The 115343-nt window shown below is 37.5% G+C and carries 95 protein-coding genes, 1 other RNA gene and 2 riboswitches (2 of these 98 cut by a window edge); of the genes, 29 read left to right on the plus strand and 67 right to left on the minus strand.

Annotation, left to right across the window (positions count from 1 at the left end):
- The 4 genes in view from MM236_RS10180 to MM236_RS10195 are tightly spaced (at most 54 nt apart) and all read right to left on the minus strand, a layout consistent with a single transcriptional unit that may run on beyond the window.
- Window positions 1-445: the 5' portion of an MlaD family protein gene (locus tag MM236_RS10180; RefSeq protein WP_241274873.1), read on the minus strand. Its footprint begins 524 nt before the window's first position; 445 of the gene's 969 nt are visible here — the first part of the coding sequence; its start codon is at window positions 443-445; its stop codon lies beyond the left edge, outside the window.
- Window positions 445-1206 carry an ABC transporter ATP-binding protein gene (locus tag MM236_RS10185; protein ID WP_241274874.1) on the minus strand — a complete coding sequence of 254 codons (762 nt, stop codon included), beginning with the start codon at window positions 1204-1206 and terminating at the stop codon, window positions 445-447. Before MM236_RS10185 ends, MM236_RS10180 begins: the two co-directional genes overlap by 1 nt.
- A complete protein-coding gene (locus MM236_RS10190) occupies window positions 1199-1996 on the minus strand; it encodes an MlaE family ABC transporter permease (protein ID WP_241274875.1) in 798 nt (265 codons plus the stop codon). The genes MM236_RS10185 and MM236_RS10190 overlap by 8 nt, the downstream gene beginning before the upstream one ends.
- Window positions 1997-2050: 54 nt before the next feature.
- Window positions 2051-2419, minus strand: a complete 369-nt coding sequence (locus MM236_RS10195) for a response regulator (RefSeq protein ID WP_241274876.1) — start codon at window positions 2417-2419, stop codon at window positions 2051-2053.
- A gap of 563 nt (window positions 2420-2982) precedes the next feature.
- On the opposite strand from MM236_RS10195, the gene MM236_RS10200 reads away from it, so the two are divergent.
- The gene (locus tag MM236_RS10200) at window positions 2983-4365 is read left to right on the plus strand and encodes a TIGR00341 family protein (RefSeq protein ID WP_241274877.1); all 1383 of its coding nucleotides are present in this window, start codon (window positions 2983-2985) and stop codon (window positions 4363-4365) included.
- Between the two features lie 700 nt (window positions 4366-5065).
- Here MM236_RS10200 and MM236_RS10205 read toward each other — a convergent pair.
- The 14 genes from MM236_RS10205 to MM236_RS10270 all read right to left on the minus strand — a co-directional run bounded on the left by MM236_RS10205 (window position 5066) and on the right by MM236_RS10270 (window position 24810).
- On the minus strand, window positions 5066-7924 hold the full coding sequence (locus tag MM236_RS10205) for a PD-(D/E)XK nuclease family protein (protein WP_241274878.1): 2859 nt from the start codon (window positions 7922-7924) through the stop codon (window positions 5066-5068).
- Window positions 7917-11138 carry a UvrD-helicase domain-containing protein gene (locus tag MM236_RS10210; RefSeq protein ID WP_241274879.1) on the minus strand — a complete coding sequence of 1074 codons (3222 nt, stop codon included), beginning with the start codon at window positions 11136-11138 and terminating at the stop codon, window positions 7917-7919. Before MM236_RS10210 ends, MM236_RS10205 begins: the two co-directional genes overlap by 8 nt.
- Window positions 11139-11273: 135 nt before the next feature.
- Window positions 11274-11909 (minus strand): carboxypeptidase regulatory-like domain-containing protein, encoded by a 636-nt coding sequence (locus MM236_RS10215; protein ID WP_241274880.1) that lies wholly within the window; start codon window positions 11907-11909, stop codon window positions 11274-11276.
- Window positions 11909-13273, minus strand: a complete 1365-nt coding sequence (locus MM236_RS10220; RefSeq protein WP_241274881.1) for a CsgG/HfaB family protein — start codon at window positions 13271-13273, stop codon at window positions 11909-11911. Before MM236_RS10220 ends, MM236_RS10215 begins: the two co-directional genes overlap by 1 nt.
- 44 nt (window positions 13274-13317) lie before the next feature.
- The gene (locus tag MM236_RS10225) at window positions 13318-13740 is read right to left on the minus strand and encodes a curli production assembly/transport component CsgF (protein ID WP_241274882.1); all 423 of its coding nucleotides are present in this window, start codon (window positions 13738-13740) and stop codon (window positions 13318-13320) included.
- A 12-nt stretch (window positions 13741-13752) separates the two neighbouring features.
- Window positions 13753-14319 (minus strand): CsgE family curli-type amyloid fiber assembly protein, encoded by a 567-nt coding sequence (locus MM236_RS10230; protein WP_241274883.1) that lies wholly within the window; start codon window positions 14317-14319, stop codon window positions 13753-13755.
- A gap of 61 nt (window positions 14320-14380) precedes the next feature.
- Window positions 14381-15043 (minus strand): hypothetical protein, encoded by a 663-nt coding sequence (locus MM236_RS10235; protein WP_241274884.1) that lies wholly within the window; start codon window positions 15041-15043, stop codon window positions 14381-14383.
- Between the two features lie 86 nt (window positions 15044-15129).
- The gene (locus MM236_RS10240) at window positions 15130-16185 is read right to left on the minus strand and encodes a hypothetical protein (protein WP_241274885.1); all 1056 of its coding nucleotides are present in this window, start codon (window positions 16183-16185) and stop codon (window positions 15130-15132) included.
- Window positions 16186-16277: 92 nt separating this feature from the next.
- The gene (locus MM236_RS10245) at window positions 16278-17318 is read right to left on the minus strand and encodes a hypothetical protein (protein ID WP_241274886.1); all 1041 of its coding nucleotides are present in this window, start codon (window positions 17316-17318) and stop codon (window positions 16278-16280) included.
- Window positions 17319-17415: 97 nt separating this feature from the next.
- On the minus strand, window positions 17416-18492 hold the full coding sequence (locus tag MM236_RS10250; RefSeq protein ID WP_241274887.1) for a hypothetical protein: 1077 nt from the start codon (window positions 18490-18492) through the stop codon (window positions 17416-17418).
- 110 nt (window positions 18493-18602) lie between these two features.
- Window positions 18603-19700: a hypothetical protein gene (locus MM236_RS10255; protein WP_241274888.1), complete on the minus strand. Its 1098-nt coding sequence runs from the start codon at window positions 19698-19700 to the stop codon at window positions 18603-18605.
- Window positions 19701-19803: 103 nt separating this feature from the next.
- A complete protein-coding gene (locus tag MM236_RS10260) occupies window positions 19804-20238 on the minus strand; it encodes a curlin repeat-containing protein (protein ID WP_241274889.1) in 435 nt (144 codons plus the stop codon).
- Between the two features lie 318 nt (window positions 20239-20556).
- The gene (locus MM236_RS10265; RefSeq protein ID WP_241274890.1) at window positions 20557-21525 is read right to left on the minus strand and encodes a LuxR C-terminal-related transcriptional regulator; all 969 of its coding nucleotides are present in this window, start codon (window positions 21523-21525) and stop codon (window positions 20557-20559) included.
- Between the two features lie 339 nt (window positions 21526-21864).
- A complete protein-coding gene (locus MM236_RS10270) occupies window positions 21865-24810 on the minus strand; it encodes an FAD-binding and (Fe-S)-binding domain-containing protein (protein WP_241274891.1) in 2946 nt (981 codons plus the stop codon).
- A gap of 176 nt (window positions 24811-24986) precedes the next feature.
- Here MM236_RS10270 and MM236_RS10275 point away from each other — a divergent pair, with 176 nt between their 5' ends.
- Both MM236_RS10275 and MM236_RS10280 read left to right on the plus strand, forming a co-directional pair.
- Window positions 24987-25250, plus strand: coding sequence for a hypothetical protein (locus tag MM236_RS10275; RefSeq protein WP_241274892.1), 264 nt, complete (start codon window positions 24987-24989; stop codon window positions 25248-25250).
- A gap of 246 nt (window positions 25251-25496) precedes the next feature.
- Entirely contained in the window at window positions 25497-26267 is a 771-nt protein-coding gene (locus MM236_RS10280) for a YdcF family protein (RefSeq protein WP_241274893.1), read from the plus strand.
- Between the two features lie 87 nt (window positions 26268-26354).
- On the opposite strand, the gene MM236_RS10285 is transcribed toward MM236_RS10280, so the two are convergent.
- The 4 genes from MM236_RS10285 to MM236_RS10300 form a co-directional block, all read right to left on the minus strand.
- Window positions 26355-27476 (minus strand): DUF4221 family protein, encoded by a 1122-nt coding sequence (locus tag MM236_RS10285; protein WP_241274894.1) that lies wholly within the window; start codon window positions 27474-27476, stop codon window positions 26355-26357.
- A gap of 62 nt (window positions 27477-27538) precedes the next feature.
- Window positions 27539-28132: a DUF3109 family protein gene (locus tag MM236_RS10290; RefSeq protein ID WP_241274895.1), complete on the minus strand. Its 594-nt coding sequence runs from the start codon at window positions 28130-28132 to the stop codon at window positions 27539-27541.
- A 42-nt stretch (window positions 28133-28174) separates the two neighbouring features.
- Window positions 28175-28642 (minus strand): hypothetical protein, encoded by a 468-nt coding sequence (locus MM236_RS10295; protein WP_241274896.1) that lies wholly within the window; start codon window positions 28640-28642, stop codon window positions 28175-28177.
- Window positions 28643-28831: 189 nt separating this feature from the next.
- Window positions 28832-31261, minus strand: coding sequence for a TonB-dependent receptor (locus tag MM236_RS10300; RefSeq protein ID WP_241274897.1), 2430 nt, complete (start codon window positions 31259-31261; stop codon window positions 28832-28834).
- Window positions 31262-31513: 252 nt separating this feature from the next.
- Between MM236_RS10300 and rnpB the strand changes: the two genes are divergently transcribed.
- Window positions 31514-31926, plus strand: an RNA gene (gene rnpB, locus MM236_RS10305) — RNase P RNA component class A.
- Window positions 31927-31953: 27 nt separating this feature from the next.
- Entirely contained in the window at window positions 31954-33111 is a 1158-nt protein-coding gene (locus MM236_RS10310; protein ID WP_241274898.1) for a sigma-54-dependent transcriptional regulator, read from the plus strand.
- Window positions 33112-33300: 189 nt separating this feature from the next.
- Here the strand turns inward: MM236_RS10310 and MM236_RS10315 are convergent, their stop codons facing one another.
- Complete coding sequence (locus MM236_RS10315; protein ID WP_241274899.1) at window positions 33301-34296, minus strand: LuxE/PaaK family acyltransferase; 996 nt, start codon at window positions 34294-34296, stop codon at window positions 33301-33303.
- A gap of 71 nt (window positions 34297-34367) precedes the next feature.
- Between MM236_RS10315 and MM236_RS10320 the strand changes: the two genes are divergently transcribed.
- The 10 genes from MM236_RS10320 (at window position 34368) to MM236_RS10365 (ending at window position 45961) form a co-directional block, all read left to right on the plus strand.
- Window positions 34368-35042, plus strand: a complete 675-nt coding sequence (locus MM236_RS10320; RefSeq protein ID WP_241274900.1) for a hypothetical protein — start codon at window positions 34368-34370, stop codon at window positions 35040-35042.
- Window positions 35043-35336: 294 nt separating this feature from the next.
- Window positions 35337-35900, plus strand: coding sequence for a porin family protein (locus MM236_RS10325; RefSeq protein WP_241274901.1), 564 nt, complete (start codon window positions 35337-35339; stop codon window positions 35898-35900).
- Window positions 35901-36041: 141 nt separating this feature from the next.
- Window positions 36042-37682, plus strand: a complete 1641-nt coding sequence (locus tag MM236_RS10330; RefSeq protein WP_241274902.1) for an acetolactate synthase large subunit — start codon at window positions 36042-36044, stop codon at window positions 37680-37682.
- Window positions 37679-39079 carry an aldehyde dehydrogenase family protein gene (locus MM236_RS10335; protein WP_241274903.1) on the plus strand — a complete coding sequence of 467 codons (1401 nt, stop codon included), beginning with the start codon at window positions 37679-37681 and terminating at the stop codon, window positions 39077-39079. The genes MM236_RS10330 and MM236_RS10335 overlap by 4 nt, the downstream gene beginning before the upstream one ends.
- 3 nt (window positions 39080-39082) lie before the next feature.
- On the plus strand, window positions 39083-39367 hold the full coding sequence (locus tag MM236_RS10340; RefSeq protein ID WP_241274904.1) for a GNAT family N-acetyltransferase: 285 nt from the start codon (window positions 39083-39085) through the stop codon (window positions 39365-39367).
- A gap of 8 nt (window positions 39368-39375) precedes the next feature.
- Window positions 39376-39789, plus strand: a complete 414-nt coding sequence (locus MM236_RS10345; RefSeq protein ID WP_241274905.1) for a (4Fe-4S)-binding protein — start codon at window positions 39376-39378, stop codon at window positions 39787-39789.
- A complete protein-coding gene (locus MM236_RS10350) occupies window positions 39790-40986 on the plus strand; it encodes an MFS transporter (protein WP_241274906.1) in 1197 nt (398 codons plus the stop codon).
- A 265-nt stretch (window positions 40987-41251) separates the two neighbouring features.
- Entirely contained in the window at window positions 41252-42325 is a 1074-nt protein-coding gene (locus MM236_RS10355; RefSeq protein WP_241274907.1) for an MBL fold metallo-hydrolase, read from the plus strand.
- Window positions 42326-42684: 359 nt separating this feature from the next.
- On the plus strand, window positions 42685-43905 hold the full coding sequence (locus MM236_RS10360) for a DEAD/DEAH box helicase (RefSeq protein ID WP_241274908.1): 1221 nt from the start codon (window positions 42685-42687) through the stop codon (window positions 43903-43905).
- A 301-nt stretch (window positions 43906-44206) separates the two neighbouring features.
- Window positions 44207-45961 (plus strand): SulP family inorganic anion transporter, encoded by a 1755-nt coding sequence (locus tag MM236_RS10365; RefSeq protein ID WP_241274909.1) that lies wholly within the window; start codon window positions 44207-44209, stop codon window positions 45959-45961.
- 286 nt (window positions 45962-46247) lie between these two features.
- Here the strand turns inward: MM236_RS10365 and MM236_RS10370 are convergent, their stop codons facing one another.
- The 6 genes from MM236_RS10370 to MM236_RS10395 all read right to left on the minus strand — a co-directional run bounded on the left by MM236_RS10370 (window position 46248) and on the right by MM236_RS10395 (window position 49328).
- Window positions 46248-46532, minus strand: a complete 285-nt coding sequence (locus tag MM236_RS10370; protein ID WP_241274910.1) for a hypothetical protein — start codon at window positions 46530-46532, stop codon at window positions 46248-46250.
- A 51-nt stretch (window positions 46533-46583) separates the two neighbouring features.
- The gene (locus MM236_RS10375) at window positions 46584-46934 is read right to left on the minus strand and encodes a hypothetical protein (RefSeq protein ID WP_241274911.1); all 351 of its coding nucleotides are present in this window, start codon (window positions 46932-46934) and stop codon (window positions 46584-46586) included.
- Window positions 46935-46992: 58 nt separating this feature from the next.
- On the minus strand, window positions 46993-47463 hold the full coding sequence (locus MM236_RS10380; protein ID WP_241274912.1) for a hypothetical protein: 471 nt from the start codon (window positions 47461-47463) through the stop codon (window positions 46993-46995).
- A gap of 82 nt (window positions 47464-47545) precedes the next feature.
- The gene (locus MM236_RS10385; protein WP_241274913.1) at window positions 47546-47743 is read right to left on the minus strand and encodes a hypothetical protein; all 198 of its coding nucleotides are present in this window, start codon (window positions 47741-47743) and stop codon (window positions 47546-47548) included.
- 47 nt (window positions 47744-47790) lie between these two features.
- Window positions 47791-48444 carry a Crp/Fnr family transcriptional regulator gene (locus MM236_RS10390; protein ID WP_241274914.1) on the minus strand — a complete coding sequence of 218 codons (654 nt, stop codon included), beginning with the start codon at window positions 48442-48444 and terminating at the stop codon, window positions 47791-47793.
- A gap of 125 nt (window positions 48445-48569) precedes the next feature.
- Window positions 48570-49328 carry an SDR family NAD(P)-dependent oxidoreductase gene (locus MM236_RS10395; RefSeq protein ID WP_241274915.1) on the minus strand — a complete coding sequence of 253 codons (759 nt, stop codon included), beginning with the start codon at window positions 49326-49328 and terminating at the stop codon, window positions 48570-48572.
- A gap of 269 nt (window positions 49329-49597) precedes the next feature.
- On the opposite strand from MM236_RS10395, the gene MM236_RS10400 reads away from it, so the two are divergent.
- Window positions 49598-50425: a universal stress protein gene (locus MM236_RS10400; protein WP_241274916.1), complete on the plus strand. Its 828-nt coding sequence runs from the start codon at window positions 49598-49600 to the stop codon at window positions 50423-50425.
- Window positions 50426-50619: 194 nt separating this feature from the next.
- Here the strand turns inward: MM236_RS10400 and MM236_RS10405 are convergent, their stop codons facing one another.
- The 6 genes from MM236_RS10405 to MM236_RS10430 form a co-directional block, all read right to left on the minus strand.
- Complete coding sequence (locus tag MM236_RS10405) at window positions 50620-51468, minus strand: hydroxymethylglutaryl-CoA lyase-like TIM-barrel protein (protein ID WP_241274917.1); 849 nt, start codon at window positions 51466-51468, stop codon at window positions 50620-50622.
- A 216-nt stretch (window positions 51469-51684) separates the two neighbouring features.
- On the minus strand, window positions 51685-52638 hold the full coding sequence (metF, locus tag MM236_RS10410) for a methylenetetrahydrofolate reductase [NAD(P)H] (protein ID WP_241274918.1): 954 nt from the start codon (window positions 52636-52638) through the stop codon (window positions 51685-51687).
- Between the two features lie 2 nt (window positions 52639-52640).
- The gene (gene metH, locus MM236_RS10415; RefSeq protein ID WP_241274919.1) at window positions 52641-55337 is read right to left on the minus strand and encodes a methionine synthase; all 2697 of its coding nucleotides are present in this window, start codon (window positions 55335-55337) and stop codon (window positions 52641-52643) included.
- Window positions 55330-56373 carry a homocysteine S-methyltransferase family protein gene (locus tag MM236_RS10420; protein ID WP_241274920.1) on the minus strand — a complete coding sequence of 348 codons (1044 nt, stop codon included), beginning with the start codon at window positions 56371-56373 and terminating at the stop codon, window positions 55330-55332. The genes metH and MM236_RS10420 overlap by 8 nt, the downstream gene beginning before the upstream one ends.
- A gap of 67 nt (window positions 56374-56440) precedes the next feature.
- A riboswitch (SAM riboswitch) is annotated at window positions 56441-56542 on the minus strand.
- A gap of 101 nt (window positions 56543-56643) precedes the next feature.
- Window positions 56644-57948 carry a hypothetical protein gene (locus MM236_RS10425; protein WP_241274921.1) on the minus strand — a complete coding sequence of 435 codons (1305 nt, stop codon included), beginning with the start codon at window positions 57946-57948 and terminating at the stop codon, window positions 56644-56646.
- 61 nt (window positions 57949-58009) lie between these two features.
- Window positions 58010-60394, minus strand: a complete 2385-nt coding sequence (locus MM236_RS10430; RefSeq protein WP_241274922.1) for a PAS domain-containing hybrid sensor histidine kinase/response regulator — start codon at window positions 60392-60394, stop codon at window positions 58010-58012.
- A 422-nt stretch (window positions 60395-60816) separates the two neighbouring features.
- Here MM236_RS10430 and MM236_RS10435 point away from each other — a divergent pair, with 422 nt between their 5' ends.
- Both MM236_RS10435 and MM236_RS10440 read left to right on the plus strand, forming a co-directional pair.
- Window positions 60817-62976 carry a S9 family peptidase gene (locus tag MM236_RS10435; RefSeq protein WP_241274923.1) on the plus strand — a complete coding sequence of 720 codons (2160 nt, stop codon included), beginning with the start codon at window positions 60817-60819 and terminating at the stop codon, window positions 62974-62976.
- Window positions 62977-62994: 18 nt separating this feature from the next.
- Window positions 62995-65946 (plus strand): S9 family peptidase, encoded by a 2952-nt coding sequence (locus tag MM236_RS10440; RefSeq protein ID WP_241274924.1) that lies wholly within the window; start codon window positions 62995-62997, stop codon window positions 65944-65946.
- A gap of 399 nt (window positions 65947-66345) precedes the next feature.
- Here the strand turns inward: MM236_RS10440 and MM236_RS10445 are convergent, their stop codons facing one another.
- The 4 genes from MM236_RS10445 to MM236_RS10460 form a co-directional block, all read right to left on the minus strand.
- Window positions 66346-67806, minus strand: a complete 1461-nt coding sequence (locus MM236_RS10445) for a TolC family protein (RefSeq protein WP_241274925.1) — start codon at window positions 67804-67806, stop codon at window positions 66346-66348.
- Window positions 67807-67815: 9 nt separating this feature from the next.
- On the minus strand, window positions 67816-70953 hold the full coding sequence (locus MM236_RS10450) for an efflux RND transporter permease subunit (RefSeq protein WP_241274926.1): 3138 nt from the start codon (window positions 70951-70953) through the stop codon (window positions 67816-67818).
- 19 nt (window positions 70954-70972) lie between these two features.
- Complete coding sequence (locus MM236_RS10455; RefSeq protein ID WP_369415204.1) at window positions 70973-72019, minus strand: efflux RND transporter periplasmic adaptor subunit; 1047 nt, start codon at window positions 72017-72019, stop codon at window positions 70973-70975.
- 236 nt (window positions 72020-72255) lie between these two features.
- Entirely contained in the window at window positions 72256-72624 is a 369-nt protein-coding gene (locus MM236_RS10460; RefSeq protein WP_241274928.1) for a hypothetical protein, read from the minus strand.
- Between the two features lie 273 nt (window positions 72625-72897).
- Between MM236_RS10460 and fmt the strand changes: the two genes are divergently transcribed.
- From fmt to MM236_RS10500, 8 genes are all read left to right on the plus strand, one after another.
- Complete coding sequence (gene fmt / locus MM236_RS10465; RefSeq protein ID WP_241274929.1) at window positions 72898-73824, plus strand: methionyl-tRNA formyltransferase; 927 nt, start codon at window positions 72898-72900, stop codon at window positions 73822-73824.
- A gap of 54 nt (window positions 73825-73878) precedes the next feature.
- Entirely contained in the window at window positions 73879-74301 is a 423-nt protein-coding gene (locus MM236_RS10470) for an Xre family toxin-antitoxin system antitoxin (RefSeq protein WP_241274930.1), read from the plus strand.
- A complete protein-coding gene (locus tag MM236_RS10475) occupies window positions 74298-74753 on the plus strand; it encodes an RES family NAD+ phosphorylase (protein WP_241274931.1) in 456 nt (151 codons plus the stop codon). The genes MM236_RS10470 and MM236_RS10475 overlap by 4 nt, the downstream gene beginning before the upstream one ends.
- An 80-nt stretch (window positions 74754-74833) precedes the next feature.
- Window positions 74834-75772: a DUF4412 domain-containing protein gene (locus MM236_RS10480; protein WP_241274932.1), complete on the plus strand. Its 939-nt coding sequence runs from the start codon at window positions 74834-74836 to the stop codon at window positions 75770-75772.
- Window positions 75773-75946: 174 nt separating this feature from the next.
- Window positions 75947-76444 carry a dihydrofolate reductase gene (locus MM236_RS10485; RefSeq protein ID WP_241274933.1) on the plus strand — a complete coding sequence of 166 codons (498 nt, stop codon included), beginning with the start codon at window positions 75947-75949 and terminating at the stop codon, window positions 76442-76444.
- On the plus strand, window positions 76444-77229 hold the full coding sequence (locus MM236_RS10490) for an SDR family oxidoreductase (RefSeq protein WP_241274934.1): 786 nt from the start codon (window positions 76444-76446) through the stop codon (window positions 77227-77229). Before MM236_RS10485 ends, MM236_RS10490 begins: the two co-directional genes overlap by 1 nt.
- A 62-nt stretch (window positions 77230-77291) precedes the next feature.
- Window positions 77292-78557: a competence/damage-inducible protein A gene (locus MM236_RS10495; protein WP_241274935.1), complete on the plus strand. Its 1266-nt coding sequence runs from the start codon at window positions 77292-77294 to the stop codon at window positions 78555-78557.
- An 85-nt stretch (window positions 78558-78642) separates the two neighbouring features.
- Window positions 78643-79935 carry a dihydrolipoamide acetyltransferase family protein gene (locus tag MM236_RS10500; RefSeq protein ID WP_241274936.1) on the plus strand — a complete coding sequence of 431 codons (1293 nt, stop codon included), beginning with the start codon at window positions 78643-78645 and terminating at the stop codon, window positions 79933-79935.
- 18 nt (window positions 79936-79953) lie between these two features.
- On the opposite strand, the gene MM236_RS10505 is transcribed toward MM236_RS10500, so the two are convergent.
- The 5 genes from MM236_RS10505 to MM236_RS10525 all read right to left on the minus strand — a co-directional run bounded on the left by MM236_RS10505 (window position 79954) and on the right by MM236_RS10525 (window position 88315).
- Window positions 79954-82848 (minus strand): PAS domain-containing hybrid sensor histidine kinase/response regulator, encoded by a 2895-nt coding sequence (locus tag MM236_RS10505; protein WP_241274937.1) that lies wholly within the window; start codon window positions 82846-82848, stop codon window positions 79954-79956.
- Window positions 82845-83849, minus strand: coding sequence for a PDC sensor domain-containing protein (locus MM236_RS10510; protein ID WP_241274938.1), 1005 nt, complete (start codon window positions 83847-83849; stop codon window positions 82845-82847). The genes MM236_RS10505 and MM236_RS10510 overlap by 4 nt, the downstream gene beginning before the upstream one ends.
- Window positions 83850-83874: 25 nt before the next feature.
- Window positions 83875-84114, minus strand: a complete 240-nt coding sequence (locus MM236_RS10515; RefSeq protein ID WP_241274939.1) for a hypothetical protein — start codon at window positions 84112-84114, stop codon at window positions 83875-83877.
- A complete protein-coding gene (locus MM236_RS10520; RefSeq protein WP_241274940.1) occupies window positions 84111-84527 on the minus strand; it encodes an OsmC family protein in 417 nt (138 codons plus the stop codon). Before MM236_RS10520 ends, MM236_RS10515 begins: the two co-directional genes overlap by 4 nt.
- A 407-nt stretch (window positions 84528-84934) precedes the next feature.
- Window positions 84935-88315 carry a methylmalonyl-CoA mutase family protein gene (locus MM236_RS10525; protein WP_241274941.1) on the minus strand — a complete coding sequence of 1127 codons (3381 nt, stop codon included), beginning with the start codon at window positions 88313-88315 and terminating at the stop codon, window positions 84935-84937.
- Window positions 88316-88834: 519 nt separating this feature from the next.
- Here MM236_RS10525 and MM236_RS10530 point away from each other — a divergent pair.
- Complete coding sequence (locus MM236_RS10530) at window positions 88835-90136, plus strand: acetyl-CoA hydrolase/transferase family protein (protein ID WP_241274942.1); 1302 nt, start codon at window positions 88835-88837, stop codon at window positions 90134-90136.
- A gap of 399 nt (window positions 90137-90535) precedes the next feature.
- Here the strand turns inward: MM236_RS10530 and MM236_RS10535 are convergent, their stop codons facing one another.
- The 11 genes from MM236_RS10535 to pdeM form a co-directional block, all read right to left on the minus strand.
- Window positions 90536-92041: an SGNH/GDSL hydrolase family protein gene (locus MM236_RS10535; protein ID WP_241274943.1), complete on the minus strand. Its 1506-nt coding sequence runs from the start codon at window positions 92039-92041 to the stop codon at window positions 90536-90538.
- Between the two features lie 12 nt (window positions 92042-92053).
- Complete coding sequence (locus MM236_RS10540) at window positions 92054-94945, minus strand: TonB-dependent receptor (protein WP_241274944.1); 2892 nt, start codon at window positions 94943-94945, stop codon at window positions 92054-92056.
- 414 nt (window positions 94946-95359) lie between these two features.
- Entirely contained in the window at window positions 95360-95704 is a 345-nt protein-coding gene (gene gldC, locus MM236_RS10545) for a gliding motility protein GldC (RefSeq protein WP_241274945.1), read from the minus strand.
- A gap of 339 nt (window positions 95705-96043) precedes the next feature.
- On the minus strand, window positions 96044-96700 hold the full coding sequence (locus MM236_RS10550; RefSeq protein WP_241274946.1) for a 3-oxoacid CoA-transferase subunit B: 657 nt from the start codon (window positions 96698-96700) through the stop codon (window positions 96044-96046).
- Between the two features lie 289 nt (window positions 96701-96989).
- Window positions 96990-97688: a CoA transferase subunit A gene (locus MM236_RS10555; protein ID WP_241274947.1), complete on the minus strand. Its 699-nt coding sequence runs from the start codon at window positions 97686-97688 to the stop codon at window positions 96990-96992.
- 10 nt (window positions 97689-97698) lie between these two features.
- The gene (locus tag MM236_RS10560) at window positions 97699-98631 is read right to left on the minus strand and encodes a bifunctional riboflavin kinase/FAD synthetase (protein ID WP_241274948.1); all 933 of its coding nucleotides are present in this window, start codon (window positions 98629-98631) and stop codon (window positions 97699-97701) included.
- Window positions 98618-99304 carry a tRNA pseudouridine(55) synthase TruB gene (truB, locus tag MM236_RS10565; protein ID WP_241274949.1) on the minus strand — a complete coding sequence of 229 codons (687 nt, stop codon included), beginning with the start codon at window positions 99302-99304 and terminating at the stop codon, window positions 98618-98620. The genes MM236_RS10560 and truB overlap by 14 nt, the downstream gene beginning before the upstream one ends.
- A 1-nt stretch (window position 99305) precedes the next feature.
- Window positions 99306-100100: an undecaprenyl-diphosphate phosphatase gene (locus MM236_RS10570; protein WP_241274950.1), complete on the minus strand. Its 795-nt coding sequence runs from the start codon at window positions 100098-100100 to the stop codon at window positions 99306-99308.
- A 2-nt stretch (window positions 100101-100102) separates the two neighbouring features.
- Window positions 100103-100312 (minus strand): DUF3098 domain-containing protein, encoded by a 210-nt coding sequence (locus MM236_RS10575; protein ID WP_241274951.1) that lies wholly within the window; start codon window positions 100310-100312, stop codon window positions 100103-100105.
- Between the two features lie 4 nt (window positions 100313-100316).
- Window positions 100317-101207, minus strand: coding sequence for a cell division protein FtsX (locus tag MM236_RS10580; protein WP_241274952.1), 891 nt, complete (start codon window positions 101205-101207; stop codon window positions 100317-100319).
- A 130-nt stretch (window positions 101208-101337) separates the two neighbouring features.
- On the minus strand, window positions 101338-102006 hold the full coding sequence (pdeM, locus tag MM236_RS10585; RefSeq protein ID WP_241274953.1) for a ligase-associated DNA damage response endonuclease PdeM: 669 nt from the start codon (window positions 102004-102006) through the stop codon (window positions 101338-101340).
- Window positions 102007-102143: 137 nt separating this feature from the next.
- On the opposite strand from pdeM, the gene MM236_RS10590 reads away from it, so the two are divergent.
- Complete coding sequence (locus tag MM236_RS10590) at window positions 102144-102584, plus strand: DUF2147 domain-containing protein (RefSeq protein ID WP_241274954.1); 441 nt, start codon at window positions 102144-102146, stop codon at window positions 102582-102584.
- A 6-nt stretch (window positions 102585-102590) separates the two neighbouring features.
- On the opposite strand, the gene MM236_RS10595 is transcribed toward MM236_RS10590, so the two are convergent.
- The 6 genes from MM236_RS10595 to MM236_RS10620 all read right to left on the minus strand — a co-directional run bounded on the left by MM236_RS10595 (window position 102591) and on the right by MM236_RS10620 (window position 109474).
- A complete protein-coding gene (locus MM236_RS10595) occupies window positions 102591-103805 on the minus strand; it encodes a DUF4221 family protein (protein ID WP_241274955.1) in 1215 nt (404 codons plus the stop codon).
- A gap of 41 nt (window positions 103806-103846) precedes the next feature.
- Window positions 103847-104065 carry a hypothetical protein gene (locus tag MM236_RS10600; protein ID WP_241274956.1) on the minus strand — a complete coding sequence of 73 codons (219 nt, stop codon included), beginning with the start codon at window positions 104063-104065 and terminating at the stop codon, window positions 103847-103849.
- Window positions 104066-104682: 617 nt separating this feature from the next.
- Complete coding sequence (locus tag MM236_RS10605) at window positions 104683-105909, minus strand: homoserine dehydrogenase (RefSeq protein WP_241274957.1); 1227 nt, start codon at window positions 105907-105909, stop codon at window positions 104683-104685.
- On the minus strand, window positions 105899-106957 hold the full coding sequence (locus MM236_RS10610) for a homoserine O-acetyltransferase family protein (RefSeq protein ID WP_241274958.1): 1059 nt from the start codon (window positions 106955-106957) through the stop codon (window positions 105899-105901). The genes MM236_RS10605 and MM236_RS10610 overlap by 11 nt, the downstream gene beginning before the upstream one ends.
- Before the next feature lie 57 nt (window positions 106958-107014).
- A complete protein-coding gene (locus tag MM236_RS10615; RefSeq protein ID WP_241274959.1) occupies window positions 107015-108322 on the minus strand; it encodes an O-acetylhomoserine aminocarboxypropyltransferase/cysteine synthase family protein in 1308 nt (435 codons plus the stop codon).
- A 203-nt stretch (window positions 108323-108525) separates the two neighbouring features.
- A riboswitch (SAM riboswitch) is annotated at window positions 108526-108635 on the minus strand.
- A 293-nt stretch (window positions 108636-108928) separates the two neighbouring features.
- Window positions 108929-109474, minus strand: a complete 546-nt coding sequence (locus MM236_RS10620) for a fasciclin domain-containing protein (protein ID WP_241274960.1) — start codon at window positions 109472-109474, stop codon at window positions 108929-108931.
- A 123-nt stretch (window positions 109475-109597) separates the two neighbouring features.
- Between MM236_RS10620 and rlmF the strand changes: the two genes are divergently transcribed.
- The gene (rlmF, locus tag MM236_RS10625) at window positions 109598-110515 is read left to right on the plus strand and encodes a 23S rRNA (adenine(1618)-N(6))-methyltransferase RlmF (protein WP_439648018.1); all 918 of its coding nucleotides are present in this window, start codon (window positions 109598-109600) and stop codon (window positions 110513-110515) included.
- Window positions 110516-110633: 118 nt separating this feature from the next.
- Here rlmF and MM236_RS10630 read toward each other — a convergent pair whose 3' ends face one another.
- The 6 genes from MM236_RS10630 to MM236_RS10655 all read right to left on the minus strand — a co-directional run.
- Window positions 110634-111617, minus strand: a complete 984-nt coding sequence (locus tag MM236_RS10630; RefSeq protein WP_241274961.1) for a TlpA family protein disulfide reductase — start codon at window positions 111615-111617, stop codon at window positions 110634-110636.
- A 218-nt stretch (window positions 111618-111835) separates the two neighbouring features.
- The gene (locus MM236_RS10635) at window positions 111836-112081 is read right to left on the minus strand and encodes a DUF6364 family protein (RefSeq protein ID WP_241274962.1); all 246 of its coding nucleotides are present in this window, start codon (window positions 112079-112081) and stop codon (window positions 111836-111838) included.
- A 120-nt stretch (window positions 112082-112201) separates the two neighbouring features.
- Entirely contained in the window at window positions 112202-112978 is a 777-nt protein-coding gene (locus MM236_RS10640) for a hypothetical protein (RefSeq protein WP_241274963.1), read from the minus strand.
- 452 nt (window positions 112979-113430) lie between these two features.
- Window positions 113431-113727 carry a thioredoxin domain-containing protein gene (locus MM236_RS10645; protein WP_241274964.1) on the minus strand — a complete coding sequence of 99 codons (297 nt, stop codon included), beginning with the start codon at window positions 113725-113727 and terminating at the stop codon, window positions 113431-113433.
- Window positions 113728-113899: 172 nt separating this feature from the next.
- On the minus strand, window positions 113900-114790 hold the full coding sequence (locus MM236_RS10650) for a carbohydrate kinase family protein (RefSeq protein WP_241274965.1): 891 nt from the start codon (window positions 114788-114790) through the stop codon (window positions 113900-113902).
- Window positions 114783-115343 carry the 3' end of a sugar porter family MFS transporter gene (locus tag MM236_RS10655; protein ID WP_241274966.1) on the minus strand. Its footprint extends 783 nt past the window's final position, so the window shows 561 of its 1344 coding nt (coding positions 784-1344); its start codon lies beyond the right edge, outside the window; the stop codon is at window positions 114783-114785. The genes MM236_RS10650 and MM236_RS10655 overlap by 8 nt, the downstream gene beginning before the upstream one ends.

The following is a 115343-nucleotide window of genomic DNA, read 5'->3' on the forward strand; positions in this document are numbered from 1 at the left end:
TGTTTTCTTGAAGTGTTTCCATCATCTTATCCGTATCAAGCGGCATTTCTGAAATCAACCTATCTCCATTATCCACTACAGGCGCTTGAGTAGTACCTCCGTAGATTACAATGATTTTGTTACCTATCAATCCATCCGAGCTGATAGTAGCTTTGGAATCTTTGCGGATATATTCTTTGGACTTATCCTCGACATTCATTTCAATTTCCACTTGAGAATCCCCATAGAAATTGATTTTCTTGACGGTACCTATTTTCACACCCGAAAACCAAACATTGTTTCCAGTCTGTAAACCTGCTACATCGTCAAATACAGCCTTGAGGCTGATACTTTTGACAAATCTCTTTTGTTGCCCACCTAAGGTCAAAATACCAGCAACCATGATCGCGATACCAATTAACACGAACACCCCAACTAGGACAGATTTTTTATTATCGTTTCTCATTATTGAATGAAATTATAGTCGTAAAATGATTTAATTTTTGGGTCTGAAGCATTTGTAAATACTTCGTCAAAGGTTCCTATTGATTCAAATTGCCCTTCTATCAAGACTGCCATTCTATCACCTGTGACTTTTGCACAAGTCAAGTCATGGGTAATCACAATCGAAGAGGTGTTGTATTCTTCTCTCACCTGATTGATCAGGTTATTGATATCAATACAAGTGGTAGGGTCAAGACCAGCGGTCGGTTCATCATAAAGCATGATTTCCGGTTCTAATATCAATGTCCTAGCAATACCTATCCTTTTTTTCTGACCTCCTGAAAGCTCAGATGGCATTTGATTGATTGTTTTTGGTAATCCTACAGAATCCAATAACCCCTCTACTTTTGCATTGATCTCTTTTCTAGTGAGATTTTTTACGTTTCTTGTAAGAGGAAATTCTAGGTTTTCCCTAACCGTCATACTATCATAAAGCGCAGACGCCTGAAAAGCAAAACCTATCTTCAGCCTTAACTTATTCAGCTCTTTTAGGGGAAGTTTATGGGTGTTTCTACCCAAAATGTTGATTTCACCCTCATCCTGCTTCAACAAGCCAACCATCAATTTGATCAAAACTGACTTACCGGAACCAGATTTTCCCAAAACGACAAGGTTTTCACTCTTATACAGATCAAGATCTACTCCCCTCAGTACATGGTTTTCATCAAAGGATTTCTTCAATCCTCTGATTTCTACAACCTTTTTTTGTTCATCACTATGCATATCGGATCGCATTTACAATTTGAAGCGCCAACAATTCTTCGATAAAGATCAAAAACATTGACATAACAACAGAAGCATTAGCAGCTTTTCCAACACCTTCAGTTCCATTTGAAGAATTGTATCCTTTGTAACAACCAACTATTCCGATTGTAAATCCGAACACAAGCGATTTGATCAATGAAGAGAAAACATCCAAAAACGAAACTGCCTCAAACACTTGGACAAAGAATGTTGATAAACTCACCAATTCATTTTGGTTGACATTGATAAATGATCCCATCAATGCGACAAAATCTGTATACAAAACCAGAATCGGAATCATCAGCGTAGTAGCGATCGTTCTTGTCACTACCAAATACTTGAATGGATTGATTGCAGATACCTCCATAGCGTCAATTTGCTCGGTGACTTTCATAGAGCCGATCTCAGCACCTATACTTGATCCCACCTTTCCAGCTGCAATCAAAGCTGTAACCAAGGGACCCATTGCTCTAATAATGGCAATAGAAATCAAAGATGGAAGCCATGAAGCCGCCCCAAATTCAGCCAAAGATGGCCTGGACTGGTTAGTGAAGACTATCCCTACTATAAAGCCTGTCAACGAAATCAAGGGAAGTGACCTGTATCCGATCTCGTAACATTGTCTAAGAATCTCTTTGAACTCATAAGGTGGAAACCAAACTTCCTGAAAAAACCTCTTTACAAACTTGAAAGCATTCGCCAAACCGATGAAAAACTTATCAATTTTTTTTGAGATGACAGGTTCATTTCTTGCAGTTATTTCTGACATAAGAATTAAATATATATAGCGCTAAAGTAATCAATTTTAATGATTAATGACGATCTAACTTTTCAGCAAATCCTCCATAACCTCTGTGCTCAGTGGCTTGATCAAAAAGCCAGTGACCAAATCGAATTCGTGACTCCTTGCCAAATCTTCTGGATCCATAGAAGAGCTTAACATGTTCACGTCTATTTTAATTTCTTTTTGATTTAAAATTTCCAAAAACTCCCATCCACTCATCTCTGGCATATTGATATCCAATAAAAGCAAATCCGCTGTTTCGGAAGTAAGCCAATTTAATGCCGAAAATGGATCATCGAAAAATACCAGCTCCAAATCGGGTCTTATTCTGGTCATGTTTTTTTTGTTGATCATGTGTTGGATTTTATCATCGTCAACAAAAACTATTTTATTTATCACTTTCTTCATAAACCGAAACTAAACATTGATTTGGTTCTTATTAATTTCCAATCCGATCTTATCAAACTACGGAAAATCATTTTTCAAAGATGTTCTGAGCAAAACAAAAACTGACTGAGCAAAAGTAAGATTTTATCTAATGTTGAAGCAATTCTGAGTTAAAAAACATTTTTAGATAAGACTAATTTATTTAGTCAAGACATATTTAGTCATGACTAAATATCTTATATGTAATTTTATATCAAGATTTTACATATTTTTTATTGAAGTTTAGATTAATAGTAAAAATGTAAAAACAAATTGTCTTAATATAGATTCCAAAGATTTGAAAAACTTCTCCTTTCCTTGTATTTTTTTAGAAAACTTTGAAAAATTTCATCAAAAAAACATAAAAAAAAGCCTTAATTAGTCGTAGCTGCCTCTGAACTTCTTTCTTTCCATTTACCATTTTAAGCTTCCCCTCCCCTTTATTTTTGAAAGAATCCCTCTATTGGGTTAGCTCAAAAACAGAGATTTTTATTAAAGTAGTTATAAAAAATTCTCTATCTTTCCCCCTTTAATTAGTATGTAACATGAACCAACAAAAGGAAAACGAACCAGTGGGTATAAGGAAAAATATCCTTATGGCTTTACTTTTTTTTAAGGATAGATTTGATCTTCATGAAGGAAAAGAAGATGAATTGGAGACCATAGATTATGTTAAGAAAAACATAGAATTCAAAGGTGCTAATCTTTGGATTTTGATATTTGCAATCTTTGTTGCCTCCGTAGGATTGAATGTAAATTCTACTGCAGTAATCATCGGCGCCATGTTAATCTCTCCCCTAATGGGACCTATTATGGGGATCGGAATGGCAGCAGGAATCAACGATTTCGAGCTGCTTCAGCGCTCCTTAAAAAATCTTGGCATTGCAGTTTTGATAAGTATTTTGACAAGTACTTTGTACTTTTCATTCACACCTCTGGATGAAGCCCAGTCGGAATTGTTGGCCAGAACAGAGCCTAGTATTTGGGATGTTTTGATAGCCCTATTCGGTGGACTTGCAGGTATTGTAGCTGGTTCTAGAAAAGAAAAAAGTAACGCTATCCCAGGTGTAGCCATAGCAACTGCTTTGATGCCTCCACTCTGTACTGCCGGATATGGTTTGGCAACTGGAAATCTGTATTACTTTTTCGGTGCATTCTATCTCTTTTTCATCAATTCTGTATTCATAAGTCTTTCGACTTACTTGATCGTAAGGTTTATGAATTTCCCAAAAAAGGAATTTTTAGACCCAAAACGGGAACAAACTGTAAAACGATATATCACGATTTTCACACTTCTTACAGTAATCCCCAGTGTATATCTGGCCTATAATATTGTTACAAGAACATTTTGGGAAAGAAGTGCCAAAGAATTCATCAAAACAGAAATGGACTTCCCAAGAACCCAAGTCATCGCTAGCAACCTAGTATATAGCTCTGATAGCAGCGGAATTGAAATTTCTCTGATAGGCGAACGAATTGATGATGATGAAATCCAAAGACTTCAAAATAAACTTAAAGTCTTCAGTCTTGACAAAACACATCTCAAAATCAAACAAAGTGGTGATGGAGGAACTGATTTAAACATGTTGAGATCGGATATTCTGAAAGATCTTTATGAAAGAAATGAATTGCTGATCCAAAACAAAGATCAAAAAATCTCATTTTTGGAAAACGAGCTTTCTCAATATGCAGAATCAAGCAAACAGGTAATGGACCTCGCAAAAGAAGCTAAAATCAACCATTCAGGACTTGAAAGCTTCTCCTTAAACAGAGCTGTAGTAGCAGACATCACACAAAACAAACAAGACACAGTTCTGATGGCTTATGCCAAGTTCCGTCAGAGACCAAATAACCAAGAAATAATTCGGTTTCAGGATTGGTTAAAAATCCGAACCAAAGCAGATACGGTTTCTTTGATTATTCAGTAGATGGAAGGGTTTGTAGATTTTAGATTGTAGAGGGTAGATCTTAGATTGTAGAGGGTAGATTTTAGATTGTGGATTGTAGATTGTGGATTGTGGATTTTTGAGGGTAGATTTTAGAGGGTAGAGTGTAGAGTGTAGATTGTAGTGTGTTATGAGAGACATTTAAGTGTCATATCCTGACAAAGAAATGAGAATATGCCCTGTAAGGGCAACTGACACTAACATTGGGTTGAAACCCAATGCAATGGTAAATGTCTGATTCACTTTTGCCCTGACGGGGCAATTGAATAGCTAAAGAGAATAAAGAGAAATCTATAAATAAAGTGTCAATAAAAATCAAGACGCGACATGGATACTAGTGTCATGTCCTACAATGAACCAAGAAAGTAAATAACTACCAATAAGGGGCGTAGCACTGATTTCTTATTTGAAAATTATCTTTATGTATGATCGAATCCTACTAATCCCCTAACCAACTAATCCCTTTTCGAATAATCCCCTAATCAAATGTTTCTCCTAAATTTAACACTTCGAGACATCTCCCAAAGTCGATGTGACAAGATCGAGTTCACTATTTCACCAATCCCCTAATCAACTAATCCCTTTTCGAGCAATAACTAATCCCTATTCCACCATTATCTAATCCACCAAACGTGTATCACTAGCGTTCTATCCAACTGCGCTTAGGAAGTCCCAAATAATCTTAACGGCCACAAATCCCAATGTATGGGCAATATTTACATTTATCAAGGTTGTCCGTCTGTGAAAAAGGAATCTCTGGGTTAAATAACTCTTCCAACAAAGTTTTCAAACCATCTTCATACGCAGCTTTATAATCCCGATAATCATTTACCTCAATTCCTGCTTTTCTTGGCTCCTTCTCTTGCAAATAAGGATTGAAATCATCCTGAAAAATCTCCTTGAAATTGAAAATTGCAGGTTTCAAGGATAAAGTATTCTCTGGATGAACTGCCTGAAAGAGCAATCCATAGTACAAAGTTTGCATCGCAGCTTTGTTTCTGTTTTTGTCATCTCTATCGAAAAGGCTTTCTATACTTCTAAAATCCTTTTTATCAGCACCTGACTTATAGTCAATTAATCTGATGACTCCATTATTCTCATCAACTCTATCTATCAATCCCTTGAGGGATATAGCCATAGAACCATTCGAACCATTGATCTCAAACTTGGCTTTGTGGGATGCTTCCATAGAAACGATCCTGATAGGAGCCGATGCTTCGTCTATCTCCAAAAGTCTGGACAAATATTTTTGTAGAACATCCCTTACAATGGCCATTTGACCACTTAGCTTGGTGTCTGCATTCTCTTCAAGGTGATAAAACTTCCTTACCCCCAATTCAATGGCCGGAAAAATCCACTTTTCCTTCAACTCTTTGAAATCTTCCTTTTCCAGTATATCACGGTTTTTTCTTTCCTGAAATCCCTTATAAAGAAACTCCATGCTGTAATGTGCCAAATTCCCGAAAACCATGGCATCTATTTCCTCTTTCACTTCATCCTTTTCTTGGATACCTGCCAGGTATTGAAGGTAAAACTTCAACCTACAATCCAAATAAACACTCAGTGCTGAAGGGGAAAAGGAAGTCCCAGATTTTCCGTCAGGTTGTATAACATACCTGTCCAAAAGCTTCATGACATCTTCATTTTTATCAATGTTAATCGCTTCAGTATTTTTGAGATCTATGGGAACATAGATAACTTCTTCTTCAATGGATAATCCCATTTCGACCATCATTTGTTGGATATACCGACTCTTTTCCCCTGCTTTTCCCTGATCCGAGGCTGTGGTATAGATCATATGCACTTCTTCTGCGCTGTGCAGTAATCTGTAAAAAGTATAAGCATAAATGGCGTCATTCTGCTCTTGAACAGGCAGACCAAAAGCCCTGCGGATATTGAAAGGAATCATTGAGTTCAAGCCCGCGGATGGAGGAAAACTATCCTCATTCATATTACAGATGATGACCCGCTTAAAATCCAAGTTTCTAGATTCCAAAACCCCCATCAGCTGTAAACCTTGAAGTGGCTCACCTTCGAAAGGCAGCTTAACTTCGCGAAATACCTGTCTGAAGAGTCTGATAAAAAACTCAAGCTCGACTTGGATGGAGTTTTCATGCTCAAAAATGGCTTTCAGCCTATTCAATTGTTTAAAGCACTGATACAAATAAGATCTTTGCAAAGGTTCATCTTCCAGACCATTGGCCAATTCTTCTATCAAAGTCGAAACGTAAGCAAAAAGCTTATCGGAACTCAGTTTTTGGAAAATGAGTTTGAAAAATTCACCTCCTCCATGAAGGTCTTCTTGACTGATATATATTTGATTTTTTTCCTGAATATCTTGGAGCAAAAGGGCAGTATGTAAAGGATTCGCTGATTTTAGATAGATTGAAGAGAGCAAGTCCTTGACTGGCTTGTGGTAAAATAGAACCTTCCCATCTTCCATCTTGGTAAAACGTTGCATTTCCAGAATAGCCTCCAAAAACGCATAAACAGGAGCATTTTTTACAGGATAACCCATTGTGACATTGACTTTGTCAATGTTTGTAGGCAAAGTATGCAAAATCGGAAAAAGCATTTGTTCATCAGGAAGAATCACTACAGTCTCTTCCCAAGACTCTTCGCCTGATACTTTTTCCAAAATCGAGCCTACCAAATTTGCTTGGTTTGTTTTTAGTGGAGTAGCGTAAATCTGGACATTTGCCTTTCTGGACTGAATTGTCTCTGAAATTGTTTCTGGAAAAGTTGGACCAAAAACCAAATCTTTCTGATAATCTCTAAAAAACAAGCCAGCTTCTTGGTTCTTATCATTGAGATAATAAGCATCAACGTCCCAAAAGATCTCTGCTCCAAAAGATGTAATAAAATGCTTGATAAGTTTCTCCTCCGTGGCTGTGAAAGCATTGAATCCAATAAAAATGTATTTTTTATCGGGCTGAGGGATTTTATCTAAACTTTCCGCAACTTTTCTATAGAGCTTTCCTGAATAGGCCATTCCAGAAACTTCCAAAGATGCTTGAAATGCTTCATATATAGGATTCAATAGCTGCCAAAACTTGAGGAACTTTTCCTGATGGCTTCTGTCCTGCTGATGAAAGGATGACCAAAACTGTTTTATCAACTTTATTTGACTTTCAGTCAAAAAACTTAAATCTGATTCAATTTCTTTAATCTCAGAAAGATGATGGTAAAGCTTCTTTGCTTCTGCCATAAACTGATCTACATCATTGAAATCCTTCAGCATCATTTCTCCCCAAAAATAAAACTTATCGAAAGGCTCAGGTTCTGAATGAACAGTCTGATAAACTTTGTATAGTTCAAAAATCAATGTCAAATCATCAGCAGGTCTCTGACCGGCATGTTGATAAAATATATCTTCAATCGTCTTTATCTCTGGCATCCAAGTAGCTTCTTGAATTAGATTTCCAAGATGTTGAGTGAAGAACAGACCTGCCCTTCTATTCGGCAGGATAATGACCAAATCTTGAAGGTTCGCATGCTCTTCAAGAATCTGTGCGGCTGTATTTCTTAAAAAACTATGCATAAACTTCCTCTATTTCTCCAGTTTCCAAATAGCATAGATAACCTTTTGCAGGCTTACCACTCAACTTATTCACTAACTCCATATATTCTCTAACTTGTGTTTGGTGCTTTTTGTAAGCTTCCCCAGTCTTAAAATCTACAACCATGCATTGATTTTCCCCAACAATAATCCTATCAGGTCTTTTTTGTCTCCCACCAGGAAGTAGGATCCCTTGCTCTGCAAGCAGTAAGCCTTCAGTATCAAACCAAGAAGCAAATAGGCTATTGGAAAACAATCCTTCCAATTGCAATTCAACCTCCTTTTTTTCCTCTTCTGTCAATCTGCCATCAAAATAAAATGCGGATAGATTGACCAGCGCTTCATCTTTGCTTTTTGAAATCTCTAAGATTTCATGGACCATCAGTCCAAAATTCCGCTTTTTGCGTTGCTCCATACCTTCAAGGGAAAAATCAACAGCATATTTTTTGACTTCTAGCAATTGTGTCCAATTCTGATAAGCCCATCTCAGATTTGGCGTTTTGATCTCTTTGGGCTCTTTCTGAGTAGCTACAGGCCAATTTCCAATCTCAAAAACTTTACTTTCATTATCAAAATATTCAGACAGACTTAATTTTCCATCTTTATCGATTGAAGATGACAACAATTGCTGTAGCTGAACTTGAACATTATTCAAACTGTTGATTTTTTTCGTAAAAGGTGCGATTCCTAAAAAAACCTCTTCTGCACGAGTCAATGCAACATAGATCATATTTAAGCTGTCCATGTAGGCTAAGATAGCTTCCTCAGAGTAGGTTTCATGAAAGTCCGACTTTGCCAATGTAGCATTCAATGTCAAAGGGATGATAGCTGCAATACCTTTTTCTCTGTCTTCAAAAGGTGACCAAACAACATTTGATTTTTTGAGGTCAAAAATATCCCACTTCAAAAATGGCATGATGACTACCTTAAACTGCAAACCTTTGGATTTGTGGATCGTCAGAATCCGCATAGCATTGTGCCCTTCGGGAATTTTGACTGTGCGCTTCGATCTGTTTTCTTCCCACCACTCCAAAAAGCCAGACAAATCAGCTCTATTGTTGGAAGTGAAGTCATATATCGCTTCTTTGAATCCAGATATATAAGCTTTTTCTTGTCCAATTTCCTGTAAGTCAAGAATAGCAATCAATTCTTCAAGCGCTTCCATTAAGGGCAATTGCAGGAGTAAAACTTCCTTTTTTTCAAACTCAGCTACTTTTTCCTGAAGTGCTAGCGGAACTCTATCCAAAGCAAATAGCTCATGATCTATCTTCGCATCCACCAAGATGGAGCGATAGTACCACATGGTTTTGAATTGTACTTGGTCATCTGGCTGATGCAAATACTTCAATCCTGCTTCGAGAGCTTTGACTGAGGCAGATTTAAACAGAAACATACTTTCATCCGACAAAACATCGAAGCTGTAATCTGGATTTTCATTCGCTGCACCATACTGCATCAATGTATCGGCAATCGCTTCCCCTTCAGCTTTTCTCCTGACCAAAAAAGCTATGTCTTGCAAATCATATCCCTTGTCTTGCAAATCCATGACCATTTCAGGGAGTTTAGCCAATGCCAAAGCATCAAATTTACCATCTTCTTCAAGTTCATCCTCTTCTTCCAAGAAAGAAATCTGAACTTTTCCCTTGAAATCAGAAGTAGCTTTTCTCTGGGAAACATTTTGAAAAACGTCCTGATAAGCCTTTGATATTATTGATACGTCTTCAGCCCCATACCTAGAACTGATAGTTGCTTCAAAGGCTTTTGGAATTACCTTAAACAAAGCATTGTTGAAATTGATGATATTTGGAAGGCTTCTGAAATTGGTATCAAGAACTTGGTTATCTACATTTTTCTCTCCGATTTCATCCTCCACTTGCTGCAAGAGTAACTTCATCTCCCCTCCTCTCCAGCGATAAATCGACTGCTTGACATCTCCTACCAGTAAATTAGTCTGACCCTGAGCCAGTGAATTTTCCAAAAGTGGCTTGAAACTCGCCCACTGAAAACCAGAAGTATCTTGAAATTCATCTATCAGATAATGTTTGAACTGATTACCTACTTTTTCATAGATAAATGGGGCTTCATTTTCCCTTGTGATTTCCTTTAGGAATTCATTGGCATCAGAAATCAGCAACATGTTCTCTTCGTCTTTGAGAAGGGTAAGTTCTTCGAGCATATTTCTGAAAATCCCAAAAACATAAACATTCTTGCCAATTGCTTCCAAAGTATTCCATTTGATTTCAAGAGGAACAAACTGTCCTAAAATCTGCCCCAACCCTTGGTGGAAAGCGGCGATAATTGCATCCTTCTTTTTACTGGTTTTGGCAAACCATCCAGCTTCATCATGTACCAAAAGGTGTTGATTATCAGTCAAACTTGGAATAGGGTTATTTTTATCTCCAAGTTGATCAAACTTCAGTGAAAAAGATCTTGAAGACCCTGCAAACTCTACCCATTCCAAACCATTTGCTATTCGGATCTGATTGGCTTGGTTTTTCAGTTCGAGAGCAATATCAATGATTTCTTTTTTCCTTTGGTTAATGAATTTTTGAAGTTCAGCAATGTTCTTTTTGTCTTTCAAAAATTCTCTGATCTCTGGTGCATATTTTTTGAAATCTTCTTGAAAAATCTGACGTCCAAGATCCTTGATATTTTTCCTTACATCCCAAGACTTTCCATTTTGAATCTGTTCTACCGCATAATCCACGAGCCATTTGTGCAGGAACTCATCCTCCATCACTTGTAACATTACTTTGTCCACCACCCTATCCAATACTGCATCTTGATCAAGTTCGACTTCGAATTTTGCATTTAGATCCATTTCTCTGGCAAATGCTCGTACTACTTTCTGGAAAAAGCTATCAATCGTACTTACAGAAAACCTGCTGTAGTCATGCAAAATTGCCGTCAAGGTTTGTGCTGCTCGTAGTTTCAGTTGCTCAGCAGAAAGATCAAGTGCGAGCATGATTTCAGAATCCATTTTTTCTTGAGGCTTCACCACTTCTTTGAGTCGCTTAAGATCTTTGATGATCCTTTCCTTCATTTCTTGCGTGGCTTTGTTTGTAAAAGTCACTGCCAAAATAGATTTGAAATTTTCCGGGAATTTGAGCGCCAGCTTGAGGTATTCCATGGTAAGTGTGTAGGTCTTACCAGAGCCAGCGGAGGATTTATAAATGATAAAAGGTTTGCGTTCCATAATCGAAAATCAAGTTAGGCAAAACAAAGAGAAATTGAGTGGATAAAAAACAGATTGACAAAAATTGTCACAAAAAAACTCTCTATACTATTTGGTATAGAGAGTTTGTTAAGGACTGACCAAGGGTCAATTGTATTATTGTGTTCTAAAAGACCAAGTAGGGCTATTTCCTACATTTCTACCATCAGCCCGAGCTACCACATACCAGAAATACGTTGTATTTGGTCTCAAATCAGAAACAACAACTTGCCTTTGGCTTAAATTGTCACCAACTGTAATTTGGGAGGATGAATTTGATTCGAATAGGAAAACACTGAATGTCAGATCAATATTTCTGTTTTGTTGTTCAAGGTTCCAAGTGAAAGTCTGGGATAATGGTTGGTTGACAGCCCCATTGCCAGGAACCGGGTCAAACATCAGAACATTTCCGATATTCCTTTCATCTTTGAGCATAAAAAAAGTGGATGTAGTATTTTCACTTGGGAAAACAGCAACATTTACACTTTGGGTTAAGAAATCTTTCCTTCTAGCTGTGACATTGATATCTCCCTCCCTAACTTTATCGAAAGAAAAACTTCCAGTAGAGTCTGTTAGGATTGTTGTACTGGCAGGTGCCGTTGATATCAAAACGCCAGGCATGGGTTCGTAGGTTTCTCCATCTACGACCACGCCAGAAATAGATCCAAATTTATCTATTCCAAATTGCTCTTCTTCGCATGACACGCATACAAAAAGAACTATCAATAAAGTGAAAATATTAAACTTATTCATTACTGTATTTTTTTTCCAATGTAAAATTTCAACCCAAGCTTGGCACCGACTATGTTGTCATTGAAGGAACCTGCTTCTACACCATCAATTCTATCGTTCAGCAATTGATTTATAAAACCTTTGCCTACAATCGCCACATTTGGAGAGATGATGTATTCGACACCTAATTCATAATTTATAAATGGTAAAAACTTTTGAGTTGAAACACCCACTTGATCCTCCCAATTAAGGTAAGTCCCTCCTCCAATTTTGAGAAAAGGTGATAGCTTACCTGTTGGATTAGCAATATAAAGCAACCCGAGGTCAGCAAACAATTCACTTTTTTGGAAGACATCCTGCACACGCAACTGTTGCGAACCAAAACCAAGATCTATGAATACTGAAGGCGAAATTCCAAAACCAATATTTGAAGCAAATCCTGGCTGAAGCATACCGGAAGCATAATCCCCAATGTATGTTTGTCCAGATCCGGAAGCTGATAGGTAGAAGGAAGACCTATGGTTAGACTTGTTTAGCCTACCTATATAATCAATTTGTGTATTGTTTTCTTTTTCAAGGATATAATCTTTGACAGCGGGGTGTTCAATGCCAGAAGAGTCTGCAGAAGTCCACAGATTTTCGAGCAAACCTTCGATAATCATGCTATGTACAGCTTTTTCTACAGCTTCATTGATAGCCATCTCTCTTGGTTCGTTGTAAGTATAGCCAGTTTCAGCCTCCAAAAGTCTTTTGAATTTTACAAACCTGAAAAAACCCGAAGTGACTTCTTGAGAAAGGACTGATTTGGTGGTGTATACAGATTTTAGGATTTTTCCATTGCTGGTAGAAATCGCACGAAGATAGATACTTACCCTGTCTTCTCTATATTGTGCTGATGCATCTGCTCCGAAATACCTTACCCCTGCACCGCCAGTATAGACATTAGATTCGTAGGATACTATTCCACCTTCCAATAAGATGCCTGCGAAAAGTAAAGGAGGTAACACTACATTCGCATTTTGTTCGTATTGAGCTCTACTGGAGCTGATGATTTTCCTTTCATTGATAAGGTTGCCAATGTTCTCCCTTTCTATAGGTACAAACCAGCCAGATTCTTCCAAAGCCCTGATCAGTATATTCGTTGCTCCCTGAGTGACAGCAGTAGACCAACTTGCTCCTACATTGGACTCTTTATATTGTCCTGTCTGATCCCTAAACTTATATACTGCAGCGACAATGGGCTCTTTTGGCTGTGGCAAGCCAAGCATTTCAGATTTCATGGGCGTTTCTGGCCCTAACCTGGCGTCTCTATTTCCAAATGGCTGATAATAAAATGGAGAGCAACCAGAGGCAAAAACAGTAATGGCAAATAATAGATTTACCAAAACCTTGCAATTTTTAAACATACTTTATTATTAAATTGTAAACCTCAATTAAAAGGTACCTCAATGACTGTAGTAGCTCCTGTTTTGGTATCAACAATAGAAATATTCAGACCTGCACCACCATCAGTGATATCAATCTGAAAATCCCCAAGTATATAAGACCCTTCTTCTATACCAGAATCTCCAAATTGTCCAAGAACCAACTCCCTTGATAATCTACTCAAGATCTGTCTATTTAGACTTTCCGAAAATTCTTGGAGAGGGTCTCTACTGGCTCCAAGCTGATCTCTGGCTACAGTATTCGGGTCTCTATTGGTATCTTGAGCTTGAGCAGAACTCAACATCCATTGGTAATTAAAAGTATTCCCTCCAAATGCTGGATTTCTTGGTGTATATACAAATTGCTGAGAAAAAGATTCTGTTAGCCCAAAAGCTAGAAAGAAAGATAGAAGTAATAATTTTTTCATATTATTTTAGGTTTAAAATATTCCAGTTCCAACCATGTCAGAACCACCCAATTGTTTGAGTAGCTCTTCGTAATTTGCCAAATACATTTGAGTCCTTCCTATAGATTCGATTGCAAGATTCTCTACAAAGTCACCTCTAGGCTGTAATAATGATTGGAAGACTATTGTTTCATTTATTAATATTTCGATAAGGGTGGTATTCAATCTAAAAGGCTTTTCTTCGATAAAAATTGTGAAGTTCTTAGCATTCTCTGGAGCTTCCCAAACACTGAAAAAATATTCATAAAACTCCCTGCCACTTTTTGTTTTTGTCTGATCGATAATTAGACCATCTATTTCTAAACTGTATTCAATTTTGTTTTTCTGACGCTCAGCCTTTTCTGTTTCTTCCTCCACAATCTTTTCAAATAATTCTTTTAAAGCTTCTGGCGCCTCTTTGATGACTTTAGTCGTATCTGACACATGTTGAAGTACGGTAGTAGAATCAACTTTGGGGTCAGCAGACACAGTGTTTTTGACTTGGGCATAGCTGAAGCCTAAGACAGAAATTAGCAAACAAGTAAACAACACCTTTAACACTGTAGTATATTTTAATCCAATAGTAATTCTTTTTGTACAAAAAATATGATTTTTTTTATAATTATTTTTGGGGAAATACTGAAGTCACCACATTGACCTGCATTCCCTGACCGTCAATACCTGGAGTTTGAGAAATCTCAACAGGACCAGCAGCATTATCAAGGCTGAGGTTCAATTGTTGCTGATTGCCTCTTTGGGAGATCCTTACTGATTCGTTGGAAGAACCTAACGTACTTCCATTCAAAAAATCTAAGTTAATTTCATTTCGATTTCCAGACTGCTCCAAAAGCACTGTACGTGTGAAAATCCCCAAATTTTCTACATCTGCAGTAATTGAATTTTCATTTCCTCTTTGCGTGGTTGAAATATTTATGTTCTCACCAACTGATCTGATTGTTCCTTGATTGTTATTTCCTGTTTGAATCGAAACGGTGTTCAAATTATAACCGAATTGTCTTAAAACACTCGTGTTAAGATTTCCATTTTGCATTATTTGAGCGAAATTACCCGCTTGTATGTCTTGAGGTATTTGAAAAATAGTAGCTGAATTTTGCCCTCCTACTTGCTGTATCACTGACACATTTTCTTGAACACCAACATTTGGCTGAATAACCCTTACAGTAGCCAACTCTTGGATTCTCTCATCTTCAAGAACTTGGGCACAAATTGGACTAACCGCCAAAAAGCTTAAAGCAAGAAAGGAAACGTATAAGAAAATCCTCATAAAACATTATTTTTAAATCAATATACATGCTTTATTTTACAAATAAAAACGAGAAGAGATTTTATAATCCCTTCTCGTCCAAATGACTAGTTGCCTTGTGAAATACTCGCAACATTCATATTGCCATTCTGAATCATAGTAGCATTATTTGCGCTTCCAGTTTGATTCAATAATGCGTCATTACCATTTCCAGTTTGTAAAATCAATCCTATATTTGAATCACCAGTCACAAAAACTAATGCAAGGTTATCATCGCCAGTTTGTCTTATCAGATGGTTATTTTCATTTCCTCCTTGAGATAAAGATGCGATGTTATCATTTCCAGTTTGAATAACACCTCTATCAGCTTCATTCCAATAAGGAACTAAACCAGTATTGTTACCATCTCCAGTTTGTGAAACACTGGCAAAATTACCAGTACCATCCTGAGTGGTGGTTGCAATGTTTTCATCTCCTTCTTGGGAAATAGAAACTGTACTTCCACCATTTGTTTGGGCTGAGAAAGCATAGTTATCTAAACCAAATTGACCATGAGTAGCGGAATTTCCTCCACCGGTCTGATTTACCAAAGACCAGTTATCATCACCTTCTTGGAATTGGGAACTACTATTCTCTGCTCCATTAAAGATACTAACAGAAGCTCTATTTCTATCCCCATCTTGCAATTGAACGCTAGAGTTCCCTGGCTCAGAAGCACCCCAAGGGTTTCTCATGAAGATCGAAGCACTATTGTTATCACCGAGCTGTTCTTGAAACGCAAGTCCATTTCCTTTATCTTCCTGAGAAATCGAAGCGTTATTTCCTTGACCATCTTGAATTTGAGTTGCAAAATTATTATTGGAAACATCAGTTCTAGAAGGCAAACCTACTTGGCTGATTGATGCTTGATTGCCAGTTCCTGTTTGGAATTGGTTTGCTTGATTTTCATCACCTACAGAAAGAATAGATGCTTGATTGTTACCTGATTGGGACTGCAAAGCTTCGTTGCCATTCCCTACTTGCTCTGTGGAAGCATTATTGCTACCAGATTGGGTAGTTTCAGAATTATTGCCATTCCCATTTTGTGTGGTTGTGGCAGTATTTTGCGCCATTGCAAAGGTTGTTGCAAAAAGTGCTGCGAAAATTAAACTTGTTTTTTTCATTTTATTAAGATTAGTTGTCAAATACTTTTGTGAATATGAATAGCATAGAAAAAAGAAGTGCAGAACCCTACACTTCTTTTGAGCAATTAAAATCAATTCCCTTGTGTTGTTATTGCTACGTTCATTCCTCCTGTTTGTGTGATTGTAGCCATATTTCCACTGCCATTTTGGATCATTGTAGCTACATTTCCATTCCCTGATTGAAGGATTGTACCTATGTTTGCCGTACCGTTTGCGACCATAGAAGCCACATTATAGTCACCATTTTGAGTAATTCTTCCTTCATTACCCAAGCCACTTTGGGTGAATGAAGCTTCATTGTAATCTCCGGCTTGATTGAGCTTGGCTATATGTTCATCTCCTATTTGCACAAATGTTCCAGCATTAAACTCACCCAATTGGTGAGCCATCACAAAACCATCTTTTGCACCTTGAAAATTTACCAACAATTCATTTTCATTTCCATCTTGTGTAAGTTGGAATTCATTTCTTTGCGCATTGGAAGTGTAAGCAACTACTGCATTGTTGTCATGACCAAATTGATCAATCCACACAGGGCCACCATTTCCTCTTATGTTCAAAATTTCAGAATTGTTGTTATCACCAACCTGAATTTGACTTACAGCAATGGATCTAGTACCTGGTCCAGCAACTGATATCGACGCGTTGTTATCATTCCCTATCTGGGTTTGACTTACTGTTGAGTTTTGAATCAAACCTTGTCCTAAGAAAATGTTGTTGTCATTTCCTTCCTGATACTGAACTGTCACGTTATTGTCGCCAGTTGTGGCAGATGTAGTATTGTTATCACCTAACTGGGTTTGCGTTGTGTTGGCACCGCTCCCATTTCCAATTTGACTTAGGAATGCTTCATTACCAAAGCCATTTTGAGTTACAGTTGCCGTGTTGTTACCGCCATTTGAAGTTTGTGAAACGATAGAGGCGTTTTCACCAATTTGCTGAATCGATGCAAGATTGTTATTCTCTATTTGGGTTATTGTAGCTGAATTATTTCCAGTTTGGGAAATATTGGCATCATTGCCATTCCCATTCTGTGAAGTTGTTGCTGTATTTTGGGCCAAAGCAATAGATGCTATGAAAAACACTGGCATTATTAAAATTAGTTTTTTCATAACCTTTAGATTTATATTTATTCCCTAAGTTTGAATTGTTTATTGTAGAAAAATAGGAAGTGTAGTTAACTACACTTCCTATGGAACAATCATCTTATTAATTGTTTTGAATAACTGTTGCAGTATTCATGTTTCCTTGTTGTACAATAGTCGCTGTGTGAAGATCTCCAGTTTGAGATAAGATAGCAGTGTTGTCATTTCCATATTGGGAAACAATAGCAGTCAAACCATTATCAAGTTGCAAAACTGGATCACCTACATTCAGGCCTCGGATAACATTGTCATTTCCATCTTGTAGAAATTCACTTTTATTATCACTCCCACCTTGAGTCAGATCAGCTAAGTTGTTGTTTCCATCTTGTGTGATGATACCTGTATTTCTTGTTCCTTCAGAAATGATGTTAGATTGGTTAAATTCACCTGTTTGGCTAATTTGTAGATCTAAGAAAGTTCCATTTGCGTATTGGGATGCAATGTTATCTGCACCATCCTGATAGATTTCACCATTATTTCTTTGAGAAAAACCACCACCGCGAAATTCTTGAGAAGCGATGTTGAAACTTCCTTTTTGATCAACCAAAACATCAGAAGCTCCTGAGCCTTGATTTGTACCAAACAGTTGTTGCATTGAGCTGTTTTCTATACCATCCTGTCTTAGGATAGCATGATTATGACCACCTCCAGTTATTTCTTGAGAACCTGTATTTTCAGTTCCTTTTTGATCTGCGAACATCGATTGGGTATAGCCACTGAACATGGTTTGGGTCAAAGAATTTCCAGTACCGTCTTGGTAAGCTGTTGCATTTTGACCAGCATTAAAACCTCCGGCATTCAAAGTTTGGGTTACAGAATTATCATTACCAAGTTGTTGAACAAAAGCAACATTTCCAGGACTAATTCCACCACTTCCGGTTTGTCTCATCACGACGTCTGCACTGTTTCCATTACCACCTTGGATTACAGTTGAGGTTTGCGCTCCTGTGTTGTTTGAAAACTGATCCACATCAGCATTGTTGGAATTGCCTAGCTGATTTACAGAAGCAGCCTGATTTATACCTGATTGTGTAGTAACTGATCCATTTCCTTCACCTGACTGAGTGGTGGTGGCAGTATTTTGCGCCATGGCAAAAGATGATGCGAACAAAGCCGCAAAAATTAATGTAGTTTTTTTCATAACCTTTAGATTTATATTTATTCCCTAAGTTTTAATTGTTTGATAATTTGTAATTGATTAAACAGGAAGTGTAGCTAACTACACTTCCTGTTTAATTATTGAAATTTTAATTATGGATTTTGTGTTACGATTGCAGAATTACCCATTCCATTTTGAGAAATAGATCCTATATGACCATTACCAGTTTGAAGAATAGTTCCTGTGTTAGAATTACCAATTTGAAGAATTGAACCTTCGTTTAAATTGCCAAGCTGAGTAAATGTTGCAGTATTGCCAATTCCATCTTGAGTGATTGATGCTTCATTATCAATTCCAGTTTGATCTAGTGAAGCATTGTTTAACATGCTTTCTTGGGTAATAATCCCTCTATTTCCTTCTCCAAATTGACTTAAAGTTGCAGTATTATCATCTCCTTCTTGATTAATAGTTGCCCCATTGTCGTTTCCAGATAATAATGAACTTCCTCTTGGACCTTGATCTATTCTTGCTGTGTTTCCACCACCTTCTTGTGATATAGAAGCTATATTTATAAGACCTCCAGCTTGACTTTGTGAGTTGATAGATGCACTATTGAAATCACCATCTTGATAAATTGAAGCATCAGTACGACCCATTAAATAAACGCCTGCGTCGTTATTATCACCTAGTTGATCAACTTGAAGAAAACTCTTATCACCAGCCATGCTAGTCCCGTTTTGCATATAAGCTCTTTGAGTACTATTTCCGATAACTCCATCACCATTTACAGTGCTCAAAAGGTTATTATCACCGATCTGACGAATACCAGCTTGCATTCCACCAGATACACCTGCATCATTTGGACCTGCTTGTGTTAAGCCCGCATAGTTACCATCACCTAATTGTTCAATAGTAGCAGATGCTCCTCTTTGCTCTTGTTTCACAAAAACATCGTTACCTGCACCATTTTGATCAACTTCAACAAAATGTCCAGCCCCATTTGGAAAATTACTTCTAAGGTCTTGGTCTACACGAGCACTATTACTTCCTTGTTGAGTAATGCTTGAAACATTCGATGGATTTACCACTGCTGTGGCACCAGTTGATTGAATTGTGATTGCAGTATTGTTTCCTGTTTGTTCAGTACTTGATACATTGTTATTTCCTTCTTGCTCTGTCTTAGCATTGTTCTGCGCCATTGCAAACGATGTTGCAAAAAGGGCTGCGATAAATAGACTTGTTTTTTTCATGATTCTTTAATTTTTGTGTTTAAAAGATTAGGTTGTGTTTTTTTTTACTGAATTGATTAATTGAAATTTTGGTGGTAAAATTGGTTTCACCTCGAGTTTTGTTTCAAGGATTTTCTTGATTTGCTTTTTTAGGTTTAGTGGTACTTTGACTTACTGATGCGCTATTTCCATTGCCACTTTGGGTGACGATGACCGTACTCTTTTCTCCATTATTATCGATAATGATTTTATTGCCTTCTCCCATGGATTTCACTTTGACACCCTCATGAGTATCAATTTGAAGTGAGTCTTTGGAGGTGTAAAACTTGTTGTTGATGACCACTGTGTTTCCTGTACTATTTGCTGCTTTCATAGCCGCTCTGTAAGCAGCTTGTTTTTCTTTTATCTCCTTTTTCAGCAATTCAGCACGTTCCAAATGAGCATTTCTCACACTATCAGCATAGGCCTTAATATCTTCAGAATTAGATTCTTGGGCATATACTTTACTGGTTATTCCTGTGCTAAACACGATCATCATAAATATTAAAAACTTCAACATGATAAATACTTATTTTTGTTTTTTGAAACACAATTTATGTATTTCAAATTGTAACTGAACAAAATTAGGTATTCATCACCAGCTAAAAAATACGTATTTTCCGCATTTTATATTTTAAAAATTACGTGTAATCACGTATGTTTTTGAAAAGAAAAAATTCACTTATTTATAAAAAAAACCACAGTATTATTTCCTCGATAAAGAGGCGATAACCCTGAGGAGTTAGATGAAAGTATCAAATAGTAAATACTGATTTTACTTCAATTTATTCTCAAATATCAAATGTAGAGAAGCCAAAAATTTATAGGATTTCAACATTTACAAGTTCCTTATCGCTTCAATCATGTTTTTTGCTCCTACTTTCTCCATGATATTAGATCTATGTTTTTCAATAGTCCTTGCAGAAAGCTTCAATTCCTGAGCAATGATTTTAATAGGAAGTCCAGAAGCAGATAAATTGAATATTTGCTTTTCCCTTTTGGTAAGCTTTGCATTTGCAAGTTTGTCTAAGTTGACTGGAGCTCCATCTATTCGGGAATTTATATGTACTACTTTACAAGTGTTCGTTGAAATTGTCGCTTGCACGATAATGTCTTTGTTGTCATCCTTCAGCAAAAAGAGGTCAAAGTACAGTTCCTTCCCCTTCAATACTTTAACATGTTTTAGTTTACAATATTTCGTAAGGGATGATTCAAAACGCTTAAACCTAAAAGAATTGTTTTCTGTACCATTGATATCGAAAACATCCTTCAGCTTTTGATCATAAAATTGCTCAGAAACTTCGCCCAAAACATTGAAAAATACAGGGTTTAACAATTTCACCTTTTCCTTATGGATAAAAATCAGCGGAATGGTATTTTCATTGAAATAGGAATCAAAATCGGGATTTAAACTAAAGTTGGCACTTGCCTTTTTATCAAACTCATTTTGGATTTTACTCAAAATCGATTCATAACTGAATGGGGCAAAAATAAAATTACTAACCCCCAATTCCAGTGAAACCAAAATATCGTCTTTGTTAAATTCATTTACCAAGAAAAAAAACGGTATGTTTTTCAACTTCAGCAATGGCTTAATCTTTAAGAAAAATGAAATCGAGTTTTCACTTTCCAAGACTTGGTTGCAAACTACTAGATGGACGATTTCCTGATTAATGATTAATTCAGCATTTCTTTCATTGGATGCTGAATAGACCAAAAAACCTTTTGACTCTAAAAAACCGCCTAAAACTTTTGATTGATTTTCCCCTAAACCTATCAATAAAATCGTTGTGTTAAATCTATTCATTTCTATTAAACAATTTGATACACTCTGCGAATTATCTCACAATATACATTTTTATGTATTTAAAAAACAAATTAATAAGTAAAAAAAACACAAGTTATTTGATTTATCAAACTAAATATATGAATTTTATAACTATTAAATAAAATACATAATTAAGAAAGGATTTCATCTTGAAAAATCAAAACTTGCTAAAAAAAATCAGGTAAACATTAAATAAAAATTAGTCCAAATACTAAACATTGAAGTTCTTTCATATTCTTATCCCTTAATTTACTTTGTCAAACTATATTTTTCCCATTTCAAAAAGGTTACTCAACGAGATTTGCTTTTTTTAGTTGCCTAAACAAAAGCCTCCCAGAGTATTTCCACAGGATGTTTTGCATGTCTCTTTGTCCCGTCCATGATTTGGTGTCTGCATGAAGTTCCAGGTGCAGCTATCAAAGTCTCTGAAGTAGCATTTCTTACTGCCGGAAAAAGCACCATTTCCCCTATTTTCATACTGACATCATAATGTTCTGCTTCGTAACCAAAAGATCCAGCCATTCCACAACAGCCTGAAGGTATAACTTCCACCTGGTAGTTTTCAGGCAAAGACAACATCCTTTGAGTCCAAGAAAGAGAAGACAATGCTTTCTGATGACAGTGCCCATGAAGTTTGATTTGCTTGGTCTCTTTTGTAAAAATATCTGCTGTGATATTTCCATTTGCAATTTCCCTTCCGATAAATTCATCTATCAACAAGGTGTGAAATTTCAATTTTTTTGCTGCCTCTACAAGATTTTCACTAACCAGCTTTGGATATTCATCCCTAAAACTCAAAATAGCAGATGGCTCTATTCCCACCAAAGGCGTATTTCCATCAACGATATCTTGGAAAACTTTGACATTCGTATCCGCATGTTTTCTGGCCTTTTCCAACAATCCTTTGGATAATGCTGACCTTCCACTTTCATCATGCTCTACCACTTTCACTTCGTAACCTAACTTATGAAGTAATTTGATCGCAGTGATTCCAATTTCTGTATCATTGAAATTTGTAAATTCATCTATAAACAAATACAATGCTTTGATTTTCTTTCTATTTGTAGGAAGTGAATGGTAATTCTTATTGTACCATTTTCTCAAACTCATGCCCGAAATAGCAGGAAGATTTCTCTTTTTGGCTACTCCCAATACAGACTTCATCATACCACTTGTCAGTGAATTGGACAATCCAAAGTTAGCCAAAGTTGAAAACTTCGATCCTAATTCATTCAAGCTGTTGATATTTGCGAAAGCTTTGGAACGCAATGGTACTCCATGTGTCTTGTGGTATTGGTACTGAAATTCAGCTTTCATGGAAGCCATGTCCACATTGGAAGGACATTCTGCTGTACAGCCTTTGCAAGAAAGACAAAGGTCAAGTGCCTCCTTGATTTCAGGATGATCGAATGCATTCTCTTTTTTGTCCATAGTCAAAAATTCCCTCAAGGTATTTGCCCTACCGCGAGTGGTATCTCTTTCATTTCGGGTAGCTTGGTAGCTCGGACACATCGTACCTCCTGATTCGGGAAGTTTGCGACAATCACCCGAACCGTTGCATTTTTCTGCCAATCTTAGAATCCCTCCTGATTGGCTAAAATCCAGCAATGTATTCTGAACTGGTGTCACCATCTCAGCTTCGTACCTCAAAGAGGTGTTCATCGGAGCTGTATCCACGATTTTACCTGGATTGAAAATATTGTTTTCGTCCCAAGTGTATTTGATTCTTCTGAAAAGTTGGTAATTCTCCTCTCCGACCATGATAGGTATAAATGGAGCCCTCACCCTTCCATCTCCATGTTCCCCACTAAGGGATCCATTGTATTTTTTCACCAGTTTAGCAACATCCAGTGAAATGTTATAAAACGCTTCTTGACCTGATTTCTTCTTCAAATCCAAAATCGGACGTAAGTGGATCTCTCCTGCACCAGCATGTGCATAGTGAACAGGCTGCTGCCCATAAGCCTCCATCATTTTGTCAAATTCATCTATATAATCAGCCAAGTCCTCAATATCCACGGCTGTATCTTCTATGCAAGCGACCGCCTTTGCATCTCCCGGAATATTCGCCAATAAGCCAAGCCCAGCACTTCTCAAAGCCCAAGCTGATTTGGTCATACTGGGTTCTATTACAGGATAAGCATATCCCAAACCATCTTTTTTGAGATCTTGAATCAGTTTTTCTGCTTTGTATCTAGCTTCTTCCTCAGTCTTTCCAGTAAATTCCACCATCAACAAGGCCATTGGATCTCCCTCTACAAAGTAGCGGTTTTTGCTATACTCAATACTTTCCTTGGTACAATCCAAAATAATCTTATCCATCAATTCCACAGCAGTGGCAGGATGCTTCATCGCTACCTGAGCAGCTTTCATGCTTTCATGAATCGATATAAAATGTGCCGCAACTACCACTTCTATCGGGTCAGGAAGCGGATCTAGAGAGATTTTTATTTCAGTAGTAAAAGCCAAAGTCCCTTCTGAGCCTGCTAGCAGCTTACAAAAATTAAATTTCTCTCCTCCTTCAGTGAAAACATCCGACTCCAACAGATAATCTACCGCATATCCAGTGTTTCTCCTATGAATAGATTTCTTCGGGAAGTTTTCTCTTATGTTATTTTGATTTTTGACTTCTGAAAGCTCTTCTTTCAATTGCTTGTATAGCTTTCCCTCAAGTGTGTCCAAAGCACATTTTTGATCAAAAGCAGCTTTATCAAGTTCTTCAAATACAGCAGGATTGCCATCACTTAGGATCGTATTCAATGAAATCACTTTCTCTCTAGTAGTTCCATAGACAATGGAAGTAGTACCAGAGGAATTATTCCCAACCATCCCACCTATCATCGCACGGTTTGCAGTAGATGTGATTGGGCTAAAAAACAACCCATGGGGTTTCAAAAAGCGGTTCAACTCGTCTCTCACCACTCCTGGCTGCACTCGAACCCATTTTTCTTCCTTGTTGAATTCAAGGATTTTTGTAAAATGCTTTGATACATCTACGACGATTCCATTTCCTACACACTGCCCCGCAAGGGAAGTCCCTGCCGTTCTAGGAATCAAAGAAGTTTGATTATCCTTTGCAAAATGGATCAACTTTTTGATATCATCCTCTGTCTTTGGAAAAGCAACTGCCAATGGAATCTCTCTGTAAACAGATGCATCAGTGGCATAGAGGGTTTTAGTAAGCGTATCAAATTTTAGCTCACCCGCAATTTGAGTGGCAAGATTTTGCAATTTTGGCAATAGGTTAGGCTTTGTAATAGACATGCCTCAAAAATAAGGAATAGCTAGTTTGCATTCTCTATATCAAGTAAAGAAAATTTACCAAAACTTACCTTGCAGAAAACATCTGTTTATTTTCCCAATTCAACCTTACATAATTTGTTCAATTTGAAATTCTCAAAATGATTCAGTAAATTGATGTTTCGAAACCCAAAATAATCATGGCAGGAGGAACATCAGGATTAGACATGATCAATTCCACAAAAAACAATAGAAACATTAGAAGTGGAAGAACTAAAATGTCAGATAATCCTTACAATCAAAATAAAAGTGATTTCCAAAATAGAAATCCCAGCAATTATACCGAATTGATCGAAGAAAGATTTGATAGAAAATCTGAAGGAGAAAGACTCACCGTATCAATATATGTCGGCTTGACTTTTCTCATTGGTCTATTCTTCTATATCTTGATGGTGGGATTTTAAAAACACCAAGTGTCCGCAATGTTGCAATTTGGGTATCAAGAGGCATTTTTTATTGCAGACACGCATCAACAACTTATGAACCATGGCGAAGACAACAGCCCATTGTCAACAGCAATTGAAATCTTTCATTCTACAATCTAATGTTTGGCTACGAAGAAGAAAGTGGTTAGCCATTTTTAAAAATCCCCTCTCACGGTCAATATAATCAAGATCCATGTTTATCTTTCTGAAAATTTCGGATAAACAATGTTTTTCTACCTTTCCCAATTCCTGAGTATTCTAGTAATGCCATTGAGTATATGTCTAATTTTGATTATTTATGGAATAATTAGAACTAGAAAGCAGAAGGGAAATGGTATTCTGATTTTTGGAATTGTACTTCTATTATTTTTCAGCAACCAATTCCTAAGTAATCTTGCAATGAATATTTGGGAGCCTGAGATCAAAGAATTAGCAGGACTACCAGATTATGAAATTGGAATTGTCCTTACTGGAGTAACCAACCTCAACAAAACTGTGGCGGATAGAACCTTTTTCAACAAAGGTGCTGACAGGGCTACCCATGCAGTGCAACTTTACAAATTAGGGAAAATAAAAAAGGTCTTGATCACTGGCGGGCAAGGTTTGAATCCTACCAATCAAAACGCAGAAGCTGCATTGTTGAGGGATTTTATGATTGTTGCAGGAGTGGAAGAAACAGACATCATCTTGGAAGAGCAGGCCAAAAACACCCATCAAAATGCAGTCTTTTCTAAAGAAATACTGAATCAAATGGGCATTTCCGAAAGCCAAAAACACTTATTGATCACCTCTGCTTTTCACATGTATCGATCCAAAGGATGTTTTGATAAAGTAGGTTTGAATACTGACACGTTTCCTGTTGACTACTATTCAAATGATCTGAAATATGACATTCCAACAATTTTTTATCCAGACCCTTATTCAGTTTACATATGGCAAAAGCTATTCAAAGAGTGGGTAGGAATAGTGATGTATAAGATAGCAGGGTATATTTAGTTGTTTTTGAATACAATAGATTTACCTGTTTTAGAAGAAATAAAAATTGTCATTTATTGAAATTGATGCTTATCATTTGTAATCACTTTATTTTTTTGAAATCAACTGAAACTGCATCTTATCCTCATCCAAATCTACATTGTCGGGGTGGTCTGTAGAAAACCAAATACCTTCCTTCGTATCAAAAATATAGTTTCCGTTGGCTGCTTTTTCAGGAAGTACAAACTCCCCTATTTTGCCAAAATCTTCATCAAGAAAAACCAAAACCCAATTCGAAGCAACATAACTCCGCATTGCATCAGCATCAGGTGTTTCCTCAAATTTTGCTATACGGATATAGAGGTTTTGACTCAGAAGAAATTCTATTTTTTCATAACTGTCAGAATAATTTATCAATCTCATGATCTCATCCATATCTTCAAATATATCTCGATTAGAAGCTGGAGGGTTTGGTGAAAACTTTGAATAAGATGCTTCCTTTCTCGCTACCTCCCCATTGTGATAAACAAAGATGTCTTTGTAGTGATGGTTGATGATCATTTCATCATTTTTCCCTCTTCCAATAGATGGCATGATGAATTTGTTCAGATTATCTCCCAAATATTCCTTATCGAAGAAACTCAATTTTTCGTAAGAATGGTCTTCAAGATTATATGCGATCAAATTGGGTAAGGCAGAAATTTCTTCAACTGACAAGTCATTATACTTAAATATCATCGGAAAAGAAGGTGTATAAAACTTTGATCCAATGAGTTGAAAATTATATGCTGTAATTGCAATATTATCTTCAACTAACCCAGAGGTATCCAAAGCGATATCCTTTAAAATCAAACCCTCCTTGCTCATTTGGTAAAGATGATCATTGGAAGCATATAGCCAAATGCTTTCATCATCATCTATCATAAAATCAAACACTTGACCTCCAATACCATTTGGCCCATCCTTCTCGAAATCAATCAAAAAAATCTGCTCTTGACTTTCTTTATCATAAGCCACCAGAGAAAATTTCCCATGATTGAAAAAATACACCTTATCAGTCGTGTTCCTAAATCCTAGGTTGAAGTGTCCCCAACCTTCTGGAAGTTGAAATGAAATGGTTTGGGAATCTAATTCAAACGCTAAGTTTTGTACTGTTTCTTCTTTTTCTTTTGGAGAATTGCAAGCCAAAAAGAAGAATACTAAAATGATGAACCATTTGAAATTAGTCATTTGGATTGGGATTTTGATGATATAAAATCCCAAGCTAGTAAATTATAGTTAGTTTTTTAAACCTAACTTATCTTAATCTCATCCTGAGACTCACCACTTTCTATTTCCTCAACCAATTCTGCATACCAAGCCTCTCCAAATTTTCTGATCAAGGCATCTTTGAGAAACTTATAGATAGGCACTCCAAGTTTCGACCCCAAGACACATGCAGCACTGCAAATATCCCAACGGTCATAGTTCAAAGCCTCAAAACCATCATATTTCTTTACCCTAATCGGATAGAGGTGACAGGAAATAGGTTTTTTGTAAACAATTTTCCCATCAAGATATGCTTGTTCAATCCCACATTTTAGAATTCCTTTTTCGTCATAAAGGGCATAAGCACACTCTCTATTGTCACCGATGGTAGGTGTTCCTTTATCTCCATCTTTATCGATGACCCAAGTCCCTTGCTTTTCGATGGCTTCTCTACCTTCTTGGGTAATATAATCTTTCACAATTGGATAAATATCCTCGATAATCTGCGTCTCTTCATCTTCCAAAGGAGCACCTGCATCTCCTTCGACGCAGCATGCTCCTTTGCATTTTTCAAGATCACACACAAAAAATTGTTCTTTTATATCATCACTGATCACAGCGTTTCCTACTAGTATCATTTTTTCTCTTTCTTTGGCTGCAAAGCTACAAAAAAGGATTCATCAATCAACTGCATTGATGTTTCCAGTCATAGCTGCATGCCTTCCACACATATAGGGTGCTATTTGTGTGGCCATTTCGGAAGTAAGTGTAAATATCATGGTCGAATCAGTCGCTACAAAGTTGACAGCTGGGTTACTTTCAAAAGTCCCGACTACATCGTTTTGTGCCAAAAGTGTCGTGTTTCCAATCCCCATAATCAAAAAAGGATGAGGTCTGCCAGCTTCGTTGTTGATGGCGTACCTTGATCCTATTTTCAAAGTGAGGGCTGTATTTTCCATATTTAGGCTTGCACTTGCTCCTGCCCCTTCGATTGCTGTGAATACATATGCAGAAGTTGCTACATTATTGACAGTGATGGTAGCATTTATAAAGTTGGGATCTGGCATTTCTTCTTTGTCTTCAGAGCATCCGAAAGCAAGAATCATTGTAAATAGGGCAGTAACAAATAATTTTGGATAGGTTTTCATATTTTCTTTTTTTATGGAAGGAAATACGATGAAAACCAATGTCTTGGATCAAAAAAAGAACCGTCCCGATTACTCGGAACGGTTCAACCCAGCACTATGAAGAAAAGCTATTTAAAGCCTTACTGACAATGAAACAGTGCTACTCAAAGATTGTTTTGAAGAGTGTGAAAAAAACTCAAATATTTTTTCTTAGAATCTAAACTCATAGCCTGCGGTGATGAATCTTGGCAAGCCAACTCTAATTCCTTGAGGCCTTCTATTTGCTATATATCTCGCATCTGTCGCATTTTTAACGCTCAGATTGAACCTAGAATTCCACTTTTTGACATCATAACTAAGCATGGCATCCAAAACAGTATAAGCATCTATTATACCCGTATATCCATCTGCTGAAGGCAATTCACTATTCAATTCGTCAGTAAATTGGCTACCTACATAATTCAGTGACAATCTTGCGCCAAAGCCCGAATTTGTTTCAAAAGTCAAGGCCGAATTCACAAACCAATTTGGTGCGTAAGGAGTTCTGTTTCCATTGATGTTTACATCTTCTATAAATCTGTCCGCTGCGTAAGTAGACAGAGCGTAAGTTGCATTGATATCATAGCTAAGTTTACTTTTGGAAAAACCAAACAAATTACTCAAATCAAATATCAAAGCTGACTCTACACCTCTATGCCTTGTAGCTCCTGCATTCACCACTCCAAATCCTACACCACCAGAAGACTCTGATACTGGTATGATTTGATTGCTAAAATCCATAAAGAATCCAGTCATTTCCATAAACATCCAGTTGGATATTTCTGATCTGAATCCAAGTTCATAGTTCCAACTCTCTTCCGCATCCAGATCCAAAACATCTCCCAATTCAGTTATCGCATCCTTAGTTCTTGGAGGTGCATAACCTTTGTGGACACCACCAAAGAAATTCAATTTCTGAGTTGGTCTGTAATTGAATCCCATACCCGGAATGATTTCATGGATCACATTTCCAGCCAAAAGGACAGTATCTCGGATACCTATATTTGCGAAGTTTCTTCTTCTGATATCCCTTTCGTAATCAAAGTTTTCATATCTAACTCCCACATTCAAGTCCACCTTTTCTGAAAGCGCAAATTTATTTTGGGCATATGCAGCAAAAGCATTCCCTGTTCTTACCTCATCTTCTACGAGGTTACCACTTTTCACACCTGCCTTAGTACCATTAATCCTTTGTTCATTGGCTTGCTCCCAAAGTAACCTTGTACCCACGGTGAGCTCATTATTTATATTGAACAATTTGTGATCTATTTCCAATCTTGGTTCAATACCAGCTACTGCAAATTGTCTATTTCTATTACCTGTTGAATTTCTCATGAAGATAGCACCTCTAGGTACACTTCTATCACCCCATTCTACTCCCGTCCAATTCGCAGGTGGCGTATTGGAATCATTGATCGTGAAATCCTGCCTGTTCCAATTTCTTGTAGTCGTATATGCATAAGCAATTGTATTCAGTCTTACATTCTCATTGAATCTATACTTGTGACTGAAGCTGATCGAGTATCTCGACACATCAAGCTGATCATCTGGGGCTAATCTTGTAAAATCTTGTCCACCCTGATCATACATAATTTGGTTCAAACCAATATAAGTAGAATTTGACACTTCATTATAAACACCCAACTTTAAGCCCAATTCTGATTTCTCATTGATGTCAAATAGAAATTTTGTGTTAAAATCTGTTATATCAAAACTTGTTGGACCAACATTATCCGCTCTTTTCTTGAGTAGATTTACTTGCATTCCAGTGTTTCCAAAGGTATTTCCATAATTTACCAATCCCGAAAAAAATCCTCCTTGGCCACCTTGAATCCTAACAGACCCTTCCTGCTCCTGTGGCGGGTTTGGAGAGATGTAATTCACTACACCTCCAATAGTCTGAGGACCATAAAGAATCTGACCCGAACCTTTCAAAATTTCCACCCCTGCCATTCTATCAATAGCTGGTGTATAATACATCTCTGGCTCACCATAGGGGGATAAAGCTACAGGCACGCCATCTTCCAACACCAATACAGATCTACTTCGATCTGGATCTAATCCTCTAATACCTATGTTGACGCGCATTCCTGCCCCTTCCTCATCCACCACATGCACTCCTGGAGATCTTCTCAAGACCTCATTTCCACTTATTGGAGCAATCGTATTGATTTCTCTTTGATCAATGTATGTCACAGATCCGGGAACTCTGCTGAACACCCTGTCTTTATCTGAAATCACAGTAATTTGAGGCATTTGAACATCTGATTCTAAAAAGACCAAGTCAACTTCACTGATTTCGCCATCAATTACAGTAACTTCCCTTGTAAATGTCTTATACCCAACTGCAGAAATCCTGAGAGTATAATCTCCATCTTTCAAGTCAAAAATCTCGAATGTACCGTCTAGATTGGTATAAGTACCCTTTACTGTTCCCACTACTGAAATATTGGCGTAAGGAACTGCTTCCCCTACTCCTGATTTTATTTTGCCTGCTATCACCAATGACTTTTCATCACCATTATTATTGGCAAAAGAGTAGTGCGATAACCCTAATAAAACTGTAAATGAACAAATTAAAGCAATTAGAAATCCTTTCATGAAATGTTTTTTTACTTATCCTTATTTAGATTTAGTACAATTAATACGCAAAAGTATCTCCTATTTAAACTTAATCCAAATAAGATTAGAGATTTTTTTGGTTTAGAATTTCAGATTGTGAAATGGCCAATTTTGAAATTTTCATGGTCAAATACGTGAAAAAGTAAGTTTTAAGATTGTTTCTATAAATCAAATGCACAATAGATAAGTTTTCGGATACCAAAGAATGAAATAAAATCCTTTTCTTTGCGTCGTGCAAGCTGGCTTGTCGCTGTCCTGAATTTCGGGAGAGAGGAAAGTCCGGGCAACATAGAGCGCCATACTTCCTAACGGGAAGGGGTCAAGTTGGTGACGGCTTGATTACAGAAAGTGCCACAGAAAATATACCGCCCCGATCCCGATAGCTATCGGGATCGGGGTAAGGGTGAAATGGTGGGGTAAGAGCCCACCGTCCCGCTGGTGACATCGGGAGCAGGGTAAACCTTATGGGTTGAAAGACCAAATAGGTCCCGCACCAGATTCAATTCTGGAAAAGGCTGCTCGTCTTTCTGCGGGATGGGTAGGTTGATTGAGTCTGTTCGTGAGGGCAGATCTAGATAAATGACAAGTAATCCAATTGCCTTGCAATTGGAAGACAGAACCCGGCTTATAGGCTTGCACTCTTTTTAACATTTAGAAAACAATATACTCATATGCCAAAAATTCTAATTATCGACGATGAAAGGGTGATCAGAGCCACTTTAAAAGAAATTTTAGAATATGAAAAGTACGATATCTCCGAAGCTCAAGATGGTGAAGAAGGATGGAAAAAAATCCAAGAGGAAGATTTTGATCTTGTCCTGTGTGATATCAAAATGCCCAAAATGGATGGAATAGAGGTTTTGGACAAAGTAGCTACTTTGGACAAACAGCCTCAATTCATCATGATTTCGGCACATGGAAGTATAGAAACTGCTGTGGAAGCTACCAAAAAAGGAGCTTTTGATTTTGTACCTAAACCACCTGATCTCAACAGACTCTTGTTGACAGTCAGAAATGCGCTTGACAAAAAAGTGTTGGTAACTGAGACAAAGGTCTTAAAAAAGAAGCTTTCCAAAAAATTGGATATGGTAGGAGAATCTGAACCAATCAAGCAGGTGAAAGACACTATCGAGAAAGTTGCTCCAACCGATGCCCGAGTTCTGATTACTGGCCCAAATGGTACCGGTAAAGAACTGGTAGCCCATTGGTTACACGCCAAAAGTAATCGCTCTGCTTCTCCATTCATCGCAGTAAACTGTGCCGCTATTCCTTCAGAATTGATAGAAAGTGAACTTTTTGGGCACGAGAAAGGAGCTTTTACATCAGCAAATAAGCAAAGACAAGGTAAGTTTGAGCAAGCAGATGGAGGCACATTGTTTTTGGATGAAATTGGCGACATGAGTCTTTCTGCTCAAGCAAAAGTATTGCGTGCGCTTCAAGAGCATAAAGTAAGCAGAGTGGGTGGAGACAAAGATATCCGAGTAGATGTCCGAGTACTTGCCGCTACCAACAAAGATCTGAAAAAGGAAATTGAAGAGGGGAAATTTAGGGAGGACTTATACCATAGGTTGAGTGTGATTCTAATTCAGGTACCTGCCTTGAAAGATCGTAAGGAGGATATTCCTTTATTGGTAGAGAAATTTTTGGAAGACATATCCAAAGAGTATGGGACTGCCAAAAAAGAAATCGATAGGGCTGCATTGTCCAAACTTCAAGAATTTCCATGGACAGGAAATATCAGGGAGCTCAGAAATGTGGTAGAGAGATTGGTGATATTGGGTGAAAAAACTATTTGCCTAGATGATATAAAAAAATATGCTGACTATTAATAGTCAGCATATTTTTTATCCTTTAATTTCTTTCGCATCCAAGGCTTTGGCGTAAGCTGGACATGGTCTGCTCGATGCGCATGAGCTTAGTGCTAAGATACCTACAGTAACAACTGCTATCAATACTCTTTTCATAATCCTACTTTTTATTAAAGCCCAAAGATGTCTAATTCTTAGAGGAATACAAAATTAATTCACCATTAAGTTACATCCTCTCACTTCACTATTATCAAATCTACCTAAAATCTCCAAATCACCATTCTCATCAAATCTACCCAAGTCTTGCGTTTCTATAAATGCACAAGAATGGAAATTAGCCAAATCTATGATATTGATTCCACCTTGGCTTCTTCCTGACAATGAAAAGGGGTCATTTATATCTCTTATTACAACGTGCATCGTGCTAGGTAAAGTATATTTTCCATATCCTTTTGAATAAGCTTGAGACATCAGTTCAGTCATGCCGTATTCAGAATGTATATTTTCTAGATGAAATGCTCTAGTCAAAATATCATGAACTTCCTGTCTAATCATTTCCTTTCTTCTCCCCTTCATCCCTCCTGTTTCCATTACGATCAAATTTCCCATTTTGGGGAAATCCATACCTCCTTCCGCCAAATCCAACAAAGCAAAAGTCACCCCCAGCAAAATTATTTTCTTATCACTGTCTTTAAGAAAATTTAGTTTCTCAATAAGTTCCTTGTGATTGTACAAGTAAGTTCCTGAATGTGGTGATTTCGATTTTTGAATAAAATATTCCGCCATACTTACCAATGAACTCCCAGGTCTTTCCATATAGGCTGGCAACAGCGCTAAAACATGATAGTCAGAAATCTTCCCATATTCTTTTTCAAAGAGATTGAGAGCATGATTTAAGTAAAATTCCTCTGACCAAATATAGTGTTTGCTTGTAATCATCCCGGTCGTTCCACTACTTGAATAAAACTTACCTAGATCACCAAGATCTCCTGAGGTGATCTGATGATCTTTAAAAAATCGAATTGGTAAAAATGGAACATTCTCAATTTTATCTATCATTAGAGGATCAACTCTCCTAGCTTTCAAGTATGATTTATAGACAGTGTTGCTTTCTGCCTGAAACCTAAAAAGTTCCAAAGCCTTCTCTTCAAAATTTTCATTATTAAAATTAAGGATATCTTCAGAAAAACTTTTGAAATAATTCATCGTTTTATAATTTGTCTTGACAAAATTAAGCAATTTTACCTCAGAAGACTTTATTGAAATTAATTTGGAACATGAATAGTGTTAGAAACTTCCTCCACATCGTATTGTTTGCAGCACTTTTGGGTGCATGTATTAGCCCTCCTGACAATTTCCCTTCAGTTCCTGAAATCACTTTTGAGGATCTGAACTTCGTGACTTCGCCGAATGGAGACTCTCTCAAAGTCAAAATTAGCTTCAAAGACGCAGAAGGAGATTTGGGACTGAATGCTATTGACATTAATCCTCCGTTTAATAGTTTGAATTTCATCAGAGACAGTAGTGGCGCGGTCATTACTTACAGCAATAGGCCGAGTAATGCTCCTAGTTATAACCCTATAGATTGGGCTATAAATCAGAGGGTAAACAACATCCTAATCAATGATACCATATGGGTTGAACAAAACCCAAATCATAATAATATTTTTGTGAAATTTTTCATCAAAAGAAATGGAGTGTTCAATGAATTCCGATGGGAAGATCCACCTTTTTTCACCACTTTCAATGGTAGATTCCCGAGGGTTCTTGCGACAAATCAAACCAAAGCTGTGGAAGGCAGTATCGAATATGCGATGCTATCATTTGGTTGGGAATCTATTTTTAGGACTGACACCTTGAGAATTGATGTTGAAATTCAAGACAGGGCGCTAAACAGAAGCAATCTGATATCAAGTCCCGAACTGACACTCGCACAAATTAGAAGAAACTAGGATATTGAAATCAAAATAAACAATATGAGTATCCGCAATATTGCACGTTGGCTCATAAGAGGTATTATGTGTTGCGGATTCTCGTCACCGGACAACTGTCAACAGAGCCAAATCATTTATCAAATATTCTATTGATTGGCTACGTGCAATCAAGCAGATACACATAAAAAACAAATCAATTTTATTGGATAGTTTCTTTTTGGACAGGTTTTTGCAACCATGTTCTGTAATACTATTTCATATAATTTTAATGTTTCTTATTTAATCAATACCCAAATTTAAATGGTTATCAACATGAAAAAATCACTCTATCTTACCCTAATCTTGGCATTTGTTGGATTATCTGGATCTTATGCACAAGGACTAAATTTTGGACTAAAAGGAGGTGCAAACTTCTCAAATTTCGAAGGTTCCAACACAACAGTCGAGTCAGAAAGTATTACAAGCTATCATGCAGGAGCTTTTGTAGAACTAGGCCTTGGAAGTAATTTTTCTATTCAACCTGAGTTATTATACTCCACTATGGGAGCAAATGTAACTTCATTTAATTCGGCATCAAATGACTTCAAAAATGAATTGGGCTATTTATCGATTCCGGTTATGGCAAGGATTTACCTGATCCCAAACAGATTATCGCTTGATGTTGGCCCGCAAGTCTCGTTTTTGATGAATGAAAGGGATAATTTTTCACTAGAGAAATCAAACACTTTCGATTTTGCTGTTTCTGGAGGTGTAACACTCCATATCTTAGGCCCATTATTTATACAAGGTAGATACAACCTAGGACTTACAGATGTGAAGACTGATGCTGAAGTGACCAACAGAGTACTTCAACTTTCTGCTGGAATAAGATTTTAAACCAACTATTACCACTCCAAAAAAAGTTCCTCCGGGAACTTTTTTTGATTAAAGTGAAAATTGATTTGATGAAATCATTTTCACTTAATATCGGTTGTAAAAACTGTAAACCGTTTTTTTTCTCTAACCACAAAATCAAATATGAAAGCATCAGACCTTTTTGTAAAAGCTTTAGAAAATGAAGGAGTAGAGTACATCTTTGCCGTACCCGGTGAAGAGAATCTTGACTTACTTCAATCTCTCAAAAATTCTTCAATCAAACTTATCCTCAACCGTCATGAGCAAGGCGCTGGTTTCATGGCCGCTACTTATGGTCGACTTACAGGCAAACCTGGAGTTTGCATGGCGACATTGGGACCTGGAGCGACCAACCTTGTAACTCCAGCTGCATATGCCCAACTTGGAGGCATGCCAATGATGATGATCACAGGCCAAAAGCCGATCAAAAAAAGCAAACAAGCCAGATTTCAAATCATCGATGTAGTGGACATGATGCGTCCTATCACCAAATACACCAAGCAAATCGTCAACAGCAATAACATTGCTTCCCAGATAAGAGAAGCTTTCAGAATTGCAATAGAAGAAAAACCAGGTGCAGTACATTTGGAGTTCCCAGAGGATATTGCCCAAGAAGATTGTGAGGACATTGTATTCGAAGTCACAGGCCATATCATCCCAAATCCTGATGACAAAGCCACTGACCAAGCGATCAAAATGATCCAAGATGCAAAGATGCCACTTCTTCTTATAGGTGCTGGAGCAAATAGAAAAATCACTTGCGATGCGCTAAAGAGTTTTGTGGATCAGACAGGGATATATTTCTTCAATACCCAAATGGGAAAAGGCGTCATCGATGAAAGACATCCACAATATTTGGGCACTGCTGCCTTATCTAGCAATGATTTTGTCCATGCTGCGATAGAAGCTGCAGACCTAATCATCAATGTAGGGCACGACGTGATCGAAAAGCCTCCATTCTTCATGAAACAAGGAGGCAAAAAGGTTATCCACATCAATTTTTCACCTGCGGAAGTTGACCCTGTATATTTTCCACAGCTCAATGTAGTCGGTGACATCACCAATGCCATCAAAAAAATCACTTCCAATATTGCGAAGCAAAGTCATTGGGAGTTTGAATTCTTCGAAAAAGTAAAGAAAGAGGTAGCCAGTCATTTGAGTAAGTATTTTGAGGATGAGCGATTCCCTACCCTACCCCAAAGATTGGTTAATATCCTTCGAAACAAGCTAGCCTCTGAGGATTTCATCACATTAGACAATGGTGTCTATAAACTTTGGTTTGCAAGAAACTATGTTTGTCATCAGCCAAATACACTTCTCCTAGACAACGCTTTGGCATCTATGGGAGCCGGCTTGCCCTCAGCCATGATGGTCAAAATTCTCAATCCTGAAAAAAGAGTGGTATCAGTATGTGGAGATGGTGGATTTATGATGAATTCCCAAGAAATGGAAACTGCTGTCAGATTGGGTTTGAACCTAACAGTAATCATTTTGAATGATTCAGCTTATGGAATGATCAAATGGAAGCAAGAAGACATGGGTTTTGAAGATTTTGGTTTGGATTATAAAAATCCAGACTTTGTCAAATATGCCGAAAGCTATGGGGCAAATGGCTATAGACCAGAAAGTGACGGTGATTTTCAAAAAATCCTTGACCATTGTCTCAACACTGATGGAGTACATTTGATAGATTTACCTGTCGATTACTCCCTCAACCACCCGATTTTGAATGTAATGTTAAAAGAAAAAGTAGATAAGCTATGAGTGATCAGAAAACATTGAAGATATACAACCCATTTAATCAAGAATTAATCAAGGAAATCCCGATGATGGGCAAAAAAGAAGTGATGGATTCCCTTGAGACCGCGTACGGACTTTTTCAAGACCGAAGCAAATGGATCCCTACTTTCAAAAGAATTGAGATCTTGGAGAAAGTTCAGGAAATCATGAAGGGAAAAGTAGAGGAATTGACCAATACTGCGGCAGAAGAAGGCGGAAAACCCTATCAAGACTCTAAGGTTGAAGTTTTGCGCGCTATCAACGGTGTGAAAATAGCAGCTGAGGAAATCGGAAGATTGACTGGAGAGCAGATTCCTATGGGACTGACAGAAGCCTCAGTAGGCAGGATCGCATTTACCACTAGGGAGCCGATTGGTGTCGTAGTTTCCATTTCTGCTTTCAACCATCCACTAAATTTGATTATTCATCAGACAATCACGGCATTTGCAGCAGGATGTCCAGTGATCGTGAAACCCGCATCTACTACCCCTCTTTCTTGTTTTGCATTTTTGGAGATTTTAAAGGAAGCCGGAGTCCCAGAAGGTTGGGTTCAGATAATCATCACAGACAATGACATAGCAGAATCTTTGGTTACTGACCAAAGGGTAAATTATCTCTCATTCATCGGGTCAGCAAAAGTGGGTTGGTATCTCAAATCCAAACTAGCACCAGGAACTCGTTGTGCACTGGAGCATGGAGGTGCCGCTCCAGTAATTGTAGAAAAAGAAGCAAACATTGAGGAAATGATTCCTGCATTGGCAAAAGGAGGTTTTTACCACGCCGGCCAAGTATGTGTTTCAGTTCAGAAGGTTTTTGTGCACGAGTCAATTGCGCGAGACGTGGCAGAGAAAATTGCAGCAGCTGGTAAAAAAATGGTCGTAGGTGATCCATTGGACAAGAAAACGGAAGTTGGCCCATTGATCACCCCAAAAGAAGTAGATAGAATAGAAGAATGGGTAAATGAAGCTATTGAAAGTGGTGCTGAAGCCATATCCGGAGGAAAGAAGATATCCGACACCTGCTTCGAACCTACCGTTCTTTGGGATCCCTCGCAGGACATGAAAGTCTCTAAGGAAGAAATTTTCGGCCCTGTGATATGTGTGTATCCATTTTCAGATAGAGAAAAAGCCATTGAAATTGCAAACTCTCTTCAGTATCATTTCCAAGCAGCTGTTTTTACGCAGAATTTAGACATTGCTTTGGATACCGTTCAAAAACTCAACGCAACCGCTGTGATGGTCAATGACCATACTGCATTTAGGGTTGATTGGATGCCGTTCGGTGGCAGGGATGCTTCAGGAGAAGGATTGGGAGGAATTCCATATTCTATGCATGAAATGACAAGAGAAAAATTGATGGTAATCAAAAGTAAACTTTTATAAACTATGGCAACTATAACACATCAAAATACTGGAGATAAAGGTCAGTTTATTTTGCTTGAAGATGACAAGCAGATCGGCCTAATGACATACAAAATGGAAGGAAGTGAAAAGATGGTCATAGATCATACAGAGGTGGATTCTGAGCATGAAGGCAAAGGACATGGTGAAAGTTTGGTCAATGCAGGAGTAGCCTATGCAAGGGAAGAAAACCTTAAAATTCTCCCTCTTTGTCCTTTTGTCAAAAAAATCTTCCAAGAAAATAAGGAAATCAAAGATGTAAGAGCTTAATTAACGGTATGAAAGAATATAGCAACGGTGAAGTAACCATCACATGGGAGCCAGAGAAATGTGTTCATTCTGGTGTATGTGTTAAAGGATTGGGTGAGGTTTTTCAGCCTAAAGAGAAACCATGGATTAAAATAGACGCTGCTACAAGCGAAAAATTGGTCAATCAAGTTAAAAAATGTCCTTCCGAAGCATTGGGCTATTACTTGAATAACGAAGACAAAGAAATAGCATCTAGCACCAATGAACAAATCGTCGAAGTAATCCCCAATGGACCCTTGATGGTGTATGGCAATATTGAAGTGAAATTCAAAGATGGGCATACAGAAAGAAAAAGCAAATCTTCAGCTTTTTGTCGCTGTGGATCCTCTCAAAACAAACCCTTTTGCGATGGGGCACACAAGAAAATTGGATTTGAAGGGTAGATGAGAAGGATTCTTCCATTGATAGTCCTTTCACAGTTTCTATGCACTTCTCTTTGGTTTGCGGGAAATACTGTGATTCCAGAATTAGCTAGTGCCCTACACCTTCCTTTGGCTTTTTTGGGAAATTTGACAAGCGCTGTTCAATTTGGCTTTATTGCAGGCACCCTTGTGTTTGCAATTCTTACGATTGCAGATAAATTTTCCCCTTCGAAAGTTTTCTTTTTCTCTTCGATCATCGCTGGAATACTGAATCTTGCGATTGTTTTGGATGGGATATCTAGCTTTCAAATTCTCCTGTTTCGATTTGGAACAGGTTTTTTCTTGGCAGGAATCTATCCTGTGGGAATGAAGATCGCTTCAGATTATTTTGACAAAGGGCTTGGTAAATCTCTTGGATTTTTGGTTGGAGCTTTGGTATTAGGAACTGCATTTCCACATTTGGTAAGAAGTCTTACAGACCAACTTCCTTGGGAATTTGTGATCTACGCAACAAGTGTCTTGGCCTTTGTAGGAGGTTTGTTAATTGTATTTTTGGTACCTAATGGGCCTCTTAGAAAAAGCAGCCAAGAATTCAATCCCTCTGTCTTCATAAAGGTGTTCCAAATCAAAAAGTTTAAAGCTGCTGCATTCGGATACTTTGGACATATGTGGGAACTTTATGCCTTTTGGGCATTTATACCTGTGATTTTGATGAACTTCCAATCCAACAATCCAATACAAATAAATGTCCCCTTCTGGTCATTCTTGATTATCGGGATTGGAGGAATTTCTTGTTCTTTAGGCGGTTTGGTTTCTAACTTAATCCCACCAAAAAGAATAGCCATTTTAGCCTTAAGCATTTCTGGCATCTGCTGTTTACTTTCCCCATTTTTCATTGGACAAAAATCTTTTGTTCTATTAATGTCTTTTTTGTTGATCTGGGGCTTTGCGATTACGGCAGACTCACCTATGTTTTCTACATTGGTCGCCCAAAATGCTCCTGAGCAGTCCAGAGGAACCTCACTTACTATCGTAAACTGCATAGGTTTCGGGATTACCATCTTAAGTATTCAGCTTCTCAACTTTGCTATGCTAAAAATCTCCTTATCATATCTATTCTTGATTTTGTCTGCAGGACCTTTATTTGGATTATATGCTATGTACACTTCAAGAGAAGATAAGGCTTATTCAAATACATTTCAAAAAAAAGAAATATGATTATCCGCTTGTGTACAAGTACGTGTATTAAAACATATAAATCATGCTGATAATCGTCAACAGATAACAATTTACGGTCAACTTGCTGATGTGTTGAACTGAATACATTATTTTAAGTGGCTACTTGTAAGTAGGCGGATATACATAAAAAGAAATATGAAATGCTTCATACAATATTTTTAATGGATAATGGTAAGAAAGCTGCGTTACAGACTTCAAAAAATAAATCAAAAACCTAATTGGAAATTTTTCTGTTTAAATACAAATGAAATCTAAATACCTTTTTGCAATCTTAGTCCCAGTCTTGCTTATCTATATGTTTTCTGATATTACAACTCGTTCCAATCCTGAATTTCTATCCAATCCTAAACTTGCAACTACTCCACCAAATTCAGATTGGAAAGGAACCCCAACTGACTCCAATGGTAAGTTCATCAATCTTTATAATCTCTTTGAATCATCTTTGAGGGATGTTTTGAAATGGCAGCTTAGCAAGAACCCACAAAAAGAAGAGAAAAAAAGAGATAAAAGGTCTTTGCCTGTTTCAAAAGAAATTTACGATTTCAAAAATGGAGAGGATTATCTGATCTGGTTGGGGCATGCAAGCTACTTGCTGAGTTTAGACGGAAAAGTTTTTATCACGGACCCACTGCTTATAGATAATGTGTTTTTGAAAAGGAAAAGTGACCTACCATTTCCACTAGAATCCTTTCCCAAAATTGATTATCTTCTATTGTCCCATAACCACAGAGACCATTGTGACAAAAACAGCATCAAATGGCTGATAAAAGAAAATCCTAAGCTAAAAATAATGACTGGCTTGGGCATGGAGAATGTCATTGATTCGTGGCTTGATGGTCAAGAAGTACAGGAAGCAGGTTGGTACCAATCGTTTGATCTAAATGAAGCTAATCCCAAAATTCATTACGTCCCAAGCCGTCATTGGTCAAAAAGGGGGTTGAATGACGACAACAAAAGTTTGTGGGGTGGATTTCACATACAAACCAAAGAAAAATCTATCTATTTCATGGGGGATAGTGGACAAGGAAAACATTTTGAGGATATCAAAAATACTTTTGGATCACCGGATTACTGCTTGATGGGAATTGGCGCATTCAAGCCAGAGTGGTTTATGCATCAAGCACATATCAGTCCTACTGATGCTATTGAGGCGTTCAATACACTAGGCGGCAAGCATTTTATTCCTATGCATTATGGAACTTTTGACCTTTCGGACGAACCAATAATGGAACCTTGGGACTTGATCTACGCAAATAAAGATTTGATCAATGGAACGTTGATAGAACCGGTATTAGGGAAGAATTTACTGAAGGATTAATGATGTCGTGATCTATGTTTTTATTGTAGCAAATAAGGATGAGAAGTGTAATAGTCTTTGAAGAAACACTTCATTTGAGATGTACCATATTCAATTCTAGGAGAAGCCCTAAGAGAGGTATTTAAATTTAATCGTCTGTGGGGACACAGGCCATGATAGCCATCAAACATACCTTTCTATTCAAAAAGTCAAATTAATCAACTTTGCCGAAAATTCACCTTATCACCTTTCTAAATTAATTTATCTTATCTTTGTGACACTTTGTAAAAAGATCGGCAAGTTGTAAGCCGCTTTTAATTAACATTTCCGCTGATTCAGATCATACAACGTCTTTTCCAGCCAAAATCACATTCAGCCACATGGCATTCAAAAATTTAGAACTTATTGAACCAATCCTCAAGGCATTGACCGAGGAAGGTTACACCACGCCCACTCCTATACAGCAAAAAGCCATTCCTTTGGTTTTGGAAAAAAGAGACCTTTTAGGTTGCGCACAAACAGGAACTGGAAAAACAGCTGCTTTTTCCATCCCAATCATCCAGTTATTGGCTTTGCAAAAGCAAAGAAAACCAGGAATCAAAGCTTTGATCCTTACCCCTACAAGGGAATTGGCAATACAAATCGACGAAAGTATCGCTGCCTACGGAAGATTTACAGACATTAAGCATACAGTTATATTTGGTGGTGTGTCACAGTTACATCAAACTAATGCACTCAAGAGAGGCATAGACATCCTTGTAGCTACTCCAGGAAGACTTTTGGACCTAATCAATCAACGATTTATTGATTTGAGACAGCTCCAGTTCTTTGTTTTGGATGAAGCCGATCGAATGCTTGATATGGGATTCATCCATGATGTAAGAAAAGTAATTGCCTTACTTCCTGCAAAGCGTCAAACATTGTTTTTCTCTGCTACTATGCCACCTGAGATTCAGAAATTGGCGGATGTACTTTTGAAAAACCCAGCAAAAGTGGAAGTGACACCACCTTCTTCCACTGTAGATAAAATAGACCAAAGATTATACTTTACCAACAAAAGTGACAAGCCAAAATTGCTTTATCACCTATTGGAAGAATATAAGATCAGAACAGCATTGGTATTCACAAGGACCAAACATGGTGCAGACAAAGTCGTGAAATTTCTTGCAAAAGATGGAATCAGAGCAGCAGCAATCCACGGCAACAAAAGCCAAAATGCCAGACAAAATGCCCTGAAAGATTTCAAGGCTGGAAAATTACAAGTATTGGTAGCAACAGATATCGCTGCTAGAGGAATTGATATCGATGAATTGGCACATGTTTTCAACTATGATTTGCCAAATGTTTCTGAAACATACGTTCACAGAATAGGTAGAACAGGTAGGGCTGGGAATTCAGGGATTGCAATCTCAATCTGTGATGAAGAGCAGAGAAAAGAACTGAAGGATATCGAAAAATTAATAGGAAAAGACATTCCAGTAATCATGGATCACCCATATCCTTCCAAAATGCCTGCAGGTTCAGGACTTGCGCAGAAGGTAAAAGCCAAAACTCAAGGGAGAAAGCCACACAGCAAGCCACATCATAAAAGAAGGGATTAAATTGAGCTATTCTCAGAGTTATAATGAGATTGGTTCATCAAGAAATATTTTCCCACAACTTTTATATGCTGAAATGAAACTAGGAGAAAAGCGAAAGGAGTTACACCTTTCACTTTTCTCCTTTCGCATTTTTAAGAAAAGACTTTTTACGTTTATTTCAGGAAAGATTATTAAGCCTTCATTTCTTGACGTAACAAAAATCACAATAACGATCCAAATTTGTATAGACATTTGTATTTCTAAATTGGATAAGAATGAGAAGTATCCCATTTTTTCTTAATTTCAAGTACAGAAAGCTACAATGCAAAATAAACTCAAGAACACAGTCAAAAGCTATTTACCTATTTTGGAATGGCTGCCAAATTATAAGAAGTCTGATCTTCAAGGGGATCTATCAGCAGGTCTAACAGTTGGAATAATGCTAATCCCTCAGGGAATGGCGTATGCTATGCTTGCTGGGTTGGAACCGATTCATGGATTGTATGCGGTAACTGTACCACTCTTGCTCTATGCGATTTTTGGGACTTCGAGACAGCTTGCAGTAGGTCCTGTGGCTATGGTGTCTCTCTTGACTGCTGCTGGCATTGCAAGTTTGAATGCTGATTCTCCGGAGCAATATCTGCTCTATGCTTTGACCCTGGCTTTTTTGGTTGGATTGATTCAGTTTGTCATGGGGATTTTGAGGTTAGGCTTTGTAGTCAATTTCCTCTCCCATCCAGTCATCAGTGGTTTTACTTCAGCTGCAGCCATCATTATAGGACTGAGCCAAATCAAGCACTTGTTTCGGATAGACCTTCCCAACTCTGAACATGTCCAAGAGATGGCAGTAGCAATTTTTCAAAATATTGGAGAGATTCATTGGATCACTTTTGGAATTGGCGTAATTGGAATCATCATCATCAAGTACGGTAAGAAAATCCATAAAAGCTTCCCTGCTCCCCTTGTAGCAGTTGTTGTTGGGATTTTGTTGGTTTGGGCTTTTGATCTTACAGCAGCAGGTGTAAAGATTGTTGGAAGTGTTCCAAGTGGACTTCCTTCCATATCATCGCCAGCTTTCGATTGGGGCACATGGAAAACACTTTTCCCTATTGCTTTGACCATTTCATTGGTGGGATTTGCAGAGAGTTTTGCTGTGGCAAAAACAATCCAATCCAAACACAAAAATTATAGACTCAATTCTAACCAAGAATTGATCGCTTTGGGAATGGCGAACTTTGGCGCTGCTTTTTTCAAAGGGTATCCTGTCACAGGAGGTTTCTCCAGAACTGCCGTAAACAATGAAGCAGGTGCAAAAACAAGCCTTTCTTCAATTATCAGTGCATTGTTGATTGTATTGACTCTTTTGTTTTTCACAAACCTTTTCTACAACCTACCTAGTGCGATTTTAGCGGCTGTGGTCCTAGTAGCTGTATCAGGTTTGGTAGATTTCAAAGAGCCAATACATCTCTGGAAAAAAGACAAAGTTGATTTTTGGATGCTTATAGCCACATTTGTGATTACCCTGACCCTGGGAATAGAAACTGGGATCATATCAGGAATGATTCTTTCTCTGATAGTGGTGATCTATCGCGCATCAAGACCCCACATGGCACAACTTGGGCGAGTTCCGGGCACGAATATCTATAGAAATATAGACAGGTTTACAGATTTGGATATTCGGGACGACTTGATGATGGTCAGGATAGATGGACCAATTTACTTTGCCAATGTAGAATTCATCAAGGAAAAATTAGACAAATGGATTCTAGATCGGCCTACCAAAGTGAATATGATCATTTTCAACATGGAGTCTGTAACCAATATCGACAGCACCGGCGCGCATGAACTCAATGAATGGATCAACAATTGGAGAAAAATCGGTACGGATATCTGCATGACGAGCATCAAAGGCCCTGTACGTGATGTGCTGAACAGATGGGCTATCTTGGAATACGTGGGGGCCGACCATGTTTTTGTGGATGATAACACAGCCGTGTCAGCTTTTGACCATACGATAGATACGGAAATATTGGAAAAATATACACCCTACGCCATACAGTCTAATTTGAAGAAATAATGTGTTTGATCCATGTAGACCAAAAAGTTGGGTGAGCACTTCTTCAACTGAAAGCGCAAAGGGAACTTTTGGGAGAAGAAATTTTGGATGTACTTGTTGTAGGAGAAAAGTCCTATTCGGCGACTGGACAATTTTTTGAATCCGTTACACCAAAAAGGTCAATGATTTGTTTTGAGGTTTTTTTTTGAAATATTAAATATGGTAATAAAGGATGATGGTTCGCAAAAATTAAATCCTTTTCGGGGGTATCCTCCAAGTTTATATTGGAAGTAAAATACATTACCGTCTATATGTATTTTTCGATATTCTCCCTATTGTCTGTTTTTGATAGGAATAAAGTATCAATGCTGGCCACAATAGAATTGGTATATTTCTTGGAATCAAACATACCTTCCCAATCTTTGGCAATTTCACTTTCTTCCAAGATTTCCACTGCTATCCCTTCACAATATGTCCCGATATATCTTCCTTTGATAAAGGAATTGTCAATATTTTCTATGTTTTTTTCCATACAACCTGCAATACAAAATAAGGCTGGCACTAAAATTTGTATTAATACTCTCGGTTTCATGGTTGTTTCAACATTTGATTTTTGTCTGTCAGTTTGCAAAGGATTTGAAAATCAATTCCAAATCTTTGTACCAAACAGCACCTTCAATTCAACTCTATTTTGCAAGTAATCATTAAATTTTTCAGAATCATTAAAATCAATTCTAGTACCATCACAATGAAATTGGGTTTGATTGGTAGAACTTCTTATAGCCTCCTGCAATTCAACAACTTCCCTGCCTTCATATTTATACAAAACAATGCCATTGATTTCAGGGCTACTTCTTATTCTGTCAACCTCTATACTTAGCCATTCTATCTTTTCTATCATATTGCCATCTACTCCGCAATTCAAAACATCTTCTGCATCTTCCGAACAACTCAGAAGTACAAATCCTATCAAGGCAAAAATTAGATTTCTCATTTTTTTAGAATTTTAAAGTAAATGCAAAGAGTCAATCGTACGCTTTTAAAAAGACTAATTATTCAACCCTTATTAAATAAGTCACAATCTTATTAAGAGGTAGTATCAGGGAGCTAATTGGATTAACTACAAACTTCATTTCTGAATCAGTCATAGTAATCAGATACCTGTTATTGTCAATTCTCAACAAATACAAATCTTTCCTTTCTTCATCTTGTGATTGTTCAATCACTTCGAAATCATATTCCCCTGAATGAATGCCAATATAATCTTCTAAATCGCTGATAATGGTCAAGCCGCCATTCATATCGAAATGAAACATGATGTTATCGCAAGAATAATCTTCAGCCCTGCCTTCTTGGTTGGTACTAGGAATAACCTCTCCTTTGACTACTTTCCAAGTGCCTGTAATATCACTTTCAGAACCAATCAAAGGATCTACCCTACACCTTAACTCACTGTATGGACTTTGTCCTTCTTGACAAGCAATAAGAATTAGAAAAGCACATAAAATCAATATGTTCCTCATACTTCCTTGACGTAGTCAAAACAGATTATGCTACAATTTAAACTCAAATCTTTTCAAACCCTGAATTTACTTGCTATTTTTTTCATTGTTCTTCCTTTGTTTTCAACCTTCTTAAATGCCTCTTACCCAAAGTAAAAAGACCTTCTCGAAATTCTGCTGGACAGGCTACTCCCGAGTGCTTTAGAGATCGAGGTGACGCAACCGCAGAAAGTCTTGCATCATTTCTTGTTTCTTGCTTTTCATCTCTATGTACATTGTGCTTGGTACTTATTCCTCGCAAATCATCTCAGCGTATCTTTGCACCTCTCTTCCCTTTGCGAGAAACCTTTACCCAACCAACTCCTCAAAATCATCCCTGATATAGATTACATTTCTACCTAACTCGATCCATTTTTTCTTCTCTAGTTGCTTGAGTAACCTGGAGATAACTTCCCTGGAAGTCCCAAGTTCGTTGGCTATTTCTTGGTGGGTAGTTGTCAATTCATTTGTCTTGAATTGCTTCATCTTGGTGACGATGTATCTCATCAATCGTTCATCCATTCGCTTGAAAGCTACAGCATCAAGCGCTACCAGTAATTCTTGAAATCGACTTTGGTAAGTATTGGAAACAAAATCTTTCCATTGCCTGTACTTGTCCATCCAATGTTCGTGGTCATTGAGAGGTATTCCTAAAATTTTTGTATTTTCTTCTGCCACAGCTTTGATTTCAGATGGCTTGGAAGCTGAACAGCAAGTCAAAGAAAGGGCGCATGTTTCTCCAGGTTCTAAGTAATACAAAAATAGCTCCTTGCCTTCTTCATCTGTGCGGAGGATTTTAATAGCTCCTTCCAATACTATAGGGACCATTTTCACAAACTGACCTGGCTCTGTAATAGTTCTCCCTTCATCAAAAGTATGAATTGTTCCTTGATCCAATAATTCTTGGAGCAACTTCATATCAGTAATGATTGGTAAAATTTGCTTTAATTCTTCTATTTCCATGTTGAAAATTTCGATAAAATTAGGGATAAAACCATCCTGAAGATAGTGATAATTATCACATAGAGAAAAGGGTTGAAAAACCTTTCCAACCCTTTTTTTAAAAAGCAATAAACCAACTCACTCAATTATGTTGTGAATCCGCCATCTATCACATAGGTAGCACCAGTTATAAATTTGCTTTCCTCTGAAGCAAGGAATGCTACCAAATTGGCGATATCTTCATTGACTGCATACCTACCAAGCGGGATCATTTGTTCGAATCCTTTCTTCGCTTCAACACCAGCTCCAGGTGCAAAACCTTCTTCTAAAGAGCGCATCATCCTATTATCTACTGGAGAAGGATGTACAGTATTTACTCTGATATTCAATGATGCACCTTCCAATGCTGCTACTTTCATTACTCCTATTGTAGCATGTTTACTGGCAGTATATGCCATCATTTGTGATGTACCTCTAAGTCCTGCCACAGATGAAGTGATGATTACAGAACCACCATTTTTCATCAGTGGAAATCCATATTTCATCCCCAACCAAACCCCTTTGACATTGACAGACATCACTTTATCAAACACTTCTTCAGGAAACTCTGTCAATGGACATACCACGCCTTCAATTCCTGCATTTAGAAATAAGATATCGATCTTACCCATGACTTTGAAAGCTTCATTGGTATATACTTCCACTTCTTCGGATCGACTTACATCAGCTTTATGGATCAATACTTTTTCACTTTTCAGCGTATCCTTTGCTTTTTGCAACTCGTCTTCATTCAGATCCACCAACATGATCCCTGACACTCCCAAATCCAAAAATCTTCTTGCAGTAGCCAAACCTATTCCTCCAGATCCACCAGTTATTATTGCTGTCTTACCTTGTAGTGTCATCTTTTCTATTCTTTAATGAGATCTCAAGGTACAAACACTAGTATCGTTTTTACCTATTTTTAATCAGCAAGTTAACTGACTTTTATCATACTTAATATGATGATTTTGAATGAATTTTGTCCAATAAAATCATATTCTAATCGCCATAAAATCAAACATATTTAGCTCATACTAATAACTCTTAGGCAAATAGGCATGACAAAATTGCCCCTTTAAGGTGAAACTATCTATCAAGAGAGACTTCAAGTAACCATTAAAAATATAAAGAGATGAAAAGAATCATAGTTCCAATAGACTTCTCAAGCTATTCAGAAAATGCATTTTTGAGTGCATTAAAAATTGCTGCAAAAGGCAATAGCAGTATTACTTGCGTGAATGTAGTGACCTCATCTCTCAATTGGGAAAAATTCGCTAAAGAAGAAAAGGAAAAACACCAAGACATCTTAGATTTGGAAGCAGAAAGCAATGACAAGCTAAAGGCATTTATCCAAGACCACCGGTCACCTGGCACCCCAATCGAAGGAATCATAGAGGTTGGTACGCCTCATGAAGTGATTGTCTCACTTGCCCAAAAACAATCTGCAGATTTGATAGTGATAGGAGCATATGGCAAAGGTTATATTGATGGGAAATCCATTGGATCAAATCTCCAAAAAGTACTTAGAATGGCTCACTGCCCAGTTTTGGCTGTAAAAAAAGTGTTGAATGGAAATGATTTAAGAAAAATGGCTTTTGCCTCACTTTTCAATGAAGAATCCAAACCAGCATTCACTAGGATGAAGCCTTTGATAAAGCAATTGCGTTGCGCTGTGCATTTTCTTTTCGTCAATACACCAGAGAAATTTATTTCCTCCAAAGAGTCTGAACACAAAATGCAGAAATATGCTATTGGTCAAGAGGAGTTGATTATCCACAAGCATGTTTACAACCACTTGGACGCAGAAAACGGGATCATAGAATTTGCAGAACGCAATAACATTGGCTTCATAGCTATGGCATCCAACAACAGAAAAACCGCAAAAACATATATGATCGGAGCAACTGAAACTGTACTTTTCAAATCTGACATTCCTGTATTGAGTGTGAAATTTGAGTAAAAAATGGCAACACTCAATAATCTCATGACTATTCCCATCTGCGAAAATCCGAACCATCTGTGTTCTGTCACCTTTATGATGGAACACAGAAAACGCTGATTTGGCAGATTATCACTGATTATTACTAATCCCAATTGTGCAAATCCGCTTGATCCGTGGCATTCGTTTTCTATCTTTTTTGAATTTTGCTGACATCAAGCAAAGACTACATTGGCAATTTTCATAGCCTCATTGAATTCAAGCTTATTGATTTCAAAAGACTGCCCGCATTTTTCAAGGACTTTAATTAACGATTCGGTAGCAATATTTCCAACCAAATCATCTTTAGCCATAGGACAACCTCCAAAGCCTTTCAAAGCAGCATCAAACCTTACACAACCAGCCTTAAGTGCCGCTTTTACTTTTTGTTCTACATCTTCCGGTTTGCTATGAAGATGTGCACCAAATTCTATATGGGGAAAAGCCTGGATATTTACTTCAAAAAGCTTTTGAATTAATTCTGGATTGGCAGAGCCTACAGTATCAGCAAAAGAAATGATTTTGATACCCATTCCATCAAGTTTTTCTACAAACTCTGCTACTAATTCAGGTGAATAAGCATCTCCATATGGATTTCCGAAACCCATACTCAGATAGGTTACAAGTGTTTTGCCTTTCACTTCTGCCAAATTTTGGATTTCTTCGACTGAATGAAGTGCTTCTTGGATAGATTTATTTGTATTCCGTTGCTGAAAAGTCTCAGAAATAGAAAGAGGAAAGCCTAGATAATCAATCTGTTCGAATACCAAAGCATCCTCTGCACCACGGGTGTTTGCTATGATCGCTAAAAGCTTTGACTTACTATCAAAGAGATCTAGTAAATCCAAAACATCCGCAGTATCCCTCATTTGAGGTATTGCCTTTGGGCTTACGAAACTGCCAAAATCAATGGTATCGAATCCCACCTGCAGCAATTGATTGATATAAGCTGCTTTGATGGCTGTATCGATGAAGTCAGGAAAACCTTGCATGGCATCCCTCGGGCATTCGATCAATTTTATCATACCATGAAGATAGACTTGTGAATTTGGAGGTACAAGTTTTTTGTGAAAAAATAGAAAACCTTCGAGGTTGAGTGGGACGCAAAACCTTTGAGGTTTCAAAAAACCTCGAAGGTTTTAGGATAAAGGCTTTTTCTTAGCACTTTGCTTTAATGTGAAATAGAAAACCTTCGAGGTCTGGAAAAAGACCTCAAAGGTTGAAGGGAGACGAAGGTTTTGTTAAAATATCTCTTTGGCTATTTTATAGGTAGCGTCTGCCTTACTCATGGTATAGTAATGAAGACATGGGGTGCCTGCTGCTACTAGTTCTTTGCTTTGAAGGATTGCCCATTCGATACCGACCTGCTTGACTTCCGCATTGGTTTTGCATTTTTCCAAATCATCCATCAATGCATCTGGAAAATCAAGAAAGAAAGTTCTTGGCAACATGGTGATCTGGCCTAAAGTGGTGATAGGCTTCAGTCCAGGGATTATTGGAATGGTGATCCCAGCTTCCCTTACTTTCTTTACAAATTCAAAATACTTCTGATTATCAAAAAACATCTGAGTAACAATATACTCTGCTCCTGCGTCCACTTTTGCTTTGAGATGCTTGAGGTCAAATTTTAAACTTGGAGCCTCAAAATGTTTCTCAGGATACCCAGCTACACCTACACAAAAATCTGTCTGAAAACCTGTTTCTGTTTCTTCATGAAGGTATTTTCCATGATTCATCCCCACTATTTGAGAGACCAAATCCTTGGTATATGAATGTCCGTCTGGCTCTGGAATAAATTTATTTTCACTCTTGGGAGCATCTCCTCTAAGTGCCAAGACATTTTGCACACCGATAAAATTGAGATCAATCAGCGCATTCTCTGTTTCTTCTTTTGAAAAGCCTCCACATAGCAAATGAGGAACCGCATCTACGTGAAATCTATTCATAATCGCAGCACAAATTCCTACGGTACCAGGTCTTTTTTTTGTACTTACTTTTTCCAGTAATCCATTAGGATGTTTTTTGTATATAAACTCTTCGCGATGATAAGTAACATCTACAAAAGGCGGATTGAATTCCATCAATGGCTCTATCCCTTCACATAAATCTTTCAGACTTTGACCTTTCAAAGGAGGTAAAATCTCAAAAGAAAATAGCGTCTTATCTGCTTGTGAAATAAATTCTGTAATTTTCATTTTTATGACTTTTGAACATTTAATGAAGGTGAATAAGCGAGATTAGGTGAAAGCCATCTTTCTGCCTGCTCCATACTCACTCCTTTTCTTCTTGCATAATCTTTGACTTGATCCTCTCCTATTTTCCCCAAACCAAAATATTTGCTCTCTGGATGACCAAAATAGAATCCACTTACTGAGGAGGTAGGGTACATGGCATAGCTATCGGTCAATATAATCCCTATGTTTTTTTCTACTTCCAAAAGATCGAATAAGGTTCTCTTTTCGGAATGCTCTGGGCAAGCTGGATATCCTGGAGCTGGTCTAATCCCTTGATACTCTTCTTTTATCAATGAGTCATTTCCAAGACTTTCGTTTTCGGCATAGCCCCAAAGCTCCTTTCTTACCAAAACATGGAGGTATTCTGCCCCAGCTTCCGCAAGTCTATCTGCCAAAGCTTTGAGCATGATGTCATTGTAATCATCGCCTGACTCTTTGAATTCATCCAGTTTCTGTTCGATTCCCCAGCCAGCAGTCACGGCAAATCCTCCCAAATAATCTATTTGATCTGGGTGGATATAATCTGCCAGTGATCTGTTGGGAACTCCCTTTCCTTTTTTCCCTTGCTGACGCAAAAAGTGAAAACTCATGCCATTCTCAGGCAACACCAAATCATCTTCAACCCTCTGAACTGGATACAGGCCGATAACAGCCTTGGCTTTGACCCATTTTTCTTCAATAATCCTATCAAGCATTTCATTGGCCTCATCAAAGAGCTTTTGTGCTTCTTTTCCTACCACTTCATCATTGAGGATCTTGGGGTATTTCCCCGAAAGCATCCAAGTACTAAAGAATGGAGTCCAATCAATATAAGATCTCAATATCGATAAATCCAGATCTTCAAACACAGTTGTTCCCAATTTCTTTGGAACAATCGGCTCATAATGTTCCCAGTCGATAAATGTAGGGTTCGCTTTAGCCTCGGCATAAGTAGCCATTTGTTTCACCTGCTGCTTTGCTTCATGCTCGACTCTCAATTGTCTGTAAGTCTCTTTAATTTGCTTGTGATAAGCATCTTTGGTTTCTTCAGAAATTGACTCCCCTGCTATCGGCACTGACTTGGATGCATCCGTTACATGGATGACCGTACCACTATATACTGGATCTACTTTTACTGCTGTATGGATTCTAGAAGTTGTCGCCCCACCTATCAGCAAAGGAATATTTAGGCCTTGCCTTTCCATCTCGGATGCTACATAGACCATCTCATCCAATGAAGGGGTGATCAATCCACTCAATCCAATGATATCTACTTTGTTTTTGATTGCTTCATCGATAATCTTTTGGGCATCCACCATGACACCCAAATCAATAATCTGATAGCTGTTGCAAGCCAGCACTACACCAACTATATTTTTTCCAATATCATGCACATCGCCTTTCACTGTCGCCAAAAGGATCTTTTTGATACTGCTTTGCTCTTCATTGTAATCCAGGTCGCCTACTTTGGGCATGAAAGGTTCCAAATAGGCTACGGCCTTTTTCATCACTCTTGCAGATTTCACCACTTGGGGCAAAAACATTTTCCCCTCACCGAATAGGTCTCCTACAACATTCATCCCATCCATAAGCGGCCCTTCAATTACTTTTAGGGGATTTTTCAGCAGGATTCTAGCTTCTTCTGTATCGTCAAGAATATGATCAATTATCCCTTTTACCAAAGCGTGTTCTATTCGTTTTTCGACTGGACTTTCTCTCCATGCTTCGGTAGCGACCTCTTTTTTGTCAGATGCTTTTACAGTTTCTGCAAATTCCAAAAGGGTCTCTGTAGCTTCTTCATTTCTATCGAAAAGAACATCTTCCACCTTTTCCAAAAGATCCTTGGGAATATCATCGTAGATTTCCAGCATGGTGGGATTGACTATTCCCATATCCATCCCATGACGAATGGCATGATACAAAAAAGAAGCATGCATGGCTTCCCTTACAGGATTATTGCCTCTAAATGAGAAACTAACATTGCTCACACCTCCACTTACTTTTGCCCCAGGGAGGTTTTGTTTGATCCATTGTGTAGCATGGAAGAAGTCAATGGCATTTTTTCTATGCTCATCCATTCCCGTAGCTACAGGGAAAATGTTGGGATCAAAAATGATGTCTTGATGGTTGAATTTGACCACATCCACCAAGATGTCGTAACTTCTCTTGCAGATATCAATTCTCCTTTGATAAGTATCAGCCTGTCCGTCTTCATCAAAAGCCATTACTACTACCGCAGCCCCAAATTTTTTGATCGTTTTGGCTTGGTTTACAAATTCCGCTTCGCCATTTTTCAAACTGATGGAATTGACAATTCCTTTTCCTTGGATACACTTCAATCCAGCCACGATGATTTCCCAACGGGAACTATCAATCATAATCGGGATTCTGCTGATTTCAGGTTCAGAAGCTATCAAATGAAGAAATCTCTGCATGGCGGCAACCCCGTCAAGCATTCCCTCATCCATACAGACGTCCAATACTTGTGCCCCACCTCTCACTTGATCCAAAGCCACTTCCAGGGCTTCGTCAAATTGTCCATTGAGAATCAGTCTGGCAAATTTCTTAGAACCAGTCACATTGGTTCTTTCACCAATATTGACAAAATTGATTTCCGGAGTAAATACCAAAGGTTCCAACCCCGAAAGCTTCATCAGGTCTCTATTTTTTATATTACTCATCTGATTCTGTTACTAATTCAATTTTTCTGGGACCATATTTCTGAGATAAAGCAGCCAAAGCTGCAATATGGTCTGGAGTGGTCCCACAACATCCCCCTAGTATATTTATCATTCCGTTTTTGAGAAAATCTTCTACTTGATCAGCCATCTCAAGTGCATCTTGATCATACTGTCCAAATTCATTTGGAAGACCGGCGTTTGGGTAAGCGCTGACATAAAATGGTGCGTTTTCAGAAAGTACTTTCAAATATGGTCGCAGCTCTTTTGCACCCAAAGCACAATTCAATCCTACACTGAATAATGGTACATGTGATATTGAAATCAGAAAAGCTTCTGTAGTTTGTCCAGAAAGTGTCCTTCCTGAGGCATCGGTGATCGTGCCCGAAATCATCACTGGAATTCCTCCATCCTCTGGCTTTAGAGGCAACCCTCTTTCTTCGAAGGTTTCTTGAATGGCGTAAAGTGCAGCCTTTGCATTTAGTGTATCAAAAATAGTCTCTACCAGCAAAATATCAGCTCCTCCATCCAAAAGACCATGGATTTGTTCTTTGTAAGCTTCGGCCAATTGGTCAAAAGTGACTGCTCTATAACCTGGGTCATTGACATCAGGAGAAATAGAAGCTGTTCTATTGGTCGGCCCGATTGCTCCAGCTACAAACCGAGGCTTATTTGGTGTTTTTTCTGTAAATTCTTGGGCTACTTCTTTCGCAATCAAAGCTGATTGGAAGTTGATTTCATAAGCCAAATGCTCCAAACCATAATCAGCTTGGGCAATAGTGGTTCCACTAAAGGTATTGGTCTCAATGATATCTGCTCCTACTTCAAAATAAGCGGAATGGATAGCTTTGATGATATCAGGCCTACTTAAAGAGAGTAAATCATTGTTTCCCTTGAGTGGTTTGGAATGATCTTTAAGCGCTGGCGTTCTGAAATCCTCCTCAGAAAGCTTATATCTTTGGATCATGGTTCCCATGGCTCCATCTAGGATCAATATCTTCTTTTTGGCTTGTGCTAGCAGTAATGCAGTTCTATTCATGTCGCTTTAAATCAATATAAAAACTTATGCGAGCAAGAACCGGGAGAAAAAAGCAAATTTATTCTACCGCTCATCTTTTTCCGACAAATTCGGAATGGGAGTTAGCACCTTGTCAAATCAGGTTGCTAAGACGTCGTAGGGCCCTTCCCTCGGTCTTTCTCGATAAGCAATCTCAAAGGTAAGTTGTATAATTTAAATTAATGACTTTTTTCAAAAAATGTTTGATTAAAAATTCAAATCAATAAAAAACAGCTCAAATATATGACTTGCCTATGGTCTTATTCCGATAGAGAAATGTAAATAAGGGTTTGCCATGTATTTATACATAGATCTATCTAGCAATCTGTATCTGCTGAGCGGGGCTTCATAGCCACCATGAATACCCAAAACCAAATTGAAAGCATTTTCTGAGGTGAATGGAATCGCATACGCCATGTAAATTTCTGGCTTGGCCATCAGACCTGAATTCCTCAAATATCCATCAAAATCAGGTTCTTCAAAAAGCAATGGAAAGTCCGGTTTCGTATTATCGGTCAATGTGTATCTTATATTTGCAAACCCAAGTCCTGCCATCCCCCCTAACTCCAAGTTTTTCCTTTCAAAAAACTTAACTCCACTATTGGCATATATCCTTACACTGTTCAATGTATGGGAAAGGTTCTCTTTTGCCGAACCTTTTAATGCAAGGTTATAAACATCTACTCCATATAGCCAGCCTTTACTTTCACCTAATATCTTCAAACCCCAGTTATTGGGACGTCCATCAAAAGGTTTGTACCCATTGTCTTCCAAAATCTCATTAAACTCATTTGGACTTGTGAATTGAAAACCTGTCAAAAGGTGAATTCCCAAAGAAGCGTCTTTGTAAAAAAAGTTATGATCAGGCAAAGAAATACCAACCCCAGCTCGAATAAATGCTCCACTCTGGGCACTACCAAACTGGACTCCATTGAGGTCCCAAGAGTTTTCGAATGGGCTGAAGGAATAACCAAACTTCGCCATCAATTCCAATACTTCTTCCCTACCTGGAATTGGTAAGTCGTAGCTTGTCTGGAAGCCTATTTCTGTCAATAAGCCAGAAAAAAACCTACTCCCTTTATGGATATTTCCATCCCGTAAGATAAACCCTTGCTGTGGATTTTGAAGAAATTCATCGATGTTCTGTTCGGGGCCTTCTTTGAGCATTTGCAAATTCAAAAAGCCTGAACCAATGGACATATAATGAATAAATTGAAACCGACCTTCTTCAGTAAGTGCATACCCGACATTCAACAATATCCTGCTTGTACGATAATCAATTTCATAATTATTGAAATTGGAAGTCAAACCCGAATTTTGATACAATTCCAATCCCAAAATAAAATCATTGTACCTAGTTTGATACCCTAGACCCAAATTTGTATATCCTTTCCTCAATGGAGATAAGCCTTTGTTTTCCAACATTTCATTAAACAAGCGAATGTTGGCACCAGTAGTGCCATAAGTGACATACATGGTGGATCTATTTTCCTTGTGAGATTGGGAAAAAGTTATAGTAGAAATTAAGAGTAGAAATATTGATAAGGCTGTTCTCATTTTTATTATTTATGCACCAAAATTAATGGAAATACCTCAAATTGAAATATTGTTGGACATTTTATAAATTTATGTATTTAATAATTTTCGCATATAGATTATCAGGATTGAATGGTTTTGATATATAATCATTGACGCCAATGGCATCAAGTTGGTCTTTTACCTCAATCAACGATGAAGCGGTCAAGGCGATGATTGGCATAGATCTAATTTTTTCATCCGAATGGCTTCTAATATACTCACCTACTTCAAATCCATCTTTTTCAGGCATTTGCAAATCCAAAAGTATCAAATCAAAATCTTGATTATCAATGGCTTCAATCGCTTCATAACCATCATTTGTCATTACTATTTCTTTTACGCCCCATTTATTCAGAAATTTCTTGATCATTATCTGATTGACAAAGTTATCCTCAGCTACCAAAATTGAAGCATGTGACAAGTTTTTTTCTATTTTGACAAGGTCAATTTTATTTTCAAAATATTCCACTTTAAGCTTATTGAATTCTAATTCAAAACTAAATTCAGACCCTCCTTTTGGGACACTGGAGACCACAATCTCTCCACCAAAAAGCTCCACCAATTTTTTGACAATTGCTAAGCCTAATCCTGTTCCTCCATACTTCCTCGTCGTTTCGGTACTTGCCTGCGTAAATGCATCAAAGATGGACTCTAACTTCTCTTCTGCAATTCCTATTCCGCTATCCTTGAATTCAAACCTGATTTTTACATTCTTTTTATTTTCAAATACTTTTTTCAATTGGATTTTCACAAATCCTTTCTCGGTAAATTTGATGGCATTGGAGACTAAGTTATTGGCTACTTGAGACAGTCTTACGGGATCTCCCATCAGCACTTTTGGAATTGAGCTATCAATATCAAAACTTACTTCCAATTTTTTTTCCCTAGCTTGGTAAGTATAGGAATGAATTATCCTATTGAATACTACATTGATGTCAAAGGCTACATTATCCAAATCAATTTTGCCAGATTCAATTTTGCTGAAATCAAGGATATCATTGATCAAACCCAACAAATTCTCTGCAGAAAATTGTAAGGTTTTCAAATTTTCCAGTTGATCTAGCCTTGGGTTTTCTTCCATTAGCAAATGGGCCATACCTATCACAGCATTCATTGGTGTTCTGATTTCATGACTCATAATCGACAAAAACTGCGACTTGATCATGGAGGCCTGTTCTGCTTTTTCTTTTGCAAAGAAAAGTTCTCTTTGATCCTCTTTCTGTTTTGTGATATCTCTAGCTACACCTATATAATTCCTTACATTGCCCAGTTCATCTCGGAGTAGGCGCCCGTTGGAACTGAATACGCGATATTCTCCATTTTTATGTTTAAGCCTGTACTCCAAATACTGATGATTTTCCAAGATATTTGAAGAAGATTCCTTCATGATTTCTACAAAAACAAGCAGGTCATCAGGATGTAGATAATCTATCAACTTGGAGCGGGTAACCTCCTGATAATCGTAACCTAGAAACTGCTTTACATTTGGAGAGATATATGTCAGAACCAAATCGGTGGTAAGTGAAAAAATGATTTCGGTTGATTCTTCTACCAAAGTCCTATATTTTTCTTCACTGGCTTTGAGATTTTCTTTTGCTTCGTACTCTTCATTGATATCCCGGAGGATACCAAGGGCATAATCTACCCCACCATTGTAGGCAATTGGCCTTACGGTCAGTTCATACACCTTTTTTCTGAAAACAAGAATTTTGTGAACGAAAGCTCTATTATTGATTGCGTTTAGGACAGCAGGTTTTATTTCATGAAGATTGTATTTATGTATCTCTTCTAAGGTTTTTCCAATAAAATCCTTAGAATTCATCCCCCAATCTGCGAAATTGTCTCCCTCAGCTGCTACATACCTTAAGTCTTTATCTATTAGGAAAACATTCGTCAAAGGTATATTTGTTGCCAAGATCCTATCATTGACATGGGTGAGAATTTCAGTCAGAGACAACAAATTCTCATTTGTAAGGAGCTTTTTCTTTAGTAAATGATCACTAAAAGTAGTTGCGTAAGAATCCCCCAATTCGCTCAGTACATTTCCCTCTTTTTCAAAATTATCCTTGGGAAGAGATCCTGAATCTTCAGTCGAAATAATTTTACCTTTACCCAAAAGACAATTTTCATTCTTGTGGAACGTAACCCGTTGGATTTCCCACTCAATTGCAACCTGTTTTCCAAAATTATTTTCGGTATTGAGGATAATTTCTATTTTCGGTAATTCTACTTTATCAAAAAAGTCGTTAATTACTTTTTGAATTTCATCATCCTCAAAAAACTGCCTCCAATCATCTGGACATTTGTCGAAATAATATCTACAAAAACTATTATAACGGATGGAGTTCTCTTGATTGATTAGTATAAAAGGTTCTTGTATTTTATCAAAAAAACAAAAAAGATCAATTTCGGGGTTTAGGTTCATTTCAAGTCAACGGTTCGAGGATTCAAATTACGACAAATAATCTGCACATGTTCATTATTCGATACAATTTATGTTTATCCACTTTCATACCAATATCCACCTTGAATTTGGTAGATACCTTGAATTCAATTGCTGTCCCCGATCGACAGTCAACTTTCGGCGATTATCCGCATGATTTGATGCGAAAATCCACATTTTGATATCATTGCGGTTCATCAAAATAAAATTTATGATTATACGCTTCTTTGCCAATAGCTTTAATTCCATGGTCGATTGCTTGTTTATGTTCAATATCTAAGAGAATCTAATATCAATTTATATCGGATCTAAGCTAAATCAAGCTTGTCTTTAGATAGTGGCAAAGTTCCGTATATCCATAATACAATTAATATCATTTCACTATTGCAACTAAATTCAATTCAATGTTACAAAAATCTAAATATCTTATTCTCATATCACTCTTGTTTTGGAATTATTCCATTGCCCAAAACAGTGAGTTGATCCAGTTGACGGATCTCACAAAAATCATTACGACTTCATCACATCAAATCACTCCTGATGGCAAAAAGGTAGTCTTTGTAAAAAACTTTGTGGAAGATAAAGGCAAAGAGCAGTATAGTTACAAGAGTCAAGCTTGGATCGCTGACATTTCAGACAATTCCGAAAGCCATCCATTAACATCCTCAGAATACAATGTATCCTCTATTGCCCTCTCTCCGGATGGATCAAAGATAGCCTTTACAAGACCTAAAGATGGAAAAGCACAAATCTGGATTTTATCTCTGACTGGAGGGGAAAGCCAAGTATTTACCGAAGAAAAATACGGCGCTAGCAATCCTCAATGGTCTCCTGATGGAAAAAAAATTCTTTTCAGTACCACTTACCCAATTTGGGCTATAGATGGAAGACCTACTTGGGAGCATCAAAGGCCTGGTAGAGAATATGGTGATGAGCCAAATTATAAAGCGATAAATGCTGGAATCGGGATGGAGGAAATCAAAGCAAATCCCGATGGAAATATAGAAGAGCTTCGTGCATGGCTTGCAAAAAATGCAGCAAAAAACGACCCAAGAGTTATAGACAGACTAAATTTCCTTGGGGAAAAGGACCTGAGCCCAGACTTGTATTTCTCACATCTTGGGGTGTTGGATATTGAAAGTGGAAAATCTGAAATATTGACACAGGGATTCCAAAGTTATTTTGGCGCCACATGGTCTCCTGACGGCAAATATTTACTAGCGTCTTCTTTGAAAAATGAAGAGCATCCGGATGTGACAAGTCATACCGAAATCTGGAAAATAGACTTGACCACCAAAGCTACTGAAGTATTTTTCAAGCTTGAAGGACACAGAGTTGGTAATCCAAGCTTTTCTCCAAATGGTAAATTGATTCTATTCAATGGCCAAAACATCGATGAACCTAGTTACAACATGGGAATGCTTGGTCTCATGAAAGCTGACGGCACGGGATTCAAATGGCTTACAGAGTCTCTCGATAGAAGTATCTCTAGTGGGGAATGGCTGGAAGATAGCCAATCTATCTATTTCACTGGAGGAAATAACGGCGGCACTTCTCTATGGAAAGTCAATGTAAACAATGGCAAAATAGATCCAATAATCACGGGGCCAGTAGGAGTAGGAAATCTTGATGTAGTGGGCCAAAAAATGGTCTATTCACTAATTCAAATAGAAAATCCATCTGAATTTTATGTAGCAGATCTATCAAATAAAAACCCCAAACAAATAAGTCAATTCAATAATGCTTGGCTAGAAGGAAAGAAAATCTCCAAACCAAAAGCACATCTACTAAAAACAGAGGATGGATTTGAGGTAGATTATTGGGTGATGGAACCTGTCAATAAAACTGCAGGGGTAAAATACCCAACCGTTCTGCAAATGCACGGAGGTCCCTCTGCGATGTGGGGACCTGGAGAGGGTTCTATGTGGCATGAATTTCAAGTGATGACCGCCATGGGCTACGGTGTCGTATATGCCAATCCAAGAGGTAGTGGTGGCTATGGTAAGGCTTTTCAAAAAGGGAATTTTCAAGATTGGGGAGATGGCCCATCTTCTGATGTTTTGGGAGCACTTGATGAAGCTACTTCAAAATATGAATGGATTGACAAAGATCAATATTTCCTCACTGGAGGTTCTTATGCGGGTTATCTTACAGCTTGGATAGTAAGTCATGACCACAGATTCAAAGCCGCATTTTCACAACGCGGTGTTTATGAATTGACTTTTTTCCTTGGTGAAGGAAATGCTTGGCGCTTGGTTCCGAATCATTTTGGATACCCATGGGAAGATGGTGTCAAAGAAATCATGGATTACAATAGTCCTCAAACTTATGTTCAAAACATCAAAACACCCCTCCTTATCAAACACGGGGATGTCGATTATAGGACTGGTGTCAGGCAATCAGAGCTGTTGTACAAAAGTCTGAAAATACTAGGAAGGCCAGTCGAATATGTGAGATATCCTGAGGAAGGACATGAAATGTCTAGATCAGGAGCTATTCATAGGAGAATCGACAGAATGGGTCGAATCATGGAGTTTTTCGAGAGATATGTATCACATCCCTAAGGGAATAAACAAATAAAAATGAAACAAAAACTAATCTATTTTCTCTTTGCATACCTGTTGGTTTTCAGCAGCAATGCTCAAGAGACCAAGGATCCAAAACCAATGGGCTGGAAAGACATCCCTGCATGGAAATCCATCTCTAGCAATAGTGTGAAAATGTCACCTGATGGTAAATGGATGGCCTATGCGATGCTGCCTGTAGAAGGAGATGGAGAGCTGATAATCCAAAAAACCAATGATCCCGAAAGTAAGAAATCCTATCCAATCGGCTCTACCAATTCGGCAAACATTGAGTTTTCGGAAGATAGCCGCTGGATTGCTTTCAAAGAATATCCCAAAGAAAAAGAGAAAAAAGCAAATGAAAAAGGTGGAAAACCACTTCCAGAAAAAGTGATACTTCTGGATTTGAAAGAAGACAAAAAAACGACTTTTGAAAAAGTAGCTAGCTTTTCTTTCAATCGAGAGTTGTCTTCCCATCTCGCAATCAACCTATCCAAAGAAGGTTCCAATGGAGATGCAAAAGGATCTGACCTACTTTTGGTTCAATTAGCTTCTGGCAAGAAACAAAACTTGGGAAATGTCCTTGAATTTTCATTCAACAAACCGGGGACACATATGGCATACATCGTGGATGCTGCCAATCAGTCTGGCAACGGTATCTATCTGATGGACATCAACAATGGAAAAACACAGGTTTTGGACAGTGATGCCGCTTCTTTCAAATCTATCAACTGGACTGAAAAAGGTGATGCGTTTGCACTTTTGAAATTGGTAAAAGACAAAAAGTATAAACAGGATCATGGCAAACTTATTGGTGTCAAAAACTTAAGTAATCCGCAACTTACAGTGTATGATCCTGCCAAGGACTCTGTGAACTTTCCAAAAGACTACACCATCAGTCCAAACAGAAGAGCTCAATGGTCAGAAGATCAAAATAAATTATTCTATGGAATTCACCCATTAGTATTGGCTAAAAAAGAAGAGAAAAAAGAGGATGAAAAAACTGATGAGGATTCTCTGAAACAAGTGGAAACAGCCAAACTTTCAAAAATTCTAGCTGACTCTACGATCAAATCGATTGCTGATCTCCAAAAAGCAATTGCAAAAGCCGATAGTTCAAAATCAGAAAATGCCAAATCCTCAACTGAAGGCTTGAAAAAACCTGACATGACTATTTGGCACTGGCAGGATACAAGGCTCCAATCAAGACAGCAAATACTAGAAAATCAGGATAAAAACTATAGCTTCTGGGCGATGTATGATCTCAAATCGTCCAAACATACTACCCTTCAGGATAGCAGTATGAAAGAACTTTCTTTGTTACCGAAGGAAAAATTTGCACTAGGAACTGATCAGCGAAAATATGAATTGGATGTAAACCTGAATGGTCAAAACTTCCAGGATATTTATATAGTAGACCTATCAAACGGTGAGAAAAGCTTGCTTTTTGAAAACTTTTATATGCCTTCCTATTCCTCTTTCCCAAGAGCTTCTCCAGACGGAACCAAGTTGATTTATGGTTTCGATGGTCATTATTTTATTTATGATATTGTGGCTGGCACCAAAACAAATATTACAGAGTCATTACCAGTTTCATTTGTAAATGTAGAAGATGATCACAATGTGACCAAACCACTCCACGGTTCTCTCGGCTGGAGCGAAGATAGCAAATATGTGCTATTAAGGGATGGTTGGGACATTTGGCAAGTACCATTGAGCATTCGAGAAAAAGCCACAAACCTCACTCAAAATGGGCGTCAAGAAAAAATCCGCTATCAAAACAGATTTGTGCTGAATGAAGAAGAAAAGGGTTATGATTGGAAAAAAGCTCAATATTTTAGATCCTATGGGGAGAACACTAAAAAAAGTGGCATTGTAAAAATCGAACCAAGTAGAGCAGGATTGCAAGCTGGTACAAAAATTTTGCTTTGGGAAGATGCAAATATCAACAGATTTTCAAAGGCTAAATCAGCTGATGTTTATTTCTTTACCAAAGAAAAATTCAATCTTCCAACTGAATTCTATCTCACAGATGCTCAAATCAGCTCCCAAACCAAATTGACTGAAAACACACCAGATGCTCACAAGTTCCTTTGGTCTAGCGGTGCGAGGTTGATTGACTATGTTTCCGACAAAGGTGATACTTTACAAGGTGCTTTATTTCTTCCGGCGAACTATCAGGAAGGGACCAAATACCCTACTATCATTTACTATTACGAGAAGCTCTCCCAAACACTTCACAATTACGCAGCGCCTGGATTTAGTGGAACTGGCTGGAATCCAAATATTTACACAAGCAATGGTTACGCTGTCTTTATTCCAGATATCGTCTACACGATGGATGATCCCGGGATGTCTGCTGTATGGTGTGTACTTCCTGGAGTCAAAGAAGCTATCAAAACAGGGGTAATTGACGAAAAAAGAATGGGGCTTCATGGACATTCTTGGGGTGGATATCAGACTTCATTCTTGATCACTCAGACTGATATGTTCAAAGCTGCAGCAGCAGGTGCTCCATTGACCAACATGATTTCAATGTATGATTTGATTTATTGGAATTCGGGAGGAGGCAACATGTCGATCTTCGAAGCTTCTCAAGGCAGATTCAAAGGTGCTCCTTGGGAAAACTGGGAATCTTATCAAAGAAACTCACCGGTATACCATGTAAAAAATGTCAACACTCCGCTCCTTTTGCTTCATAATGACAAAGATGGCGCTGTGGATTTCACCCAGGGAATAGAGTATTACAATGCACTAAGAAGGTTGAAAAAACCAGTGATTATGGTGCAGTACAAAGGAGAAAACCATGGACTTTCAAAGCTTGAAAACAGAAAAGATTACAGCGTTCGAATGATGGAATTCTTTGACCACCATTTGAAAGGAGAAGATGCTTCCGATTGGATAAAAAATGGTGTAGAAAAATTAAAACTTGAAGAGCATTTGGAATCTAGAGTTTTTGGTATAAACTAAAAACAATTTTAATTTATATAATTATTCATGTATTTTTATTGATTATTTGAATAAAATTTACCAAAAAATACCTACAAGTAGGTATTTTTTATGATTAAATAATTTTTGATATTTGACATGCTTTTAGATTTAATCTTAAAGGTGTTTAAGTTTTATGTGGGATTTATTTCCAGTTACACAAAAGTCTCTGTCATTGACAGAGACTTTTTTTAAAATTAATTAAACATAGCTGGCATACTCAATATGATTATGCTCAACGATATCATTGAGTGAATATATGACTTGTAATTATGCAAGTTGACCAGCAGTTTACAGTCATCCGACAAGATCTGATAAAAATGAATTTCAAACAATATTATAAGTGGATACTGATATAAATGCGGACACATATATAAATCATCAACTCCAACCTCCACCCAAAGCCCTATACAGCTTAACCTTTGTTTGCAATTCTTTTACTTTCAATTCTACCAGTTCGATTTCTGATTCTAGAGCTCTTCTTTGTGCATTGGTAACATCTAGATAGTTGGCGTATCCTACAGAAAACATAATATTAGAATTCTCTACTGATCTTTTCTGAACTTCGACTTCTGTCAGTTTTAGGTCCTTTTGGTTATGGTATTGATCAATGGAGTTAATCAGATCCAATATTTCCAAGTAACTTTTGAAAACAGTTTGCTCATAATCTAAATAAGCAATTCTTTGTGAAGAGTTTGCAATCTCGTAAGCCATTTTAATTTGATTTCTATTAAAAACTGGAGCAGCCAAGCCTGAACCCAGTTGATATATTGTTGAAGCGGGGTTAAAAAACAATTTTCCAAAATCAAAAGCGTTGAAACCTGCCATACCGAAGATATTGATGGAAGGAAAAAAAGAAGCCCTTGCGGCATTGATATCCGCATTTGAGGCTACAAGTTCCATTTCCGAAGCCTTTATATCGGGTCTGTACAGCAATAGCTGGGAAGGAACCCCTATTTCCAATACATTTCCAGCTAAATCAACTTCTTCGAGAGGAATTTTTTCATAATCGAAATCATACACTCCCAATAAAGTATTGAGGTATAACTCAGCCGATCTTAGCTCCCTTTCCCTTTCGATCAATAGACCTTTAGAGTTCAATAACAATGCTTCAAACTGATCTAGTGCCAGCTGATTTTCTCTTCCTGCTTCTTTGAGATCCTTTGTAAGATTGAATGCAAATTCCTGCAACTCTATATTTTTGTCCAAGATTCTCTGCTGTTCTTCCAGTCCCAATAAAGTGAAATATGCATTCGCCACTTCAGAAACCAGCCAGGTTTTCACGTTTTTGGCCATTTCTTCAGAAGCCATAAATCTAGCAAAAGCTGCTCTTTTCTGATTTTTGAATTTTCCCCACACATCGATTTCCCAATTGAATTCTGCACCGATGATAAAATCCCGATAAGGATCTGGGATTTTTTTATTGTCTGGAACTGTGGGCGAAAGGTTCGAGTCAGCGTTTCCTACGCCATCCATCGTAAACTCACCAAACTTCCTTGATGAAGCACCTGCTACAGCATTAATTTCTGGAAGATATCCCAGTTTTGCTACATTAAAACTAGCCCTTGCAATCCTGATTTTTTCAAGTGTTTTGAGGTTATCCTGATTGTTTTGCAAAGCGATAAGTATCAATTTTTGAAGATTTTCATCCTCAAAAAAACTCTCCCACTGAAGCAGTGCAACATTCGCAGAAGAATCCATACTGAACTTTTGTGTTACATTATATGAGTCTGGAAGATTCGTATTGCTACTGACCGAATTAGTTTTAGTTGATTTACAGGAAATCATAACCAAAACAAACCCAATTCCTACCCAAGATCTATATTTAAATAATTTCATCATTATAGCTATTTAATTGTCTGAAGAGATTTCATTTTTCTTGAACTTTGAATTCAAAGTTTCAAAGACAACATAAAGTCCAGGAATTAGAAAGACTCCAATCACAGTTCCTATAAGCATTCCTCCGGCTGCGGCTGTACCTATCGTTCTATTCCCGATCGCTCCAGCTCCTGAAGCGAGAGTCAATGGTATCAGCCCACAAATAAATGCCAAAGAAGTCATCAAAATTGGTCTCAACCTCTCTACACCACCATTGATGGCACTTTGGATGATAGAGAGCCCCTTTGCTCTATTCTGAATTGCTATTTCTATTATCAGAATTGCATTTTTCCCAAGTAGTCCAATCAACATTACCAGTGATACTTGTGCATAGATATCATTCTCCAGTCCAGTCAATTTAAGAAAAAGGAAAGAGCCGAAAATCCCTGCAGGTAATGATAAAATCACAGGCATTGGCAAAAAGTAACTTTCATACTGAGCCGACAGCAACAAATACACAAATAGCAAACAAATCAAAAACACATAGATTGCTTGGTTTCCCGAAGCTATCTGTTCTCTTGTGATACCTGACCAATCAATATCAAAACCTCTAGGCAACACTTGCAATGCTACTTCTTCAACAGCTTTGATCGCATCTCCTGAGGAAAACCCATCTGCGGCATCTCCACTTATCAATGCAGATGTAAACATATTATACCTTCCCAATTGCTCTGGGCCATATACTCGCTCCAATGAAATGAAATTTGAGTAAGGCACCATTTGACCTTGGTTATTTTTGGCATACATACTTAAGATTGATTCAGGAGAGCTTCTGTATTCTGGAGCTGCCTGGATCATCACTTTGTACATTTGACCAAATCTTATGAAATTCGAAGAGTAAAAACTCCCAACATAACTTTGGAGAGTTTCCATAGATTCCTCTACCGAGATTCCAAGTTTTGCTGCTTTGTCATGGTCGACATTGATGATATACTGCGGGAAATTGGGTTCAAAATTGGTGAAAACTTCTTTCAATTCTGGTCTTTCATTCAGGGCATCAACAAAATCCTTATTGACTGCTGCCATCACATCTAAGCTCCCTCCTGTCTTGTCTTGAAGCCTTAATTCAAAGCCTGATGCATTACCAAATCCTGGAACTGGCGGAGGAGAAAAAAACTGAATATCTGCACCTTTGATATGAGAAACCCTCTCTTGATATTCGAGAATAAGTTCATTTACATTCTTATACCTTTCTCCCCAGTCGACCAAATTGATCATACCCATTCCATAAGATGCACCGGCTGTTTCTGTAAGCAAACTATATCCAGCCAAAGTAGAAACAGTTTCTACTTCGTCCAGAGGAAGCAAACTTGCTTGAACTTGATCCATGATGACGCTAGTCCTTTCTACTGTCGCCCCTGGAGGTGTGGTCACGTTCACATAGATCATCCCCTGATCTTCGTTTGGAATAAACCCACCTGGTACAATTGAAATTCCACCATAAGACAATCCAAAGAACACCAACAAAACAACAAAAGTGACAGCCCGTCTTCCAGCTATCATCTTTATCACATTTTCATATCTGGAAGAAAGATTGTCATATTTCTTGTTGAACTTATGGAAAAACCTCTGAAGCAAACCCTTTTTTGGATCATGATTCATATCAGAAGGCTTCAGCAAAATCGCACACAATGCAGGTGATAAAGTAAGGGCATTGATCCCAGAAATCACAATAGCAATCGCCAACGTAAGGGAAAATTGTCTATAAAAAATCCCAACCGGACCAGACAAAAAACTCACGGGTACAAACACCGCCGACATTACCAAAGTAATAGCGACAATAGCCCCTCCTATTTCTTTCATCGCTGCCAAAGTAGCATCTAATGCATTCATTTTCTTTTCGTGCATTTTGACATGGACTGCTTCCACTACTACTATAGCATTATCAACCACTATCCCTATCGCCAATACCAAAGCAAACAAAGTCAATAAGTTGATAGAAAAGCCAAACAACTGCATAAATGCAAAAGTACCTATCAGAGAAACCGGCACTGCAATGGCTGGTATCAATGTCGACCTGAAGTCTTGAAGAAATATGAATACAACTATCGAAACGAGGATAAATGCCTCAATCAAGGTTTTGATCACTTCATGAATAGAAGCATCAAGAAACCTGGAAACATCATAAGAGTAATTATATTCCATCCCTGGAGGAAAAGAACTTTCCTGCAATTCCTCCATTTTAATTTTTATATTTTCGATTACTTCACTTGCATTTGAGCCAGGTCGCTGCTTAAGCATAATGGAAGCTGAAGGCCTACCATCCGTCATGGACATCATGTTGTAATCTTGGGAATCAAATTCTACCTCTGCTACATCTTTGAGCTTCAGCAATGATCCATCAGGAAGTGCCTTGAGAGTGATGTTTTCAAAATCAGACTCTTGGTTGAATTTCCCTGTATACCTCAGAACATACTGAAGTGCCTGGGCATCACGGTCAGAAGAGATCCCCGACTTCCCTGGCGCTGCTTCGACATTTTGTCTTCTGATAGCATCAGTGATATCCTGTGGAGATAGATTATATGCCACAAGCCGGTCGGGATTTAACCAAACTCGCATGGCATAATCCCTTGACCCCATTATTTCCGCAAAACCTACCCCATCAATTCGCTTCAACTCTGGAAGGATATTGATATCAGCAAAATTATATACAAACTTCTCGTCTTGCGTAGTATCCGAAGTCATCAAATTGAGGTAGAGGAGCATACTATTCACTTCCTTTTCGGTCTGTACACCTGCCCTGATAACTTCCTCTGGTAGCTCATCGAGTACTGTTGCTACTCGATTTTGAACATTGACCGCTGCTTGATCAGGATCAGTCCCTACTGCAAAAACTATATTGATCAATGTAATTCCATCATTGGTATTTACAGAGGTCATGTAACTCATACCCGGCACTCCATTTATAGCTCTCTCCAATGGAGTAGCTACAGCTTTTGACAATACTTCGGCATTGGCTCCAGTGTATTTTGCCGTGACTGTTACAGATGGAGGTACGATTTCGGGAAACTGCGTGATCGGAAGTGAAACCAAAGCAAGCAAACCCAACAATGTGATAAATACAGATATAACGGTCGATAGTATCGGCCTTTTAATAAATATTTCAAACATGATAATGGCTTTTTGTTAATTAGTCCAGAGAGTTGAAAAGTGTGTCATATGCTTCTTTTTCAGAAACACTCACTGGATTTATTTCCATTCCATCCTTCAATTGTTGTATCCCTTCCAAGATGATTTTGTCCCCTGGCTGAAAACTATCACTGATGTAATAGATACCGTACCTTTGCAATGGAACAAAGCTCCTGACCTGAACTTTATTATCCTCGGTAAGAACATAGACATAGCTGTAGTCCTGAATTTCAAATGTGGATTTTTGGGGAATCAGAAATACATCTTCCAACATGTTATTCATTTGGATTTTGCCGCTCGCACCATGCTTGATCAATTGATCCGGATTTGGAAATCTAACCCTAAAAGCTATTGAACCTGTGCCTTTTTCGAAATCAGCTTCCATTGTCTCTAGTTTACCAGAATACTGATATGGTTCTCCATCTGACAGTATCAAGCTAAGCTCTTCTTCTTCTTTTGAAGCACTATCGTTTTCCAAATCCTCTATCTTATCTCTCATGTAACTCAAATACTCATTTTCTGTCACTTTATAGTAAGCAAAGACCTCGTCGATATCTGTAATATTGGTCAACAAATCTCCTGAAGTTACCAAACTCCCAGTTTTGTAAGGAATTCTGTCCACTATCCCATCAAATGGTGCTCTGATAGTGGTGTAAGAAAGCCCAGTCTTGGCATTTTGTAGCAAAGATTGTGCTTCCACTATTGCCGATTCAGCTACAGAGTTTTGAGCTTTTGCCAGATCCAATTCTGAAGACGATATGATATTTTTGTCCACGAGGATTTTTAGTCGCTCTACTTCTAGCGCAGTTGCCTTGGCCTCAGCTTTGGCTTGCATCAATTTGGCATTTGAAGAATTGACTATCTCATTGTATTCATTGGAAGTGAGTTGAAATAATGGTTGATTTTTCTTTACAGCCTGACCTTCATCCACAAAAATATTATCTACAAATCCTTCCACTTTTGCCCTGACCTCCACAAATTGTACTGCCTGAATATCACAAACATACGTTTTGGGAACGATTATAGATTTGGTCTGCAATTCAAGCACCGGAATCTCGCTTAATGTTGCTTTAACTTGGCTCTTAGAATTGCCTGTATTGCAAGAATATAATAAAATGCATGGAAATATAAGAAATGCATATACGGTTGAAAAACGATTGAATTTTTCAACTTTAAGATTATTTAAACCTTTGAAATTCATAATAAAGTAGTAAATAGATAATGTGACCTTTTTACATCTGAAAAAGGGAAGAGATATATTGAAAACAAAATTTAAAAAAATCTTTAAGGAGCGTTTGAAGAAATAGAAATCCTCAAAATTTGAAAAAAGTATTCAATTATTCCAGTGAAATCTACGAAAGAAACTTTGATAATTTCGCTTTGAGAATCTAATCTAGGTACTAGATAATCAAAAGCTTTGACAAGTATCAGCCTGTGTACCTTGCCCAGATTCGAGCCAGATTGTGACCTGATGATGGAGGTGGGAAAATCCACATAATCATAATCTAATTCATCTACAAACTCGCCAACATAAACTGGCTCCTCGATTTTTTCAAATCCATCAGAAACTGCCAAAAACAGAAAAAACACAGCCATAAATGCAGCTATTCCTTGCATAAATAAACTTGCAGCTATTTTGTGAAACCTCTTCATCAAGACAAAATTACTTAATTATTAAAAAAATACATGTAAAATTTTATCATTGGAAAATAAACAGCTGATTCATTATTGAATTTATATTTAAAAAGGACAATTTTTATAAATTTTAATTTTTAAAATTAAATAATTAACAATAATTTATTATGATATGTTTCTATTTTTCAAAAGAATAATTTCATTGCCTTGTATTTTAAATCATTTAAAATTTTGCTCTAAATTTTTTATAAACAATTTCTTTAGACCTTTGTAAACATTAATTTTGAAGACATGAACAAAGATTTGCGAATCATTTACATGGGGACTCCAGAGTTTGCTGTTCCTGGATTGGAAATATTAATTGAAAACAATTGGAATGTGGTCGCTGTGATCACTGCACCAGACAAACCAAAAGGTCGCGGTCAAAAAATGATCCCATCGCCCGTCAAACAGGCTGCATTGAATTTCGATATTCCAGTTTTGCAACCTACAAACCTCAAATCTGAGGCTTTTTTGGAAGAGTTGAAAAGCTATCATGCCGACATACAAGTTGTGGTGGCATTTAGGATGCTTCCAGAAGTGGTTTGGAATATGCCTCCTAAAGGCACTTTCAATCTGCACGCTTCTCTTCTTCCAAACTACAGAGGGGCAGCTCCTATCAACTGGGCCATCATCAACGGCGAAAAAGAAACTGGCATCACCACATTTTTCCTCAAACATGAAATAGATACTGGTAGCATCATTTTTCAAGAAAAAGAAACAATTCTTCCTGAAGACAATATTGGTACGCTCTACGAGAAATTAATGATAAAAGGATCGAAACTAATTTTGAGAACAATAGAAGCTGTATCAAAAGATCAAGTTGAGCCAAAAGCTCAAGACGAAAAAATGGCCATTCACCATGCACCAAAGATCTATAAAGAGACCTGTGAAATTGATTGGAACCAACCTGCGAAAAACATCCATAATCTTGTAAGAGGTCTTTCTCCCTACCCCGCTGCATGGACTACAATCAATGATAAAAACTGCAAGATTTTTAAGACTGAAGTAAGTGAGAAAAGTCTTAACAGTCTAAACACGGGAGAATTTGAATCAGATGGAAAGACGAATCTCACTTTTCAGACAGGAGAAGGAAGTCTCAAAATCCTAGAGCTACAGTTAGAAGGAAAGAAAAGAATGACTGTAGGTGATTTCCTTAGAGGAAATAAGATAAAATAAAAAAAACTTGACAAATGTCTTATTTTTTTGGACATTTACACAAAACAAAAGGATATGGGTATAGTAAGTGATTATGTGGCCAATTATGGTTTTTCTGGAGATAGGCTATCTCTAAGATTAGCCAAGACCAGCCGTAGAGGTCTTACTTATGAAGATTTCGAAAAGGTAATGGAAGAAAGTCCTGTTTCCGAAGATTCTTGGGCTGCATTGATACACTTGTCAGATAGGACACTCCAACGCTACAAAAAAGACAGAAAATCATTTGAACCCATCCAAAGTGAGCGGATTCTGAAGCTTGCGATACTTTTTAAGTTTGGTGAGGAGGTTTTTGGTGATTTGGAGTTGTTTAGATTGTGGCTTCATGAGTCTTGCATACCCCTAGGTTCGCAGTCTCCACTTTCTCTACTTGACACGACTTTCGGAATAGACCTTGTCAAAGATGAATTGGGTAGGATTCAGCATGGTATTTTTGCATGATTTTATACAGGATTTCAAGAGAAGCTTACGCTAAGGACTTAAGTGGTATTGGAGCCATGCTATATGGTGGAAGATGGAACAGTAAAGGAAGGGCAGCACTTTATACTGCTGGTTCTGTTTCATTGGCCATGCTTGAAGTAGCAGTCCATATTACTCCTAACCATGCCCCAAAAGATTTTCAACTGGTAAAGATACAAGTCCCTGATTTCCAAATAAAAAAAATTAAAGTAGAAGATCTTCATAATTCATGGCGTGAATCTCCTCCTTCACAATTCACACAAGATATCGGAGATGAATTTTTGGATAAACAAAACCATTTTATTCTTCAAGTTCCATCTGTAATTGTTCCAGACGAGTTCAACTATATCATCAACCCTACACATCCACAATCCAGCAATATTCAGATAATTTCTATAGAGCCCATCCGTTTTGACCCAAGGCTCTTCCCCTGATAATTAATTGTTTGTATTTAATTTTTTGAATTTCATACCAGTAATTATTACCTTTAAGAGTAATTTTAAAGCCACTTGTTATGAAAAAAATTTACGCTATTCTTACTATACCTTTATTGATATGTATATCTTTTGATTCAGAAGCTCAGCTGGGAAACAGACTAAAGCAAGCCGCATCAAGAGGTCTTGGCAACGCCCTTGAAAAAAGGGTTGAAAAAGAAGCTGAAAAGATTGCTCAAAGACAGCTCGAAAAAGCATTTGAAAACATCTATGGACCTGATATGCCAAGTGGTGGTGGCTTCAATATTGGTAAAATTTTGGAGGGCATAGATGCAAATATAGAAACTGCTGATACATATGATTTTTCAGGTTATTCAGTCATGGAAATCAACAGCTTGGATGAAAAAGGAAAAGCTTCTGATCCATTTCAAATGAAGACTTATCTAAATCCGGATAGCAAAACATCAGCCATAGAGATCGAAAACAAAGACCAGAAGAACAATTCAGGAAAAACAATAATCATTAGTGATCTAGAGAGAAATGCTTCAATAATATTGATTGAAGCTGAAGGTAAAAAAAACAGTTTGGCTTATGGGTATGACTTCGATGCCATAGAGCAAGCTGCGGTTATTGAAAATTGGGAAGAATGGGAAGAGGACATGGAAGAAAAAGACTTCTCGATAAAAAAAACGGGAAATACCAAGACTATCCATGGATATAAATGTGAGGAGTATGTAAGTGAATCCGAAGAAGGAACAGCCACTTTTTGGATAACCAAAGAGCCTGTGTCGGGCACTGGTTCAATATGGACAGATACCAACCCGATGCTGGGAACAACAGCATATCAAAGAGGCATGGCGGCATGGGGAGACGTGCCAATGGGAAGTATGATGGAGATGCTGTTTGAAAGCAAAACAGACAAAAGTAGATCAGAACTGAAAATTACAGAAATGAATAAAGAATCCTCCATCTCTTTTGAAATGTCAGATTATCCGAACATGCTTAAAACCGAGAATTAATTTAATTTTGAATCTTTTGGAAATGTGATCATTTGCTTCAAATCTTAAGCTTAAGGCTAGGAATTGGGACTTAATGATCACATTATTCATTCTAATTCCTACTGATATTTAACTTACAATTTTTTGACTTAAAAATCCTTGGTATCTTGTAAGCCAAACCTTCAAAATATCAAATTGAATATATCCATTATAGTCGCCAAAGCCAAAAACAATGTGATTGGCAAAGACAATCAACTTATTTGGAAACTCTCGTCAGATTTGAGGTTTTTCAAGAAAACTACAACTGGTCATCATATCATCATGGGAAGAAAAACCTATGAATCGATGGGAAAACCGCTTCCAAACAGGACTTCGATAGTAGTCACCCGCAATCCAGATTTTGAGATACCAGAAGGCCATTTTGTGGTTCATTCTTTGGAAGAAGCTATCAGGCTTTGCATCAGCAAAAATCTTGGGCAGGTATATATCATTGGCGGTGCTCAGATTTATAAAGAAGCCATCAATGTCTGCGATGAAATGTTAATTACGGAAGTAGATGCCAGTCCAGATGGTGACGTGTTTTTCCCTGATTTCAATTTATCGGATTGGAAAAAAGAAAATACTGAACTATTTCAAAAAGATGAAAACAATGAATTCAATTTTGAAATTGTCACTTACAAAAGGATCAAATAATGAAAGAAAATGTAGTCTGGATCACAGGGGCTTCATCTGGAATTGGAGAGGCTTTGGTCTATCAATTTGAAAAATCGAATTATAAAGTGATCATTTCGTCTAGAAAAAAAGAGGGTTTGGAACTTGTAAAAGCAAAGACCAAAAACCCAAACAATATATTTGTTTTGCCCTTTGACTTATCAAAAAATGAAAGTTTTGACACACTTGCATCTGAAGCTATCGCTGCGTTTGGCCATGTGGATATACTTATCAATAATGGAGGAATCAGCCAAAGGTCTCTAGCCATTGACACAAAACTAGAAGTAGATCGAAAGATTATGGAAGTAAATTACTTTGGGACGATCGCTTTGAGCAAGGCGATCCTTCCTCATTTTATTTCCAGAAAAAAGGGGCATTTTGGAGTTGTGAGTAGTCTTGTAGGTAAGTTTGGTTCGCCATACAGATCTTCATATGCAGGTGCAAAACATGCCCTTCATGGTTTTTTTGATTCATTAAGGGCAGAAAACTATAAAGAGAATATTAAAGTGACGATGATTTGTCCTGGGTTTATCAAAACCAATGTTTCAATGAATGCACTTACCGGCGATGGAAGTCCATTGAACGAAATGGATGCCGCCCAAGACAAAGGCATGACACCCGAAGCTTGTGCGAAAGCGATCAAAAAAGGGATTGAAACAGGAAAGTTAGAAATTTTGATCGGGGGAAAAGAAACTATTGCAGTTTACATAAAGCGATTATTCCCGAAAATTTTCGCAAAAATAATCCAAAAAGCTAAAGTGAGATAACAAACAGAATGCTGTAAGCTTTCTTAAAGTAGGCATAAAGTTAAGCCCAAATCAAACCAGAGATGACCAACTATAAAGAGATAAAAGCAGAAATATTAGCTATTGGCGATGAGTTACTTTACGGACAGATAGTCGATACCAATAGTCATTGGATCAGCCAAGAGCTTGACAAAATCGGTGTTCGAGTGATCCAAAGAACTACCGTAGGTGACAACAAAGAGCATATAATGGAGGCATTCAAAGCAGCTGAAAACCGGGCAGATATCGTCTTGATGACTGGAGGATTAGGCCCCACGAATGATGACTTGACTAAGCCTTTGCTGGCAGAGTATTTCAATTGTGAGATAAAACTTGTACCGGAAGCATTGGAGGCTGTACGTACATTTTTTGAAAAAAGAGGTCGTGAGCTCACTGAACTAAACAAACTACAGGCACATCTTCCTACCAAATGCACATATGTACCCAATGAAGTAGGAACTGCCCCAGGCATGTGGTTTGAAGAAAATGATACTGCATGGATGTCAATGCCAGGAGTACCCCATGAAATGAAAAAGCTGATGAAGGATTATGTGATCCCCAAAATCAGAAGCATGTATACTCTTCCTATAATTTATCATAAAGTAATCAAAACCGTAGGAATAGGTGAAAGTTGGCTTGCTGACTTGATTAGAGAATGGGAAAGTAAATTGCCAAAAAACATTAAACTGGCCTATTTACCCTCTTTAGGTCAGGTGAAATTACGACTAACGGCCTTTGGAGAAGATTATGACGAATTGCAGGCAGATGTAGAGACGCAGATCGAATTGGTGAAGCCATTTATAGAAAAATACATATTTGGCTACAACCACGAGACGCTCGAAGAATCCATCGGCAGGCTTTTGAAACAGAAAAATAAAAAAGTAGCTTTGGCAGAAAGCTGTACAGGAGGATATATTTCTCACCTAATCACTAGTATTCCTGGTAGCAGCAAATATTTCCAAGGTGCTTTGATACCCTACCATAATGAGTTCAAAAGTGACATATTGAATGTTGAAGTAGAAGTTTTGAAGACAAAAGGTGCCGTGAGCGAAGAAACTATCATACAGATGGCAGAAAACATCAGGACAAAATTCAATTCAGACTATGGCCTGGCAAGTAGCGGAATCGCAGGACCAGAAGGTGGTTGGGCAGAAAAACCTGTCGGAACAGTGTGGATAGCATGTGCATGGGAAGGAAACACAATCACCAAAAAATTACAATTGACCCAAGACAGAATGCTCAACATCCAACTTACAGCCGTGGCATCCTTGAATTTACTGAGACAATGTATTCTTGAAAAAACAGAATAAAAATTCTGTTAAATGATTTTGTATTACATAAAATAAAATTTAATTTTAAAAGTTAGAAATAAACCCAATTAAATAATAAAAAAATATGGCAACTGTAGAAATGATAATGCCCAAAATGGGTGAGAGCATCATAGAGGGTACCATTCTTACATGGCTCAAAAAAGAAGGTGACGCAATCGAACAAGATGAATCTGTTTTGGAAGTTGCCACTGATAAAGTAGATACAGAAGTCCCTGCCATATATGGAGGGATTCTGAAGAAGATATTGGTCAAGGAAGGAGAGGTTGTTGCTGTTGGAGCACCTATTGCTATCATTGAGACTGAAGAAGAAACATCCGAATCTTTAGATAAAATAGAGAAAGATGCTCCGAACCAAAAGGAAGAGTTAGTCGCTGCTGCACCACAACATACTTCAACTTTGGTAGGCAATTCTTCTGAAGAAAAATATGACGAAGGCGATGAGAGATTCTATTCACCATTGGTTCAGAGTATTGCCAAAGAAGAAAACATAACTAAATCAGAGTTGTCAAAAATCACTGGCACCGGCAAAGATGGTAGGGTAACAAAGCTTGATATGCTCGATTATCTCAAAGAAAGAGATACGAAGAAACAAAGTCATAAACCATCGATCAGTGCACCAATGCCAAAGGCGGAGATGAGTATTTCTGCAGGTGATGAGATCATTGAAATGGACAGAATGCGCAAAATGATTGCGCAAAGGATGTTAGATTCGAAAAGGATTTCTCCTCATGTAACTTCTTTTGTGGAAGCTGATGTCACCAATATTGTGCTTTGGAGAAACAAAATAAAGGATGCATATAAGAAGAAAGAGGGAGAGGCATTGACCTTTACACCGTTTTTCGTTCAGGCTGTAGCTAAGGCCATAAAGGATTTCCCGATGATCAATATCTCTGTAGATGGCGACAGGATTATCAAAAAGAAGGACATTAATATTGGTATCGCGGTTGCCTTACCAAGTGGCAACTTAATTGTTCCAAACATCAAAAATGCAGATCAATTCAATCTCACTGGGTTATCCAAGAAAGTAAATGATCTTGCAACTAGGGCAAGAAACAATAAGTTGTCCCCAGACGAACTTGGTGGAGGTACATATACTATATCAAATGTGGGTTCATTTGGAAATGTAATGGGTACACCAATAATTATGCAACCCCAAGTGGCAATTTTGGCTGTGGGGGCCATTACCAAAAAGCCCGCTGTAGTAGAAACACCTACAGGTGATGTGATCGCTATCAGACATAAAATGTTCCTTTCCCATTCTTATGACCATCGTGTTGTAGATGGCTCATTGGGCGGCATGTTTGTACGTCGAGTGGCAGATTATTTGGAAGAATTCGATTTGGATACAGAATTATAAAATCAACAAAGAAAGAGGTTATTGATTGGCCTCTTTCTTTGTTTTTAATTCATATATTTTTTTGATTGTCAAGGCTATATCTTTTACCTGAATGGGCTTCGAAAGATAACCATCCATCCCGATGGAAATTGCTTCATTAATATCTTCTTGAAATGCATTTGCAGAGAGTCCAATGATAGGGATGTAAAGTTTGTTTTCCAAATTCCTGATAATCTTTGTTGCCTCCAGCCCGTTCAATTTTGGCATTTGGATATCCATAAAAATTAGATCAAAATCATGATTAGCCACTGTATCTATAGCCTCTAAACCATTCTTGGCTAAGGTGATTTTATAGCCAAGCTCTTTCATTAACATTTGCATAAACTTCAAGTTTGTTTCATTATCTTCTACCAAAAGGATTCTAAGAGGATATTTTTTTTGCATTTTTTCCCAAACAAAACTTTCCTCTACTGCCGAATTATAACCGAGTACTTTTTCCTCTTGGATATAGATTTTGCCAAAAACATTAAAAGAAAAAACCGAGCCTTTGTTTTCTTCACTTTCAATCCTTAACTCCCCTCCCATCAGTTCAATAAGCTTATTTGAAATGGCCAAGCCAAGACCTGTGCCTGTAAACTCCCTGGTATTACTTCCATCAACTTGGACAAAAGGTTCTGTGAGTGTTTTGATTTTTGACTCAGGAATACCGATTCCAGTATCTTTTACTGAAAAGTGGACGATAATATTTTCTTCCATAAACGATTCACCATATACATACAAGTGGATTTCACCATTACTAGGAGTGAATTTTATAGCATTGCCAATTAGGTTAAAAAGGATTTGGCCCAATTTCTCCTTATCCAATTCTATAAATTCAGGCAACAAAGGTCCAAATTGGTAAGATAGCTTGATATTCTTTGCTTGAACCATTCCTGAAAAAATCTTCAGTATTTTTTCTAATGCCTCTTTGAAATGAAATACAGAAGACTCTAAATGCATCATACCCGACTCAATTTTAGAATAATCCAAAACATCATTGATGATGAAAGAAAGAGACTGCCCAGAATCCTTGATCACTTGAAGATATTCTGATTGTTTGGTATTCAGGTTAGTTTTCTCCAGTAAGCCAATGATCCCCAAGAGCCCATTCATAGGAGTTCTGATTTCATGACTCATATTAGCAAGAAATTCTGATTTAGCTCTATTAGCCAATTCAGCTGCCTCCATTGCTTCTTGAAGCCCTTTTTCCCATAATTTTTGACCTGTAACATCCCTTGAAATAGAGATCATCCTATCCTCATCGAGTTTAAATAGCCGGGTTTCAAAAATCTTCTTCCCAGCTTGTGATTCTATTTCAAAATCAAGCGTTACGATCTTTCCTGTAGATTTTACTTTCTCAAATCCTTCCATGATTTGCTGATTCAATGGATTTGGCAAATCATCCATGATACTTTTCCCGAGAGATGTTTGGGCAGGTTTCAATAAAAAAGACTCGTCCTGTATATAATACTCCAAGAATATGCCTTCACTACTATAAATAAAAATAATATCTGGCAGACTTCTCAATACAGCTATAAGCCTATTGTTGCTTTTCAACAATTCCTGTTCAGAGATATACCTTTCATTGATATCTGTACAAATACCTACATTTCCGGTAAACTCACCCATCTCAGAATAAAAGAGTTTTTCGAAAGCACGAGATCTAATCATTTCCCCAGAACTACTTTTGAAATCAAATTCAAAGGAAAAACTTTCTTTGTGATTAACTATTGCTTCATCAATTCTATCAATTAGTACTTTCAATTGATCCTCGGGAATATATTTCGGAAAGTTATTGACGAAATCATCAGATTCATATCCCAAAACTTCTTTGACTTCGGAGCTTACCCTTACCATCTTTCTATTCGCATCCTGAAAGTAGATAAAGCCTCGAGATTCTTGGAGTAAAAGACTTTGTTGTCTAAACAATTCTTCAATTTTTTCAGACTTCTCTTCCAAGAGATCATTAGACTCTTGCGCATTTCTAATAAATCTGTAAAGGATCAAAATCACCATCAGGAGCAAAAACATCAACCCTATCAATAAGTAAATATAAGTTCCAAAAATTTTTGAAGTTGCTTCATTTTTATCCTGAATAAAAATAACTGCCAACGGGATTTCTAAAGGAAACAAGCTAAATGGATATTGGTATATAATAGACTCGTAACTTGTCCCTTCCACCTCGTTTACAAATACCCCACTATATCCACCCTTCAAACCGTTTTTGATATCCTTCTTGATCGGCTCAAAAGATAGCGGTGAAATCATGAATCCTCTAGTAGGTAAATAATCTGTCAAACCATATAATTCCCCATTCTTAAACAATAGTTTCTCTCCAGACATCCCCAAATAATAATTGCCCAATTCATCTCCCAAAAAGCGATCAATATTCACTACACCGACTATTTTTACTCCTTTGGATTGATTTTCCAAAAAAATATGATTTTCCTTTTGGATTGGCAATTTCGTTTCAGAATAACTCAATTGTTTTATGAAATTATTCTTTTCATCAAAACTGAAGGATACAGACTGGCTGGGAAAAATTACGATCAAAGAATCTAAGATGTTTCTATGGTTATTAAAAATCCTTCTACTACGCATTTCAAAGGCAATTTGTTCATCATCATCTCTTTCATAAGTCCATGGCTCCAGGTTATTTACAAAAAACACCAAATCATCATAAGTAGAAGAAAATCTATTTTGAATATCTTTGGCGGCGAGCTCGACTTGCTTATTCAAAAACTGCCTTCTTGCTTCTAGTTGACTTTCCTTTAACGCATAGAAAAAATTGGTCGCAAGGAAAAGAGTCAAAATCAAAACCAAAATTCCTGTCACCACAAACCAGCGATATGAATTGTTATAGTTTTTTGAAAATTTTGATTGAATATTTTTCATTGGATTTCGACATCTAGAATCAGCCAATCTAACTTTTCCATCGTATACGCATTGACCACCAAATTATCACTTTCTTCATTGAGAACGAATGTGTCGCCTCCTGAAAGGATAAAATTTGAGATCATTTTTCTTACTTCCTTACTTTTGCTTTTAAAAAGGTTATACTCTTCCGGTCGGAAACTATCAGAAGTTATCGTTTGCAGATACGTATGATTCTTCAACGGTGGCAAGGATAAAGCTTCAATTGCCTTTGGCTTCCCTGCCACCACAGTCCCTGTTTGGTCAATTATCACGAGCTGACGCTTCGTTTTACTAAGGTAATTTTCCAAAATAGAATTGATTGAGATATCAAAAGCCAAAACCATTTTGAGCTCATTTCTAAAGTATATTGGATTTAGCAAAGATAGCACCCAGCCTTTCCCAACCGGATCTACGTAAATTTCCTCCACCCAAACCAGACTTTTGGTTGGATTGTGCTTTTCATCCGCTTCATAATAAAAATTGAAAGATGTCACATCCAAATCCGGATCTAACATTGTCCTTGCATCATAGGGAGGATAAAGTCTATTGAGTTGAATTGCACTGTTGAAATACACCTGGGAAATCACGTCATGTTTCTCAACTACATTTTTGAATAGCTCATCCAAAGGATTGGTCAAAAGAATCATTTCTTCGACTGCTTTCCTATCCTTTCCTTTAGTAGTCAGGTAAAGGGTACTTAGCTCAGGGTTTTGGTTTGGACCAGAATTGGCAAAACTCCCTTCAATTTTGTATTTGTTTCTATCTCCATTAGATAAAATTTCCTCCCTGTTTTCAAACAACTCTATAACAAACTTCTCGATTTTGAGTAGTTCTTTTTCTAACTCTTCAAAATCATGGTCAATCGAAGTCATAAATGTTGCTATCTCATTTGAAGCTAATTCTAGGTCATTTTCTTTTTTCTTATTACAGGAAATGGCAAAACACAGGATCAAAATGGCTATTAAAGAAAAATGCTTCATGAGTCTTTTGCGCTTTTCTTTAAAGCTAAATATTTTCAAGCTGTTTTCGAAGTGTTTCACCCATTTCTTTGAATCTGTTTTTTACAGATTCAAAAAACAAACCTTCATAAAAAGTTTCTAGGTCTTTTTCTTCCAGCACATCCATTTCAGAAACTTTGAATGTTTGTTCCAATGCTCCCAACTCAAATTTAATCAAGTACTTATTGTTCCAAGAAAATACAGAAATCCGGATATCGTCTTTTACGAATTCTTTAACTACTCTCATACCGGTCTTTTGACTTGAGAACTATACGTGATCTCAGATTTTAGAGAGGATGCGACTGAGCAATATTTATCTACAGAGAGAGCTACCACCTTTTTGAATTCTTCCTCTGTAGCGTCTGGAGAAACCAACACAAAATTTAGATGAATCGACTTGTAATAAGCAGGAATTCCATCATTCCTGTCTCCTTCTGCCTCTACATAAAAATCCATAATCTCCCTTCTTTTCTTTTTCATCATCAATACCGCATCTACAGACCCACAACCAGCCAAAGCAGACAATAGCAAATCCATTGGTGACTGAGCTTTTTTATCTTCGGGATCATACATATCGATATCCACTTTGTTGCCTTGAGTATTGATCGCTTCATATTCCAAATCCGCTTTCATTCTAACGGTTACGTTTCTCTTGCTCATTTTTTTATTTTGAAAGATTGATATATTTAAATTAGTTATAAAGTAGGAAGGGACTCTTCTATTTTTTCGATTTAAAGTTATAGGGTCAATTAGTTATCAGTTGAATTTGCTATTAAACAATTAATAGCTAGTCAAATCCTGATTTTACTTGACACTTTTTTTATACTTAACCTCTCGTTTTATAGGCAAGTCATTTCGACTAAAGGAGCCTGCCCCGTAGAATTACGGGGAGAAATCTCATACTGAATTTCACACCCCAACTTCAATTTTAACTTTCCAGTTTCAAATAGGGACGAGACCTCCCCGCAATTCTGCGGGACAAGCTTCTCCCGAATGCTTTCGGGATCGAGGTGACTTAGTCACGTCTTGAATCTCACCTCATATCTCTCGCATCTTTCTCTCAATTCCTACATATTCCTTCGATACTGACCACCAACTTCATAAAGTGCCCTAGTGATTTGTCCAAGTGAACAATATTTCGCTGCATCCATTAAGTTTTCGAAGATATTTTCATTGCGAACAGCAGCTTCTTGAAGCTTACTCAACCATTCTCCAGAGATAGAATCGTTCCTCTTATGAAGATTTTGAAGTGTCTCAATCTGAGATTCTTTTTCTTCCACGTTTGCTCTGATCACTTCCCCTGGGGTGACTGTTGGCGAACCTTCGGATGAAAGGAATGTATTTACACCGATGATTGGGTATTCACCAGTATGTTTCAACATCTCGTAGTGCAAACTCTCTTCTTGGATTTTGCCACGCTGATACATTGTCTCCATGGCTCCCAGAACACCTCCACGCTCGGTAATTCTGTCAAACTCAGTATAAACAGCCTCTTCTACCAAGTCTGTCAATTCTTCGATGATAAATGCTCCCTGAAGTGGATTTTCATTTTTGGCTAACCCTAATTCTTTGTTGATGATCAATTGTATCGCCATGGCTCTTCTCACTGAAGCTTCAGTTGGTGTAGTGATAGCTTCATCATAGGCATTGGTATGGAGCGAATTACAATTGTCATAAATTGCATAAAGCGCCTGAAGTGTAGTTCTAATATCGTTAAAATCTATCTCTTGGGCATGAAGTGATCTACCAGAGGTTTGTATATGGTATTTCAACATTTGAGATCTTTCATTCGCAGCGTACTTGAGCTTCATTGCTTTTGCCCAGATCCTTCTAGCAACTCTCCCAATCACTGCGTATTCAGGATCTATACCATTAGAGAAGAAAAATGAAAGGTTTGGTGCAAATTTATTGATATCCATCCCCCTAGAAACATAGTATTCAACGTATGTAAAACCATTGGAGAGTGTTAATGCCAGCTGTGTGATTGGATTTGCTCCAGCTTCTGCAATATGGTATCCCGAAATGGATACTGAATAGAAATTACGGATGTTTTTGTCAATAAAATATTGTTGTACATCACCCATCAGTCTCAACGAAAACTCAGTGGAAAATATACAAGTATTCTGTGCTTGATCTTCCTTCAAAATATCCGCCTGAACAGTCCCTCTTACTTTCGCTACAGTATCTGCTTTGATCTGGGTATAGACTTCAGCAGGAAGTACTTCATCTCCTGTTACACCCAAGAGCATCAAACCCAAACCATCATTTCCTTCTGGAATTTGTCCATGGTACTGAGGCCTTGTAAGCCCTTTATCTTGATAAATAGAATCTATTTTTGCTTGTACTTCTTCTTCCAAGCCATTGGCTTTGATATAAATTTCACATTGCTGATCGATCGCTGCATTCATAAAAAAGGCTGTCATCGTAGCAGCAGGACCATTGATAGTCATGGAAACTGATGTCATTGGATCAGCAAGATTGAAACCAGAATAAAGTTTTTTCGCATCATCCAAGCAACAGATATTGACTCCGGAATTCCCGATTTTACCATAAATATCAGGTCTATAATCAGGATCTTCCCCATATAAAGTCACCGAGTCAAAAGCAGTAGAAAGACGCTTAGCAGGCAATCCTTTGGAAACATAATGGAATCGCTTATTGGTACGTTCTGGACCACCTTCACCCGCAAACATTCTCGTAGGATCTTCTCCTTCTCTTTTGAATGGAAAAACTCCTGAAGTGTACGGGAATTCACCCGGTACATTCTCTGTCAATCCCCATTTTAACAAATCACCCCAAGCTTCATATCTTGGAAGGGAAATTTTGGGGATGCTATTGCCAGAAAGTGAAACTGTTTGAGTTTTTACTTTAATTTCTTTGTCCCTTACTTTGAACACATAGTATTCATCTCTGTACTTTTGTGCTTTTTCAGGCCACTCTTCGAGCCATTTTTTGTTCTTCGGATCTAGCTCAAGTTCTACCTGAGCATATACTTCATGGAGCTCTTTGATTAACCTGTCTTTGTCCTCAATCGTCGTAGAAGAAATCGCTTCAATGGATTTTTTGATGCTGAACAGTTTTTGAGCGACTTCTTTTTGCTCTTCTGCCCATTTCCCGTAATTCCTGTTGTTCTCAGAGATCTCTGAAAGATATCTTGTTCTAGCTGGAGGAATGATAAAAATCTTCTCTGACATCTCTCCTGTCACTTCAAAAGTAGTTTGTAAATCCACACCTGTTTTTTCCACCAAAGTATGGATAATCGCCTTGTAAAGACTATTCATTCCTGGGTCATTGAACTGCGAAGCGATGGTTCCAAATACAGGAATATCCTCATCTGCTATTTCCCAAAGGTTGTGATTGCGTTTATATTGCTTTTTGACATCTCGCAGAGCATCTTGGGCTCCTCTTTTGTCAAATTTGTTCAAGGCAATGATATCTGCAAAATCGAGCATGTCGATTTTCTCCAATTGTGTTGCTGCACCATATTCAGGCGTCATCACATAGAGAGACATATCTGAATGTTCAATAATCTCTGTATCAGATTGTCCAATCCCAGAAGTCTCCAAAATTATCAGATCAAAATTTGCTGCTTTTACAATATCCACGGCATCTTGGACATATTTCGACAACGCCAAATTGGATTGTCTAGTAGCAAGAGAACGCATATAGACATTGGGATGATGAATGGCATTCATTCGAATTCTATCACCAAGCAAAGCCCCTCCAGTTTTTCTTTTGGATGGATCTACAGATATGATTGCAATATTTTTATCTTTGAAATCAATCAAAAACCTCCTTACCAGCTCATCTACCAAGGAAGATTTACCCGCTCCACCTGTACCCGTGATTCCAAGAACTGGTGTTTTACTTTTTGAGGACAGTTTTCTGACTTCTTCCAAAATCTCTTTGCTTTCTTCAGGGAAATTTTCCGCAGCAGAGATCAATTTGGCAAGTTCTTGCTTTTGGTCTTTGTCCAAAGAATTACTACCACCATGATCTTTCCCCAAAGGAAAATCTGATTTTTTGATAAGATCATTGATCATTCCCTGTAGTCCCAAAGATCGCCCATCATCAGGAGAATAGATTCTCGAAATCCCGTATTCATGAAGTTCTTTGATCTCTTCAGGAAGGATAGTTCCTCCACCTCCACCAAAAATCTTGATATGACTTGCTCCTTTTTCCTTCAGCAAATCATACATGTATTTGAAAAATTCCACATGGCCTCCCTGGTAGGAAGTAATGGCTATGGCTTGCACATCCTCTTGAATAGCGCAATCTACAATTTCTAAAACAGACCTATTGTGTCCCAAATGAATCACCTCACATCCAGTGGATTGGATAATTCTCCGCATGATATTGATCGCTGCATCGTGACCATCAAACAGAGAAGCGGCTGTAACAATTCGGATATGATTTTTGGGTTTGTAAATTTCTGTGATAACTGACATGCATGAATTGGGTTTATAATCGTAGAATCAAATAATGTTGATTCTAAAAGCTTTCTTTAGATTCGATTGTTTATTCTTACTTGCGAATATAAGAAAAAAGGAAGATTCGAGAAGAACAATTCGCATAGCATTTCGAAATAATATTCTGATTTTATCCTTCAAAATTACCGATACTTATAAATGGTTGAGAATTAAGTGTTAGAATCAAAATAATCACAAGCTATCAAACCCAAAACCAAATCATGAAATTAACTGATTTATGTCATGCTTTGGCAACTTAAACTCCGTTTACTTTGTCATGTGTAAGAGATGAAAAAGAATTTCACACTGTAAAGTATAGTGAAATTTTGAATCATGTAAACTACTGGTTTTAAACAAGGTTACATAATTATAGTTTCCGATCTTACTGGTTTCCAGATCAGCTCAGGGGGAGAAGTCATTTATAGATATTGTGTCAAAAATGATGTTAGATTAGCTTCTCCAGAAAAATAAATTGAACATATAACAACTCAAAAAAAAATGACGGTTATAACAAACTATACAAGTGCAGCAGAAGCTGTCAAGCATGTCAAAAGTCACCAAAGAGTATTTATCCATGGAAGTGCTGCGACTCCTACGCATTTACTTCATGCCCTTGCAGCAAGAAAGAATGAATTGAAAGATGTGGAGATTGTTTCTATTTCCACTTTGGGAGAAATGCCTCTCGCTTCACCTGATTGTATCGGAAGCTTTTACATGAATTCACTTTTTGTTTCGGAAAATGTACGTCAGGCAGTGAACAGTGAGCAGGGTGGCTATGTACCTATTTTTCTAAGTGAAATTGGAAGACTTTTTAGAAATGACATTTTACCGATTGATGTGGCTATTCTCAATGTCTCTGAGCCAGATGAACATGGATTTTGCTCTCTAGGTGTCTCGGTAGATGTGGCCAAACCTGCCATAGAAACTGCAAAATTGATCATAGCTCAAGTCAACAAACAAATGCCTCGAACACATGGTGATGGACATATCCATATCAGCAGGTTTGCTGCTGCTGTGGCTGTGGACGAAGACCTTCCTGAGGTAAACTATGGAAATAAAATCGGGGAAAACGAGCTCAGAATCGGCTCTTATATTGCAGAATTGATCGAAGACAGGGCTACTCTACAAATGGGGATTGGGGCAATTCCAGATGCTGTTTTGAGTCAATTGAAAGGTCATAAAGATTTGGGTATCCATACTGAAATGTTTTCGAATGGTGTGATCGAATTGCTTGATTCTGGAGCGATTACCAATTCATATAAAAAGAAACATCCAGGAAAAATCGTTTCCTCCTTTGCCATAGGAACCAAAGAGATGTATAAAAGAATCCATGACAACCCTTTATTCTCCTTCCATGAAGCTGCATATGTCAATGATACAGCCGTGATCAGAAAAAACCCAAAAGTGGTGTCAATTAATAGTTGTTTGGAGTTGGATCTGACTGGACAAGTCTGCGCAGATTCCATAGGAAGCTATCACTATTCCGGTGTTGGGGGTCAGATGGATTTTATGAGGGGAGCAGCGCTCTCAGAAGGTGGGAAACCGATTATGGCATTATCTGCAGCTACTAGAAGAGGCGACAGTAAGATTGTTCCATTCTTAAAACAAGGAGCCGGAGTTGTCACTACTAGAGCGCACATGCACTATGTGGTGACGGAGTTTGGGGTGGCTTATCTCTATGGGAAAAACTTGAGACAAAGAGCTTATGAACTGATGAATATTGCCCATCCAGACCATAGAGAATCATTGGAAAGAGCAATTATCGAAAGATTTGGTAGCTTCGTCTATCCTACTAGATAATCAAATAAATGATAACCACATAGGCACATAGAAAACATAGGATTTACGAGAATAAAAAACTATGTGCCACTATGTGTCTATGTGGTTTTAAAAATCCCTTTATCCTACTAGAGAATAAATGATAACCACATAGGAACATAGAAAACATAGGATTTACGAGAGTGAAAAAACTATGTGCCACTATGTGTCTATGTGGTTTTAAAATTCACCTAACCTACTAGAGAATCAATGATAACCACATAGGAACATAGAAAACATAGATGTTACGAGAATAAAAAAAACTATGTGCCACTATGTGTCTATGTGGTTTTAAAATTAGACTATCCTACTAGAGAATCAAAAAACCACCCAGATTGAGTGGCTTTTTTTTATAAACTAAATACTATCTTTTTTAGAAACTTATCTTGGAAGATCATTTCCGATGAATTGATTTGGATTTACCAATGGGATATTTGATCCCCATTTGCCATTGATGGCGTTGATGAAATGGTTTGCTACAAAAGCATGTGCTCTGGCATTTGGGTGAACACCATCCAAAGAAAACCCACCATTTGGAGGAACAATACTAGCTGTCAAACCAACACCTCCTGAACTTACTGACCCTGCCAAAACCCTATTCAAAAGGTCATTAACATCTACCAATACCAACCTTTCAGCATTTGCCTGAACGGCTGCGGATATGAATCCATTAAATGTTGTGATTTTTTGCTGGATTTCGTCTTGTTCTGATGGAGTCAATATCATTGCATCATGTTGACTTTCAATTATTGGTGCTAATGGGCTAATTCCAATTCCTTGCTCAAGAAAAGCTCGCGCTCCTAAAGGTAATTTATAACCATCAGAATCATTTAAATTTCTGATTTTGGGAATTACAAAGATATCGCCGTTTGGCAAAGGTACTTGTGCATCGGATAATGTAGGGTCAGCAACTACTAATTTATATTGATTAAAATTATCAGTTAATACAGGTCTAATCAATATTGCCTTTTCATCATCAGTTAAATTCTCATTATTAGAAATCGCATTATTCCAACCATTTATAGCTTGATTAAGCTGAGTTAAACCAGGCAGCAATGCAGATCTAAAATCATCTGGCACATTAAAACTCAAAGGATTAATCAAATTGAAATGCGGAAGTACATTTAAATCAGGTATGTTGGCAACCGCTCCTTTGGCATTGGAACTAGCTTGCAACAAGGCTCCCAAAGCCAACCCCAATCTTTGTTGAAAATCAGCATCAGAAGTCAAAATAGCTGGATTTGAAGCTCCACCTGTAGCATATCCCAATACATCGTTATTGCCCAACCAGAATGTAAAGAAAGTACCCCCATTTGCAAGAGCTGCAGCTGCGTCTCCTATAATTGTGGAAGTACCTGGGTTGGAAGCAAAGCGCTCATACATTCGATTATATGCTGGATTCGCAGGAGAGGCTGGTCCTCCTGTCAATGGGGTCAATGCTGTTCCCAAAGTAATTCCAGGAACACCAAAATTATTCAAATTGGCTTTGTTTCCAGTAAAATCACCTGGCAAATCACCCGCCCCAATTGGTTCAGGTCCCGCAGCTCCTGTTTGGGTATTTACAGTTAGGATCAATCTTCCCAATGGTCCTTGTGAGCCCATCTGAAAGAATCCATTTACTGAATTTATTTCAGGAACATTGAAGTCTCCACCTCCTACTTGTCTAGCTTGTTCTGCCAAAATAACTGCAAAGGAATTTTGCTGACCTCGATCGTAGAGTGCTCCGTCCATAAAACCCGCAGTAAGTGAGTTTCCTACTGATACAATTTTTGTGAAATCCGCAGAACCTGATGTTGGTTGTTCTATCTGCGGCTCTGGAAATTCGTAGGTACAAGCTGCAAATGAGCCTAATACCAATAGATATAATAATTTATTGAAAATTTTCATTTTAGCAGATTTTTAGTTTAACAACTCATCAAACGTGATGGATACATAGTAGACAGCTCCAATTGTAGGACCCCCAAAGTTCTGGATATTTCTGTTGTTGAAAATATTGGAACCTCCCAATTTTACAATAGATTTCAAATCCTTTAACCTGTAGCTAACTTGCGCATCAAAAGTGTGGATTTCCGGAACATCTCCTTGTGCGAAAGTGGACTCCCATCTAAATGCAGTTTGATATCTATACGTCAAACCAAAACCAATCTTTTCAGTAAGCTTTCTATTTCCAAAAGTCACATTGGTCTTGTGCTCAGGAGTGTTGAAATCATTCAAGAAATCTTCCCCTATATCGGATATAAGCCTATTGAAATTGTAATTACCACCAATAGTGAAATTCCCAGGGAGATTGTAAGTAAGACCGATGGCAGCACCATGAGCTCTAACTTCTTCATCTACTATGTTTGTATAAGTCTGGAAAGTGTTTTCCTGACCTGGAATAGTAACCGGAGTCAGCAATGTTGGAGCATTGATCGCATTGATTGCTTCTTGATCAGAACCTGGTTCTGCACCAAAGAAAATTGGGCCTGGAGCTTTCCTGATGGCGGTTTGAGTAATGAAGTCATTATAAATATTATAGTAATATGCTATATCTATCATTAACCTATTGTTAGCCAATAAGCTTTTGTATCCTATTTCAAATGATTGCACCCTTTCCGGACGAAGTTCCGGCAATGAGGTAACTCTAACTAAAGAATCAATGGCTTCAGCACTTACAGGCGAAATGCCTGAACTCACTTGCGAAATATATTTTTCAACAGATGATAGGCTATATGCATTAGTGAAAATATCATACTTATCTCTATAGAATGGCAATCCACCAATCAATCTTGCGGAAACAACATTCAAATCAATGTGCTGACCTTGTGTAGTCGGGTTTCTGAAACCTGTCTGATAAGATCCTCTGAAGTTGCTATTTCCTTGACTATAAACACCTGAAATCCTTGGATTCAGTTGACCTTGAAAATTTTCGTTTTTGTCATACCTCAATGAACCTGTCAGCTTTAATTTATCATCAAAAATTGTTTTTGATCCTTGGGCAAAAGCACCGATTTCCTGAATAGTGATGTCATTTCCTTCTACATCAGCGAAGATGGTTCCGTTTGATCTTAAATCATAAACCCTGTAAGAGGCACCTACTTGAAGATCCATAAAGTCGATTTCATTTTTGAAATCATACTGGCCTTCTAACATATTCATTCTAGATTGATCATCAAATAAAGAACCACTTGGTATCACTTCAGACCTAACTGAAGACTTGGCAGCTTCAAATTCAGGAGTACCTGGCAGTAGTCTTCCTGTATCTGCCGCTCCTCTTGCAAATTGATGAGCACCTGCCATCATTGCGGGTGAAGGTGCTTGTCCAGCACCTGGATTGAATCCTGCAACATCAAGTGCTTCTAGATAATTCAATCCATACTCACTAAACCATTGTGTATTATTCTTCCATCTATCATTAATTGCTACACCTGTCAAGTCTGCAATGTAAGAATCTCCAGAATTTTCAATAGTGGTATATCCTCTCAAGAAGTAGTTATCACCTTTTAGCTCCAGTTTGTGTTGGATAATAGAAAAATTAGCCAATGAATATCTTTGGGCACCTGTATACACTGAAGTTCCTGCACCATAATTCACAGTATATGACAATTCAGACCTATCTGTAATTCGGTAATGCAATGCTCCATTTAATTTGAGATTGCTTGCATTGTAATCTACCAAGTGTCTCTCGTCATATCCAGTTCGAGATACCACTTGATCAGGAAGGAAAGGGACAAAAGCCGCCAATCCCTCTGCTTGGGCATTCTGTTGGAATCCTGCCACATTTTTAAACAAACCAATATTATTGGAAACCTCATCACCAAAAACATGAACCCTATTTGCCCCTGGATTGAAAGCTAGATTTCCTTGGCTTTCTCTGCTTAGATCAGTTTGATCTGTTCCATGCCAATCAACTGCTTGCATATAGGAAGCATTGATTTTGAAAGCAATCTTATTATTAAATGCTTTTGCATAGCGGATAGATCCTTCATACATCGGCTGAGGACTAGATGGTTCACCAGCTCTTCCATTGATATGGTTTACTCCCTGTTTGTAAAATGCACTCAAACCTTGATATTCAAATGGACTTTTACTGTTAACAAGTAAGATGCCATTGAAAGCATTTGGCCCATAAAGTGCCGAAGCTGATCCTGGGATAAATTCTACTGATTCGACATCCAATTCTGATGGGCCATTGAGGTTCCCAATTGGGAAGTTCAACGCTGGAGCTTGTGTATCCATTCCATCAGTCAATTGCACGAATCTCGTATTTCCCGTGGAATTGAAGCCTCTTGCGTTGATAATTTGGAAATTAATGGAAGACGTGGTCACATCTACTCCTTTCAAATTCGCAATACCTTTGTAATAATTGTCAGCAGGAGTATCTCTGATCGCAAGAATATCCATTTTCTCTATGGAAACTGGAGATTTTAGGATATTCTCCTCTACTCTTGAAGCCGAGACTACAACTTCTTGTCCAAGCATAAATTGCTCGGCGAGAGAGACCTGTAGATTCGAGACATTTTCCTGAGTGATTTCAACTTCCTGACTTGCAAAACCGACCATTGAAAAAATCAATGTCAATGGTGGCGCTTGGTTCACACGAAGGTTGAAATTTCCTTGCATATCGGTAACTGTACCGATCACTTTTCCTTTTACCACTATATTCACCCCAACGAGTGTTTCTTTTGACCCTTCCTCAGTCACAGTACCTGAAATATTAGTACTCTGAGCAAAAACCGTAGATGTGCTAAAGGAAACTATGACAAATAGTGTAAAAACTACCAGCCATGCTCTTTTTGTAAAGTTTTGCATATGTTAATCTTGGGTTTATTGTTTAATTGACTCAATCCTCCTAAAACGGACGAATCATTGTGAAAATTAGAGGAATTTCCGAATAAACCTTCATTTTTAACTAAAAAAATTCAAGAAAAACATTTAGCACTTTTACTATTTCAAAAAAAACTCCTGATAATCAGCTACTATTGATTAAATACTGATTTTTAATATTTTAAATTTTACAAAAACCCACACTACTCAAAAATTAATCTCTCTTCACTTTCATCAAGCAAATAATCAGAAGTTCTCATAAGTCCAGCTAAAGAATCTGTGTAGCAAAAGAAATCGCTATGGTTTACCTGTTGATTTGACGAACAACATGGAGATCTAATGAAAATAAAAGGTAAATAGAACCAAAAAAAAATCCCTGACAAGGGTCAGGGATTGTAATTATTTCGTAGAATTTTTATTTTCTTCATTGACATGTTTCACCAACCTGTCACAGAGCTCTTTCATTTCTTCAGAAATGTATTCGTCTCCAGTAGCATTTAAAATTGTCTGAGCCATACCTCCTAGAATATCTATATAGAATCTTTTCATTTCTACTACAGACATGTCCTCGGTCCAAAGATCAATTCTCAATGTACTGTGGTTCAAATTATCCCAAACATTCAAACTAATGCTTTTTGTAGTTTCTTCACCTTCACCTTCTTTGTCTGAAGCATCCCATTGGATTGATTTAGGCAGATTCTTATCGTCAAGATTGATTTTAAACTTTATTTCTGAGCTTTTCATTACCTATTTTTATTATATATCCGACAAAACTACAAAAGCAGAATCTAAGTTCCGAAGATGAGTTGGTTTTTGTAAAAATCAAATGCAGATCGATTCCAAAATAGTCTCTACCGAATTCTTATCCATTTTAGAAAAGTCAAACCATTTTTTAGCCAAATCCTTTAGTGAAGCTCCTAAATGACACACATCCGTGTTGTCTATGATTAGAAAACAATCGTGGCTTTTGGTAATGGTTTTGAGTTCAAAATGGCTGTATTGTTCATTGGCTTTTTTCACATCCAAGGTTAATTGCTGACGATTAAGCCTAACCACTTCATTAATCAAATCTCCATCACAAACCTAAAAACTCATCTCAGGTATTTCTCCTTCTACCAACATTCTCCCTTCTGTCTTATCGATTATTTCTTGAACAGACACGCCTGGGGCTCGCTCCAACAATCTAAAACCTCCTTCTGGAAGCACTTCTACTACTGCCAAATCTGTCACTATTTTTTTGACACATCTGATTCCTGTAATGGGAAGGGAGCATTCTTTCAGTAATTTGGATTGACCATCTTTGCTGCAATGTTGCATAGCCACGATGATATTTTCTGCGGATGCAACCAAATCCATAGCTCCACCCATTCCTTTGACCATTTTTCCTGGGATCTTCCAGTTGGCAATATCTCCATTCTCGGAAACTTCCATAGCTCCTAGAATAGTCAAATGAACATGCCCTCCACGGATCATTGCAAAAGACTCGGAGGAGTTAAAAAGTGCAGATCCTTTGGACATGGTAATCGTCTGCTTTCCTGCATTGATCAAATCTGGATCAACTTTATCTTCGGTAGGAAAAGGTCCAATCCCCAAAAGTCCATTTTCAGATTGCAATACAACTTCCAAATCATCTGGAATATAATTTGCCACCAAAGTCGGGATACCAATCCCCAAATTGATGTATTGGCCATTTTGCACTTCTTTGGCTATTCTTTGGGCTATTTGATCTTTGTTGAGCATATCTAGAGTTATTTAGGGTCTTTTATAAATTAAGATTTTAGAAGGTAGATTTTAGATTAATTGAAATAAGGTGGAAATAATTTGAAATAGAGTAGAAATAAATGGAAATATTTCAATCGTATTTCGCCCCCAGGCATATTTCAACCTTATTTCGCGAAGCTTATTTCAACTATATTTCACGAAGTATATTTCAACCTAATTTAGCTTTACTTATACACCGAATGGTAGTAGCATATTTTGCGAAGCTTATTTCAACCATATTTCGTCAAAGATATATTTCTACTATATTTCACTTCCTAGAAACTGTCCTTTGTTCAATTCTTTTTTCGTAGTCTTTTCCTTGGAAAATCCGCTGTACATAAATGCCTGGAGTATGGATTTCATTTGGATTTAACTCTCCGGCTGGAACCAATTCTTCAACTTCAGCTATCGTTATTTTCCCTGCTGCTGCCATCATTGGGTTGAAATTCCTGGCCGTACCTTTGAAAATCAAGTTGCCAGCAGTATCACCTTTCCAAGCTTTTACAAATGCAAAATCAGCTTTCAACCACCTTTCCAAAAGATATAACTTCCCATCAAATTCTCGCAATTCCTTACCATCTGCAACTTCTGTCCCCACTCCTGCTGGTGTGAAAAATGCTGGAATTCCAGCTCCTCCTGCCCTTACTCGTTCGGCCAAAGTTCCTTGTGGGATAAGTTCCACTTCTAGCTCACCACTTAACAATTGTCTTTCAAATTCTGCATTTTCACCCACATAGCTTGATATCATTTTTTTGACCATCCGCTTTTGTAGCATTAGTCCGATCCCAAAATCATCTACTCCTGCATTGTTGGAAATACAAGTCAAGCCGTGAAGATCTCGGGCGAGCAATGCTTTGATACTATTCTCAGGAATCCCCGAAAGCCCAAAGCCTCCTAACATCAAAACCGCATTGGAAAAAACATCGGCTACAGCCACTTCTGCGTTTGCTACTGTTTTATTGATCATAATTTGAAAATTATTTTTGGGTTAATATGCTTATTGCTTTTTCTCTATCTGATTTGAGTTGACTTTTCAATTCTTCCAAACCTCCGAATTTTGTCTCTGGTCTGAGGTACTCTTTGATCAAGACAGTTATGCGCTTGTCATACAAATCCCCTTCGAAATCAAAAAGGTTTACTTCAATACTACGGCTATTTCCGTTTACAGTTGGCCTGTTGCCAATATTTAACATGCCATTGAATCCTTCTCCTTCCACAATGACTTCTACCGCATAAGCGCCGTCGGATGGAATCAGCTTGTAGTCATTTGGAACATGAATATTTGCCGTGGGAAATCCAATGGACCTGCCTAATTGCTGTCCTTTGATGATAATTCCATTGAGCTCGTAGTCTCTACCAAGGTAGTCATTTGCTATGTGGACTTTCCCAACTTCCAAAGCATGTCGGATTTTGGTACTTGATACTCCCACATTCTCCACATCCTCTCGTGAGATTTCCTCCAGCTCAAAAGCGTAATTTTGGATATTTTCCTTTAAGTAATCAAATCCTCCTTCTCTATTTTTCCCAAACCTATGGTCATAACCAATCACCAATTTTCTTGTTTGGATTTTGTCGATTATGATCTTCTGGATGAAATCTTCCGAACTAAGTTCAGAAAATTCTTTGGTAAAGGGAATTGTAATCAAATGATCGATCCCAAATTGGCGTAACAATTTGGTTTTTTCTTCAAAAGTGGAAAGCAATTTCAATTTGTGCTCTGTTGGATACAGGACCAATCTAGGATGTGGCCAAAAAGTGATCAAAACAGTTTCCCCTCCAATTTCATCAGCTATAGTCCTGATTCTATGGAGGATTTTTTGATGGCCAAGGTGAACCCCATCAAAAGTGCCGCTAGTGACTACCGGATTAGTGACAGGACCAAAATCCTCAATTCCTTCATAAATCCTCATTCATTCTTGCTTTAATTTTTTCAACCAACTCCCCTAGTTCTTCTGCATTTTCTAACTTGAATTCTCCTATTCTTGTTCGCTTCAATGCCGACATATAGGCGCCAACCTCCAGCTTTTCTCCAAGATCCCTCGCCAAGCTTCTGATGTAAGTTCCTTTGGAGCAAACAATTTTAAAATCAATCTCTGGCAGCTCAAACCTTGTGATTTCAAATTCGGATACTGTAACTGGACGTGGTTCCATTTTGACCTCTATCCCTTTTCTTGCCGATTCATAGACACGCTTGCCATCTACTTTGATGGCAGAATGCATCGGTGGAACTTGCAAAATATCACCAGTCAATTCCGCTACAGCAGCTAGCAACATTTCTTTGGAAATGTGGGAAGGGTCTGCCACTTCTATGATTTCCTTTTCCCTATCGAAACTCTCAGTGGTTTTCCCCAAAACAAAAGTACCAGTGTACTCCTTTTCCTGCCCCATGTAGGTATCGATACTTTTGGTTTTCTTACCAGCACACACAATCAAAAGCCCAGTAGCCAAAGGATCAAGTGTACCAGCATGGCCCACTTTTTTGATTCTTAGTGCATTCCTTACTTTTTTGACAACATCAAATGATGTCCATTCCAAAGGTTTATCAATCAAAAATACTTCTCCGTACGGTTCTTGTTCCTGCATTTTACAAATATAAGCCCACTCCTATGGCTATCAAACCTACTATGGCGCAATAAATAGAAAAATATGTCAATTTGCTTCTCCTTACCAAAGCAATCATCCAAGTACAGGCAAAATATCCTGCCACGAATGCCGCGATAAAACCTGCTGACAAATAACCAAAACTCTCTGGATTATAAGCAAGTCCGCCATCCAAAATATCTTTAGCGATTTTTCCCAAGATCAATGGTACAACCATCAAAAAGGAAAATCGAGCTGCCTTAGACTTATCTATTCCCAAAAGCACAGACGTAGAAATCGTAGCTCCTGACCTAGAAATACCGGGTAGAATCGCAATAGCCTGCGATATCCCTACCAAAAAAGCATTGCCAAAACTGACTGGCTTGTCTGTGTTTTTTGCTTTGTCTGCCAAGTACAGTAAAACTGCCGTCAATAGAAGCATGCATCCTACAAATACAATCTTTCCACCAAAAAACTGCTCTAGCTGATCGTTGAAAAACACACCTACTATGGCAGCGGGAATCATTGAAATGATTATTTTGATAGAAAACTTCGTTTCTTCATTCCATTTGAATTGGAACAAACCTTTGAAAATCTCTGCCAAATCCCTTCTAAATACCAAAATAGTAGATAATGCCGTGGCAAAATGGAGCACAACTGTAAACATCATACTCTCCTCAGGAAGTTTGGTATCGCCCAATATGGCAGAACCCAATTCCAAATGCCCACTTGAAGAAACAGGCAAAAACTCCGTTAACCCTTGAATGATTCCAAGGATTATAGCATCTATAATATCCATTATTATTTTTTCTCGGCTTTGTAGAAAATTGCGTAAAATTCAAAAATAAAACCAATCAGAGTGACTATTGGCCCAAGAGTCAATCCCATAAATCCAAATCCGTGTGGTTCGGGATCTAGGCCTATGATGGTAAATCCTACTACTATAATGGCGATTCCGATCAACATCAGAATGTAATTTTTCTTGGCAAAAGGTAAAGATTGATTGCTCATATTTTTAATAAAGTTCGTCCAAAGACATATTCAAATATTTATTTACCGCTCTTAAAGTACTGAATACAGAAAGTAAAGCACCTACTATAATCAGTCCCCCAAAAAGCATATATAATAATTCATAATTCTGTAGCATGGCAAAACCGTCGATATTAGCTTTGGTATATTCGATGATCCCGAATAGTATAGCTGAAGCCAAAACTCCTGATAAGGCTCCAAAGAAAAATGCCCTACTCAGAAATGGCTGACGTATAAAACCTCTCGTGGCACCCACCAACTGCATACTTCTGATCAAAAACCGCTGTGAAAACAATGCCAACCTGATCGTATTGTTGATCAGCATGATGACTGTCACGATCAAAATAATGATAAAACCTCCCATCACCAAGCTCACTTTCAGTAGATTTTCATTGATAGATTCTACCAAATCTGACATGTATGTCACTTCAAATACTCCATCCATATCCTGGATCTCTGTCACAATTTCTTGGATTTGTTCAGATGTCTGATATTCTTCAGAAATGGCAATGGTATAACTGTCCCGCAGTGGGTTATCATTCAAGAATTTGGTGAAATCTTCCCCTGTATCTTCCAAAAAACTTGCGGCAGCTTCTTCTTGGGATATAAAAACCAAAGCAGAACTATCTGCTTTTTGCATGATGTAAGGCTTTGCAGCTAGCAATTTTCCGATATTGGCTTTCTGCTTTTCTTCGATATTTTTATTAAGAAAAACCTGGATTTCAATATTCTCCCTGATGATTTTTGTAAGTGTCTTTGCTTGGATAAAAATCACCCCAAATAGTCCAACAATAAAAAGGGAAAGGGTTGTACTGAAGAGTACTGAGATAAATTTGAATTTACCGACTTTGGTCTTTTTCCTTGAATTGCCTTTCATATTGATTGAGATAGGGATTTTACCCCTTTTTTAAACAGATTGATATACCTTAGATGATAGAAGCACGAAATAAGTAATCAAATTTGGTCAAAATTAATCAGGTTACTGTATATAACCAATCATATTCGATTTAATTGACTCGAATTACCTTTTCATTTGCAATAACGAAGGCTTGGTCTGATTTGGTACAAGTCATCTTGACCAATCCTGTGAATCTTCCAAAGGCTGGTAAAAGCAGTCTCCCTTCACTGTGGAAAAAGCAAGGTAAGGTGATTTTCTGTCTTCCTTTTCCACTCAGAGAAATCCCCGGATGGATATGTCCACACAAATTCACTTTTCCATTTGGCACAGATTCCATTGGTTCATGGGAAAGCATAAGTCCATGATACTCCAAAGGTTCATCATGAATAATCCACTTTCCTGATTGATAGCAGGCAGCAGGCAAGATATCATGATTGCCTTTTACCAAATGAAAATTTACAGATGGAAACAATTCTATGAATTCTTCCAATACCCACCAAGAATCATTTAGATCAGAGTGGAACAAATCACCCAAAAAGTAAATATCATTAGGATTGAAATCTTGAATCAATTTACTGATCTTAGACAAATCATCATGATGCAAATATTCTGAAATCGGCACCCCTGCTTTTCTAAAATGTGCTGCCTTACCAAAATGTGGATCTGCGATAAAGATCGCTTCCATTGATTTGCAGTAGATGGCATTTTGAGGTAATAAAAATAAGCTAAAACCCAATGTCTCAAGCTTCAATTCATGACCATGATCTATTTCTAGCATTTTTATTGCTCTAATTCATTTAATAAAACGAGGATTAAACACACTTTTGAAAGCAAATTTGCAAACAAAGTAATTTGTTTTCGTTTTATAAAAGTATTATTATTCGATTAAGTATAACAACCTAAACTCAAAATATTATGAATTTGAAATTCTTGAAATTAAGTCTTGTCCTGATTTTCACTTTTTGTGGATCAGCAGTTTTTGCGCAAAATGCGGATGCAATTGTTGGGAAATGGTACAATACCGAAAAAGATGCACAAGTTGAAATCACCAAAGAGGGAAATAAGTATTCAGGAAAAATCGTATGGCTTGCCGAACCAACAGAAAATGGCAAGCCAAAGACTGATAAAAACAACAGTGATAAATCAAAGCGAGATCGACCAATCATGGGAATGAAGCTCCTCAATGGTTTTGAATACAAAGGAGGAGCATGGGAAGACGGAACCATCTACGATCCGAAAAACGGAAAAACCTATTCATGCATCATCAAAAAGAAGAATGATAAAACCTTGGAAGTGAGAGGTTATATAGGAATTTCTCTTGTAGGAAGGACTGTGGAGTGGACGAAGGTGGAATAGAAAGCGTCAATTATTATTTTCAAACTTATAAACGAGAAAACTCAAATAATCTTCTGACAAATCAGGGTTTAAATAATGATTATTAGGAAAAAACAAACCCTCATTAGTAACAAAGCATGATTGTGCACTTAACCTATTAAAAGGTAATCTGATTTCTGTAATTACTTTAAATTCACTATCAAAAACCATTAAGAACTCGGGTTTTTCAGTCATCGAATTAAATTGCGTTCCCAAATCGTCAACTTTATGAGGAATATCACCAAAATGGATTCTATAATATAAATTTCGATAAGGATCTTTGAGTAATGGATAAAAATATGGGTTTTCTATTCTATGGACAATTCTCTTGTTTAAATCTTGATAATCATCCGCCGGCATCAGTTTAGCCTCATTTGCTGTATTTGAGCTTTCAGCCCAATATTTTTCAGTAGACTTGTTTTTGATATCATATTTATAGAAAAAATGTTCTGCTGGAAATGAATAAAAGATTTCATCTGAAAAAAAAGTAACATTTGGCTCCATAGTTTCACCAAGGAAAAAACCATCTTTCGAATATGATTCTGGGAAAGTAATTGGGAATGAATTTAATTTTTCATTTTCCAAATTGATCCAAGTTATGATTGGTTCTTGATAATATTGAGATTTCTTTGGTAAATGTTTGATAGAATAGCTATTAAAATACACATTTCTACCTACCTGGGAGTAATGCAATTTGAATGAAATAGGACTTGCTTTATATGCAAGTCTTGAGTTTTGTTTATTAAGATTTATTGAATTTAATACTCTGGCATTTCTATCGATTATATGAAGATTGGAACTGTTATCTAAATAAAAAATTGAATCCATGTTATGTACGTAAAAATCCCAAGGATCTCCCACTTTATTTGGCCCATCAGTTTCCAAATATATTGAAAACTCATACTTTTCTTGATTTAAATTAAAAACATCGAGCTTATGATTTGGAGCATTGAATCCAATAAAATAAACAGAATTTCCATTCAAATAAAGAGAACTGTACGGGTAGTCGTTATTGAGATCACTGTTTATTGGAATATTTAATTCCTCGACAGTGTATGAAATTATTTTATCAGAATAAAAAGTTTCCTTCTTTAGCTCCCTGTCCCCGCAACTAACCAACGTGCTAATCAATATAATAGTAAAGAATTTAAATCTCATAATTTTTAAAATACAGATTAATAATAAAAATGCAGAATTTACCATTAAACATGTAAATTCTGCATCTCATTTAATTTATGTAAGAATTAGTTTAGACCACAAGCGCTTATAGTAGAACACAATCCCTCAGGATGAATAATTTGGCATTCAGTCCCATTGTGCTGCGGTTTAACAGTACAAAGTCTTTGGTCATAAGTTGTACCTACCTCTCCAACAGGAGGCAAACTTTCGTCTTGAGCAATCAACATATTTGATGTCAATAAAACAAAAAAAGCACCCATTATTAATTTCATAAAATTTTTCATACTCACTTTTATTTACGTTAAATACTTAATTAAACAGACTTTATGATGGCCACCAAAGAATCTTTCATAAAGAAAGAAAGAAATAAGCAAGTTTTTAGTTGAAAAAATTGTGACTATATATATTGAAAATTTAAATAAATCAATATTCTAACTAAAAGATAATTAAAATACGAATAGTGTAATTTTGCGAAATATTTTTCTTTGCTAAAACCTTAAGAAATTTTGATTTCTATCTTCACACTCCATATAAAGAAGGAGGCAACTAATTAGAAGACACATAAAAACAGTAAGCTGCTTGGGATAATTAGATCTATTCCTTTGATCTCAAAAAATTTAATTTACAAACTCAATTGGGATGGTGCATTAGCCCATCCCAATAAAAAGAAATATGATTATCCGCAATGACACCAGTAGGTAATAAAAACAATTGGATCAAGCGGAAAATCGTCGCCTATTGACTGTCAACAGTTGACAGCAGCTGACAGCAGCTGACAGCAGCTGAATTCTAGGTGTGTACCTAATTTAATGTGGATACTGGTTTGAAAGCGGATATACATAAAACAAAATATAGGACTCGATTTTACAGCATTCCTTTTCTGCATTCAAACCTTTCAAAATCAAACTACCTCCACAGATTTTTGAATCTCCCTGAAAGCATAATCTACATCCTCTGCTGATACACTATCTGGTAAGGCGACTATAGAAACTCCTCCTTCTTCATTGAGCCTTGAGAAATTCTTTGGCTTTACCTTTCCTACTGTATAGTAATATCCGTCCAAGTGTATCGAATATTCTGGAGAGAATACTACGCTGTCATTTTGCTCCAGTGACTTGCTTCTGAACAATACCCTCACGCCCAGATTCAAGAGTTTTTCGTCCAAAGGTTTATCAAAATTCACTTTCGAATAATTGTACGAGAAACCATTTCTGGCTTTGATCAAATCACCATACACTGCTGCACCAGTGGGCAAGCTACCAGCTCCTTTTCCTAGATAAAACTGCTCTTGCAAGTGTTCTGAAACTATTTTTACGGCATTGTATTCATTTTCCACTCCAAAAAAGGAATTGGACTCTTCTACAAAAGTTGGTAAAATCTGTGCAGATATACCTCTGTAATCCTTGTCAGCTTTTGCCATCAATTTTATTTTTAAGCCTAATGCTTTTGCAAGGTTGATCTCTACATCACCCAAGTGCTGAATGCCAAAAGTAGCAATCTGCTCTTGTCCAACAAACTTCCCAAATGCATGCAAAATCAGGATATTCAGTTTGCTAGACACATCACTCCCATTGATATCAAAGCTTGGATCAGATTCTGCAAAACCCTTTTGCTGAGCCATTCTAAGTGCTTCTTCGAAGCTCAGACCATTGTTGAAAATGCGAGAAAGTATATAATTGGAAGACCCATTGAGAATTCCTTCTAAGCTTATAATCGTATCCTCTTCAAAGTGGGTTTCCAGATTGGTAATCACAGGAATCCCTGCCGCAGCAGCCGCTTCATAAAGCAACTTCCCGCCAAACACTTTTTGCAGGCTGATCAACTCAGGAAGATGTGCAGAAAGTAATTTCTTGTTTGCAGAAATAACGGTAATCCCCCTTTTCAATGCCTCCGTAACATACTCATAAGCTTCCTTTTCATCGGAAATCAACTCAAGAATATAGTCAGGATTTTTATCAAAAACATCTTTTGCTGTATATGAGAATTTTATGTCAGAAGGTCTTCTTTTTTTCTGATCCTTCACGACAATGGTATCCGGTACCCATTGTTCTTTTTGTTTTTTGGCAATCTGATAGTAGCCTTGGCCAACTACTCCAAATCCGAAGAGTCCTATTCGCTTAGTCATCATTGTGTTCTAGGTAAAAAGAGCTGAGAATATATTTTAACTGTTCGTATTCTATTAGAAATGCATCATGTCCGTAAGAAGATTTGATCTCTCGATAGGTCCCTTTCTGAACATGGTTGGCAATAAATTGTGATTCCTCTTTGAGGAAAAGTAAATCTTTATCAATGCCAATGGCGAGGACTCTTGAAGGGATTTGGGACAAAGCAAATGCTGCTCCACCTCTATTCCTTCCTATATCATGGCTATCCATCGTCTTGGTCAAAGTCCAATAAGACAAGGCATTGAATCGCTTGGCGAGTTTTTGTCCTTGATATCTCAAATAAGAGCTTGCTCTATAGCCATCAGTTTTGTCAGCCTCATCAGCTTGGTTGTTTGCAAGATTTTCTGGATGTCTGTAAGTCAACATAGCAATCGCTCTTGCTGCTTCCAGACCTTTTTTTCCAGCATCAGGATCATTTTTACCCCATGTTTGATCTGCTGCAATTGCCATTCTTTGCGTCTCATTGAAGCCTATCGTCCAAGGAGAGGTCTTGGCATTGCTAGCAAGAATGATTGTATTTCTGACTTTTTCTTGCAACACATAAGCCCACTCGATACCGACCTGACCACCAAGTGAACCTCCTATCAAGGTATGGATTTGATGAATCCCCAAGTCTAACCTGAGCAATTCCAATGCATTGGCCATATCCCTGGAAGTCAAGTTTGGAAAATCATAATAATATGGTCCGCCCGTAACTGGATTTTCCGAAAGTGGCTGGGTCGAACCATAACATGATCCTAATAAATTGGCGCAGATGATGAAGTATTTACTTGGATCATAAAACTTATCCTCGCCGATTATTCCTGACCACCATTCTTGCGCATTTGCATCACCTGTTAGTGCATGGATCACCCAAATCACATTGTCCTTTTTCGCATTTAACTGACCATGTGTGATAAAAGACAACTGCATGTCCTTTATTATTTCTTTGGATTCTAGTTGAAAATCTCCTTTATGGATAAAGGTCTCTTGCGCCATATCGATACTCAGGTAAGGGCTTTCTAAATTCATTGGATTTTGAAATGATGAATTAGTCTCCCGACAATTAGACTTTGTAAGATTTACAGGTTATTTTATTTGATCAAAAGCTTGTTGTAAGTCTGTTTTGATATCTTCAATGTGTTCTATACCCAATGAAAGTCTCAACAAAGTTGGCGTCACTCCCGCAGCTTTTTGTTCATCTTCAGAAAGTTGCTGATGTGTAGTTGCTGAAGGTTGGATGATCAAGGTTTTTGCATCACCAACATTTGCAAGATGGGAGATCAATTCCAGCTTATTGATAAATTCAGAAGTGCTTTCTTTGTCTCCTTTGATCTCGAAACTCAATACACCGCCAAAACCGTTGGTAAGGTATTTTTTAGCCAAATCATGGTAAGGAGAAGATTTCAATCCAGGATAATTCACTTTTTGAACTTGATCATGGCCTTCTAGCCATTGAGCTATCGCAAGGGCATTCTCTACAGTTCTCTGAACTCTCAAGGAAAGTGTCTCTAGCCCTTGAAGCAACAAAAATGAATTGAATGGACTCAATGCAGGGCCAAAATCCCTTAGACCTTCAACTCTCGCTCTGATTGCAAATGCAATGTTTGGAAGTCCCAATGGATTATTTTCCCCGAAAACTTCCCAAAATTTCAATCCGTGATATCCTTCAGAAGGCTCAGTGAATTGTGGAAATTTCCCATTTCCCCAATTGAAATTCCCTCCATCTACAATGATCCCTCCTACTGAAGTCCCATGACCACCGATCCATTTTGTAGCCGAAGCAGTCACTACATTTGCACCATGCTTCAAAGGTTTGAACAAATAGCCACCTGCACCAAAAGTATTGTCTACGACAAGAGGGATTTCGTATTTTTGAGCCAAAGCTGCAATTGCTTCAAAATCAGGGATATTAAATTCAGGATTGCCGATCGTCTCAAGGTAAAGTGCCTTTGTTTTGTCATCTATCAAGGCTTCAAAATCTGCTACAGCATTTCCTTTTGCAAACCTTGCTTCGATACCGATTCTTTTGAAAGCCACTTTGAATTGGTTATAAGAACCGCCATAAAGGAATGACGTAGAAACAAAATTCTCACCTGCTTGCAGGATATTGTTCAAAGCCAAAAACTGAGCTGCCTGACCAGAACCAGTTGCAACAGCTGCCACCCCACCTTCCAAAGCTGCCACTCTCTGCTCAAAAACGTCTGTTGTGGGATTCATGATTCGGGTATAGATATTCCCAAATTCCTTCAAAGCAAAAAGGTTAGCTCCGTGTTCAGCGGAATTGAAAACATAAGAAGTCGTTTGATAAATTGGCACTGCCCTTGAATTAGTTGCAGAATCTGGGCTTTGTCCAGCATGAAGCTGTAAAGTGTCGAAATGATAATTTGCTGACATGATAAAATGGTTAAATTGGTTTGAGAATTACGTATCAATATTCTTTTTGAAGGGAACTGAAGAAGGAAACAGTTGGTAGTAGGCAAAAATCACCTACACATGGGACATGCAAAAGAATCAAAACACATAGTGAATTGAACTTGACTTGTCAAATTTGAATTGTTGGATTGCCTGAAATTTGGAATATAAATCATCTTGTTAAGAATTTATATTTCCGAAGGAGGATATTCTCTTTCGGCAGGAATTGGCACCTTGGATTTTCCAGGTTGCCAGAGGGTCTTAGAGCCTGTCTCTCGTCTCTTCTGTATAAATCCCAACACTATAAAAAGTGATAGGATGCCACAAAGTAAATTCAGGAATATTAAGAATCCAAGGAAACTCGAAGAAAAATTATTAAAAAATTGAAAATCTCCATTTTGAGATAGATAACAAACATCTGCTACAGATTGCCCAAAAAAAGATCATAATAAACTACCTTTCAATCAAATAATAAGTATGTACCTCAAGAAAGAAATAAAAAATAAAATTCAGAATTTAAGAACGAATGGAAACTGAAAAAGCCCGCTCGAAAGCAGGCTTTAGTTTTTCTGAACAGTTTAATGCAACTTATTTTGGCATCAAGACAGAATCAATTACGTGAACTACGCCATTGCTTCCTTCAAGGTCAGCAGCGGTAACAGTAGCTCCATTGATCATCACCTTGCCATCCTTGATACTTACAGTCAATTCCTGACCATTCAAAGTAGTCACAACTTGTCCGTCCGAAAGGTCACTTGACTTCACGTTACCAGACACTACATGGTAGGTCAAAACGCCAGTCAATTTTTCCTTATTCTCAGCTTTCAACAACTCGTCAACAGCACCAGCTGGCAAAGCAGCAAATGCAGCATTTGTAGGCGCGAAGACAGTAAATGGACCATCACCATTCAAAGTCTCTACCAAACCAGCTGCAGTAACCGCAGCTACCAATGTAGTATGGTCTGGCGAACCAACTGCGATATCAACTATCGTATTTGGCGCTTCTTCTACTACCACTTCTTCCTCTACAATCTCCGTAGATTCTTCAGTCTCTGCAGGTTTGTTTTCACAACTTACTGCCAATACTACTGCACTACATACAGCAGCTAAAGTTAAAATTTTCAAGATTTTCATTTGTTTCTTTGTTTTATGATTCAACACAGACCAAACCTCAATTCCCTTAATAAGTTTTAATAAAGGAGAAATAATTGATGAAGGGTAAAAATTGAATACTTTTGTACTTACCAACGCTCACGAATGATGCCAAAAGAGAAAAAAGTACACGCCACTATCAAATCAGTCCTCCATGCAAGTAATAAACACAGGGAAAGGTATGATTTTCGAGCATTGACAGAAACTTTGCCGGCACTTCAAGAGTTCGTTTTCACCAATAAATATGGTGATGAGTCTGTGGATTTTTTCAACCCTGAGGCCGTAATCATGCTCAACAAGGCACTTTTGAAGCATTTTTATCAAATTGATCATTGGGAAATTCCGGAAAATTATCTTTGCCCACCTATACCAGGAAGAGCGGACTATATCCATTATATAGCTGATTTGATTATTGACAAAAATGACAAAAGTTCAAATCAGACTAAATGTCTGGATATCGGTGTTGGAGCGAACTGCATCTACCCAATTATTGGAGTTCAAGAGTATGGATGGACCTTTGTAGGATCAGATATAGATCCGGAGGCTATCGAGGCAGCCCAAAAAATCATCAATAAAAATCCCCAATTGAAGAATAAAGTGTTTTTACGATTGCAAACCAATCGCAGAAACATCTTTGAGGAAATTATTCAAGCTGGTGAATTTTATGACGTCAGTATATGCAATCCGCCATTTCATGCTTCAGCAAAAGAAGCAAATGCAAGTTCTTTGAGAAAACTCAGCAATCTGAAAGGTGAAAAAGTAAAAAAAGCCACATTGAATTTTGGAGGTCAGAGCAATGAACTATGGTACGAGGGTGGCGAATTGAAGTTTTTGACTAATATGATCTATGAAAGCAGACGCTTTGGCAGACAGTGTCGCTGGTTTACCAGCTTGGTTTCAAAAGAGTCAAACCTTGCCAAACTTTACAAAACCTTGGATGCTGTCAATGTCAAATCAATAAAAACCATCGAAATGAGTCAAGGAAATAAAATCAGTAGAATTTTGGCTTGGAGTTTTGGGTGATTTCTGAATTTAACAAAGCTTATAAATTAATCTCCGTCATATTAGCTATTCTCTTGTGATATAAATGAGACATTTTCTTTAAAATCATTTCCTTCTTCAATCTCAATCTCTATTCAATTCACCTAACTCTTATTATTGTGTCTTTCCCTGCTATATTATTAATTTTGAATACTTTATACGGAGTATTCATAAAGTCAGTCAGTCTTTTTGAATCTGAAAGTAGATCACTGTCATAGCCTAAGGCGTGTGGACCTGCAATTTGTTTAAAGTTACCCATTGAGTCAATCACAATATGGTAAGGGATTCCAGAAAACTGATAATTAGAATGAGTTTTTGCAATATTTTGGCTTATTAGTTGATGTCCCACTTGTTCATTACTTAACAAATAGTTTTTCCATTTTTCAAGATCCGTATCAATCGAAACATCTATAAATACTATGTCGGTATAATCCTTTAACTGCTGTTTCAAATTTTCTAAATGAGGTTTTTGTTGCATACAAGGGCCACACCAAGTTGCCCAAAATGACACATAAATGGTTTTACCCTTAAAGTCTCCAAACCTTACTTCATTTTCATCATAATCTTTAAAGAATTCTTTTGGTAAAGTTCTTGAAGGTTTTGTTGTAAAATCCCACAAGACAGTTGCATTATATAAATTAATCCCCGTCATGTCAGTCCCATAACCTTTATTTTTTATAATAAATGGTTGAGATAGCAAATAGCCAACAAATATTACCAAAATGAGAGTCAGAGAGGATATTCTAATATTTTTACTCAACTCTTTTCTTGTTGATAGTATACTGAGTACAGATATAAAGCCAATTAAAAAGAAAAATGGGAAATGAAGCATGTCAAGAAGAATGAAAAACAACAATGAAGTAAGCAGGAAAAGTGTAAAAATAAATTTGGTTATTTTGTTGATAAGTCCAGCAAAATAAAAACCAATGGCACAAATCAATATTGGCAACCATTTCATTACTTGAATATTTTTCACTTCAACAACTTCTGTAAACAAAAGAATGAGCAAAACTGCTGAAGTAATAATCACTAAAATCCCAAGAAAAAGCCTTAGAACGGTTTTTACTATATTATTTTTCAGCATGACTTTTATACATTTCTAAACGATCCCCTTACACTTCTTTCGAAGCAGATTTCTAAAAATAGTAATTTTAGTTGAATTTACTAGGTTCACTAAAAGATTGAAAGCTAGCTTTATAATTAACTTTGCCATCTTTATTCATTAAAATAAACATATAACAATATATCCTGATCCCTTTCATTGAGATTTACTTGATTAAATCATTTCAATGAATAAGTTTTTCATTTATACTTTTCTTCTAAAAAATCCCCATACGCTTTTTTATAATCATAGTCAGCAGGCAAATCAATTACACCAATCAAACTCTTAACAAAAGGAGTAATTGCAATCTTTTCCTCTTTCTCCTTTGTAATACTATCTAAATAAGATTCAATTATTTTAGAAAGACTAATATTATGACTATTCGCATATTCTTTAGCTCTCTTGATCACATCTTCATTAAGTCTCAATGTTAACTTAGTATCCATTACAACTTATTTTTTATACGTACAATTATAATATTTCTATACGTCTTTTACAAGTACTGGGTTTTGGAAGTGTTAGATGTTCAGCAGGGCTCCAAAGAACTATTCATTTTTGACTCCTTTTCAATTACCTTTTTTAAAAGACTTGTTTTTAAAAGTGTAACAAACACCAAATGTAGCATAATGGAATAAGCTAAAATTGTAGACCTCATCATTGTCTGCTCCACCTTCAAGAATTCTATATCCTAGACGAACTGACAACTCGTCCGAAACTTTGTATGTCCCAGCAAGCAACACATCTTCTGCTCTTCCTTGTGGTGCTGCCAATGCATCGCCCTCGAACAAAACTCCGATTTTGTCATTTATTTGCCAGTTGAGCCTGAAGTTTATGATGGGCACAAAGCCTACATTTGTTTTTGAAGCAGATAATGTCTCACTTCTCAGGGCAATTTCGGCATCTCTGATTTTTGCAGTAAAACCAGCTCCGAATTCAAATTTTGGCCTTTTTACAAAATCATATCTATAAGTCACTCTATAAGAATTAAATACATAGCTCGCATCCAACAAAGTATTGGAACCAAAAGTAACTCCTTCAAAATCAATCGGTCTATTTATAGCCCCGCTAGATCCTACGCTGAGAGGAGCATAAAGAAGAGATATTGCATGCCTTGATTTAATAGTATAACCTGCCCTTAAGCGAAGAAAAGCGCTTGGTGTGGGACTCAAATCATTTTTCAATGAAAACTTGGTACCTCCATCTCCAGGAATTCTGACATTATTGTATCCTGTAAAAACTCCTCCAGACTCAAAGTCAACAAATGCCTGTGCGGTGACTTTTGATGAAGTGATAAAAAATACAGAAGAAATCAATGCTGCCGACAAAAGATATTTAAATTTCATAGTTTAGTTCATTGTATGGATTAAACCAAATATTTTTTGGCTATAGTAAAATATAAAGAAATAAAGATATTCTATTTACATACAGATACTTTCACATCAAAGTTTCCAGAATCACAGAAAAAATCTAACCAATAAAAAAATTATTTTGAGAACAGCATTTAAAATCAGCCATTTACCTCTTTTCATGTGTTTATAATCTGTTTTTCAGAGGTCATCCCGATTGATCGGGACAGGCTATGGAATCTCGCATGGTTGATAATCATCCCAGTGTGTAAAGTTCTTCGTCATGCTTGATTTCATATGAGGTTATTTTTATTAATTCTAGACTGAATTTATTAAACAATAGAAATTACGAAGCATTAAAAGCTATCATAGAAGAGAAGAAGCATATGTATTCGCCTATTTTGGATCGATTTCTAGTAACATTCTACTTCAGACTTATTGACTCTCAATCACAACAATTCCTCAAGAAATTCCAAAAATTCATTACCATTAGACATTTCTGTATGACCTTCTTTATTGGTTACGAAAGGGACATTTCCTTCAATTCTCCTTATTACACCATCCTTATCCAAAAACAAATTAACTGGAAAACCATTGAACCCTAGCTTTGTTGTTAGTTCTTTTGAATTCACAATGTGCTTAAAGTCAAACTCAAACCTTTCAAAAAGCTTATTGACCTTGCTTGCAGATTCAAAAGTGACTGCCAAAAAATTTTCATAGTTATTGTTATCAAATACATACACCAACTAAAATAGTATTTAAACCTAAAAAATCCAAAATATGACTTTTTGCTCTAGATTCACAAGTTTTAATCTATATGTGTATCTGCTTTCTTACACGTAGCCAAACAATAGATTATTGGATGAATGATTTCAAGTTCAGCTGTTGTCGGATGACCGTCGACTGTTGTTACTAAGGTTAACTCCCTACTGTTTCTACATCTTCCATTTTATACTTTGGAGTCCCTCCTTTTTGCGTAGCGACAAAAGCACCTAGTTTGCTGGCAAAGTCTAAAGTCTCTTTTAAGTTTCTCCCTTCTAGGTACATTTTCACAAATCCACTCAAGAAAGCATCGCCTGCACCGACTGTGTCTTCGACTTTGACTTTGTAGCCTGGGTGGCTGATAATTTTCCCATCTTTATATACAATCGCTCCTTTGCTGCCATGTGTGATACAAATCGCCTCAATAGGATATTCCTCCACCAAGTAATCACAAAGGTCTTTTACCAAGCCTTCTCCCTTTCTCTTCAATTCAAAAAAGTCAGCCAAGATTTCAAGTTCGTCTTCATTGATCTTCAAGATATCAGTATAGCCTAGCAAGCTGTCTATCTTATAAAAATCTATGTATGGCGCACGCAAATTGATATCAAATATAGTCAATAGCGGTTGATGTACTAAGTGATAAAGTGTCTTCCACGAGGTTTCATTTCTCACTCCCAAACTCCCAAATATCAAAGCATCTGCCTTTGCGACAGTTTCTTGATTTGCACTGTTCAATTCTATAAAATCCCAAGCAGAAGGCTCCACAATTTCATATTTGATATTTTCTTTGTCTGTATCATCCACCAGAACTTTCCCTGTAGGATGTCCCGAATCTTCTTGAACCAGCCGCAAGGGCAAACTATATGTTGCCAAGAAGTCCTTGAGCTTTTCTCCATAAGCATCATTTCCCAATCTGGAAATCATCTCTACATCAACGCCCAATTGCTTTAAATTAAGCGCTACATTCATCGGTGCTCCACCTGCCATTTCACCATCGGAAAAACAATCCCAAAGCATTTCCCCAAAACAAATAACTTTTTTACTCATGACTATTCTGTAAATCTTTTTGAATTTCTTCCAATGATCGGCCTTTTGTCTCAGGCATTCTAATTGCTACCCAGATCAATTGTAAAACCATCATCACTGCAAAAAAAGCGAAAATATTTCCCGCACCATAGCGATTGGCTACTAATGGGAAAATATTTGCAATGACTGCTGCCAAAATCCAATGGGTAAATGAACCCATAGATTGTCCATATGCACGCAATTCATTTGGAAAGATTTCCGAAATAAATACCCATATCACCGATCCCTGACCTATCGCATGTGAAGCAATAAAGGCAAATACAAAATATGGTAACAAACTACTATCAATAGCTCCACCAAAATAACTGTAGGCCATCAATGAAAGTGAAATTATATAGCCTACTGAACCAATATACATCAGCATTTTCCTACCCAATTTATCAATCAAATATAGTCCAAGCATAGTGGCCACAAGATTGATCGCCCCAATTCCAATCGTAGATATTAAAGCTGTCTCGGTAGAAATCCCCGCCGACTCAAAAACCCTGGGAGCAAAATAAATAATAGCATTGAT

The organism is Belliella calami, from assembly GCF_022549695.1.
In the GTDB taxonomy this organism is placed as follows: domain Bacteria; phylum Bacteroidota; class Bacteroidia; order Cytophagales; family Cyclobacteriaceae; genus Belliella; species Belliella calami.

Coding starts and splice junctions, on each gene's coding strand:
- MM236_RS10185 (WP_241274874.1), bottom strand. CDS start 1,206: ATGCATAGTGATGAACAAAAAAAGGTTGTAGAAATCAGAGGATTGAAG.
- MM236_RS10190 (WP_241274875.1), bottom strand. CDS start 1,996: ATGTCAGAAATAACTGCAAGAAATGAACCTGTCATCTCAAAAAAAATT.
- MM236_RS10195 (WP_241274876.1), bottom strand. CDS start 2,419: ATGAAGAAAGTGATAAATAAAATAGTTTTTGTTGACGATGATAAAATC.
- MM236_RS10200 (WP_241274877.1), top strand. CDS start 2,983: ATGAACCAACAAAAGGAAAACGAACCAGTGGGTATAAGGAAAAATATC.
- MM236_RS10205 (WP_241274878.1), bottom strand. CDS start 7,924: ATGCATAGTTTTTTAAGAAATACAGCCGCACAGATTCTTGAAGAGCAT.
- MM236_RS10210 (WP_241274879.1), bottom strand. CDS start 11,138: ATGGAACGCAAACCTTTTATCATTTATAAATCCTCCGCTGGCTCTGGT.
- MM236_RS10215 (WP_241274880.1), bottom strand. CDS start 11,909: ATGAATAAGTTTAATATTTTCACTTTATTGATAGTTCTTTTTGTATGC.
- MM236_RS10225 (WP_241274882.1), bottom strand. CDS start 13,740: ATGAAAAAATTATTACTTCTATCTTTCTTTCTAGCTTTTGGGCTAACA.
- MM236_RS10235 (WP_241274884.1), bottom strand. CDS start 15,043: ATGAGGATTTTCTTATACGTTTCCTTTCTTGCTTTAAGCTTTTTGGCG.
- MM236_RS10240 (WP_241274885.1), bottom strand. CDS start 16,185: ATGAAAAAAACAAGTTTAATTTTCGCAGCACTTTTTGCAACAACCTTT.
- MM236_RS10245 (WP_241274886.1), bottom strand. CDS start 17,318: ATGAAAAAACTAATTTTAATAATGCCAGTGTTTTTCATAGCATCTATT.
- MM236_RS10250 (WP_241274887.1), bottom strand. CDS start 18,492: ATGAAAAAAACTACATTAATTTTTGCGGCTTTGTTCGCATCATCTTTT.
- MM236_RS10255 (WP_241274888.1), bottom strand. CDS start 19,700: ATGAAAAAAACAAGTCTATTTATCGCAGCCCTTTTTGCAACATCGTTT.
- MM236_RS10260 (WP_241274889.1), bottom strand. CDS start 20,238: ATGTTGAAGTTTTTAATATTTATGATGATCGTGTTTAGCACAGGAATA.
- MM236_RS10265 (WP_241274890.1), bottom strand. CDS start 21,525: ATGAATAGATTTAACACAACGATTTTATTGATAGGTTTAGGGGAAAAT.
- MM236_RS10270 (WP_241274891.1), bottom strand. CDS start 24,810: ATGTCTATTACAAAGCCTAACCTATTGCCAAAATTGCAAAATCTTGCC.
- MM236_RS10275 (WP_241274892.1), top strand. CDS start 24,987: ATGGCAGGAGGAACATCAGGATTAGACATGATCAATTCCACAAAAAAC.
- MM236_RS10280 (WP_241274893.1), top strand. CDS start 25,497: ATGTTTTTCTACCTTTCCCAATTCCTGAGTATTCTAGTAATGCCATTG.
- MM236_RS10285 (WP_241274894.1), bottom strand. CDS start 27,476: ATGACTAATTTCAAATGGTTCATCATTTTAGTATTCTTCTTTTTGGCT.
- MM236_RS10290 (WP_241274895.1), bottom strand. CDS start 28,132: ATGATACTAGTAGGAAACGCTGTGATCAGTGATGATATAAAAGAACAA.
- MM236_RS10295 (WP_241274896.1), bottom strand. CDS start 28,642: ATGAAAACCTATCCAAAATTATTTGTTACTGCCCTATTTACAATGATT.
- MM236_RS10300 (WP_241274897.1), bottom strand. CDS start 31,261: ATGAAAGGATTTCTAATTGCTTTAATTTGTTCATTTACAGTTTTATTA.
- MM236_RS10310 (WP_241274898.1), top strand. CDS start 31,954: ATGCCAAAAATTCTAATTATCGACGATGAAAGGGTGATCAGAGCCACT.
- MM236_RS10315 (WP_241274899.1), bottom strand. CDS start 34,296: ATGAATTATTTCAAAAGTTTTTCTGAAGATATCCTTAATTTTAATAAT.
- MM236_RS10320 (WP_241274900.1), top strand. CDS start 34,368: ATGAATAGTGTTAGAAACTTCCTCCACATCGTATTGTTTGCAGCACTT.
- MM236_RS10325 (WP_241274901.1), top strand. CDS start 35,337: ATGAAAAAATCACTCTATCTTACCCTAATCTTGGCATTTGTTGGATTA.
- MM236_RS10330 (WP_241274902.1), top strand. CDS start 36,042: ATGAAAGCATCAGACCTTTTTGTAAAAGCTTTAGAAAATGAAGGAGTA.
- MM236_RS10335 (WP_241274903.1), top strand. CDS start 37,679: ATGAGTGATCAGAAAACATTGAAGATATACAACCCATTTAATCAAGAA.
- MM236_RS10340 (WP_241274904.1), top strand. CDS start 39,083: ATGGCAACTATAACACATCAAAATACTGGAGATAAAGGTCAGTTTATT.
- MM236_RS10345 (WP_241274905.1), top strand. CDS start 39,376: ATGAAAGAATATAGCAACGGTGAAGTAACCATCACATGGGAGCCAGAG.
- MM236_RS10350 (WP_241274906.1), top strand. CDS start 39,790: ATGAGAAGGATTCTTCCATTGATAGTCCTTTCACAGTTTCTATGCACT.
- MM236_RS10355 (WP_241274907.1), top strand. CDS start 41,252: ATGAAATCTAAATACCTTTTTGCAATCTTAGTCCCAGTCTTGCTTATC.
- MM236_RS10360 (WP_241274908.1), top strand. CDS start 42,685: ATGGCATTCAAAAATTTAGAACTTATTGAACCAATCCTCAAGGCATTG.
- MM236_RS10365 (WP_241274909.1), top strand. CDS start 44,207: ATGCAAAATAAACTCAAGAACACAGTCAAAAGCTATTTACCTATTTTG.
- MM236_RS10370 (WP_241274910.1), bottom strand. CDS start 46,532: ATGAAACCGAGAGTATTAATACAAATTTTAGTGCCAGCCTTATTTTGT.
- MM236_RS10375 (WP_241274911.1), bottom strand. CDS start 46,934: ATGAGAAATCTAATTTTTGCCTTGATAGGATTTGTACTTCTGAGTTGT.
- MM236_RS10380 (WP_241274912.1), bottom strand. CDS start 47,463: ATGAGGAACATATTGATTTTATGTGCTTTTCTAATTCTTATTGCTTGT.
- MM236_RS10390 (WP_241274914.1), bottom strand. CDS start 48,444: ATGGAAATAGAAGAATTAAAGCAAATTTTACCAATCATTACTGATATG.
- MM236_RS10395 (WP_241274915.1), bottom strand. CDS start 49,328: ATGACACTACAAGGTAAGACAGCAATAATAACTGGTGGATCTGGAGGA.
- MM236_RS10400 (WP_241274916.1), top strand. CDS start 49,598: ATGAAAAGAATCATAGTTCCAATAGACTTCTCAAGCTATTCAGAAAAT.
- MM236_RS10405 (WP_241274917.1), bottom strand. CDS start 51,468: ATGATAAAATTGATCGAATGCCCGAGGGATGCCATGCAAGGTTTTCCT.
- metF (WP_241274918.1), bottom strand. CDS start 52,638: ATGAAAATTACAGAATTTATTTCACAAGCAGATAAGACGCTATTTTCT.
- metH (WP_241274919.1), bottom strand. CDS start 55,337: ATGAGTAATATAAAAAATAGAGACCTGATGAAGCTTTCGGGGTTGGAA.
- MM236_RS10420 (WP_241274920.1), bottom strand. CDS start 56,373: ATGAATAGAACTGCATTACTGCTAGCACAAGCCAAAAAGAAGATATTG.
- MM236_RS10425 (WP_241274921.1), bottom strand. CDS start 57,948: ATGAGAACAGCCTTATCAATATTTCTACTCTTAATTTCTACTATAACT.
- MM236_RS10430 (WP_241274922.1), bottom strand. CDS start 60,394: ATGAACCTAAACCCCGAAATTGATCTTTTTTGTTTTTTTGATAAAATA.
- MM236_RS10435 (WP_241274923.1), top strand. CDS start 60,817: ATGTTACAAAAATCTAAATATCTTATTCTCATATCACTCTTGTTTTGG.
- MM236_RS10440 (WP_241274924.1), top strand. CDS start 62,995: ATGAAACAAAAACTAATCTATTTTCTCTTTGCATACCTGTTGGTTTTC.
- MM236_RS10445 (WP_241274925.1), bottom strand. CDS start 67,806: ATGATGAAATTATTTAAATATAGATCTTGGGTAGGAATTGGGTTTGTT.
- MM236_RS10450 (WP_241274926.1), bottom strand. CDS start 70,953: ATGTTTGAAATATTTATTAAAAGGCCGATACTATCGACCGTTATATCT.
- MM236_RS10460 (WP_241274928.1), bottom strand. CDS start 72,624: ATGAAGAGGTTTCACAAAATAGCTGCAAGTTTATTTATGCAAGGAATA.
- fmt (WP_241274929.1), top strand. CDS start 72,898: ATGAACAAAGATTTGCGAATCATTTACATGGGGACTCCAGAGTTTGCT.
- MM236_RS10470 (WP_241274930.1), top strand. CDS start 73,879: ATGGGTATAGTAAGTGATTATGTGGCCAATTATGGTTTTTCTGGAGAT.
- MM236_RS10475 (WP_241274931.1), top strand. CDS start 74,298: ATGATTTTATACAGGATTTCAAGAGAAGCTTACGCTAAGGACTTAAGT.
- MM236_RS10480 (WP_241274932.1), top strand. CDS start 74,834: ATGAAAAAAATTTACGCTATTCTTACTATACCTTTATTGATATGTATA.
- MM236_RS10490 (WP_241274934.1), top strand. CDS start 76,444: ATGAAAGAAAATGTAGTCTGGATCACAGGGGCTTCATCTGGAATTGGA.
- MM236_RS10495 (WP_241274935.1), top strand. CDS start 77,292: ATGACCAACTATAAAGAGATAAAAGCAGAAATATTAGCTATTGGCGAT.
- MM236_RS10500 (WP_241274936.1), top strand. CDS start 78,643: ATGGCAACTGTAGAAATGATAATGCCCAAAATGGGTGAGAGCATCATA.
- MM236_RS10505 (WP_241274937.1), bottom strand. CDS start 82,848: ATGAAAAATATTCAATCAAAATTTTCAAAAAACTATAACAATTCATAT.
- MM236_RS10510 (WP_241274938.1), bottom strand. CDS start 83,849: ATGAAGCATTTTTCTTTAATAGCCATTTTGATCCTGTGTTTTGCCATT.
- MM236_RS10515 (WP_241274939.1), bottom strand. CDS start 84,114: ATGAGAGTAGTTAAAGAATTCGTAAAAGACGATATCCGGATTTCTGTA.
- MM236_RS10520 (WP_241274940.1), bottom strand. CDS start 84,527: ATGAGCAAGAGAAACGTAACCGTTAGAATGAAAGCGGATTTGGAATAT.
- MM236_RS10525 (WP_241274941.1), bottom strand. CDS start 88,315: ATGTCAGTTATCACAGAAATTTACAAACCCAAAAATCATATCCGAATT.
- MM236_RS10530 (WP_241274942.1), top strand. CDS start 88,835: ATGACGGTTATAACAAACTATACAAGTGCAGCAGAAGCTGTCAAGCAT.
- MM236_RS10535 (WP_241274943.1), bottom strand. CDS start 92,041: ATGAAAATTTTCAATAAATTATTATATCTATTGGTATTAGGCTCATTT.
- MM236_RS10540 (WP_241274944.1), bottom strand. CDS start 94,945: ATGCAAAACTTTACAAAAAGAGCATGGCTGGTAGTTTTTACACTATTT.
- gldC (WP_241274945.1), bottom strand. CDS start 95,704: ATGAAAAGCTCAGAAATAAAGTTTAAAATCAATCTTGACGATAAGAAT.
- MM236_RS10550 (WP_241274946.1), bottom strand. CDS start 96,700: ATGCTCAACAAAGATCAAATAGCCCAAAGAATAGCCAAAGAAGTGCAA.
- MM236_RS10555 (WP_241274947.1), bottom strand. CDS start 97,688: ATGATCAATAAAACAGTAGCAAACGCAGAAGTGGCTGTAGCCGATGTT.
- MM236_RS10560 (WP_241274948.1), bottom strand. CDS start 98,631: ATGAGGATTTATGAAGGAATTGAGGATTTTGGTCCTGTCACTAATCCG.
- truB (WP_241274949.1), bottom strand. CDS start 99,304: ATGCAGGAACAAGAACCGTACGGAGAAGTATTTTTGATTGATAAACCT.
- MM236_RS10570 (WP_241274950.1), bottom strand. CDS start 100,100: ATGGATATTATAGATGCTATAATCCTTGGAATCATTCAAGGGTTAACG.
- MM236_RS10575 (WP_241274951.1), bottom strand. CDS start 100,312: ATGAGCAATCAATCTTTACCTTTTGCCAAGAAAAATTACATTCTGATG.
- MM236_RS10580 (WP_241274952.1), bottom strand. CDS start 101,207: ATGAAAGGCAATTCAAGGAAAAAGACCAAAGTCGGTAAATTCAAATTT.
- pdeM (WP_241274953.1), bottom strand. CDS start 102,006: ATGCTAGAAATAGATCATGGTCATGAATTGAAGCTTGAGACATTGGGT.
- MM236_RS10590 (WP_241274954.1), top strand. CDS start 102,144: ATGAATTTGAAATTCTTGAAATTAAGTCTTGTCCTGATTTTCACTTTT.
- MM236_RS10595 (WP_241274955.1), bottom strand. CDS start 103,805: ATGGTAAATTCTGCATTTTTATTATTAATCTGTATTTTAAAAATTATG.
- MM236_RS10600 (WP_241274956.1), bottom strand. CDS start 104,065: ATGAAAAATTTTATGAAATTAATAATGGGTGCTTTTTTTGTTTTATTG.
- MM236_RS10605 (WP_241274957.1), bottom strand. CDS start 105,909: ATGATGACTAAGCGAATAGGACTCTTCGGATTTGGAGTAGTTGGCCAA.
- MM236_RS10610 (WP_241274958.1), bottom strand. CDS start 106,957: ATGAATTTAGAAAGCCCTTACCTGAGTATCGATATGGCGCAAGAGACC.
- MM236_RS10615 (WP_241274959.1), bottom strand. CDS start 108,322: ATGTCAGCAAATTATCATTTCGACACTTTACAGCTTCATGCTGGACAA.
- MM236_RS10620 (WP_241274960.1), bottom strand. CDS start 109,474: ATGAAAATCTTGAAAATTTTAACTTTAGCTGCTGTATGTAGTGCAGTA.
- rlmF (WP_439648018.1), top strand. CDS start 109,598: ATGATGCCAAAAGAGAAAAAAGTACACGCCACTATCAAATCAGTCCTC.
- MM236_RS10630 (WP_241274961.1), bottom strand. CDS start 111,617: ATGCTGAAAAATAATATAGTAAAAACCGTTCTAAGGCTTTTTCTTGGG.
- MM236_RS10635 (WP_241274962.1), bottom strand. CDS start 112,081: ATGGATACTAAGTTAACATTGAGACTTAATGAAGATGTGATCAAGAGA.
- MM236_RS10640 (WP_241274963.1), bottom strand. CDS start 112,978: ATGAAATTTAAATATCTTTTGTCGGCAGCATTGATTTCTTCTGTATTT.
- MM236_RS10650 (WP_241274965.1), bottom strand. CDS start 114,790: ATGAGTAAAAAAGTTATTTGTTTTGGGGAAATGCTTTGGGATTGTTTT.